The sequence below is a fragment of the Sphingomonas natans genome, from assembly GCF_030546695.1.
Taxonomy (GTDB): domain Bacteria; phylum Pseudomonadota; class Alphaproteobacteria; order Sphingomonadales; family Sphingomonadaceae; genus Sphingomonas_I; species Sphingomonas_I natans.
This window is the reverse complement of sequence record NZ_JAUOTP010000009.1, coordinates 1-115,343: the sequence shown is the minus strand read 5'-3', so window position 1 is coordinate 115,343 and position 115,343 is coordinate 1. Positions and strand designations below refer to the sequence as shown.

General features: G+C 62.0%; 95 protein-coding genes and 2 pseudogenes (1 of these 97 running past the window's edge). 33 read left to right on the top strand and 64 right to left on the bottom strand.

Going from position 1 to position 115,343, the window contains the following annotated elements; all coding sequences use genetic code 11:
* The 7 genes from Q4F19_RS17465 to Q4F19_RS17435 all read left to right on the top strand — a co-directional run.
* A protein-coding gene (locus Q4F19_RS17465; protein WP_303545288.1) for an outer membrane beta-barrel protein crosses the window boundary here: on the top strand, positions 1–626 show its 3' portion. It extends 610 nt beyond the left edge of the window; only the last 626 of its 1,236 coding nucleotides appear in the window; its start codon lies beyond the left edge, outside the window; the stop codon is at positions 624–626.
* Positions 627–660: 34 nt separating this feature from the next.
* Positions 661–2,892, top strand: coding sequence for a GumC family protein (locus Q4F19_RS17460; protein ID WP_303545285.1), 2,232 nt, complete (start codon positions 661–663; stop codon positions 2,890–2,892).
* 10 nt (positions 2,893–2,902) lie between these two features.
* Positions 2,903–4,051, top strand: coding sequence for a glycosyltransferase (locus tag Q4F19_RS17455; protein ID WP_303545282.1), 1,149 nt, complete (start codon positions 2,903–2,905; stop codon positions 4,049–4,051).
* Positions 4,048–5,787: a hypothetical protein gene (locus Q4F19_RS17450; protein WP_303545279.1), complete on the top strand. Its 1,740-nt coding sequence runs from the start codon at positions 4,048–4,050 to the stop codon at positions 5,785–5,787. Before Q4F19_RS17455 ends, Q4F19_RS17450 begins: the two co-directional genes overlap by 4 nt.
* A gap of 103 nt (positions 5,788–5,890) precedes the next feature.
* The gene (locus tag Q4F19_RS17445) at positions 5,891–7,270 is read left to right on the top strand and encodes a hypothetical protein (protein ID WP_303545276.1); all 1,380 of its coding nucleotides are present in this window, start codon (positions 5,891–5,893) and stop codon (positions 7,268–7,270) included.
* 10 nt (positions 7,271–7,280) lie between these two features.
* Complete coding sequence (locus Q4F19_RS17440) at positions 7,281–8,153, top strand: glycosyltransferase family 2 protein (RefSeq protein WP_303545273.1); 873 nt, start codon at positions 7,281–7,283, stop codon at positions 8,151–8,153.
* Complete coding sequence (locus tag Q4F19_RS17435) at positions 8,150–9,247, top strand: glycosyltransferase family 4 protein (RefSeq protein WP_303545270.1); 1,098 nt, start codon at positions 8,150–8,152, stop codon at positions 9,245–9,247. Before Q4F19_RS17440 ends, Q4F19_RS17435 begins: the two co-directional genes overlap by 4 nt.
* On the opposite strand, the gene Q4F19_RS17430 is transcribed toward Q4F19_RS17435, so the two are convergent.
* The 8 genes from Q4F19_RS17430 to Q4F19_RS17395 form a co-directional block, all read right to left on the bottom strand.
* The gene (locus tag Q4F19_RS17430) at positions 9,186–10,361 is read right to left on the bottom strand and encodes a glycosyltransferase family 4 protein (protein WP_303545267.1); all 1,176 of its coding nucleotides are present in this window, start codon (positions 10,359–10,361) and stop codon (positions 9,186–9,188) included. The two genes, Q4F19_RS17435 and Q4F19_RS17430, sit on opposite strands and share 62 nt — an antisense overlap.
* 44 nt (positions 10,362–10,405) lie before the next feature.
* Entirely contained in the window at positions 10,406–11,029 is a 624-nt protein-coding gene (locus Q4F19_RS17425; protein ID WP_303545264.1) for a polysaccharide biosynthesis/export family protein, read from the bottom strand.
* A gap of 2 nt (positions 11,030–11,031) precedes the next feature.
* A complete protein-coding gene (locus Q4F19_RS17420) occupies positions 11,032–11,709 on the bottom strand; it encodes a sugar transferase (protein ID WP_303545261.1) in 678 nt (225 codons plus the stop codon).
* 255 nt (positions 11,710–11,964) lie between these two features.
* Complete coding sequence (locus Q4F19_RS17415; protein WP_303545259.1) at positions 11,965–13,158, bottom strand: acyltransferase family protein; 1,194 nt, start codon at positions 13,156–13,158, stop codon at positions 11,965–11,967.
* Positions 13,159–13,472: 314 nt separating this feature from the next.
* The gene (locus Q4F19_RS17410; RefSeq protein ID WP_303545256.1) at positions 13,473–13,625 is read right to left on the bottom strand and encodes a hypothetical protein; all 153 of its coding nucleotides are present in this window, start codon (positions 13,623–13,625) and stop codon (positions 13,473–13,475) included.
* A complete protein-coding gene (locus Q4F19_RS17405) occupies positions 13,622–15,163 on the bottom strand; it encodes a sulfatase family protein (RefSeq protein WP_303545253.1) in 1,542 nt (513 codons plus the stop codon). Before Q4F19_RS17405 ends, Q4F19_RS17410 begins: the two co-directional genes overlap by 4 nt.
* The gene (locus Q4F19_RS17400; protein ID WP_303545250.1) at positions 15,160–16,575 is read right to left on the bottom strand and encodes a sulfatase family protein; all 1,416 of its coding nucleotides are present in this window, start codon (positions 16,573–16,575) and stop codon (positions 15,160–15,162) included. The genes Q4F19_RS17405 and Q4F19_RS17400 overlap by 4 nt, the downstream gene beginning before the upstream one ends.
* A 7-nt stretch (positions 16,576–16,582) precedes the next feature.
* Positions 16,583–19,072 (bottom strand): TonB-dependent receptor domain-containing protein, encoded by a 2,490-nt coding sequence (locus tag Q4F19_RS17395; protein WP_303545247.1) that lies wholly within the window; start codon positions 19,070–19,072, stop codon positions 16,583–16,585.
* Positions 19,073–19,397: 325 nt separating this feature from the next.
* Here Q4F19_RS17395 and Q4F19_RS17390 point away from each other — a divergent pair, with 325 nt between their 5' ends.
* The 5 genes from Q4F19_RS17390 to Q4F19_RS17370 all read left to right on the top strand — a co-directional run bounded on the left by Q4F19_RS17390 (position 19,398) and on the right by Q4F19_RS17370 (position 25,458).
* On the top strand, positions 19,398–20,240 hold the full coding sequence (locus Q4F19_RS17390) for an alpha/beta hydrolase (protein ID WP_303545244.1): 843 nt from the start codon (positions 19,398–19,400) through the stop codon (positions 20,238–20,240).
* Between the two features lie 15 nt (positions 20,241–20,255).
* On the top strand, positions 20,256–21,821 hold the full coding sequence (gene treA / locus Q4F19_RS17385; protein ID WP_303545241.1) for an alpha,alpha-trehalase TreA: 1,566 nt from the start codon (positions 20,256–20,258) through the stop codon (positions 21,819–21,821).
* A 245-nt stretch (positions 21,822–22,066) separates the two neighbouring features.
* Positions 22,067–23,566 carry a hypothetical protein gene (locus tag Q4F19_RS17380; protein ID WP_303545238.1) on the top strand — a complete coding sequence of 500 codons (1,500 nt, stop codon included), beginning with the start codon at positions 22,067–22,069 and terminating at the stop codon, positions 23,564–23,566.
* Between the two features lie 273 nt (positions 23,567–23,839).
* Positions 23,840–24,865, top strand: coding sequence for a class 1 fructose-bisphosphatase (locus tag Q4F19_RS17375; protein WP_303545575.1), 1,026 nt, complete (start codon positions 23,840–23,842; stop codon positions 24,863–24,865).
* Between the two features lie 131 nt (positions 24,866–24,996).
* Positions 24,997–25,458, top strand: coding sequence for a Ros/MucR family transcriptional regulator (locus tag Q4F19_RS17370; RefSeq protein ID WP_303545236.1), 462 nt, complete (start codon positions 24,997–24,999; stop codon positions 25,456–25,458).
* An 838-nt stretch (positions 25,459–26,296) separates the two neighbouring features.
* Here Q4F19_RS17370 and Q4F19_RS17365 read toward each other — a convergent pair.
* The 7 genes from Q4F19_RS17365 to Q4F19_RS21520 all read right to left on the bottom strand — a co-directional run bounded on the left by Q4F19_RS17365 (position 26,297) and on the right by Q4F19_RS21520 (position 29,340).
* Complete coding sequence (locus Q4F19_RS17365) at positions 26,297–26,428, bottom strand: hypothetical protein (RefSeq protein WP_303545234.1); 132 nt, start codon at positions 26,426–26,428, stop codon at positions 26,297–26,299.
* Positions 26,429–26,603: 175 nt separating this feature from the next.
* The gene (locus tag Q4F19_RS17360) at positions 26,604–27,056 is read right to left on the bottom strand and encodes a helix-turn-helix domain-containing protein (RefSeq protein WP_303545232.1); all 453 of its coding nucleotides are present in this window, start codon (positions 27,054–27,056) and stop codon (positions 26,604–26,606) included.
* Complete coding sequence (locus Q4F19_RS17355; RefSeq protein ID WP_303545230.1) at positions 27,016–27,477, bottom strand: hypothetical protein; 462 nt, start codon at positions 27,475–27,477, stop codon at positions 27,016–27,018. Before Q4F19_RS17355 ends, Q4F19_RS17360 begins: the two co-directional genes overlap by 41 nt.
* Before the next feature lie 32 nt (positions 27,478–27,509).
* Complete coding sequence (locus Q4F19_RS17350) at positions 27,510–27,920, bottom strand: hypothetical protein (protein ID WP_303545227.1); 411 nt, start codon at positions 27,918–27,920, stop codon at positions 27,510–27,512.
* Between the two features lie 26 nt (positions 27,921–27,946).
* Complete coding sequence (locus Q4F19_RS17345; protein WP_303545223.1) at positions 27,947–28,375, bottom strand: helix-turn-helix domain-containing protein; 429 nt, start codon at positions 28,373–28,375, stop codon at positions 27,947–27,949.
* Positions 28,376–28,544: 169 nt separating this feature from the next.
* A complete protein-coding gene (locus tag Q4F19_RS17340) occupies positions 28,545–29,024 on the bottom strand; it encodes a DUF2285 domain-containing protein (protein WP_303545221.1) in 480 nt (159 codons plus the stop codon).
* 7 nt (positions 29,025–29,031) lie between these two features.
* Positions 29,032–29,340: a transcriptional regulator domain-containing protein gene (locus Q4F19_RS21520; protein WP_431312423.1), complete on the bottom strand. Its 309-nt coding sequence runs from the start codon at positions 29,338–29,340 to the stop codon at positions 29,032–29,034.
* A 212-nt stretch (positions 29,341–29,552) separates the two neighbouring features.
* On the opposite strand from Q4F19_RS21520, the gene Q4F19_RS17335 reads away from it, so the two are divergent.
* The 4 genes from Q4F19_RS17335 to Q4F19_RS17320 all read left to right on the top strand — a co-directional run bounded on the left by Q4F19_RS17335 (position 29,553) and on the right by Q4F19_RS17320 (position 33,326).
* Complete coding sequence (locus tag Q4F19_RS17335) at positions 29,553–30,293, top strand: helix-turn-helix transcriptional regulator (protein WP_303545218.1); 741 nt, start codon at positions 29,553–29,555, stop codon at positions 30,291–30,293.
* 218 nt (positions 30,294–30,511) lie between these two features.
* Positions 30,512–31,315, top strand: coding sequence for a phytanoyl-CoA dioxygenase family protein (locus Q4F19_RS17330; RefSeq protein ID WP_303545214.1), 804 nt, complete (start codon positions 30,512–30,514; stop codon positions 31,313–31,315).
* Complete coding sequence (locus tag Q4F19_RS17325) at positions 31,312–31,917, top strand: GntR family transcriptional regulator (RefSeq protein WP_303545211.1); 606 nt, start codon at positions 31,312–31,314, stop codon at positions 31,915–31,917. The genes Q4F19_RS17330 and Q4F19_RS17325 overlap by 4 nt, the downstream gene beginning before the upstream one ends.
* Before the next feature lie 1,163 nt (positions 31,918–33,080).
* Positions 33,081–33,326 carry a hypothetical protein gene (locus tag Q4F19_RS17320; RefSeq protein WP_303545208.1) on the top strand — a complete coding sequence of 82 codons (246 nt, stop codon included), beginning with the start codon at positions 33,081–33,083 and terminating at the stop codon, positions 33,324–33,326.
* 268 nt (positions 33,327–33,594) lie between these two features.
* Here the strand turns inward: Q4F19_RS17320 and Q4F19_RS17315 are convergent, their stop codons facing one another.
* The 7 genes from Q4F19_RS17315 to Q4F19_RS17285 all read right to left on the bottom strand — a co-directional run bounded on the left by Q4F19_RS17315 (position 33,595) and on the right by Q4F19_RS17285 (position 37,950).
* Entirely contained in the window at positions 33,595–34,131 is a 537-nt protein-coding gene (locus Q4F19_RS17315) for a hypothetical protein (protein WP_303545205.1), read from the bottom strand.
* Positions 34,128–35,102 (bottom strand): hypothetical protein, encoded by a 975-nt coding sequence (locus Q4F19_RS17310; RefSeq protein ID WP_303545202.1) that lies wholly within the window; start codon positions 35,100–35,102, stop codon positions 34,128–34,130. Before Q4F19_RS17310 ends, Q4F19_RS17315 begins: the two co-directional genes overlap by 4 nt.
* A gap of 9 nt (positions 35,103–35,111) precedes the next feature.
* The gene (locus tag Q4F19_RS17305; protein ID WP_303545199.1) at positions 35,112–35,483 is read right to left on the bottom strand and encodes an SH3 domain-containing protein; all 372 of its coding nucleotides are present in this window, start codon (positions 35,481–35,483) and stop codon (positions 35,112–35,114) included.
* Position 35,484: 1 nt separating this feature from the next.
* Entirely contained in the window at positions 35,485–36,186 is a 702-nt protein-coding gene (locus tag Q4F19_RS17300) for an NlpC/P60 family protein (protein WP_303545197.1), read from the bottom strand.
* Entirely contained in the window at positions 36,176–36,571 is a 396-nt protein-coding gene (locus tag Q4F19_RS17295) for a hypothetical protein (protein WP_303545194.1), read from the bottom strand. The genes Q4F19_RS17300 and Q4F19_RS17295 overlap by 11 nt, the downstream gene beginning before the upstream one ends.
* Positions 36,572–36,678: 107 nt before the next feature.
* Positions 36,679–37,602 (bottom strand): hypothetical protein, encoded by a 924-nt coding sequence (locus Q4F19_RS17290; protein ID WP_303545191.1) that lies wholly within the window; start codon positions 37,600–37,602, stop codon positions 36,679–36,681.
* A gap of 6 nt (positions 37,603–37,608) precedes the next feature.
* Positions 37,609–37,950, bottom strand: a complete 342-nt coding sequence (locus Q4F19_RS17285) for a hypothetical protein (RefSeq protein WP_303545188.1) — start codon at positions 37,948–37,950, stop codon at positions 37,609–37,611.
* A 517-nt stretch (positions 37,951–38,467) separates the two neighbouring features.
* Here Q4F19_RS17285 and Q4F19_RS17280 point away from each other — a divergent pair.
* The gene (locus Q4F19_RS17280) at positions 38,468–38,680 is read left to right on the top strand and encodes a hypothetical protein (protein ID WP_303545185.1); all 213 of its coding nucleotides are present in this window, start codon (positions 38,468–38,470) and stop codon (positions 38,678–38,680) included.
* Positions 38,681–39,416: 736 nt separating this feature from the next.
* Here the strand turns inward: Q4F19_RS17280 and Q4F19_RS17275 are convergent.
* Positions 39,417–39,719, bottom strand: a complete 303-nt coding sequence (locus tag Q4F19_RS17275) for a hypothetical protein (RefSeq protein ID WP_303545182.1) — start codon at positions 39,717–39,719, stop codon at positions 39,417–39,419.
* Between the two features lie 361 nt (positions 39,720–40,080).
* On the opposite strand from Q4F19_RS17275, the gene Q4F19_RS17270 reads away from it, so the two are divergent.
* A complete protein-coding gene (locus tag Q4F19_RS17270; protein ID WP_303545179.1) occupies positions 40,081–41,103 on the top strand; it encodes a sigma-54 interaction domain-containing protein in 1,023 nt (340 codons plus the stop codon).
* Positions 41,104–41,112: 9 nt separating this feature from the next.
* Here the strand turns inward: Q4F19_RS17270 and Q4F19_RS17265 are convergent, their stop codons facing one another.
* The 26 genes from Q4F19_RS17265 to Q4F19_RS17140 all read right to left on the bottom strand — a co-directional run bounded on the left by Q4F19_RS17265 (position 41,113) and on the right by Q4F19_RS17140 (position 73,441).
* Complete coding sequence (locus Q4F19_RS17265) at positions 41,113–41,484, bottom strand: hypothetical protein (protein ID WP_303545177.1); 372 nt, start codon at positions 41,482–41,484, stop codon at positions 41,113–41,115.
* Positions 41,485–41,554: 70 nt separating this feature from the next.
* Positions 41,555–42,874 (bottom strand): eCIS core domain-containing protein, encoded by a 1,320-nt coding sequence (locus Q4F19_RS17260; RefSeq protein ID WP_303545175.1) that lies wholly within the window; start codon positions 42,872–42,874, stop codon positions 41,555–41,557.
* 16 nt (positions 42,875–42,890) lie between these two features.
* Entirely contained in the window at positions 42,891–44,534 is a 1,644-nt protein-coding gene (locus Q4F19_RS17255; RefSeq protein ID WP_303545173.1) for a PASTA domain-containing protein, read from the bottom strand.
* A 12-nt stretch (positions 44,535–44,546) separates the two neighbouring features.
* Positions 44,547–48,215, bottom strand: a complete 3,669-nt coding sequence (locus tag Q4F19_RS17250; protein WP_303545172.1) for a DUF6519 domain-containing protein — start codon at positions 48,213–48,215, stop codon at positions 44,547–44,549.
* A gap of 18 nt (positions 48,216–48,233) precedes the next feature.
* Complete coding sequence (locus Q4F19_RS17245; RefSeq protein WP_303545170.1) at positions 48,234–50,474, bottom strand: hypothetical protein; 2,241 nt, start codon at positions 50,472–50,474, stop codon at positions 48,234–48,236.
* A gap of 145 nt (positions 50,475–50,619) precedes the next feature.
* Entirely contained in the window at positions 50,620–52,917 is a 2,298-nt protein-coding gene (locus tag Q4F19_RS17240) for a baseplate J/gp47 family protein (protein WP_303545168.1), read from the bottom strand.
* Between the two features lie 10 nt (positions 52,918–52,927).
* A complete protein-coding gene (locus Q4F19_RS17235; protein WP_303545166.1) occupies positions 52,928–55,321 on the bottom strand; it encodes a baseplate J/gp47 family protein in 2,394 nt (797 codons plus the stop codon).
* 197 nt (positions 55,322–55,518) lie between these two features.
* On the bottom strand, positions 55,519–55,902 hold the full coding sequence (locus Q4F19_RS17230; protein ID WP_303545163.1) for a GPW/gp25 family protein: 384 nt from the start codon (positions 55,900–55,902) through the stop codon (positions 55,519–55,521).
* A gap of 16 nt (positions 55,903–55,918) precedes the next feature.
* A complete protein-coding gene (locus Q4F19_RS17225) occupies positions 55,919–56,236 on the bottom strand; it encodes a hypothetical protein (RefSeq protein ID WP_303545162.1) in 318 nt (105 codons plus the stop codon).
* 15 nt (positions 56,237–56,251) lie between these two features.
* On the bottom strand, positions 56,252–56,797 hold the full coding sequence (locus Q4F19_RS17220) for a phage baseplate assembly protein V (RefSeq protein ID WP_303545159.1): 546 nt from the start codon (positions 56,795–56,797) through the stop codon (positions 56,252–56,254).
* Positions 56,781–57,920, bottom strand: coding sequence for a hypothetical protein (locus Q4F19_RS17215; protein ID WP_303545157.1), 1,140 nt, complete (start codon positions 57,918–57,920; stop codon positions 56,781–56,783). Before Q4F19_RS17215 ends, Q4F19_RS17220 begins: the two co-directional genes overlap by 17 nt.
* Before the next feature lie 9 nt (positions 57,921–57,929).
* On the bottom strand, positions 57,930–58,208 hold the full coding sequence (locus tag Q4F19_RS17210; protein ID WP_303545154.1) for a hypothetical protein: 279 nt from the start codon (positions 58,206–58,208) through the stop codon (positions 57,930–57,932).
* 21 nt (positions 58,209–58,229) lie between these two features.
* A complete protein-coding gene (locus Q4F19_RS17205) occupies positions 58,230–58,931 on the bottom strand; it encodes a hypothetical protein (RefSeq protein ID WP_303545151.1) in 702 nt (233 codons plus the stop codon).
* Positions 58,924–59,160, bottom strand: a complete 237-nt coding sequence (locus Q4F19_RS17200) for a hypothetical protein (RefSeq protein WP_303545148.1) — start codon at positions 59,158–59,160, stop codon at positions 58,924–58,926. The genes Q4F19_RS17205 and Q4F19_RS17200 overlap by 8 nt, the downstream gene beginning before the upstream one ends.
* Entirely contained in the window at positions 59,153–61,153 is a 2,001-nt protein-coding gene (locus tag Q4F19_RS17195) for an ATP-binding protein (RefSeq protein ID WP_303545145.1), read from the bottom strand. Before Q4F19_RS17195 ends, Q4F19_RS17200 begins: the two co-directional genes overlap by 8 nt.
* Positions 61,150–62,553: a Pvc16 family protein gene (locus Q4F19_RS17190; RefSeq protein WP_303545142.1), complete on the bottom strand. Its 1,404-nt coding sequence runs from the start codon at positions 62,551–62,553 to the stop codon at positions 61,150–61,152. Before Q4F19_RS17190 ends, Q4F19_RS17195 begins: the two co-directional genes overlap by 4 nt.
* Before the next feature lie 2 nt (positions 62,554–62,555).
* Positions 62,556–63,089: a hypothetical protein gene (locus Q4F19_RS17185; protein ID WP_303545139.1), complete on the bottom strand. Its 534-nt coding sequence runs from the start codon at positions 63,087–63,089 to the stop codon at positions 62,556–62,558.
* Between the two features lie 371 nt (positions 63,090–63,460).
* A complete protein-coding gene (locus Q4F19_RS17180) occupies positions 63,461–64,234 on the bottom strand; it encodes a hypothetical protein (RefSeq protein ID WP_303545136.1) in 774 nt (257 codons plus the stop codon).
* 18 nt (positions 64,235–64,252) lie between these two features.
* Entirely contained in the window at positions 64,253–64,753 is a 501-nt protein-coding gene (locus tag Q4F19_RS17175) for a phage tail protein (RefSeq protein ID WP_303545134.1), read from the bottom strand.
* A gap of 53 nt (positions 64,754–64,806) precedes the next feature.
* Entirely contained in the window at positions 64,807–67,182 is a 2,376-nt protein-coding gene (locus tag Q4F19_RS17170; protein WP_303545132.1) for a phage tail sheath family protein, read from the bottom strand.
* A 48-nt stretch (positions 67,183–67,230) separates the two neighbouring features.
* Entirely contained in the window at positions 67,231–67,491 is a 261-nt protein-coding gene (locus tag Q4F19_RS17165; RefSeq protein ID WP_303545129.1) for a hypothetical protein, read from the bottom strand.
* A 460-nt stretch (positions 67,492–67,951) separates the two neighbouring features.
* Complete coding sequence (locus Q4F19_RS17160; RefSeq protein ID WP_303545126.1) at positions 67,952–68,197, bottom strand: DUF6894 family protein; 246 nt, start codon at positions 68,195–68,197, stop codon at positions 67,952–67,954.
* A gap of 593 nt (positions 68,198–68,790) precedes the next feature.
* On the bottom strand, positions 68,791–68,979 hold the full coding sequence (locus Q4F19_RS17155) for a hypothetical protein (protein WP_303545123.1): 189 nt from the start codon (positions 68,977–68,979) through the stop codon (positions 68,791–68,793).
* Positions 68,980–69,626: 647 nt separating this feature from the next.
* A complete protein-coding gene (locus tag Q4F19_RS17150; protein ID WP_303545121.1) occupies positions 69,627–70,628 on the bottom strand; it encodes an SGNH/GDSL hydrolase family protein in 1,002 nt (333 codons plus the stop codon).
* Between the two features lie 864 nt (positions 70,629–71,492).
* A complete protein-coding gene (locus Q4F19_RS17145) occupies positions 71,493–71,837 on the bottom strand; it encodes a hypothetical protein (RefSeq protein WP_303545119.1) in 345 nt (114 codons plus the stop codon).
* Positions 71,838–71,980: 143 nt separating this feature from the next.
* A complete protein-coding gene (locus tag Q4F19_RS17140; RefSeq protein ID WP_303545117.1) occupies positions 71,981–73,441 on the bottom strand; it encodes a gluzincin family metallopeptidase in 1,461 nt (486 codons plus the stop codon).
* Between the two features lie 1,297 nt (positions 73,442–74,738).
* On the opposite strand from Q4F19_RS17140, the gene Q4F19_RS17135 reads away from it, so the two are divergent.
* The 3 genes from Q4F19_RS17135 to Q4F19_RS17125 are packed head-to-tail and all read left to right on the top strand — an operon-like array spanning position 74,739 to position 77,333.
* Positions 74,739–74,858, top strand: coding sequence for a benenodin family lasso peptide (locus tag Q4F19_RS17135; protein ID WP_303545114.1), 120 nt, complete (start codon positions 74,739–74,741; stop codon positions 74,856–74,858).
* 55 nt (positions 74,859–74,913) lie between these two features.
* Positions 74,914–75,582 carry a lasso peptide biosynthesis B2 protein gene (locus tag Q4F19_RS17130; protein WP_303545111.1) on the top strand — a complete coding sequence of 223 codons (669 nt, stop codon included), beginning with the start codon at positions 74,914–74,916 and terminating at the stop codon, positions 75,580–75,582.
* Positions 75,579–77,333, top strand: a complete 1,755-nt coding sequence (locus Q4F19_RS17125) for an asparagine synthase-related protein (protein ID WP_303545108.1) — start codon at positions 75,579–75,581, stop codon at positions 77,331–77,333. The genes Q4F19_RS17130 and Q4F19_RS17125 overlap by 4 nt, the downstream gene beginning before the upstream one ends.
* On the opposite strand, the gene Q4F19_RS17120 is transcribed toward Q4F19_RS17125, so the two are convergent.
* The 8 genes from Q4F19_RS17120 to Q4F19_RS17085 all read right to left on the bottom strand — a co-directional run bounded on the left by Q4F19_RS17120 (position 77,273) and on the right by Q4F19_RS17085 (position 88,782).
* A complete protein-coding gene (locus tag Q4F19_RS17120) occupies positions 77,273–79,474 on the bottom strand; it encodes an Atxe2 family lasso peptide isopeptidase (protein ID WP_431312422.1) in 2,202 nt (733 codons plus the stop codon). The two genes, Q4F19_RS17125 and Q4F19_RS17120, sit on opposite strands and share 61 nt — an antisense overlap.
* The gene (locus Q4F19_RS17115; RefSeq protein ID WP_303545103.1) at positions 79,468–82,056 is read right to left on the bottom strand and encodes a TonB-dependent receptor; all 2,589 of its coding nucleotides are present in this window, start codon (positions 82,054–82,056) and stop codon (positions 79,468–79,470) included. Before Q4F19_RS17115 ends, Q4F19_RS17120 begins: the two co-directional genes overlap by 7 nt.
* Positions 82,057–82,128: 72 nt before the next feature.
* The gene (locus Q4F19_RS17110; RefSeq protein WP_431312421.1) at positions 82,129–83,130 is read right to left on the bottom strand and encodes a FecR family protein; all 1,002 of its coding nucleotides are present in this window, start codon (positions 83,128–83,130) and stop codon (positions 82,129–82,131) included.
* The gene (locus Q4F19_RS17105; protein WP_303545099.1) at positions 83,127–83,705 is read right to left on the bottom strand and encodes an RNA polymerase sigma factor; all 579 of its coding nucleotides are present in this window, start codon (positions 83,703–83,705) and stop codon (positions 83,127–83,129) included. The genes Q4F19_RS17110 and Q4F19_RS17105 overlap by 4 nt, the downstream gene beginning before the upstream one ends.
* Before the next feature lie 2,047 nt (positions 83,706–85,752).
* The gene (locus Q4F19_RS17100; RefSeq protein ID WP_303545097.1) at positions 85,753–86,100 is read right to left on the bottom strand and encodes a PRC-barrel domain-containing protein; all 348 of its coding nucleotides are present in this window, start codon (positions 86,098–86,100) and stop codon (positions 85,753–85,755) included.
* A gap of 576 nt (positions 86,101–86,676) precedes the next feature.
* Positions 86,677–87,579: a HEPN domain-containing protein gene (locus tag Q4F19_RS17095; protein ID WP_303545095.1), complete on the bottom strand. Its 903-nt coding sequence runs from the start codon at positions 87,577–87,579 to the stop codon at positions 86,677–86,679.
* Between the two features lie 73 nt (positions 87,580–87,652).
* Positions 87,653–87,877 carry an RNA polymerase sigma factor gene (locus Q4F19_RS17090; protein ID WP_303545093.1) on the bottom strand — a complete coding sequence of 75 codons (225 nt, stop codon included), beginning with the start codon at positions 87,875–87,877 and terminating at the stop codon, positions 87,653–87,655.
* A complete protein-coding gene (locus Q4F19_RS17085; protein ID WP_303545090.1) occupies positions 87,874–88,782 on the bottom strand; it encodes an ArdC family protein in 909 nt (302 codons plus the stop codon). The genes Q4F19_RS17090 and Q4F19_RS17085 overlap by 4 nt, the downstream gene beginning before the upstream one ends.
* Positions 88,783–89,308: 526 nt before the next feature.
* Between Q4F19_RS17085 and Q4F19_RS17080 the strand changes: the two genes are divergently transcribed.
* Positions 89,309–89,518 (top strand): helix-turn-helix transcriptional regulator, encoded by a 210-nt coding sequence (locus Q4F19_RS17080; protein ID WP_303545088.1) that lies wholly within the window; start codon positions 89,309–89,311, stop codon positions 89,516–89,518.
* An 88-nt stretch (positions 89,519–89,606) separates the two neighbouring features.
* Here the strand turns inward: Q4F19_RS17080 and Q4F19_RS17075 are convergent, their stop codons facing one another.
* On the bottom strand, positions 89,607–90,545 hold the full coding sequence (locus Q4F19_RS17075) for a tyrosine-type recombinase/integrase (protein WP_303545085.1): 939 nt from the start codon (positions 90,543–90,545) through the stop codon (positions 89,607–89,609).
* A gap of 752 nt (positions 90,546–91,297) precedes the next feature.
* On the opposite strand from Q4F19_RS17075, the gene Q4F19_RS17070 reads away from it, so the two are divergent.
* Positions 91,298–92,926 (top strand): alpha-D-glucose phosphate-specific phosphoglucomutase, encoded by a 1,629-nt coding sequence (locus Q4F19_RS17070; RefSeq protein WP_303545082.1) that lies wholly within the window; start codon positions 91,298–91,300, stop codon positions 92,924–92,926.
* Between the two features lie 191 nt (positions 92,927–93,117).
* Here the strand turns inward: Q4F19_RS17070 and Q4F19_RS17065 are convergent, their stop codons facing one another.
* Together Q4F19_RS17065 and Q4F19_RS17060 are read right to left on the bottom strand one after the other, a co-directional pair.
* On the bottom strand, positions 93,118–94,119 hold the full coding sequence (locus tag Q4F19_RS17065) for an NAD-dependent epimerase/dehydratase family protein (RefSeq protein ID WP_303545572.1): 1,002 nt from the start codon (positions 94,117–94,119) through the stop codon (positions 93,118–93,120).
* A gap of 1,628 nt (positions 94,120–95,747) precedes the next feature.
* Positions 95,748–96,845, bottom strand: a complete 1,098-nt coding sequence (locus Q4F19_RS17060) for an acyltransferase family protein (RefSeq protein ID WP_303545080.1) — start codon at positions 96,843–96,845, stop codon at positions 95,748–95,750.
* Between the two features lie 237 nt (positions 96,846–97,082).
* Here Q4F19_RS17060 and Q4F19_RS17055 point away from each other — a divergent pair.
* The 3 genes and pseudogenes from Q4F19_RS17055 to tnpB (Q4F19_RS21515) form a co-directional block, all read left to right on the top strand.
* Positions 97,083–97,824: pseudogene (locus Q4F19_RS17055) on the top strand (IS5 family transposase); the annotation flags it as partial.
* A 316-nt stretch (positions 97,825–98,140) separates the two neighbouring features.
* Positions 98,141–100,120: an acyltransferase family protein gene (locus Q4F19_RS17050; protein ID WP_303545077.1), complete on the top strand. Its 1,980-nt coding sequence runs from the start codon at positions 98,141–98,143 to the stop codon at positions 100,118–100,120.
* Between the two features lie 547 nt (positions 100,121–100,667).
* Positions 100,668–100,931, top strand: a complete 264-nt coding sequence (gene tnpB / locus Q4F19_RS21515; protein WP_431312420.1) for an IS66 family insertion sequence element accessory protein TnpB — start codon at positions 100,668–100,670, stop codon at positions 100,929–100,931.
* 256 nt (positions 100,932–101,187) lie between these two features.
* Here the strand turns inward: tnpB (Q4F19_RS21515) and Q4F19_RS17045 are convergent, their stop codons facing one another.
* The 4 genes and pseudogenes from Q4F19_RS17045 to Q4F19_RS17030 form a co-directional block, all read right to left on the bottom strand.
* Positions 101,188–101,697 (bottom strand): transposase, encoded by a 510-nt coding sequence (locus Q4F19_RS17045; RefSeq protein ID WP_303545569.1) that lies wholly within the window; start codon positions 101,695–101,697, stop codon positions 101,188–101,190.
* A gap of 308 nt (positions 101,698–102,005) precedes the next feature.
* Positions 102,006–102,320, bottom strand: a pseudogene (locus tag Q4F19_RS17040) (IS66 family transposase); the annotation flags it as partial.
* Positions 102,321–102,354: 34 nt separating this feature from the next.
* The gene (locus Q4F19_RS17035) at positions 102,355–103,560 is read right to left on the bottom strand and encodes an O-antigen ligase family protein (RefSeq protein WP_303545075.1); all 1,206 of its coding nucleotides are present in this window, start codon (positions 103,558–103,560) and stop codon (positions 102,355–102,357) included.
* Between the two features lie 729 nt (positions 103,561–104,289).
* Positions 104,290–105,477 (bottom strand): glycosyltransferase, encoded by a 1,188-nt coding sequence (locus tag Q4F19_RS17030; protein WP_303545073.1) that lies wholly within the window; start codon positions 105,475–105,477, stop codon positions 104,290–104,292.
* Between the two features lie 487 nt (positions 105,478–105,964).
* On the opposite strand from Q4F19_RS17030, the gene Q4F19_RS17025 reads away from it, so the two are divergent.
* The 7 genes from Q4F19_RS17025 to tnpC all read left to right on the top strand — a co-directional run.
* Positions 105,965–106,786 carry a glycoside hydrolase family 16 protein gene (locus Q4F19_RS17025; RefSeq protein WP_303545071.1) on the top strand — a complete coding sequence of 274 codons (822 nt, stop codon included), beginning with the start codon at positions 105,965–105,967 and terminating at the stop codon, positions 106,784–106,786.
* Positions 106,787–107,097: 311 nt separating this feature from the next.
* On the top strand, positions 107,098–108,321 hold the full coding sequence (locus Q4F19_RS17020) for an acyltransferase family protein (protein ID WP_303545068.1): 1,224 nt from the start codon (positions 107,098–107,100) through the stop codon (positions 108,319–108,321).
* 87 nt (positions 108,322–108,408) lie between these two features.
* Positions 108,409–109,599, top strand: coding sequence for a glycosyltransferase family 4 protein (locus tag Q4F19_RS17015; RefSeq protein WP_303545066.1), 1,191 nt, complete (start codon positions 108,409–108,411; stop codon positions 109,597–109,599).
* 1,120 nt (positions 109,600–110,719) lie between these two features.
* Complete coding sequence (locus Q4F19_RS17010) at positions 110,720–112,981, top strand: family 16 glycosylhydrolase (protein ID WP_303545063.1); 2,262 nt, start codon at positions 110,720–110,722, stop codon at positions 112,979–112,981.
* Between the two features lie 16 nt (positions 112,982–112,997).
* Positions 112,998–113,363, top strand: coding sequence for an IS66-like element accessory protein TnpA (gene tnpA / locus Q4F19_RS17005; RefSeq protein WP_303545060.1), 366 nt, complete (start codon positions 112,998–113,000; stop codon positions 113,361–113,363).
* Positions 113,360–113,701 (top strand): IS66 family insertion sequence element accessory protein TnpB, encoded by a 342-nt coding sequence (gene tnpB / locus Q4F19_RS17000; protein ID WP_303545057.1) that lies wholly within the window; start codon positions 113,360–113,362, stop codon positions 113,699–113,701. Before tnpA ends, tnpB (Q4F19_RS17000) begins: the two co-directional genes overlap by 4 nt.
* A 47-nt stretch (positions 113,702–113,748) precedes the next feature.
* Positions 113,749–115,343: IS66 family transposase (gene tnpC / locus Q4F19_RS16995; protein ID WP_303545567.1), on the top strand; the 1,595-nt coding region annotated here is incomplete at its 3' end.

Sequence of the window (115,343 nt, the reverse complement as noted above, 5' to 3'; positions counted from 1 at the left end):
CTTACCGCGATCATGAGGAATCCGGCGTAACGGCTCGGCTCGGCTATCTGGTGGGCCCTGGCATAATCGTTTTCGTTCAGGGTGCGCACCAGCGCGAGCACTACGATAGAGTGACGTCCGCCGCCTTGCTGAGCTCGAGCCAGAATACCCTTCTCGGCGGCCTCCAGTTCGCGATTACTCGCCTCATTTCGGGCGAGATCGGCGCGGGCTATCTGCACCGACGCTTCGATAACAGTCCCTCCGCTACGGCGTTTGCCTATGATGGGGCGCTCACCTGGAACGTCACGACATTGGTGACGATATCCGCGCGTGGCCGGCGGACGATCAACGAGAGCCCAACTCTTTCTGCGGCCGGCATCCTGACGGACGAGGTCGAGGGCAAAGTTGATTACGAACCCATGCGGAGGCTTCTGCTCAACGCTGGCCTGACCAGGACCCGAGAACGGTACCGCGGGATTGATCGGCGCGATCGTCGCACCGTTGCCAACATGGGATTCCGGTTGCTGGTCAATCGTTTCGTGGAGCTGGGCCTCCACTATGATCGGCGTAAGCAAAGCGGCGCAGGCTTAGCGGGTCGCAGCTATCGCGGCAGCGAGGCCCGTTTCACGATCACGGTGCAAAAGTGACGCGCGCGGCGTGCCTCCGCGAAAGCGCCGCGCCGTGAATCAGCCGCAGATCATCGTACGTGCCGAAAGCGCTGGGCTGCCAGCGCCGCTTGTGACCCCAAACACTGAGATGCGGGCCGACACACTCGATCTACGAGCGCTTGCCACCACGCTACGGCGCCGGCTGCCGCTGTTTTTCCTCGTGTTCGCTGCCGTGCTGAGCGGCGCGGCTTTCGTCACGATGCGCCAGCCGAACCTCTATACAGCGACAGCCGAGATTGTGCTCAACATGCGGCAGGAGCAAATTACGCCGATCGAGAAGGTGGCGGAAACCACACTGACCCCTGCGGATCGCGCCGATACCGAGGTTGAAGTGCTGAAATCGCGCAACCTTGCGGATCGCGTCGCTCAGGCTCTCAACTTGGATCGCGATCCGAGCTTCAATCCAGGCGTAGGTGTGGCCCCCAAAGAGCAGGGCTGGCTCGACCGACTGATCCGAGGCGAGCGGAGGCCAACTCCACCGCCGAGTCCCGCCGAGCTCGGGCGCGAAACCATAGATCGCCTGAAGAATGCATTGTCCGTCACCAGACTTGGCCAGACGTTTGCCATGGAGATCTCGATCACGACCGTTTCGCCGACCAACTCGGCTCGGATCGCAAACGAATATGTCCGGCAGTATACGCAAGGTCAGCTTCGCGACAAGATAGACTTGGGGAGTGTCGCTACGCGGTTTCTCGAGCGAAGGCTCGAGGAATTGCGCATTCAAGCACAGTCCGACACCGCTCGCGTTCAGCAATATCGTATTGCCAATAACTTGCTCAGCACGTCAGGAGCATCTTTGACCGAGCAAGAAATTGCGACATACAATCAGGCCGTGTCGGCTGCTCGCGCGCAGACATCCGAGGATCTTGCTCGTCTCAATACTGCGCGTGAGCAGCTTTTCAAAGGCTCGAATGGCGAGGATGTCGGCGAAGCGTTAGGGTCCGCCGTGGTGTCAGGGCTGCGAGCAAGGCAGGCTGAGGTCAGTGGCAGGCTGGCGACCTTGCGAAATCGCTACGGCGCGCTCCACCCCGACGTCCGGCGCACGGCCAGTGAACTAGACGACATCAATCAGCAAATTCACGCGGAGATCGGCCGGGTGATCTCCAACCTGGACGCACGCACTCGGGTCTCCAGTCAACGTTTGCATTCAATCTCCGAGAGTCTGGGAAAGGCGCGCAACACGCTCGCGCAGAACAATGCGGCGATGACGGGGCTCGATGACCTCCAACGGCGCGCTCAGTCTTCCCAATCGCTCTACGAGAGCTATCTGAACAGGTATAAGGAAGCTGTCGCGGAAGGTGGCACGGAGCGGCCGGACGCGAGTGTGGTATCGCGAGCGTCCGTTCCGCTCGCGCCGACGAGCCCTCGTCCAAAGCTGAATATGCTTTTAGGAGGTGTGCTGGGCATCGGCGCGGGTCTAGCCGCGGCATTCCTCGCAGAAATGACCTTCTCCGGATTTACGACGGGTCGCGAGGTCGAGCAGAAACTTGGCCTTGCCTATCTCGGTGCGATCCCGATGCTGTCTGGCCCCCGCTCGAAGGTCCGGGGCACAGGCGAAACCGTTGTCGCCGCGCCGCGCTCGAGCTTCGCCGAGTCCTTTCGCAGCCTGCTAACATCGCTTCGACAGATTTGCGCGGGAACGCCACGCGTCCTGCTCGTAACCTCCGCACTGCCGCAGGAAGGGAAGACGACAATATCGATCTGCCTGGCTCGCACCATCGCCCGCCAGGGCGAACGCGTGCTGCTGATCGATGCCGATTACAGCCAAGCTCAAGCTAGTGATAGGCTGGTGTCCGCTGATGCAGAATTTGGGCTCCTCAATGTCCTGAACGGTGACGTCGAACTCGACGACGCGCTGGTGCAGGATAGTGTTACCGAGCTCGACATTCTGCCGATGCGCGCTCGACCGTTCGATGCAGCTGACTTGCTGACTGGGCCAGCGATGGGCTCGCTCATTGATAGTCTTCGCGACCGGTATTCGTGCATCGTAGTCGATACCGCCCCCGTGTTGCCCGTAGCCACAACGCGCGAATTGGCCATCATGGCTGATGCCATCGCATTCGTGGTGCGCTGGCGACACACACCCGACGACGCGACAAACGCGGCGCTCCATCTCCTGCGCTCGCAGCGCGGCAGGATCGCAGGCGTCATATTGAGCCGAGTCGATATGCGGCGGCAAATCCGCATCGGTCGCGGCGACCCGAGTTTCTATTTTCCTCGCTTCAAAAAATACTACAGTTTGTGAGGGCCACGTAATGAACCAGTTGTTTCCAAAACCGCTGCCAGTCGCCATCGCGCCGTCCCGACGTGTCGGTCCGCCGAAACGTGTGGCGATCATCCATTACTGGCTGATTGGTATGCGCGGAGGCGAACGGGTTCTCGAGCGATTGCTTCATCTCTTCCCGGAAGCCGACATTTTCACCCATGTTTATGAGCCTCGCGCCGTTTCGGATCTGATCCGCTCACGCCCGATAAAGACGACCTTCATTCAAAAGCTTCCTGGTGCCAGACGGCATTACCAGAAGTATTTGCCGCTAATGCCAATGGCGCTCGAGCAGCTCGACCTCCGCGGCTACGATCTCGTTATAAGCAGCGAATCCGGTCCCGCCAAAGGGATTATTGCAGCGCCAGACGCAATGCATCTTTGCTACTGTCATTCGCCGATGCGGTATCTGTGGGACCAATACCACGATTATGTTGCGTCATCGGGGCCGGTCGCGCGGTGGATTATGCCTTGGGCTTTCCATCGCCTCCGTCAATGGGACGTATCCTGCGCGACGCGCGTTGATATGTTTGTCGCAAACTCCACCTTTGTTCAAAGTCGCATCCACCGCGTCTGGTGCCGGCAGTCGGAGGTCGTGCACCCGCCCGTGCAGGTTGATCTTTATAAACCGACCCGCGATGTCGAAAGTCGCTATCTTTGGGTCGGTCAGATGACACCCTACAAGCGCGGCGACATCGCGGTCGAGGCCTTCACGCGCCTCGGTTTGCCGTTGCTGATGGTGGGAAAGGGCGAGCAAGCTGAACAGCTGCAACGCCGCGCGGGACCTAATATAGAATTCGTTTCGCATCTTCCCTTCGACGAGCTTCGAGCCGCCTACGCGCGTTGCCGGGCGCTCGTATTCACAGCCGAAGAAGATTTCGGCATCGTTCCTGTCGAGGCGATGGCGTCAGGACGCCCCGTTCTCGCTTATGGCAAGGGCGGAGCTCTTGATACCGTGGTCCATGGCGAAACCGGCTTGCACTTCGATGAGCAGACTGCGGACGGCTTGATCGAAGGCGTCGCGTCCATGGAGGCTTGGCTACCGGGATTCAATCCCGAAGTTCCCTTGGCCTGGGCGCGCCGGTTCGCACCGGATAAGTTCGATGCCGGCATCCGCGCGGCGCTTGTGGCAGCGATGTGAGGCGCAAGTCCGCGGCGCTCGCGGTATTTTTCGCGATCGCGCTTCTCGTGCGCGATCGGCAGGCCGACTGGGCCGTCCTTTCGTCATTGACCGCATCCGTGGGCCTGGCAGGGAAGCGCGCTGCGGTTGCCGCCGAGTCAGCGGCAAGTCGACCATTGCCTCTTGTCGTCGGTGTCGCGACCCATTTCGATCAGGGTTGGCCGTTGGACCTTGTCAGGCGTACCCGCGACCTTCAGATCGGCATCATTCGCGACGATCTGCCGTGGGGCAAAGGCGAGCCAGAGCCCGGCCGGTACGACTTCGACGGCGGCTCGGCGGCATATGTCGCCCAATCCTGTGGGCAGGGCCTGAAGCTGCTGCTCATGATCGACCCTCACCATGCAGCTTATGACAAAGGCGCTACTGCACACACGCCCGCCGCACAGCGCGCTTATGCCGACTATCTTAACGCAGTTCTGGATCGCTTCGGATCCGGATGCATTGAGGCGATAGAAGTCGGTAACGAGATCAACGCCGGTGACAGCCGCCTCCCCGCCGGTGTTACCGTGGCGTCCGCGCACACATCGCTGCTGAAGACGGTCGCGAGCGTCGTAAAGCCCCGCTACCCAGATGTGCAGATCCTCGCCGGATCAAGCAACATGGTGGCAACCGGCTTTGAAGACACTCTGTTCGCGCAGGGGGTGCTCGACAGCGCCGACGGAATTGCCGTTCACCCTTATCGCGATCACCCGGAAGGACTCGAGGTCGAACTGCCGAGGCTTCGCGCTGCCATGCACAGGCACGGGCGAGTGCGGCCAATCTGGGCAACTGAGACGGGGGACGAGGTCGATGACCCTCGAATGTCAGCCAGCCTCATGATACGCATGCTGTGCCTCATTGCGGCCGAACCCGATGTAGCGGGACTCTTCTGGTACGCGCTGATCGACGAGCCATATTTCCGAAATACGGGCCTTCTCGACTCCGAGGCACGCACGAAACCCGCGGGCGAGGCCATGTTGGCCGCGAAGCGCCTTCTCCTTGCCCACGGCCGCCCCGTCCGCGTTGGCGCTCGAGATCGCCGCAATTACGTGTATCGCTTCGGCGCGCAGACCTACGTGATCTGGGGCGTTCCCCGGCCGATCCATGTCGAGGGCAATGCGCGCAATTTCGATGTGCGTGGCCAGCGACTGGTGGGCCCCCTCGTGGCGGGCCCCGACCCAATTATCGTCACTGGCGCTGATCGCGTCACGCTTGGCGCAAGTCAGGTCATGGCGGACAGCCTTTACCAATATGCGGGTCCGCCTTGGAGCTATCTCGCGCGGCGAGCGACGGGCCAAACCGTGCCGTTGAAGATCATCGACTGGAACTGGACGTCTTATTGGGGAGACCTTGATCTCCGTCCGCTGGCGATCGGGGAAGCTTCCGCTACGCCCGCTGGCGAGGGCAGCAATCCGCTGGCAGCAACCGTGCGCTACACGGCGAGCGTAACGACCCCCGCCTCGATAAGCGCCTGTTTCACGACCGGCTCCCACAATGACGGCCTATCGATCGAAATCCGTCATAATAATCGCGTGATCCATCAGGCGATTCTGACCGACAGGCTCGAGGTGAAAGCGCTGCCGGTGACGCTCAAGACAGGCGACAGGCTCGATGTCGCGTTCGGGCCCAACAAGGTTTTCGACGGCGACGCACTGACCTACCGAATTCGCATTCTCGCGCTTGGGGCCAAGACGCAGGAGCATGCGTCATGCGCATGACCTTCCGCCCGCGACGGGCTGCCGTACCATGATCCCGACGGTGTTTGGGATCATAGTGTCCGGGATCGGGCTCCTACTTCTGCTTCGTGGAAGTATACCCGCCATGTACGCGTTCACTCTCATTTCTTCATTGATGGGTGGCTCGGCCGCGTTTCAGCTCCCGGCGCTCGGTGGTTCGTCGATTCCGCCTGTCCAATTCGCCCTTGGCTTTTTGGTCCTCAGGTTGCTCCTACCGGGAAGCGGTGCGGGAGAACTGGTGAAGGAGGGAATTTGTGCGAACGGGCTTCTTGTCGGCTTTGCGGTGTACGGCGTTACTATGGCGTTTGTCGGTCCGAGGATCTTCGCCGACCAAATCATGGTCGTGCCGATGCGGCCAACGGCCGGATATATGTTTGCCGTCTTCAAGCTTGGCCCGACCAGCCAGAATGTGACCGCATCGGTCTACATGCTCGGCACGATGATGCTGGCGGTAGCTTCCTACGCCGCGTGCCGTCATGAAGAAGGGGCATCCGCGCTCGTAAAGGCGGGGGTAGCTATTTGCTGCCTTCACATGTTCTTTGGCATCAGTGGCGTGGTCTTTGCCGGAACGGCATGGTCGGAAGTTCTGGGTTTTTTTAGAAACGGCAATTATGCGCAACTCGACCAGCGCCTCGGCACGGTGGTGCGGATGAACGGGATCCATCCAGAGCCGTCGTCCTTCGCTGGTTTCGGTTTTGTCTGGTTCCTGTTCATGGCCGAGTGCTGGTATCGGGGCGTCCAGCCTCGAGTGACGGGCTGGGTCGCCCTGACAATGGGACTCACGCTTGCGGCCTCAACCTCGTCGACCGCCTATCTCGGCTTAGCTGCCTATCTGACCGTATTCCTCCTGCGCGCTGTGTTTGTGCCGGACGGCGTCTCGTCAGCCAAGCTGATCAGGCTAGCGATCGTCGCATTGGCGCTGGCGATCGTTGTGAGCCTCACCTTTCTCCTCAAGCCCGACCTCGTGGCGACCGCCTCGCGTGTCTTCACTTCTATGACGGTCGGCAAACAGGGAAGCGACTCCGCGCTCCAACGCGCCTTCTGGGCTCATCAGGGCGTGAATGCCTTTTGGGCGTCGTCCGGGCTGGGCATCGGACCGGGAAGCTTTCGCTCGTCGAGCCTGCCTGCCGCGGTAATCGGGGCAACCGGGCTGTCCGGCGCTGCCTTGCTATCCCTTTATGTCATCCAGGTTCTCAAACCCTGGCGCGCATCGACCTACAATCGCGTGCAAAATATGGCTGATGCGACCGGCGTCGCCGCCGCCTGGACGGCCGCGTGTATGCTTATTCCCGCGAGCGTGGTCAGCCCAACAGCTGATCCGGGAGGCGATTTTGCGATATTTGCTGGAGCCGCGCTGGCGCTGCGTCGGTCAGCGCGCCACTCCAGCTCTCTTACGCCAGCGTTCCGACCCGCCTCGCCCGCGGCCCACCTGACATCCCCATGGCCCAAGCCTCGAGCGTCCTAAGGAGACGTATATGCGTATTTTCGTGGCGATCCCCACCATAGGCCGACCTGAGACAGTGCGGCGCGCAGTCGACCACCTAGCCAGTCAGACTCGATCGCCAGACGGCATCGTCGTCGTGAGCGTGCGCCATGAGGATGTCGCCGACCTTGCTCAGTCTCCGATGCAGCCTGAAATTCTGTTTACGGACAAAGGATTGTGTCTCCAGCGCAATCATGCGCTACGGCATATTGCTGATCGAGCCGATGTCGTCCTGTTTATCGACGACGACTTCCTTGCCGCCGATGACTATCTGGCCGAGCTTGAGCGTTTGTTCGTGTCCCAAGCGGACGTCGTGGGCGCGACGGGTCGCGTGATCGCTGATGGAATCCATCATGCAGGGTACAGTTTCACCGACGCGCTGGAGCTGCTGCGAAAAGACTCACCTCCGTCTGAGCGGCGCGAATATCCCGAGCGAGCGCTCTACGGTTGCAACATGGCAATCCGACTATCTGCGCTCGGCGACCTGCGCTTTGATGAGGCGCTACCGCTATACGGCTGGCTGGAAGACATCGACGTTACCTTTCAACTCGGACGACATGGCCGCCTCGTCCGCTCGAACAAGCTTTCGGGCGTTCATATGGGCGCGAAGGGGGGGCGGACTTCCGGTGTCCGACTCGGTTATTCGCAGATCGCAAATCCAATTTACCTGCTGCGGAAGCGAAGTGCGCCGCCGCTGCTCGCGTATGAAATGATGCTGCGCAACGTCGTGGCCAACCTTCTGCGCAGCATGTCTCCGGAAGCTCATGTCGACCGCCGCGGCCGGCTACGAGGCAATTTTCTCGCCATGGCACATCTCGCGACCGCCCGGCTCGACCCCCGCTATATCTTAAGGATCAAGTCGTGAGCCCCCCGCCGCGCGCGATTGCCTTCAACGGCAAATTTTATAGTGGTGGATTGAATGGAGTGCATCGCGTTGCCGACCGATTGATCCGAGAGGTAGACCGGCAGGTGAGCGATCTTCCCGTCAGCGAGCGACCGCCGATGCGCTTGCTCCTGCCAAGAAAGCGGAGCTGGACGCCTACTCTTCAGGCTACGCTGCTCGACGAACAGCGGCTTGGGCACACTCAGATCTGGGAACAGGGAATTCTTCCCGGCGAAGCGAAACACGACGTTCTTGTTAACTTATGCAATCTTGCTCCCCTGCGGCACCACCGCCAGCTCCTGCTGCTTCACGACGCGCAGTACCGCTTCAGAGATTGCTCCTATCCTTTTCGTGAACGCTGGGGACATCGCTTACTGGCGCCACGCATGGCAGGACGCAGCGCTCGCGTGCTCACCGTGTCACAATATTCCCGTCAAATCCTCGATCTCACAGGGGTCGTCGAACGACACAGGATCGCGATATTGCACAACGGTGCAGATCATATCCTCGACCTTGAGCCTAATCGCGACGTCTTTGAGGAAATGGGTGTGACGGCCAACGAATATGTTGTCCTGTTCGGAAGCACCAAGCGATATAAGAATGTCGAACTTCTCTTTGACGCATTCAAGCGACCTGAGCTCGCCGGAACCAGCTTAGTGGTGATAGGAACGGGCCGCGTTGCACACGAGCGCGCCGGCATGACGCCGCCCGCAAATGCCATATTTACCGGTGTGATTGATGACGGCAAATTGCGCGCGCTTTACGAAGGTGCGATTTGCGTTTGCCTCCCGTCTCGCACCGAGGGATTCGGCCTGCCACCGGTCGAAGCCATGCTGCTGGGATGCCCAGCTATTGTTGCGCCCGCTGGCGCTATGCCCGAGATTTGCCGCGATGCAGCCACTTACGCAGACGTGGATGAGCCCGGCGAATGGATCGCCGCAATCTTGGCATTGAAGCAAGACCTAGCACTTCGGGCGCGCAAGATCGCCGATGGTCGCGCGCGCGCGGCAGATTTTACTTGGCGGCGGGCCGGCGAACGGTTGCTTGGCGAGCTTCTGACGCTCGCCAACGGATGAGTGGCGATCGTGCCTTTGGCGTTGGCGCGATTTTGATCGTCGTTGCCACGTCGAGAATGATCTTTGCCTGGCCTTCCCACGTGAACGTGGCGGCTTGATCCCTACCGAGACTGGAGAGGCTGCGCGCGAGCTCGGGCTCGTCGAGAATACGACAAGCCGCGGCGATGATAGCCTGATGATCCGACGGGGCACAATAAAGCGCTGCTACACCGCACCGCTCGCGCATCACTGGCAGGTCGGACAGGATGACCGGGCAACCAAATGTCATTGCCTCGCTCGGGGGCAATCCAGATGCCTCATAAAATGACGGGTAAAGAAGGAAGTCGGCTCCATGGTAGAGCTCCGCAAGCTCGTGATCCGCGACATAGCCGTCAAACCTGATAAGGTCTTTTACATCTTCGGGTACCGCCGCCGCCTCGGCGTAACTCATTGGATTCGGTGGACCAACAAATCGAAATGGGCGCCGGCGCTGCCGCGCGAGCGCAATTGCGGTCGCCATCACGGCCTCGATATTTTTCCTCCTGGTGAAACTACCAATGTACAGTCCATACCCCTCTGACGGCGGACCGCTTCGTATGGCAGGCGCGACGGTGTCGTGGATCCAGCTGCCGTTGGGCGCAACCATGACCTGCCCGTTGATTTTGTTGTTGCTCAACAAAACAGTTCGCTCCGCTTCCGACACACTAAGGACGATGTCTGAGCGGCGCAGGATCAGACTTTCGATAAAGTGATGCGCAAGCCTGTAGCCAAACGAATAATCATCTGGGAACTGTCGATAGGCCTGATCGTGCAACATCACCATCGTCGGTTGGCGGCGCAGCAAACTTGAGATCGGAGCGCTGTTGCCGAGGCAAAGTAGAATTGCCTTGCCGATATGGCGGGGCAAGATCGCCTGCTCCCACCAATTGCCTGCGCCGCCACCCGAGTGGGTGAGGATGATATTGCGTAAAGCATAGGGTAGCCTCGTACCGGCCGGGACCACCAGCCGCACGCGCAAGGTCCGAAAGGATGGCTCATCAAGCAGACGGTCGATCGCCTGTGTTATCTCGTGCGCGACACGTTGGACGCCCGTCAGCGGTTGAGTTGCAAAACGACCATTGATCAAAACTTCCAACAGGCTTCTCCAGTCGCCGCGATTTCTGAGGATGACAATGGCCGCTACAAATAGCGCTCGCCGACTCTGATCGTATCGCCCGGAAGGACCGATACCGGCCGCTTGCGTAGCTTCACCTTCCTCTCCGCGCTGTCGTCTGAGCTGCGCACGAAAGCGGTGCCGCGATTGGCGCGGTAGGTGAAGCCGCCGGCGGCTGCGATCGCCTGGTCGACGCGCAATCCCGCAGCATATGGATATTCGCCCGGACGATTTACCTCACCCAGCACGTAGTAGGGCCGATAGGAAATGGCTTCGATGGCGACACGCGGGTCATTGACATAGCCTTTGCCAAGACGCTCTCGCAGTGCCTCCCTCACTTCGCCGATCGAACGCCCTCTCGCATCAATTTCGCCGATAAGAGGAAAAGAGAGAATGCCATCGGCGGTAATGCTGTAGTCGCCGGTCAGCGCGGGCTCGCCAAACACGGTGACACGCAGCCTGTCTCCACCGCTGAGCCGGTAAGCCGTATCCGCAGGTAAGGGGGTGGGCTTGGTCGGCTCAGACGAGATTGGAGCACAAATAGCAGCGGCAGCGCAAACGGCGATGGTGCCGCGATCGCGCCAACCGCGCCAACCGAAAATCCAGCGCCAGTCATACGGCTCGCGGGCAGATAATCCGATTCTTCGCATGCTTAGCGATCCTTGTCCGGCGCCGAGCGTGCGACAGCCTGCGCTAGGATTTTTACATCTAGGCCTAATGATCGCCGGCGCGAATAAAGCACGTCGAGAGCGACGCGGCGACGCCTGGACCTGCTGCGGCGCCCGCTTGTCTGCCACAAACCTGTGATTCCGGGGCGCAGGCTCGTATAGTGGCTCAGATAATGTCCGTAGAACGCGATATCGGCTCCCACAATCGGCTGCGGTCCGACGAGGCTCATATGTCCGCGGAGCACGTTAAAAAGTTGTGGCAAATCGTCAAAGCTGGTTCGTGCGAGCAGCTCGCCAAAGGGAATTAGCGGCATAACCGGCCGACCGCATTGCTCGTCATCCCGGATCCAACGAGATGCCGAACCGAGTTGGAAATAGTCCGGCCGATCAGGAGCTCCATAAAGAACCCGGGTGCGAAATTTCAGACGGGCGAAGTCTCGGCCCCCTCGGCCAAGCCGCCGATGCGCGATGAAGACCGGCCCGGGATCAGTGAGGAAGATCGCAACCGCAATCACCACCATGAGGGGTGCTACGACGAGAAGCGCCGCGAACGCCACGCCTATGTCCATCAGTCTCGACACATCGGTCGGCCAGCCGTCGGGCAGACCGAGACGCAAAGCAGGCCGGCGCGCCTTTTGAACGAGATGCATGGCTCCGGGCATGAACGCGCCTCCCCGCTACAAAATCGAATGCCAGCGCCTCGTCAGCTCCTCATGCTGCCAAGGCCGTCTCGATCTTCGTGATCAGAGCAATTTGGCATAATCCTGCGATTGCCGCCCCGACTATTACGGGTGCAACCTTGCCCGGACGGAGGGCGCGGAGTCCGGATGCCCAGCCGACGAAGACTGGGTCAGTCGCCCATTTGGAGGCGAATTGCCTATGGGCGAAGGTGCCGACCAATAAGCGCCCTCGAAGCATCATTGCACTCGCGACCGCTCAAGCGCGAGAGCCTCTTCCGCCGAGCGAGATTGAAGACGCGCTCCCACGCGACGACCAAATGCAATACCGGGCTGCTCAATCCACCGAAAACTTGCCCAGGCCATGGCAATCGTAAGACCGAGCGTCGCGACAATGTTGACGAACTCGGGCGCGATGCGAAGACATATCGCCATTGCAATCGGATGTAGGAGATAGATAGAGAGACTAATCGCTCCAAAGCGCGCGACGCCTTTATTTTCGAAGATGCGTGTTGTCCTGAGCGCCGGATGCAGGATTGTCAGGAATAAGGCTGGCGCAAAAAGCCATGGCCAGAATGACTGGGCAAAAGTTATGGTTGGATGATGGAAATGGCCGAACGCGACTGCGTTTCCCACGGCCATGATCGACAGGAAGACAAACACATCGCGAACAAACGTAGAGGTCCTTATCTCTCGGCTAAGCCATCGAAACGACTGAAACCCGATAGTCGCCGCATAAATCATGCCAATGCGTCCCATCGGCATTCTGTGCCCGACCGCCAATGATAAAATGATCGAACCAGCTGATGCAAGAGCGGCAGTGCTGGTCAATACTGATCCTGACCGCGACCCGAACTTTCGCCATCCGAAGGCAAAGAGAGCATACCAAGCAAATTCAAGGATGAGCGTCCACGTGACGCCAAGGAATGCCGGCCGCCCAAAAAAATCATTGATGAGAAGCAGATTTGCCAGCCAGTCGGATAGGGTTGCGTGCCAGAAGGCGGATCGAGGGTCCCGAGCAACAACCTGTACTATCGCCCAGAGAATGAACGCCGCGATGAGTGCCGGATAAATGCGAAAGACACGGCGGATCGAGAAATTCGCAATATCGAGCCCCCCCTTGACCGAGATCGGCATCACCAATCCGCTGACTAAAAAAAACAATACAACGCCGAACACCCCTGGACTGAGATTTGTTATTGAATTCAATATATGATAGCGGGATTTTTCGAATATGTGCTGAATAAGCACCGATGATGCGGCAACGAGCCTTAAAGCGTCAACGAATTCATATCTTTGCGAATCATCATCGTTTGGCCGAAAAGAATGCTTTCTATCAGCTATATTGCTCTTCCGTGGCATACCCGCATCCCTGACGGAATAAAACAAGACGATGAGTAGGCGCAAAACGAACCGCACTTTTACCTTTTTCAAGATAGCTCTTACGATTTGACTGATCGTGCAGCAGGATGGAAACTGGGATTTTTCGGAGTTCATCCACGCAAAGCGGCATGTCTTGCTGCATCTAAACGACACGCAATCCAAGTTCGCGATACGATGTTGTAAGCCCCCCGGCGCCGTTTACGTGGCGATACACGCCCCAGCCGAGCGCTGCCTCCCTTCAAGAGGAGTAATACTATTATTCTCTTGAACGCTGACTAGTCACGATGCCGGGGTGAGCACCTTCACAACCGCTGGGCCGCAAATTCATAGCCGGCGTGATCTGTAGCGTTGGTGTCAGGGTCCCTCTAGACCATGGCATAGGGTGCGACCGCAGCCGGCGAGAGCTGCCCGAAGTTGGCCAGCGTGCCGACGAACGGTTCCGCCAGATCGACCGACCGGCCCCATGTCGCGGCGGGCGTGGCGAGCGTCAGCGCGAGCGCGGCGACCGGCTTTCTCACTGCGTCGGCGTGCGAAAGAAGTGTGATGGAAAGGGCGCCATGCCCGGCCCTCGCGGATCGCGCAGTTCGTTTCGCTCGCCCGCGTCGGGGCTCAGCGGGATCTGCATGCCGTCCGTCGTCTGCAGCAGACAGAACAGTCTGGCGCTCATGCGCTCTGCTAGATCCTCATGTCCCGGTCGGGCGAGCAGATTGTCATTCTCCCGCGGATCGGCCGCGAGATCGTAGAGCTCGTTCAAATCCCAAATGCCGTGGAAGTGCATATATTTGTAGCGGTCCTCGCGCAGCGCGTGGACGGTCGGCGTCTGAGGGAAGTTTTGCTCCCAGTAATATTCGTACAGCAGCTCTTTTCGCCATGGCACGCTTGCCGCCCCTCCAATCAGGGGAAGCATGTTCGCTCCAGCCATCCCCGCGGGCGCCTCCAACCCGGCGGCGGCGAGCATCGTCGGCGCGACATCGATATTGGCGACGACCTGCTCCACCACCCCGCTGCCGAACAGCGACGGGCAGCGCATCAGCATGGGGATGCGCATCGATTCCTCGTAGGCTGCGCGCTTGTCGATCAGGCCGTGCTCACCGAACATGAAGCCGTTGTCCCCCATGTAGAGGATCAACGTACGGTCCAGTTCGCCACGCTTGTGAAGGAGCTCCATGATCCGTGCGATGCCCTCGTCGACGGAGAGGAGCGTTTCCATATAGCGCTTGTAATAGTCGCCGATATCGAGCGCACCGTGATATGGATAAGCGACGCCGTGCCAGCTGTTGCGCTGGTTCTCCACCCACATCGGCCGGCCCGACACGCCCTGCTTCATGCTCTCGGGATAGCGGAAGACCTCCTTATCGTAGCGACCTCGATGGCGTGGCGCCGGGAGGAACTCCGAATGGACCGCCTTGTGCGCGAGGTGCATCATCCACGGCCGCTTTCCATCGCGCTGTTCGATCCAATCGATAGCGCGGTTCGTCAATTCATCGGTGATGTAGCTTGTCTGCGCCACCTTGCGGCCGTCGACGTTCAAACCGTCCGGGTGCGGCAGATAATGGCCCTGCCCCTTGAAGCTGACCCAGCGGTCGAAGCCCGGCTGCGGCGCGTCGGTTTCGATGCCCATATGCCACTTACCGATGAAGGCGGTCTCGTAGCCGGCGGCCTGGAGATATTCAGGATAATAAATCAGCCCGTGTGGGATCGGATGGTTGTTGTCGATCACACGATGCTGGTGCGCGTAGAGACCGGTGAAGATCGTCGCTCGGCTGGGCGAGCAGAGCGCGGTCGTGACGAAGGCGTTGCGGAAATGTACGCCTTCCTGCGCGAGGCGATCCAGCGTCGGCGTGTCGCCGAACGTCTGCGCCTTCATGAACCCCATTGCATCGTACCTATGATCGTCGGTGAGGACGACGAGAATATTGTGGGGTGTCGCGCCCGGCCTGCGCGGCAGCGCAAGGCGCTTTTCGGGCGAGGCTGCGGTGGTAGCGAAGCTGTATAGACCGAACGCGCCCCCGGTCCCGGCCAGAAGAACACCGCGCCGGCCGATGCCCTCGCTCATTTCTGCGCCTGGTGAGCGTAGGGATCGGTCTGGCCGAAGAGCCACGGATCCTTCGTCTCCGCCCGCATCGCGCGCAGGCGCCCCGCGAGCGCGGCCTTGATGCTGGCATAAGCGGGGTTGTCGGCGACGTTGGTCAGCTCGTTGGGATCGCGGGCGAGATCATACAATTCCTCCGCCGGTCGCTGGAGATAGGCTGTCTGCGTACGCTTGCCGAGCCGGATCGCGGAATCGGCCAAGATCGCCTTCCACGCAGGCGACCCGGCGACGTCGCCGGCAATCGGATAGGGCAATTGGGAAGCGAGATTGAGGATGTAGTTATGCGCCCGAGTACGGATGGCACGCATCGGATAATATTGATCGATCTCGTGGAAATTGTGGCTCGCGAAGACCGCATCGCGTGCCGGATCGTCGGCCTTGCCGAGAATGGGTAAAAGGGAGCGGCCGGACAGTCGATAGGTGGTGGGGGGCGCGACGCCGGCCCAGTCGAGCACGGTCGGCGCAATGTCGGTCCAGCTGATCATCGCCTCGTTTGCCGCCGGTGCGCCACCCGGCGCGCAGACGATAAGCGGCAGGTGCAGCCCCGGATCGTAGAAGTTGGTCTTGGCACCAGGAAACGGGCGTCCATTGTCGCTGAGGAATATGAGGAGCGTGTCGTCCGCGCGGCCGGTGGCGGCAAGATCGTCGAGGATCATGCCGACACCCGCGTCAAGGCGACTGATCGACTCAAAATATCCGGCCAGGTCTCGCCGTATGGCGGGCAGATCGGGCAGGTGCGAAGGGACGACGATCTGGAGCGGATCGTAGTGCACCGGTCTTACCTCCGGCCATGCGCGATCGTTGCCATAATCGACCGGAGCGCGGTGAGGATCGCTGAAGGCGACGGTGACGAAAAAGGGACGATCGTCACTCGAACGGATGAAGCTGGCGGCGGCGACCGCGAGCTCGCGCACGTCCCGAATGCCCGATCGCTCCGGTACCAGTTCCGCCTCGTAGGGAAAAGCGCTGTCCGGCCCGACATGCTTCTTGCCAACCAGCGCGGTGGCATAACCCGCGCGCCTCAGCAGCAACGGAAGCGTCTCGATGCCCGGCAACAACGATTGGTGGTGAACGTCGTGCTGGAGGCCGTACATGCCGTTCTGATGCGTATAGAGCCCCGTGTTGATCACCGCCCGACTCGGGCTGCACGAGGATACCGCCGCATAGGATTGGCGGAACAGCGTTCCACTGCGCGCCAGCCGGTCCAGTCGCGGCGTTTTGACGGCAACGCCGTAGCAACCAAGGTCGAGGCCCTGATCGTCCGATATCAAAAGCAGGACGTTGCGCTGCCGACCTCGCTGCCGTTGCCCGACGGCCGGCGCGGCGGACATCGCCGCCGCACCGGCCATCCCTTTCAGGACGTCGCGGCGGTCCATCGGGCGATTAGAACTCGAACGCTGCGCTGAACCGGAAGGAACGGCCGAGGATCGGACGCGCTAGGATCGCCCCGGTGCCCTGCCCGCCGATGATCCGCGGATTGCCCTCGGTCAGACCAATCTTGTCCGTCAGGTTGTTGCCTGTCACCTGCAGCCGGATACCGTTGTCGAGCGTGACCGCGACGCCGGCGTCGAGCTGGTAGAAGTGCGGAAGCGTCTGCAGATTCTCCGGATCGGAGAAGCGATCGCCGGTATATTGCAGCGTGGCGAACAGCGACGGCCGTACCCCGCCGACATCAACGTCCACTGCCGGGGTCACACGCCAGGTCCATTTTGGCTGGCGTTGCACCCGGTTCCCGGTGTTGTCGATCGCGCCGTTGCCGGTGAAGAAGCCCCGATACTTGGCGTCAAGATATGTGCCCGCCGCCGTCAGGCTGAACCATGTCGTCGGGCGTAGCGCGCCTTCCAGCTCGACGCCCGTCGCCTTGGCACCGCCATTCGAGCTGACGGGCACGTTGTTGATGAGCGTGGTGGTCGCAAGACCGTCGAATTTGTTGTGGAAAGCGGTGGCGTAGAGATTGACCATGCGCGTCGAGATTTTTACGCCGGCTTCGTAAGTGTCCACCTCGGCCGTCGCAGCCAAGCCGGTCTTTTCGGCAATGTTGACCGCCGACGCCTCGCGCAGATTGTCGAACTGCGGGAAGCTGTTGCCCCTGCTGTAGCGCGCGAACACCCCGATTTCGCTGGTGAAATCATAGTTGGCGCCCGCCGTCCACGACCAAGCATCATCCTGATAGCGAATCGAGCGATTGGCACCCAGCACGGTGACCGCATTGTCGTACAAGGTCAGCGGATTGCCATCGAGGTTGATGGTGCCGCCTTCGGCGGCGGTACGTGGGGTTGCTAGTACCGCATCGACGTTATGCCGCTGCCACCGGACGCCGCCGTCGATGCGCAAGTCGGGCGTGACCTGCAATTCGTCGACCGCGTAGAAAGCTGCGTCCTCGCCATTGTAAGTGGCGCGAACCTGGAAGGCAGGACCGCTCGAGAAGCCGTCGAGCGTGGCGGTCCGGCCACCGTTCAGCGTCATGTTGATCCGACGCGCATTGGGCTCGGCTGCAAGCAGCACCTGATTGCCCAACGCCCAGACATCCCGCGACGTGTAGCTCGTATAATAAAAGCCGCCCGTCAGCTTGTTCTTGCCCGCCGCCCACTCGAAGCCGGTGTCAGATACGAAGGACGTGATCTTCTTCCGCACTTCCCATATGCCGGCCCGCAGGAGGCGCGCGTCCGCGCCACCCGCGACCGCGGCACCGTCGCTCGCATACGTGAGCGTGGCCACGGTGGAGCCGGGGCCGCCGAGAGTAGCGGCCATTGCCGATGCTGCAACGGGAGCTTCCACAGGAACGAGACCGAGCGTGTCAGCATTGCCGCCCAGATAGCTCGTTCGCTCGCGCAGACGCAGGCCGTCGACAAGCTCGTATTCGAAGGTGAGGCCAGGGTTGAACACCTTCGCGCCGCGCCCCTCCGAGAGGTCCAGCCTGCGGCCGACCACGTTGGTGGTGATCCGCGTATCGCGGCCCATCAGCGTGCCCGTGCCTGCATCGAATCCGGGATAGGCGCTGATGTCGCCTTGGCCGTTCGTCACCACTGGTATCGGCAGCAGCCATGCGCCGCGATCGTTGAGATACCGGGCATAAATCTCAATCGAGCCTCGCCCATCGAGATCATGGTGTATGTTGCTGGTGAGCTGGCCGCCCTTTTCGGCGCGAAACTGCGGATCGCGGACGCCGTGGCTCTGGGCGTAATAGCCACCGATCATGAAGCCCGTGTCCTCGTTCAGCGGGCCGGAGATCCAGGCATCGCCCCTGATCTCCTCGAAATCGGTGTAGGACAGTTTTGCGAGGCCGTGGAACGTTCGACCGCCAATGCGCGGCACCACGTTTACGGTCAGGCCAGGCTGGCCGTTCGAGAAGAGTGAGCCGGTACCACCGCGCACGGCTTCCACGCGCTGCACTGTTTCGTCCAGCCGGATCAGCTGGGAATTTTCGAGGAACGACAGTGTCGGCGGCGCAAAGATCGGCGTGCCGGCATATTGGAAGGTCACGAATTGCGCGTCCCCCCCCGAGGGATAGCCACGCACGAAGATATTGGCTCCGTTCTGCCCGCCCGAACTTTCCGCCATCACACCGGGAACAGTGCGAAGCAAATCCGCCGTACTGTTCGGCGCCGCTCGTTCGATCGCATCGTTGTTGAGAGCCGTCACCGCAAACGAAGCATCCTGGCGGCGTGTACCGCCGCCAGCAGTGCCGACCACGACGATGTCTCCGCCGTCGGGTTTGCTCGTGTCGACCAGACCTTGCTCCGGCGTGGCGCGCTGACTGCTGTCCGCGGCCTGGGCGCCGGTCGGATCGCTTTGCGCGACGGCGGGCCCCGAAGCCAGCAGAGCGCCAGCAGCTGTACTTATAAGCAAATGGCGGATGGACGCGGATCGCATAACCTTCTCCCCACATTGGACCCGACTTCAAAGACGGTGCCGCTTGAATGGGAATAATTAGTACCGAGTCGGCCCTTGGTCGACGCGGAACGACGATGTAATCTTCAGAACAAAAGGGTAGTGTCGCCTTTATGCCACAGTCGATCCGAGGTCTGCTGATCGCGTTGCTGGTGAGCGCTCAGGCACCAGCGCAGACGGTGCAGGTGCCCATGATGACACTGCGCCGTCCAGCTTGCTTAGTGCCGAGGGCGCGTCGGATGATGACGCGGCAACAAGCAATCCACCTCCCGGACTTTGGCGATAATGTTACTGCGGTGCGCGCGTATTGGCCCGCTACAACGATGACCGCCTGACCGAGATGCGCCGTCATTTCCGCACCACCGAGCGGCGCGAGACAATGGGAGGCGTGCCGGTCGAGGTGGTGCGCCCAATCGGGAAGACGCCCGCCCGCAACGTCTCGCGCGCCCTCATCAACGTCCATGGCGGCGCGCTCCTGTGGGGCGCGGGTAGCGGCGCGCTGGTCGAGGCAATTCCTATAGCGGCCACAATGGGGGTGGTGACACTCGATTACCGGCTTGCGCCCGAACATCGCTTCCCCGCTGCATCGCAGGACGTAGCGACGGTCTATGTTGCCTTGCTCCGGCGCGTGCGGCCCGAAAATATCGTCATCTACGGCTGCTCGGCCGGCGGTATCGGCACGGCCCAGACCGTCGCATGGCTGCGGAGGGCGCGTGTCCCACCGCCGGGCGCAATTGGCACTTTCTGCGGTACTGGCGCAGCCTATGCCGGCGACAGCGCCTATCTTGTCGATCCGCTGACGACCGGCGGGCGCATTCGGGCCGGAGTGCCACCGGACATTCTGCCGACCGTTTATCTGAAGGGCGTCCCAGCAAGTGACGTGCTCGCTTATCCGCTGCGATCTGACGCGGTTATGGCAACGTTACCTCCCGTGCTGCAGCTCGCGGGTGGCCGTGACTTCGCCGCGAGCATCCTGACGGCACAACATCGGAAGCTGAGCGCGCTTGGCGTCCCAAGCGAGCTTCAGATCTTCGACGGACTTGGCCACGCCTTCTTGGTCTGGCCGGACATGGCAGAATCAACCGAAGCATATCGGCTTTCTGCCGATTTCTTGGATCGGCATCTGGGCGTACGCGCCAAGAGCCACTGACGAAAGGAGGAGGTAATGAGGATCAAGCGCCCGCTGGCAGTGACCCTGCTCATGGTCTCGACGCTGGTTGCAAGCCCGATCGCGGCGCAACAGGCATCGCCGCAGGACGTGTATGGCGCGCTGTTCGCCGCAGTGCAGACAGGACGCATCTTCCCGGACGGCAAGACCTTCGTCGATGCGGTTCCGCGGCGATCGCCGGAGGCGATCATGGCGGACTATCGCCGAGCACGACCCGCCAATCCCGAAGACCTGCGCGCCTTCGTCCTCGCCAATTTCACCGTGCCGGGCGTCAACGATCGCGGGGCCGCCGGCCTTCGCCGTCACATCCGCCTTCTTTGGCCTACACTGGTGCGCCAGCCTGAAACGGCCCCGGCGGGAAGCTCGGCGCTGTCGATGGGCAAGCCCTACGTGGTCCCCGGCGGCCGGTTCCGGGAAATCTATTATTGGGACAGTTATTTCACGATGCTGGGCCTTGCGGCCGACGGTCAGCAGCCGTTGGTCGAAGGGATGCTAGCTGATTTTACCGATGCGATTGAACGATACGGCCACATTCCCAATGGCATGCGCACTTATTATCTCGGCCGGTCGCAGCCCCCCTTCTACGCTGCCATGCTGGATCTCTCGACGGACGAAGATCCGGCGCTCGCCGTTCGCCGGCTGGCGGCGCTCAAGCAGGAGCATGCCTATTGGATGAAGGGCGCGGCCTGCCTCGACGCCGATGGCGCCTGTGATCGCGTCGTGCGCATGCCTGACGGCACCTTGTTGAATCGCTACTGGGATGATCGTCCGCTGCCGCGCGACGAATCCTTTGCTGAGGATCTGGTGACCGCGCGCCAGGACCCGAACCGCGCGCCCGCGGCGATCTATCGGCATTTGCGCGCAGGCGCCGAGAGCGGCTGGGATTATAGCAGTCGGTGGCTCGCCGACCCGCAAAGGCTGGCGTCTATTCGCACAACCGACATTGTGCCGGTCGATCTCAACAGCTTGATGCTGCTGATGGAAGAGGCGATCGCCCAACGCAGCGCCGCGGCAGGCGATGCCGCTGAAAGCGTGCGTTTCCGAGCTCTTGCCGCGCAGCGGCACGCTGCCCTCGATCGCTATTTCTGGGTGGCAGTCGAGAGCCGCTACGCAGACTGGGATCGCGTCGCGCGTCGACCAACACCGCGCGTATCAGCCGCCACGCTCTATCCATTATTCGTCGGCGCTGCCTCGACCGAGCAGGCTGCAGCAGTAGCAGCTTCGGTTCGCCGTACCTTGCTCGCTCCAGGCGGCCTGCGCACCTCGCCGCTCCGGACTGGGCAGCAGTGGGATTCACCAAACGGATGGGCGCCTCTGCAATGGATCGCAATCGCCGGCCTGCGCGCGTCGGGTCAGGCCGATTTGGCACATGAAATTGCAAGACGATGGATTGGCACGATTGGCGCGGCATATGCTGACACGGGCAAGATGTTAGAAAAATATGATGTCGAGCAGCGCAAACCGGGCGGTGGCGGAGAATATCCCGCGCAGGACGGGTTTGGCTGGACCAATGGTGTCGCGAGCACGATACTCGAACGATATCCAGATTTGGAGCAGCCATGATTGACACCGTATGCGCTCTTTCCGGCTGAGCCATATAGCGCTTATACATTACGACACGAGCATGACGCATAAATAGAACGCCAGGTTCTCGTTTTGACGAAAAATCGGCAATCGATAGAGTTCTACGAAATGGCTGGATTTGAGCACCGGCCTGCTTCTCAGTAACTCATCTCGGGAAGCGCCATTCGTTGGGTCGCTACGGCTGCCGAAGATTGCGCGTTTCGGGAAGTTCTGGTGGCCATGCCATGACGATAACATCGGCGCGCAGCGGACTCTCCACCGCTCTCTATCTTGTCGCTATCGCCGCTTTCTTTGTCCGCGCTGCGCTCAGGCGCGGGCCTTGGCTCGATGAATTCTGGACTTTCTGGCTGACGGATCCGATGCGGCCGGCGCGCTCATTGATGAGCGAGCGCTGGATCCTGGATCAGCATCCCTTTCTGTTCAGCGCTATGGTTCGCCTCACGAGAGGCCTCGTCGGCGGCGAAATCGAATTGCAGCGTGTCGTGGTGAACGGGACGGGCCTCGCCCTCCTAATTTCCGCAACCCGCATTTTCATCAGAGCAACCCCTGATCGCGCCGCCTTCTTCAAAATATTCACTGCCATTCTGCTGACGCTTCCTTTGACGATGGAACAGTTTTGCGACCTTCGATCCTATTTCCTGGAGCTCGTCGCGACAGCGGTGTGGCTGCAATTCGCCTTCCATGCCGCGACACGCGACCCAGAGAGAGCGCTGGCGCGCCTCCCCCTAGCGACCGGGTGCGTGTCTGCCTTTTTCATGATCGCCCTGCATTTCGTTACCGGCCTGGAATGTCTCGTCTTGCTCGGCGTGGCGATCGTCGCCCTGCGGGGGCGCCACAGCGCAGAACTGGCGTGGATTGCGGGGGCCGGTGCCGCCGGCTGCCTTTTGTTATCGGCTTCAGCCGCCGTCCAGATGCCGCGCTGGCGCACGGAACTGGACTTTCGATGGATCATGACATCGCAGTCTGATCTGCTGCAGCTCTATAAAAACCTGTTGCTGGCGTCTGGTTGGGCAGCGGTTCCGGCGCTTGGCGCAGCGATTCTCGGACGCGCGGGCAGCGACACAGCGACCATCCGCTATCAAAAGCTGCTCATGATCGCGATTGTCGTAACAGGCGGGCTCTTGTTCCTTCTAAACCTGATCCAGCCGATCGCGGTCGCTCGCTATATGATACCGCTTTTCGTTGCTGCGTGCAGCGTCTTCGCAGCAGGCGCGGCGAGTGATTGGTCGAAAAGCGTGCCCTTCCGGGCTGTGATGATAGCTTGGTCGGTCATCGCATGCTGGGTCACGTCGAACGAGATCGCGGCACATGCTGGATGGTATGGCGGCGCGCGGGAAATCTCGCGGCTCGTCGCGCAATGCCCATCGAGCCGGGTCATTGCCGTCAATGCCTGGGCCTACAGCCCCCGCCCCGCGAGCCGCGCCGCTTCTCGCGAACAAGTCATCTTTGGCGCCGGCTACCGTAGGGCGGCACGAGGACTTGGTTTCGTGCCCGAGGTGATAGAACTGCCAAAAAGCCAGATATTGATGCCGCTTTTAATAGGATCCTGCCCGACGATCCTATGGGCCGAGCATATGTATTGGGCGGCGAAGAAAGGAAGCGAATTCACTGCAGTCGGACTTTCTGTGCCTCCGGACGTGGCCGTGACGCGTGATCTGGCGACCAAAGATAATCTGATCATGATTGTGAAGCGAAACCAACGCCTCGAAGCCGCAGCGCAGTGACACATTCAGACCTGGGCGTTTACAACCAGCGCAGTTTGGAAACGGTCCGGGGCTGCGATTAATGCGACGAACGTCGCCTGTCCTTGCTGGATCAGGGTTTAATAGCCGCTTGGACTTGGCACCATCGCGGGAGCGAGCCAGCTGCTAGTCATGATCGTCAAGGTTGAGCCGCCCAGTTGGGGCCGCCGCTCGTTGAGTGGCGCGAAGGCTGAACACTTGATACCGTCTTCGCGCCGCGCGCCATCGGCGTCCCGCGAGATGCGAGTGCACCAAATGAAACGCCTTACCCTCACCCGTTTTATGATCGAGGAGCAACGCCGCTCCGGGCTGTTGAGACCCGAGCTGCGATTGCTGATCGAAACCGTTGCGCGAGCTTGCAAGAGCATCAGCCACGCGGTTGGCAAAGGCGCGCTCGGAGAGGTGTTGGGAAACCTCGCCACTGAGAACGTACAGGGAGAGGTTCAGAAGAAACTGGACGTTATTGCCAACGAACTGCTGCTCGAAGCAAACGAGTGGGGCGGTCACCTCGCAGCGATGGCATCGGAGGAAATGGAAACCATCCATCGGATCCCGAGCCGCTATCCCAAAGGGGAATATTTGCTGCTGTTCGATCCAATCGACGGGTCGAGCAACATCGATGTCGATCTTTCAGTAGGCACCATCTTCTCGGTGCTCACGGCTCCAGCCGACGCTTCGGGCCGTGAAATCACGGAACAAGACTTCATGCAGCCCGGTAGCCGTCAGGTAGCGGCGGGCTACGCAATCTACGGGCCACAAACGCTGCTCGTGCTGACGTTGGGAACCGGAGTTTACGAGTTCACGCTCGATCGTGAAGTAGGCTCTTGGCAAATGACGGATGGGCCGATGAGGCTTTCCGAAGGGACGTGCGAATTTGCCATCAATATGGCACGTCATCAGCAATGGTCCCCGGCGATACGCCGCTACATCGACGAACGCCTTGCGGGCGAGGACGGTCCTTGCGGAAAGGACTACAACATGCGCTGGACGGCATCGATGGTGGCGGACGTGCACCGCATTCTAAAACGGGGCGGCATCTTCCTGTACCCCGCCGATCATCGGACGTCCGGTAAAGCCCGCTTGCGCCTGATGTACGAGGCGAATCCGATGGCGTTGCTCATCGAACAGGCAGGCGGCGCCGCCAATAATGGCCTTGAGCGCATCCTGGATGTGGAGCCTCAGGGCTTGCACGAGCGGGTCGGGGTAATCCTCGGCGACAAAAAAGAGGTCGAGGCGGTGGCCGCGTATGGCTTGGAACTTCGCGAAATTGCGCATAGCTGACCGTGGCGCGAGGCAATCTTGAATTCGGGGCTGGACTGATGTCTGAGCATGAATATGGCACCCCTGTTTAAGCGACAGCTATCCGCGCGCGACCATATCCAGTAAGGGTGCCTATCCTTGGGAGAAGTTAAGTGGCCGACGATACCGATTTGATTACTCTTACCGCCGATATTGTCTCAGCGCACGTGAGCAACAATAGTGTGCCTAGCGCAGAAATCGGCAATTTGATCGCGGCCGTTTACGCAGCGCTCGGCGCATTGGGCACGCCCGCTGCAACGGCCGAACCGGAAAAACCGAAGGGCGCGGTGTCAGCACGTTCCTCGATCAAGCCAAGTCATCTTATCAGCATGATCGACGGTAAGCCCTATAGGATGCTGCGCCGTCACATTGCCCTGCATGGTTACACGCCAGAGAGCTATCGCGAGACATTTGGCCTGGCGAGAGATTACCCGATGGTCGCCGCTGAGTATGCGGAAAGCCGCCGAGCGCTTGCGCATAAGATTGGCCTTGGGCGCAAGCCGAAGATAGAAGAGGTCGTGGTTCCCGTGAAGCGCGGCCGCAAGCCGAAAGCCACGGTGACCGCAGACGCTTGATCACTTGCCCGTTTATAGGCGCGGCGTCGCAAGAGCGCGCGCGGACGAGCGAGGCAGAAGTCGCATCGACATCACCTAAGGGAAAAGCGCCGTCGATCTTGCGATGGACGGTGCTTTCCACGTCGCCACGTCTGCATTGGCGGCACAGTCCTGGTGGTCGGCATCGGCCCGAAACCCGACATTGCTGTGAATCGACGTGGAATATTCGAAGCCGATAGGGGGCAACTTTCCGAGCCGGCTGACACTCGCCAACCCGTCGTCGCCTCACTCGAGGCGGGCATCGGCAATACGGTGCTGATGACAACCGGCCGACCGCTCGGCTCCGACCTTGTCTGACTCCCTCCACGTCCTGCTGCGCTCCACGACCGCAGATCATCGTTACCGAGCACGATGGTGGACTGGAGCTACGCCTGCTCGGCGTCGAACGTCCCACGCTCTCGCTGGGCCAATGGCGGGCCACCGCGGTCGCGCACTTCGCCGCGGCTAAGCTCGCGGCTTGGTAGCGCCGGCACCGGTATCTCCTGTGATTAATGCCAAGGCGTCATGCCGGAACAGATCGGCAAAGCTTGCGCCTGACGATAGCGGATAATGATCCCATATCGGCGGAGCGGAGCATCGAGACCCAAACAGTGATCCACTTACCGAACACTGTGCTTTCTGCTTGCTCTCGCTCACGGCCGGCTCCCTTGGCCGGAATGTCATTAATCGGAGCCGCCGAAATGGCGTCGATTTCGCTACCAGAATGGCAATGGCGGCGACGAAAATGCAAAACACTCTCGTGGTGCGGGCCCATCCGTTCGGATAGCTCCTGCCTCCCCAACTGCCTTGCGATCAAGAGTCAGGCCTGAAGCAACCTTCCGATGCAATAGGTGATGCCAGCGATCAGCGCTGTCTGGACGATCACATCGCGCCATTCTCGCGCGCTCATCGACCGGGCGCTGTTGAGGACGTCGGTGATTTGCTCTTTCACGCAGCTCGCTCCACTCTCACGAGGAAACAGACACCGATCTGCCGTTAATCAGCGGAGATGTCATTTCGCCGCGGCAGCCTTGAACAGGTCCCAGAATTGGCGCAGTTCCATTCCACCCATGTCGGAGATCGCAGCAAACTGCAAATCCCGACACCGCGAGCACCCTGCCGACGACCTATGCGGTGAGCGTGGTCAGCCGAGCCTGCAAGTGCATCAGGTGCCCCTTAATCGCCCCGTTCGCTCCTGGTGTGAGGCTTACATAGGCCCGGCGCCGGTCGTTCTTGTCCCGAGCGACGGATACGAGGCCAAGCGATTCCAGCCGCCGCAAATGCCGATGTGCGGTAGCAAGCGACGCGCCGGAGGCAATGCACGCGGTTGATACCATGGTGGTCTCCCCGCGTTCACCGCTGACGAACAGCCCGAGCAACATGGTCCAGGCAGGATTACTAATATTTCCGGCCTCATACAAACGGGCCCGGTTTCGATCCTCTTCGATCAGAATAGTCGCCACCGACGCAAGCGCCATCGAGCCGACTCCGCACGGTTCGAGATCTTGGCGAATTCTGTCCAGAAAGTAAGGCCAGCCATCACGCAGCGCCTTGCGCGGGCCCTCGTCCTGCCCGCTCACTGGCTGCGGCTCGACGGAGTTGATGGCGCCGCGCACCGATCATCACGAGCGCCATCATCGGGTACGACCAAAAACCCTGCATCAGGGCGTATCCAAACGGCAAGATGGTCGAGTCGATCCACAGCGCGGGGTGGGTGAGGACAGCCATAGTCTGAAGACTGGCCACGCTCATCGGCCAGAAACGGCGGCTGTAAAAAGCGAGTGTCAGGAGACAAACAAGCAGCCCGCAATCGACCGCGAGAATACCAAGCTGCGGCGCATGCCAATGGGTGTTGAACGCGCCACCGATGAGGGGTGTGAACAAAGCTGCAGCGCTCATCATGCCGACGGCCCAGCGCTCGGATGCGCCGCCGCGGCTCCATGCCCACCAAGCGAAAAACGCAAAGATGGCCCAGAAACCAAAATACAGGACGTACAACATGAGGAAGGATCAGCATCGCGGCACCGCCAGCGTCAACTGGAAGCAGCGAGCCTGACCGGCCCCGTCATACCATCTCCGCTTTGTGCCTCAGGCGTCAGGATATCGCCCTTCCACATGCCTCCGCCGAACGCGATCGCTTTGAGTCCGAGCCGGTCGCGCAGATCCGCGAGCAGCGCATGGACTTCGATGGTCTTGCCCATTCCGGCGACCAGATCGGCGTTGGCCTGGGACAGAACCGCGACCATGTCGTGCGTGACTGATGGCGAGATGTTCATCGGGCGACCGGCACGGATGATACTGGCCATCAGCTCGGCGTTAGCGGCGATGGCGCCGCTCAGGTCGATTTCGGCCGGGTTCAGGTTGCTCGTAATCGTGCGGATCGCGGCGAAATCGAGAATGGGTTTGGACATATCGTCTCCTTTCATGCCGACCAGAAGCGACATGATTGACGGCTTGCGACGAATGCGGGTTAGCCGTGGCGGCCGACGATTTGCCCAATGTCCCTCACCACGCCCGTAAGAGCGAACATGATTAGGCTGACGAGCAGACATCGGGTGACGATCACCACGATGCGATGGCTTAGGTTGAGATCATTGAACCGTCTCCTGCTCAGTTCCGGTATGAGCAGATCGACCAGAAACGGGACCTCCGGGGCAACCGGCAAACTTTGCTTAGTCAATTTTGCATAAGGCCCGAGCGCCTCGCGCCGCGCGAGCGCCATCGCTGCCTCACCCGGTGAGACGCCCAGCTTTCGCGCGGCGTTGGCGAGATGCGCATAGACAGTGCGTTCCGACAGGCTCAGGCGCACGGCGATCATCTTGGGCTTGAGCCCCATGGCTGACAGACGCAGAACTTCCAGTTCGCGATCGCTGAGCAGGTCGAAGCGGTCGGCGGCCATCAGCTATCGACCGACCTGCATTGCTCCTCGCGTGAGCGGCACAATCCCGCCTTGCTGCACTGCAATCGGCCTCCTCCTATACCGGCCAAGCGGGAAACCATCGCAGATATCCGTACTTTCTCAATGCATATCCGACCCATGAAAGATCGATGGCCTGGCCGCTGGATCGTCAGGGAGAAGGATCGCTGCGCCGCATTAAGGAACGGTATCCGCCACCCGCGAAATGTCTCGCCTCGCGAACCATTCTGCGAACGCGCGAGCGCAACGCGTCTGCAGACTGCCTCCATTCACGATCAATCCGCGATTCGCCGAAGAGTGCGCAGGCAATTTCATACTGGCTCGCGCCGTCCGCCAGCGCGTCGTGCGTGCGCAGGACGCTCAACCAGCGATCCATGCGTCGATCGGCCGGGAAGAGCGCTCGGCCGAATCGGCGGTACCGGCATAGATGGAGCAGGCGCCGCAGGGTTAGCAAAGGCGCAATCGCCGTCTCTACCCCAGCAACGTCATAATGGAGCATGACAGGCCCCTCGCCGAGCAATGAGCCTGCTGACACGTCGATACGAATGCGGCGCCATCCATCCGATAGCACTGCGTGCTCGCTCCCGGTCGTGTCGGTGATGATCGATAGCCACGGCGCCAGTTGCGCCAAGTGAATACTATCTGGTCCAGCTGCCCCGGCCGGATCGACGCGGACACGAAGCGTCCCGGGATCGAAATCCGCGTGCCAGATGATGCGGGCGTCGGGCGCTGCGACATCGGGTCGCTCCGCGAAAACAAAGCCCCCATCCGCCTGGATCGGGGGGATGGCTCGGGTGGCTCCCCGTTATCACGCTCGCTCGCGCGTGCCATGCGATATAATCGCGATCGCGCCGGAGCCACTCCCACATCAGCCCCGCGCGATCCACGCCGCGCAGTGATGAATAAGGGCGCGGATCACGCCAATCGGGATGCGGATCAGGGGCCATCAACAGAGTCCTGATCGGCAGGACTCGCCGCAAAAGTCATTCCAAAATGGAAACCTTGGAACGGAACATCGGAGCGAACGTCGGTCCGTCAGTCTTTGGTGCCAACCTGCCGGCTCCCGGGGTGAGAATCCGGCGGCGGGCCGAAGCTTAAGGAAGGGCGCATAGGGATTACCGGTGGCTTGAGACACCGCCCAGCTGCGCGATGCCGGCCGATGAGCGTGCTTGCCTGCCTGGACGAATTCGTGCGCCAAATGCGCGCGTTTGGTACGATCGACGAGCTGGCATCGGCGCTCGATCATGTCACGAACCTGTTGGGGTTCGACCATTATGAAGTGGCGGAGCATGCCAATCTGCGCGCGCGGCCAAGCCCGATCCGATTGCATTCTTATCCCGAAAACTTGGCACGGCGGTTCAAGGCGGAGCAACTCGGCGGCATCCACCCCATTCATCGCGCCAGCCGCCAGACTAGTGTCGGCTTCACCTGGGAGGAGGTTCGTCAGCTGATCGAGCTCACACAGCGCGAACGGCGCTTTCTTGCGGCCGCCGCTGATCATGGGATCGTCAGTGGTTTCACCGTGCCCGCGAACGTGCCCGGCGAAATTTGCGGGTCCTGCTCGTTCACCGGGCAAAGCCCCATCTCGACACCTGGCGTACGACCGGTCGCGCAGCTTGCCGGCGCGTTCGCTTTTGAGGCTGCGCGACGTTTGTGGCACGGGGCGCCACTTGTCGTGGGAGATGCGCGTCTGACCGATCGGGAACGGGACTGCGTCATCTGGGTCGGTCGCGACAAGAGTGATTGGGAGATTGCCACAATCTTGGGGATCAGCGCGGAGACGGTAGTCTGCCACGTCAAGAATGCTCGTCGGCGCTATCGCGTACACAAAAGGACATCGCTGATCGTCCGCACCCTCTTCGATGGGACGATCACCTTTCGCGATCTTTTGAAGTGGTGAAATCCCCAATCCTGGGGATGGCTCGCCAGCGCGATCCCGGCGATCCTCCGGCGAATTTACGCGGCGGGACGAGGAAGGAATGGCGCAAACATTTCAGCGGGATCAAGCCGACGATGATCGCACGACTTATCTGATCGGCGTCACCGCATATGTTGCCTGATCGCCTCGTTTGCCAGGCCACGTCCTCGTGCGACATTCTTCTCGCCGAAGGCTTTTGCGTGTCGAAGGGCGCCGCGGCGCCGACGCAGGTTTCTGCCTGGGACACGAGGTTCGCCGAAGCGTTCGCGACCATGCTTTTTTGTCAGGGGCGCTCGTACGGCCGTCGGATCAAATGCTTCGGGCGACTCCTCACATGGTCGGACGAGATAGCTCCATCCCTGCTTCACTCGCTCGTTCTCGCTATCACCGCGCGGGTTCCCGCTCCTTGCGGAAACGAGCTGCGGCTCAATTTGACGGAGGCAAGCGCGCTTCACCCCGGTGCCCCATCGCAGCTCCCACATCGCGATCAGGATATGGAGCAGGGCACGATCGGCCTGACCGAATATCTCGTCACCGTCATGTGGCCCTCTACCCCCTACAGCGCTGAAAACGGCGCAGCCGCGATCTATCCGCGCTCGCATGGGCTGCACTCCGCCCGCCTAGACGAGGAGCGCGTTCCAAACATTGCCGAACTTGAACCGGGCGATGCTCTGATCTTTCTTGGGTCGACGCTGCACGCCTTAAGCGATAATCGCGGCGACCAAGTGGATCGCGCTATGCTTGTCAGCTACTGCGTCGACTGGCTTCCGCTTTATGAAGATCGCCGCATCGCCGGTTCGCCCGCAATCGCCGACCGGTTCGCGCCCGAACTTGCGCGGCTTGCCGGCTATCGGTCGGGGCCCGGCACCTACCAAAGGCGATGGCTGCCCAGCCTATTGCAAGACGATAGCGGGCTATCCTCAATCGAGGCGACCGCCACGCTCCGCCCCGATCGGACGCAGCTGACCGACCACCATGGCAGAGACGATGGTGCGCGGCGATGAATGCCGGACCCACGTCCGAACGGGTGCTCGAAGCAATCCGGCGTGACGTGCTAGCGGGGACTTTCCGGCCTGGCGCGCGGCTTGACCCCGCTTGGTTTGCCGACGAACTGAACACCAGCGTGACTCCGGTCCGCGACGCGTTGCATGTCCTAGTGGGTCAAGGACTGGTCGAGGCGCGAACCAGCGACGGCTTCCACATACCTCACGTCAGCGAGGCAGATTTGCGTGACCTCTACGTTTGGAATGGTCAGCTGTTGCGGCTGATCATTCGCGCGTGGAAGTCGGAGCACGAGACAGACGCGCGCTCTGCAAGCTCGAATGGCCCCACTGATCGCGCCTCGCGCTTATTCAGTCGGATCGCGCACGGCTCACCCAATATCGAGCATTGGCATCAGCTTTCGAGAACGAGCGACCGGCTCGAGTCCTCCCGACGAGTGGAGGCTCAGATAGTGCGGGGGGTTGGCGAGGAGCTGGATCGCCTGGAGGCAATGCTCGACGCAGGCGATAGGAAGGCCCTCGGTAAAGCGGTAGACGCCTATCACGCCCGCCGCGCGAGCGCGGTTTCCGCAATTGTCCGCGCGCTCTATCGTCGGCCGAGATAGGTCTCTCGCGGTGACATGCTGGTGTGCGCTGACAGCGTCCGTACCAAGCAGGTTTGCCGCCGGGTGTACGCCACCCAATCAGCGACGATCTGAGCGCGGCCGCCCGGCGGCGGGCCATGGCATGCCCAGGCCGTTGGAAGCGGCCCGAAAGATAAATATCAGTGCCGACTGTCGAGCGGCAAGGCGCTCGTACAGAGTACCTCAATCGAGGCCGAGGAGCTTGCCCGCTTTTGCATCGGTCAAGCGTTGCAACGATCGGCCGCCATAAGCGCAAGTGAACACAGCAAATTAAGATCACGCGCTCACTCGGCGGTGTTGTCGCCGGACGGCGTTTCGGGGGGTGCCGTCGAACCCGCCATCCGGCGACGAGCCCTTGCAGGCCCAGGCCCTTGGGGATGGACCCAGAAGCAATTATCAAATCTGTCAGTCACGTCGCAATACGCTCCAAGGGCGTAACTCAACCGATCAGCACCATCATAGGAAATCTTGGTTCGGCCGGCACGCCTTCACACCGGATGCGGCGCGCTCTCCGCCCTATGGCTGGCCTGCACCCCCGCCGAACGTCTCGGGTACAAAAAAGGCTGATCTGATCCTCGTACGTGCAATACGCCATTATCGCCGGCACGAAAAAAGGGCAGCCTCGAAGGCGATCCCGAAAAAAGCTGGCAGAGGATGCCTGAAGGCCGTTGTTTAAGGGGCGTAGGGCCAATTGTTGCAACCATTTGAACGTCACAGCAGCGATTTTTTCGGTCAGCCCCGTAAGCCCGAGCGACGACGTCAGACCCGTTATATTCTGCGCTTTAGTTCAGCTCCGCGCGCGGAGCAGGCAGATCGGCAACATGGGCTTCCGCGCGGAATCACGAGAGGCAGCTGTCCGACAGATTGCGATCGTTCGATGGCACATCGCTGTTCGGCCGCAGACTGACCAAATCATGATCATGGCGGGCCGCGAAAGGGCTGGGGCCTGTACCGTCAGGTAGGTCTGTTGCGAGGCGCCTAGATCCGCCTGTCCACTCAGGGCACGCCAAATACGTATTAATTGACCGATATCCGTCGCATGGTCTGGCCGCTCTGGCGTTTGACGTCGCAACCATTGCCGACTGTCGGACGTAGACCAGTGCGATATGAGCGGCCATTGCTGCGAACTCGCATTGGGGTGGCGCGTGCAGGCTATCGAAACTGTGTTTGAGGGTGGCACCATCGACTTGAAAGACGGCGTCTTTACTCGCTGCGCCTTCAAGGACTGCCTGCTCCTCGCCGAAGGCGGAGGGTTCCTGTTCGTCGGATCGATCCGTTTTGTCGGGGCGATCCGGGTCCGGACGGGAAAGAATAAGTCGGCGCAGGGCCAGATACTGAGCGAGTGGCATCGAACCGCTGGCGAGGGAAGTCTAACCTTTGAAGATGGTTGATGCGAACGATGCGCTTCATTGCTCCACCGTCACCGCGGAAAAGCGCCAAGCTGTGGAGCGCTGACGAACAACAGACTCGACCTGTTCAGACGGAGACCATCAGCGCCGCCTTTGAGCATTCTCCGGCGGTCCGCCGCTTCTGGCACCGATGATACTCGCTCGGCATCACGCCGCGGGCCAACGATGGACAATCGTGAGTATGGACGTAAAGCTGCAGTACCTCCCCGATCGCAATCATCGTCAAAACCAGAAGATCCATTGCTGAACCTCACCCCGCACGTTGGCCGACCGCTTCACCGGCGGCCCCGACGAGAGCCTGGACGCGCTCGGCAAGTGCCAAAATGTCCCGCTGGATAGCAGCTTCGTCCGGATTGCCCGCGTCCAGCGATCTGGCAGCGACTTTTGCGGCGGCGACGGTCTCGGTCATGCGATCAATGAGGTCTCTGACCGGCGCAAGCCGCACGCGGCGTGCGACTTTTGCATTTCCGAACGCTTGTTGGTCAAGCGTCTCGCCGATAGCCTCGAGTTCTGTTGAATGGTCCGTCACCCTATTGACGGCTTGGCCGATCGCGATTGCGGCCATCTCTTCCTGAGTTTTTTCGGCAAGAAGATCGAGCTTCGCAATCGCTGCAAGCTCGGCCATATCGCCCGGATCATCAGGCCGGCTTTCGCTCACAAATGACGACAGTGCATCCGCGAGCTTGTCTGCCTGATCGCCATCTTTCTTTGCCCGCACAGCGTCGGCCTGGGCGAGCAGCTCCGCCAGCCGCGCACGACAGGCCTCGAAACCCCGGATCTCGCTCACAACGACCTCCATGTTTGGAGTACCTGCCTCAAATTGTCGGCAGCCGCGTCCAGCGCAGCGAACGTGATGGGCCGTCGATTTCGCACGCCGGCCGAGAGGCGAATATGGGCGGCGCTCCAAGCGGCGACTGCGTCGTCCGCCGCTGCGAAAACCATCAGTCCAGCCTTTCGCCGGGCGGCAAGGTTATCGGTTGCGGCCTGGTAGCGGGCAAGCCCGTTGGTTAGACCCGCGCGCGCCGCGCGAATAGCAGCGAGGCGCGCCTTGACGGGTGCGATACGGGCGCTGCGTTCGGGCGTCAGGACCGCGTCGTCCAGCAGTGCCTGTTGGTTCTTTTCCTCCCTTTCCATTGCCACGTCCTGGAGGAAGTAAAAGCCCAAGCCCGTATCGGCCTCGATCGTCCGCCGCTCAGCGTTGAACGCTCGCGTATAAGTCAGGCGAGCCGCCGCGATCTGACCGGACATGATCGTCTGGAGCCGGACGATCGCCGGGTCGGCTGCGTCGAGCGATCTTGCCAGCGAACGGGATGCGCGGATATTGGCAATCTGGGTATTGAGAAAAGTCGCCGTATCCGTGATCGCTCCGGCCACCGGACCGATTGTTACGCCGAGCGTCGTGGCCAGCGTAGAGACACTGTCTGCCACCGCGCGCGCACTGCCAGCACCGCTGTTTCCCGCATGCGTGATCGCCTCAAGCGACTCAGCATAGGCTACTGCCGCGTCCATCGAACGGAGCATGGTAGCCCAAGCCCCGCCAAAAGCCTCGCCGCTCTCGCGGACGGAACGTTGCGACTCGGCGTCGCGGAAGGTGTCAGCCGCTGTATCAATCTGCGCTTGAGCCAGCTCGCCAGCCGCAGCCGCAGCTTGCCGCACCCCTATAGTGGCAGACGTGTAGCCACTCGTGTCCGGCAGTGTCGCGCATGAGGCGGCAAACAACGGTACGAGGAGAGTGGCGGTGCGATACTTTCTCGGCAAAGCAGCCTCCTAACCGGCCACTAGCTTGACATAGCGGCCGTGCACCCAGCCGCTGCGGCAGGGGCCGGGATAAGCGGTGCGCCGCGGGCGTGGAGTGTAAACGGCACAGTCCGCATTTCCGTCACCATAGATGACGCCGAGCCACTGTCCGCGCTCTTCACAGACGGTCAACGGGCGTCCGATGCGAAGCTGGTCGAGCATGCGGAAGCGTGTGCCGGGGCCGTCGCGCACAGCCAGGAAGCTCCGCGAGCCGAGGTTGCCGACCTGGACCAGGCTGCCACATGCATCCTCGTGACCCGTGCCACCCACGCGCACCGGCACTCCGCCGTTCGCCGGGTTGGCCGGCGCGACCAAAGCAGCCCACATCGCCGCGGCCATCATCTCACGCCTCATTGTCGGACAGCGCGGATTGGCCTGCGGTGAGTTCGATAGGAACGCTGTCAAGCGTGGCGGCGCTGCTCGGCCAGCGGGCTGCGAGCAGCCGATCCTTTGCAATTCGGGCAATGCTGACGCTGTCCGACTGGTTGCCGCCCAGCACGTGATAGGCCTTACCGTCCTCGCCTGCGTAAAAGGCAACATGCCCCTGAAAACCGTCTTTGCTGCCACGCCAGAACACCATGACAGCGCCAAGTCGGGGCTGCGTCGAAGACCCAAATTTGGCCCAGTTGCGCGCTCCGAGTGGGTTGTTCGGCAGCGGCTCGCTCGTCAGCGTCGATCCGATGCAATGGGCGACGAACAAGCCACACCAAGGGATCGCGTCATTGCCATAGGCGACGTCAAGATCCTCCGCCCATTCGAGAATTTCGGGATTGCTGAACGAACCTGGCGTTTCCTTAGTGCCGAACTGTCGACGCGCCTCCTCAAACCAAACGAGGAGCGGCGCTGCGCCATCCAGGCTCCCGCCGCCGCCCAGCAAAGCGGCCGAAGATTTCGGGCCGAAGACGCCGTCCACCTCCAGCCCGTTCGCTTTTTGGAAAGCGCGCAGCGCGGCAATCGTCTTACGGCCCCAGTCGCCATCGACATCGCCCGGATCGAAGCCTTTGTCCTTCAGCGCCTGCTGAATTGCCTTGATCTTACTGCTCATCTTCACCTCCTGCCCGTTGACGACTCCAGCCTATGCGACTGCGAACCACGCTCACCGCCACGCGCTCGGCGAAGGGCGGAAGGCTCCTGCGCACGACCCAGCGGCCGCCGCCGGCGATGACGGTGGCCGCCGCGCTCCAGGCAAGCGGCGCGGCGTGCAGTCCCCCTGCCGTCCATCCCGCAACGACCAGGCCGCCCAAGCCAAGGTCGATTAGCCTCGCAACGCGGCAGGAAAGCCTGCCATAACCATCGGCCCCGATCCGGCGTACGGACTCGCCTGCGCGGCAGATCAGCGCCCTGCCAGCTGCCAGATCGCCGTCATCCGCCCCGAAGTCGCTGGGGACGCTCAGCACCATGTCGCCATCCGGTTGGACGAGGATCGCCAAGCCTCGCGCCGTCTTTCCCCGCGTGGCGAGCGGCTCGACCAAGCGCATCCCTCCCATTCGCCAAAAGGCGATTATCTCGCCGAATGACACTGCCGGGGCCGACGCGGTCATGTCGACCGCAACAATGAGGAGACGGCTTGGCCCGCGATTTTGCTAAGCGCATCTACAAGCCAGCCCCAATATTTGAACGAGATGTCGACGGCGCTTGCGTGCAGCGTCTGGAGTTGCGCGCGCTCGCCGCCCTCCAGGCCGGATTGGAAGCGGCTGACCACGTCACCGTCAATCTGGATTACCGTTTGCATCAGGATGACCTCGGTGCCGATGTCCCAAGCCTTTCGCAGCGGCACGAGCTCCGCCGATCTCACAACTTCATCAGGACTGTGACGGGTGATTTCCGCCGGACCGCCGTCGAATATTGCCTTCAACTGGTCGCAGTTGCGGCGGATGCGATGAAAAATTGCCCGGTCCTGCGGACGAAATCCGCGGGCAATGCCACGGATGGTTCCGCCCCAGCTTGCATCAGGAAGGAGCTGGTGGACGCGCCCCTGCAAATGACTGAACAGGTCGCTCCGGGTGTCGGCGAGGTTGAGAATTCGGGACCGCATCTCGACCGACCAGAATGCGATCTGGCGTAAGTCGTCGAGCACCGCTGCTGTTACGGTGTCAGGCGCATCCCGCAAAAAACCGTCTTTCCACACGCGTTTACCATCCCGTTGCTCAAGCGGCTTGCCGCTTCGCGTTGCGAGTTCGGCGCGCGCCTCGGTCGCCTGAGAGGAATCGTCTGTCGGTGGCGGGAATGGCTCCGCGCCCCAGTCGAACGACATGGAGATCACGCGCAGCCACGGCTCCAGCGGCTCTCCCTGCGTGCCGAACCTGTTGACCTCACGGCACAGAAAATCCCAGTACGTTTCAGCCGTTTCCACTAACGCCTGTGGCCCGGAGGGCATTTTCTGGCCCGACATCCCGTCCTTTTCGACGGTGTTGATCTCCAACGTGAGGAGGTTGCGCGCGAGGGGGCCGAAGTCGGGCATGAGGCATCACCGAGCCAGGCTGCGCGCCAGGTCGATCACGGCCTTCAGATTGTCGGCCACAATTTGCCGGCTTAGAGTCACCTGATCATTGTGAAGCTTCATCAGCTTCTCATTGTCGATAGCGCCTGCCGAGAGCGCGTTGCGAATGTCGCCCTGGTCAAGCCGGATAACTGTGCTGACGGCTTCGGCGGCTTCCCCCGTCTTCGGGTCGATCGACCATTCATTTCCGTCGACCCCGACAGTCATTGGCGCTATTACCGTGGAGACCTCAAGTGTCAAAAGCTGGTCGAGCGTGTTCCCGATCCGAGCCAGCAGGGTTTCGGATTGATCGCGCACCTCGTCAGCCATGAAACGTCCCCTTTTCGTCAGCCTATAGCGGTTCCAAAACCTTTGCCCCAATGCCCCAAAAGGCGTAATCAGGTTTTACCTCAAGCAGGCTCAGTTGGCGAGTCAACAGTGGGATTGCAGAGTGGTTTGCTCTAATCGCCGCCATCGCCTCACCATAAGGAAGTAGACTGAAAGTGACACGGAAGCGGCCGCATCTCAGACTATAGTTTCGCCGAGATGCGGTTGGACAGTCCGTGCCTCGCGCGGCCTAGGGCGCGCTGGGCTTTCGCCTTCAGCATGGAAGACCACCCCATTCGGCTCGCAGACTCGCCCGGCGACAGCGCCGCGTCGCCTGTCATTCGTCCGGCCCAACGCTGTTGAGAAGAACCGTGAGTGGCCAGCATCCGCACGCCACACCGTGTTTACACAGACGTCCGGTGTTGCCGTTGCCCTCGAAACGCGCTGAATTTACATAATTCTCAAACTGCTATCGAAGGCCCCCTTTGATTTTATAGTTATGCTGCACAGGGAGTTTGCCATGACAGACGCTGGCGCTTCAAAGGATAATCCCACCACTTCGGCTTCAGTGCCAGGAATAAATATCGACAAAAAGCCATCTAACGTGGCTATCTACTCCGCAATTGTATCTTCGCTCGCCTTGGTGGGAACGATCTTTAATACTTGGTTTGCGTCTTTTAGCCCGGCAAACCTAGACGTTCAACTCGGAAATACGGCCGCCATTGCGTTATGACGCTCTGGTCGTCCAGGGATCTTGCTACCCGTCTTAATGTGGAACAAAAGCGCAAAATCCGGCGTGATATTGGATGCACGAGCGGTGATAACGGATATCGAGACTAAGCAGACATATGAACTGCCGGCGTACCGCTATTATACCTATTCCGGAGGAGGAACGGATTTATACGCGGATTCGGCGCCGGACCTAATCAAGGGTGGCGAGAATCTGCGAAGAGACATCGCGTTCCGAATGGCTTCTGTTCCGAGAAGGCGGATACTGTTCGGCACACGCCCTTACTCGGTTAGATTATTTTACAAGACCAAATCGTCTTCTAGTGAGATCGCGACAGAGGGACGCCGGTTCGAGCCTGATACGGAAACCATTGAGTACGTAAATTCTGCGTTGAATAGGCAATCGAGTTTTATGTCTATGTCGGTGAGGCTAAATCGTGGAACATAACAACGTATGCGCTCCTGCATCGGCCGCGCGCGGCGCCATACTCTGCGTATTGGCGCCGCCCTCGAATGCCTTGATCGATATACTCCTTGCCTTGCCTCAAAGCCGCGAGCTAGTAGCATAATTGCAGTCCTGCCGATCACCCGCAATCCAGGATCACTGAAACGTGATGGCCCGCGGCAACGTCAGATAAGCAGCGGTGTCAGATAAAAGGTCGCGGTATAGCGGCCGCCAAATAGTTTCGATCACCGCTTATGCGTAAGGCCGGGGGCCCGGACTGCACGACAGTCAAAATCTAGGCCGGCGATTCTGTGCGAAATGTGCCGTCGTTTTGCTGGATGGCGAGAACAGGTCGCTTGCCGCATAGAAGTTCGGTTTTCGCTGCCAGCGACGCGCAACGGATTGCGTCATCGACGTTGCTGAACCGCATAATCGCGCCATGCACGCTGATGAGCCACTGCCCATCCAGACCGCGGGCGATGCGATATGTAGATCCGTCCATTTCCATCTCCGGCGCTCCGCGGTCGGACGCCGGGATGCGCACAGCTTCAACGAATATCGTTTCGTTATGATCCGGGCCAGTGCCTTGGCGCGCCATCCGGATTGCGCGAGCTTCGAAACATCAAGCATTACAGGGACTCTTGCCCGCCAGGAAATCGTAACGCGGCTAACTTGGTCCGGGTTGGACGCGCATCTGTCGAACAACAGCTAATAGGCAGTCGTCATTACCACCAAGCAACGAACTTCCGACGCCAGCGCACCAAATGTCGCGGTTCTTCAGTTCTGATTGCCAAGCTGCGTGTAGCGGCGGGCACGCATTCTTGTTAAGACGGATTGATTGTGTGCGTAGCCCCGTCGACGTTCAGCGTCGCCGATTCTCTCGCCGCTCGCGTGCGCAAAGCGGCCAGCGGCCTGTTCGGGCTGGGGTATCGCGCTTGATTGGGGATGAGGGAAGCGACGTGGCTGCTCTGAAGACCGTAACCGCCGGGGCGAGGTCCGGGCTGGTCGGCGCAAGTGACGCGATCCGCGCCGTTCTCGCCAAGCTTGAGGCGTTCAGTACCTGCGACGCCCCGGTACTCATTGACGGGGAAACCGGCACCGGCAAGGAGCTGGCCGCGCGAGCACTGCACTATCAGTCGCGCCGGCGCGGCGAGCCGTTCGTGCCGATCAATTGCGCGGCCCTGCCCGAGCAGCTTATCGTCAACGAGCTTTTCGGGCACCACCGCGGCGCCTTCACCGGCGCGGAGGTGCGTCAAGCGGGATTGGTGGAGCAGGCTGGCGGCGGGACCATCTTGTTCGACGAGGTCGACATGTTGCCGTTGCCAGCGCAGGCAGTATTGCTGCGCTTCCTGCAGGACCAAGAATATCGCCCGCTGGGCGGCGGCGTGGTGAAGATCGGCGACGTGCGCATCGTCGCCGCGAGCAACGCGCGCCTCGCTACCAAGGTGAAAGATCGCAGCTTCCGCGAGGATCTGTTCTATCGACTTGGCGTGCTGATGCTCCACCTTCCGCCGCTGCGCGAACGGCGGGACGACGTGCCCCTGCTGGCGGATCATTTCCTACAACGGCTCCAGCAACGATACGGCGGCGCTAAGCGGCTGGACCCGCAGGCGCTGGACACGCTCGAAGCGCATGACTGGCCCGGCAATGTACGTGAACTGGAGAATCGGCTGCATCGCGCATTCGTGCTCTCACCAGGACCAGAGATCGGCTGCGCGGAGCTCGAGCTGGAACCCACTGCAGCACCGGCGCGGCTGCGCACGGTAGCGAACGGCTGCGACGTGTTCGCCGCCGCCAAGGTGCGCGCAATCGCCGATTTCGAGCATGACTATTTGAGCCGGCTGATGGCGATGACCCGAGGCAACATCTCGGCCGCCAGTCGGGTCGCGCACAAGGAGCGCCGGACGCTGGCACGATTGCTGCAGAAACATGGAATCAACCGGCGGGAATATCAGGGCGAAGGGGGTATGTCGGACGCGTAGCGCTGTTGCTCAATCGCAGTGGAAGCTCAGGTGTTGCTCGCATGTTGTCGGCGATTGCGCGCCCGCTTTGTCCCCGATTTCGGTCACGATCTCGCTTAGCACAATCTCGTTGAGGCCGGTCGACGGTAGGCCGATCGGGATGCGGATCAATGCAAACCACGGGACGTTTGCGGCGATCGGGCCGACATGCCGCCGGATGTCCAGTGCGATGCGTGTAAGGCCTGGCAGCCGCTCCACGGTCGCAACGGCGACCTGGTCTAGGCTGTTGAGGCTGTCCGTGCGGATGATCGCCGTGGTCGGTCGTCCGGTACGGCATGGCGCAGAGTTTGCGGCGGCGTCGCGGAAGAGCGCGAGCGTCCCGCCGTCATCGTCCTCGACCACGACGATGCGCGGCGCCGCATCAAGTTTCGGATCGTCAAAGACCGGTAGGATATTCAACGAACAGCGAGCCTCAGGTATCGGTTGTCTGGAAGCTGTTGTTTATGATTGCGCCGCCGTGCATCGGGCGGTTGTCCACATCGAAGCCCGGGATGGAGCGGCTGCGATTTACTGCTCCCCCGTTCAATGTGACACGGCCGCCCACAGCAGCTGTCGTGTCGAACGTGCCGGTTACCGACGAATTCCAGTGGACATGGTTGAGGTGGCGGAACGCAGCCTCATTTGTCCCGTCAGGGATATGGCTGGCGCTCAGCGTCGACACAAAGCCGACGGAGAAGCTGAACCAGCCTCGCGTCCCGACTCGCCCGGCAACCGGGTTCGTCCATGGAATTCGTCCGGAGGACGGGGTGTCCCTGATCACCGGCGACCCAACATCGCCATTGGCGGCAAAGCCTTGGGCAAAGGGATCGTGGTACCAAGTATTCGCAGCCGCCGTCGCGTCGCGCATTGGCAGGCCGCCATTGATCCTCAGCCGGCGGTGCGTCCGGTTGGCTCCGGTGCCCCAGAAGATATCATATTGGAACACCTTTCCGACCTGATGATGCGCGACCTCCCAATCCGAGAATACGTCGGTGGGAGCGCCATGTATCGTCGCGTTGGGCGTCCACTGAAACGTCGGTGCGGGTGAACCCAGGACGAAGCCTGCAGCATCCTCATTCACGACCATGGCATTCGTATTGAAGGTGCCGGGCGTCGTTGTGAACGAGACGACACGCTGGACCCGCGCAACCTGCAGCGGGCTTGTTTCCAGCGCCGCCATAGGAAGCTCCGTGGCCTCGCCGTCATTGGCGGCCATCACGATATCAGCGACCTGCTCCGCCTGCCGTTCATGGACGTCGTCGGGAGCCGCAATGGCGAGATCGCCGGTCGCCGGCATGGCTGCGCCCCGTTGCTGCACCGTATGGGCGAGCTCGTGCGCGAGCAGCCGCTGACCGGCCATGGTATTTGGCGAGTATTGCGCCTGACCGAACACGATGTCGTTGCCGACCGTATAGGCGAGCGCATTGACCGCGCGTGCCGACTCAAATGCCATATTGTCCGTGTGGATCCGCACCTCGCCCAAGTCTTGGCCGAACCGCGGTTCGAAAAAAGCGCGGGTCGCTTCGCCCAGCGCCTGCCCGGGCGTGCCGAGCACATCGCGTACCAACGACGACGGAGTTTCACGGGCGGACGTGTTCCCATCGGAGCGGCGATGGAGCTTGGTCGACGTCGTACGTCCGAAGGGATGCGCAATTGCCAAGTCGTGAGACGTGGTCGACGACCGACGCTGTGGCGGTCGCGTGGGGGTCGGGCGGTGCCGAGGAGCCGCCATTTGCGGTACGGTGGTCGCCATGGCTGTGCTCCTTCCGCTAGAGCTGCTTCAGACCGGCTTTCAGCATACGCTGAAAATCGCGCGCCTGCTTACGGTTTTTGATCTCAAACATGGTCTGCAGCTCGGTGTCGGGCAGCGTGGCAAGATTTTGCGCGGTATCAGGGCTGCCGGCCGCGGCGACGAGCCTGGCGCGAACCGTCTTCTCGTCGAGGCCGAGCTTCGCGAAGCCAAGATCCTCGGTTACCGCCGTTGCGAACTTTGCGCCGAAGCCACCGCTGCGGTTGACAAGCGCCAGAGTCACCGCAACCGCCGAACCGACCGGCGCCGTGCTGCCGGCAGCGGGCTTGTGCTCGACCACCCGCCCGTTGGCGGGGCCGGTGACCTCGCCGAGCTGGAGTCGGGACTTCTCTAGGATGGCCTTCGCCTCGCCCAGCGTGGAGCCGACGAGGTCGGGGACCGTCGTCCGCTCAATGTCGGATCGCCGGCCAACCACGACGTCGACGGCCGAGCCTTTTGCCACCGGTGCTTTCGCAGGCGGCTTCTGATCCAGGACCAGCCCGGCCCGATCGTCCTCGCGAAGCTCGACCTCGCCGCGCACGAGGTCCGCATCTGCGAGCAAACGGTCGGCCGCTTCCAGCTTCTGGCCGACGAGGTCGGGCACCGCGACCCGATCGTCGGGCGCCTGCACAGCGACGACCAGCGATACCGCGGTGCCCGGCGCTACGCGAACTCCGGCAACTGGGTCCTGAGACAGGACCCCGCCCGCCTTGTCGCCGGGGCGGGGCAAGATCTCGCCCACCACCAGGCCGGCTTCCTTCAGTTTCGCTTCCGCTTCGTCGCGGGCCAGGCCGACAACGTCCGGCACCGCCGTCGTGTCGGCGGGGTCGGCCGTGCCAATGACGAATGTGACGCTGGTGTTTGCGTCGATGGGCTCGCCGGCCGCGGGGGTCTGCGAAACGACCAGTCCGGCGCCCTCGGGATCGCGCTGCGTAAGGCGCTGGCCGACTTTCAAGCCGAGCCGGCCGAGCACGCCCACGGCCGACGCTTCCGGCCGGCCCAAAAGGTCGGGCATAACCGCGCGCTCTGGTGGCTGCGGACAAGGATCCCGGCGGACGGCGCCGATTTGGATGACGCGGTAGCTGACACCCTGATCGACAAGGGCGATCGCCTCTTCTCCGCGGTAGAGAACAGCTTGGTTCGAGTCCGACACCTGGAGGTACACAACGGCCGCGCGCTGGTCACCCAGTGGCAGGCTCATCAGGAAATAGCCCTTGGCGTCCGTACACGTGTAGCGCCGGACGCTCCCGTTCGCGTCGACCGCCGCGACCGCCAGCCCGGCGGAGGGCGTGCCGTCCGCTGCGATCACCCGCCCATGAATCACGGCGGTGCCGGGCGTGCGCTTGGGCGCGTCGATCTCCGCCGTCCCGACCGCCAACATGAAGCTGCTCTGCGCCAGTTTCTCTACGGCAAGAGCCGTTTGCGTTCGTGCGATCTCCTCGCTCTCGTCAGGCCGTCGCGCCTGCACCAGCGCGAGCCGGCGCTCGCTGGCACCCACCCGCGCCTGCTGCACCCGGGCAACGTGATCGAGCCCCACCAGGCGCACGCGATCGGTCGCCCGGGGCAGATCGCCGATTTGCCCCGCCAAAACGTCCGGATCGATTGTCGAGCTGCAGTCCGCCATGACTCTCTCCCGTTATCCGTTGCCGAGGTCGGTCTTTGCGCCAACCCCCGTCGCGACCGCGCCGGTCTGGCTCTGGAACCGCTCGCATCGGCTCGCCGGCGCCAAGTGACGGTTGGTGTCGAGCGAGGCGGTCGCGCCAGTGCCGAAGCCGGTGAGCAGGATGCGCGGCTGCAGCAGGCCGAAGTGGAAAAAACAGTGCGTGCCCTGATTGTGGCTTGTGTCGTTAAAGAGCCCGATCGTGAGCGCGGACAGGAAGGTGGTGCCGAACGACTCCTTGAGCCGGTTGCCTTGCATCCGCACCGAGAAGCCCAGTACGAGCGCGTCGATCAGCACAAGGTCCAAGAACTTGTCACAATCGGACTGATTGTCCTGCATCGCAACGTCGTCGGTGCTCAGGATCAGGATCGAGCTCAATGCCAGCGTGACCGCAGGCGCGAGGTTGTCGAGCATGATCTGATTGTCGTTGAACTGGACGTTGCCGTTGGCGAGGAGTCGAAGGTCATCGCCCAACGCCTGTCGGCCGGCCTGCTCCGGATCAATCTGACCAAGACCGCTCAGCCCCAACAATTGCAGGTAGACCTCGTTGGAAACGCCGAGGTTGAGGATGGCGACCGCCGCACCGCCCAAGGCATTGAGCAACGCGCTGAGCGGGTTGGGCGTGGCAGTGCGCGCGGCGAGACCATTATTGGCGACCCCCGAAATCGCGACGCCGTTCGCCGGGGCGGTACCGATCGGCGGTCGTGCAAGGCTGTTGCTCCCGTGGGCTGTGAACTGGTTGCCGTGGACCACCATCGGTCCAAGGCCCACGACGCTCAAGGCGCGGCCCTCCCGCGCGACCGCGACATTGTCTTCCACGATCAGCGCGGGCGCACCGTCTTGGCGCAGGCTGGGGCGCTCACCGAAGGGCGTGACGAAGTCGACGCCGGGCCTGACCGTGCCAAACACGATGGCGCCGTGGCGCCCGACCGGCGTCACGCTCTGCTGGGTCGCGACCAGGCCGTTGTCGCGCAGGCGGTTGCGCTGGATCGTCACCGCCTCACCGTCCAGGATATAGATGCCAACGATCGGCGCGTTGCGGTTCTCACCAATCTGCATGATCTCATTGTCGCGGATCGTGATGTCGGCGCCGATCGCCAGCGCGACGCCGCCGAAGCCAGCGATCTCGACCAACTCGACGGGGATCGCGCCGACTGGCAGCCGCATGCAGTTGCGGATGAGATTGCCTTCGATAAGCAGCCGGTCGGTGACAATCGAGTCGCCTTCCTCGGGCACGAACCAATAAGCGACGGTGATGCCGCACGCGCCCATCTCGGTTATTTGATTGCGGATGATGCGGCAGTCCTCGACCGGTCCGTCGGACACGGGATCGAGCGGGGTCGGGTCGTTCGGGTTGGGCTGCGGCCGCGGACGCGGATCGATGGTGACGCAGTCGTTGTCGCCCAGTAGGAAGCGCGCACCGAAGTCGGGCCGTGCGAGACGGGCGGCATAATAGCTCCGCAGCTGCACGGCGTCGCGCAGGATCACCCCGGAGTGGAAAGAGACGGAGCCCAGCACGATGCCGGAGCTAAGGCCGCCCGCAATCTCGTTGTGAGCGATCTCGACGTCGCGACTGTCGCCGCCGATCTGCAGCCCGCCTATGGCGGACAGCCGCGCGCGCGAGGCCGTAGGCGCGCTGATCCGGTTCCGGAGCACATACAGTTCCTGGCCGGCTAAGAACACCGCCGGCTCCTGCGGCCGGTTCGTGCCGATCGTCGGCTCTGTTAGCGCTGCTTGGATGACTCTGCTGTCGAGCAGGCTGGCTCGCCGGCAGGCGGTGGCGATCAGGGCGGCGCGGTTGCGCGCGGCGAGGTCGAGCCGTTCGAAGGTGATCCCGGTTACGATCCGCGCCTCCACCGGCACCACGTCGGCTGCGGCAATTGCGAAATCGGTGAGGGTGATGTCTGAGCATCGCTCGATGTCGATCACCGGCGCGGTCTGACCCTCTGCCGGGACAATCCGGCTACGCGGCCCGCAACCGGCGATGACGACGTTGCGACGCCCCAGAAGTCTTGCGGCGGCCCGGTGGGTTCCGGGAAGCAGGCAGATGCGCCCGCCGTCGGGAGGCAGGAGCTCGATCGCCGCCTGCAGGTCGTCTACCTCGCCGTGGCTGACGCTACCGTCGCCGACATGGACGGTGCAGCAGGTCTCGATCTGACAGAGCTTGCGGAACCGGTGGCGGCAATCCTCGACGGTGGCGACGGACTGCTCAACGTCGCGCCGCCAGCGAACCAAGCCGAGCGGGGCGTAGAACCGCCGCGGGCCGAACGGCGCGGCCTCGTCGAGCAGGCGCCAAGGGACGACGCGGTCGGGCGTGTTCGGCCGCGCCGCGATAACCCAATAGTCACCGGGCAGTCCGAAGGCAGAGAAGCTAACCGAGAGTCCGGTGCCAGCCAGCGCGGTGCTGCCACCGGGCACGAATGGGTAGGACGTGTCGACGACACCTTCGGGTCCGGGCTGCCAGAGTCGTAGGTAGAAGTAGCGGAGCGGATCGTCGGGGGTCAGCTGGTTGAGAATAGGATCGCGCTCCGGTGCGTTCAGCCATTCCTGCATCGCCAGCGGCACCGCGGGCACGATGCGGAGCGTCGCCGTGGCGGGATTGTAGGAAGCGGAGACGCGCGCGAGGGGGCCGCTCAGATCGGCGACCTTCTCGCCATTGGCCAGCAGCGCGCCCCAGGCCAGGATCTCGGCAACGGCACCTTGGAGGGGAAAAAGCACGGGATCGCGCGGAGTGGTCAAGAAGCGAAGTTCGATGGAGCCGTCCGGGCCGGGCGCGGCGTCGCTGATCTCGACGCGGTAGAGCGGCTCGGCGTTGTCATACGCCCAAAGGAAGCGGTTGCCGGCGACCAGCTGGACACGGATCGCCTGGTTCTCCGCGCCGAGATAACCCTGCGTGGTGCGAGGCCGGCAGGGATCGAGCGTCGGTGCGTCACCTGTGAAGCCTACGGTCAGTCGCGCCTTCGAGCGGACCTCGCCGAGTTCGGCGACAAAGGCGTGCGACACGCCGCTGGTGTCGCCATCGGCAGGCTGTGTGACATGGTCGCGCAGGGTGGCCGCTGCCTCAAAGCACCCGTCTCCCGCGTTCGGCAGAACCACGACGCGGCGCATTGCCTTGAGCCGTGTTGAGGTGTCGGGGCCGCCGAGCGCGCGCTCGCGCAGTTCCCGATCCTCAACCGCACGGACCGAGTGCTCGAATGCAGACAAATAAACGAGGTCGGTCCGCGGCGCTTCCGGCACCGTTGGCAGCTCGGCGGCATCGGTTCCGGTGAGCTGCAACCAATCGTCCTGCTGCAGAAAGCTCTGCGGGGCGGTGCCGTCTGCGAGCAAGCCCGGCCAGCTGTGCAGGTGTCCGCCGAGGAGGAAGGTGCCGCCGCCGAGGCGAACATCGTACGTTGCGCGGTTCGTCAGGCTGTCATCGCCCGTCGGCACTCGGGCCGTGGCGGGCTCCGCGCCCAGCAGGCGAAAGCCATCGTTGGTCGATCCGCCGCCGCAGATCAGGTCCGCCAGCAGGCGCAGCCGCTCGTCCGCGGCGATCCGCTCTCGCTCATTCCAGTCTAGGTCGGTAAGGACGCGGCCCTGTTGCAGCCGCACGCTGGTATAGGCCTGTCGGGGATCGAACAGGTAGCCGGTGATGTCACAGGTCATGGCGACGTTTCCCCATGCTCAGGTTTCCGTGATGGGCTGCGCAATCAACCCAAACGGCAGAAATTCGGTGATCTTGTTGTCGAGGTCGGCAAGACGGATCGCGATCAGGCGGCGGTTGAACACGCCGATCTCCGACCGGTTCTCACCGCCTTGCAGGATGTCCATCGGCGCGGTGGGCCCGAGCTGGGCAAAGCCAGAGTCGCCAAACCGGCGCGAAGTGAAAAAGTGGTTGGGGATTGTCGGCGCGAGGAGATGCGATTCGAACTGCGGAGGCAGCCGGCGATTGGGATCGGCGTCCGCAGCGGAGAAGCGGAAGCAGCCGTGCTGCGTGTCGGTGACGCGCACGAGCCCCCGAATGAGAGCATCGGTTGCGTAGAGCCGATCAACGGTGACGTCGCCAAACACGGTAGAGCGGCGCAACTCAACCGACGCGATGCGGCTGGAGATGGCGGGCACGGCGGGGTCGAGGCTCTGTACGATCGAGTCCTGGATCACGATCTCCCGCGCGGAGCAGGCGTCGCCACTGCTCGTCGCCTCCAAGATGGGCCCCGTGATGCAGCGGTCGATGAGGAGGAGCTCGATCTGGCCGCGTACCTCCAGCGTGATCGTCGGAATGGGGAGCGACGACAGAGGTGTCACGCGCGCGCGCTCGCCGCCCGGATCGATCGTGCAATGACGGAGCACGACATTGCGCCAGTCGCCGTCGATGACGATGCGGGCCGGCACGACCGGAGCAGGGTCGCCCGGGTCGGCCAGCGAAACGACCGCGAGATCCGGCGGTTGGATGCTCAGCCACAGCCCGTCGATGACGAGGTCCGGCGGGTCGCCTCCGGTGGCGGCGGTGATCGTGACGGTGGGATCGGCGGCGGGCGGCTCGAAGCGGAAAAATGGGCGCTCGCCATCTGCTGCCTCCAGCGTCAGCGGGCCGACGCCAGCCCAGGTCTGGCCGGCTTCGAGATCGGGGATGTAGGTCTTACTGGTCGGCACTCGCTGCACGCCGCTGGTTGGGAGGATCACGGAATCGATCGGACCAGGATCCGTGAAGAAGCCTTCGCCGTTAATCGGGCCGGTCGGCAGCGTGCCGGTGACGTCGTCGTTGTCCGACAACATCGCGGCGCGGTCGAACGGGCCTGCACCAACCGGATTGGCGAGGCCGAAATGGTAGCGCTGCGCGAACGGCGCCTGTCCCGTTGGGGGCGCGGCGGTCAGCTGCACGCGACCGCGTGCCGGATCGATGAGCGCGCGGCGGTCGGGCTCGACGGTGACGGCGGTAGCCCAGGTCGCGAGGTCGGCACCGAGCGCTTCATGGCGCAGCAGCGGCGCGGCACCCGCATTATCCGCGATCGTCAGGGAAATCGCGCCGGGCCAAAGGTGGACCTTGGGGGACAGCTGAGTCAGCGCCTCCTCCAGCAGCATGGGGCGGTGAACGATCTGTTGCGCCGGGGTCAGGCGGTCGTCGAGCATGCGGCGGAAGGCGCTTTCGGTGCGATATTCGAAGCCGGCATAAGGGGCGAGTTCGTCGGCTAGGCTGGTCGGGATCTCGTTGCTCGATAGATTGAAGCGCGCTGCGTTGAGGCGGCGGCAGGTGAGCGAAGCGGGCGCCTCCCACTCGTGGATGGGACGCCAGGGCTCGCCCTCATCGGGCCGCTGGCGCGGCTGGAACAGGTCGATGTCGCGGCCGCTCGGATCGAGGGTGAAGCGGTTGTCACCGAGGTCGAAGGTCGTCGCCAGCGGCATCGCGAACGCCTGCAGCCGGCAGAGGTGGAAGTTGATCTTGGAAATGTTGTAACGGCCATAAGGTCCGCGGCGGCGGCGGACGTCGAGCATGTGCGCGAGATCATCGAACGGGCCGTCGACCACGTCCGACACGCGCGGTGAGCGGAGGTCGGCGGTGCCGCCCGGCGTCGTCCGTGTGACCAGACCCTCCAGCCCGACGATCTCGGGGTCGAGGCGGTGGCGCGTGCGGCCGAGGCGGCGAAATGCCTCGACCACTATGCCGTCAAGATCGGCGATGTCGCGGATCAGCGCTTCCAGCACCGGCAAGGTACCCTTGCGGCGGCGGTAGAATATCGTGCGCGCAACGGAGACGCGCTGCCCACGGCGGTTCAACTCGCTGACCGGCAGCGTGCCCAGCAGATCACCGATATAAGGGATCGCCCAGTCGTCGGCGAGAGCCGTCTGCTGATCGTCCCACAGCCGGTCGATGTCCCGCCGGATCACCGCGGCCTGACCCGCGACAAGCTCGACGATCGCGCGCATCGTGCCCTGCGCCTCGCCGTCGGGCTGGCCGTCCAGGTCGCGATAAAACTCGGGGATCCAGGCCCAGAGCTTCTCGGTGTAATAGCGCGCGAAGCCGTCGTGAGCAGCGCGGGTCGCCGATGTGATAGGCTGGGTCATGGCCGCCTCACAGCGCCTGCACAACAGTGATAGCGAGATACTGGCCCTCGGCGACAGTGAAGGCGAAGGGGGCAGTGGCGCCGTTGCTCAGGACGCCTCGAACCTCGTCTACGCCTTTGGTCGCGCGCGCTTCGGCGAGGATGTCGGCGCGGAAAATGGGCGCACCTATGGGCACCTGGCGGGGGGAAAGGAGCTCGGTCAGTCGAGCAAGCACCGCTGCCTGGACGGTTGCGGGTTCGCGGTCGGCATCAACGGAGAGGTCCACGGCGAGTGTCATCGGAACAGGCGTCGCGCGCGCGACGCTGATCGGCGTGCCGGGCGCGGCGATGCCATGGAGATACGCGGCGAGATCGGCGCCAAGCTGCTCGGCGCCTTCGTCCGTCGGGGGCACGAACCACAAGGCCACGCCCGCGCGCTGCTCGCGCGTGTCCCAAGACCAGGTGGCCGCAGCGTTGAGGATGCCGCGATAGCCGCGCGCTATCGCCTCGAAGTCGGGAAGCGCAATCGCGCGACCGAGCGCCAGCGCGGAATTCGGCGCGGCTGTGCGGATGTCCTCTGGACGATCGCCGTCGTCACCGCCGAACGCGGCCAGCGGGTTGGTCGCGCGCCGCAATCCTTTTACCGGCCGAGCGAGCTGGTGGAGCGCGCCGGCGGGCGGGCTCGCCGCGCCACCGCCGAAGCGATAGGCGGCGCGAACATTGCTGACGCCGCTCGGCAGCGGCTGGCCGAAGCCTTGGCCGCCGAAGCCGATCTCGGTCTCGCCGTCCACCGTCTGACGAACCGTATAGACCCGGTCTTCGGGGCCGGCCACGAACAAGCTGGGCACCTCGCGCCAGAGGACAGCATCGACCCAGATGCGCAGGGTGCTCTGCCGGCCACCGGGTGCGCCGGGCGCGGCGATGTAGGTCAACGGCTTTTTCTTGAGGCGGAAGGTCTGAAAGGCTCTGGTCGCGTCGCCGCTGCCGAGTATTTCCGACACACTCTCGCCGCGAGTCACCGCAACGAGATTGCCGTAGGCCGCGACAGGCGCGGCAAGCGGCGACGATAGAAGGGCGGTGCTCAGCAGACGCAGCGTGCCGTTGCCGGCACCGTCATCGGTCACGTTGGCGGCAAGATCGGCACCACGCTCCAGCGCGTCCCTGAGCAGCACACGACTCGCCGTGTCGAGCTGGAGCGGCTTGACCGGGGCAGTCAGCGGGGCGGATGCGCGCAGGTCGCCGAGCATGATCTCGGCTTTGGCCGGGCGGACGACGCGGCCCGCGGTGACATTGTTGAAGTGAAGTACCAGCCTGTCTGGCGAGACTGAGCCGATCCAATCCGGTTCCGCGCCGGCGAGCGTGACTTGGGTGAAGGGAACAGTCGGCGCGGGCGAGCTGCCGGCGAGCGGCACATGGGAAAGCGCGACCGAAGAGATCGTCAGCACATGGAGTTGACCGGTCGCGGCATCCTCCAGGATCACGGCAGTTCCGGCGCGGAGCTGCGGGTAAAGGGCGTCAAGGATGAGCGTCACGACGCTTCCGGTGCGGGCGCGCGGCGCGCCAGCGAAGGCGTTCGCGGCAGCGCGCTGTGCGGGGCGGCTGAGGCGGATCGTCGCGAGCTGCTGGGCCGCCGGTATCATGGGCGCAGGCGCAAGCGTCGGCTGGACATAGGTTTCGCCGTCGAGGAAGCGGCGGCTGGCGACCGCGGCAATCCTGGCGGCGTGGCGCGTGCTACCCGATTCGACGAGCACGATCTGGCCTTCGGCGATACTCGCGCCTTTCGGATCGAGGAGCAGGGGGCCTCTGTCAAACGTCTGCGGGCGGATGGGCGCGATCGTCCATTCGTTGAGGCTTTGGTGAATCTGGGTGTCCACGCTCGCCTCGAAGATCTGCGGCGCCTGGCCGGCGACGACGTCGGAGCGGAAGGCCGTACCGGCGGGGACGGAGATCGACCGGCCCGCCTCAGCGAACAGCACTAGCGTTGCCGAGGCGGCCAGCGGCGGCCTGGGCGTGTAGCCGATCAGCGCAACGAGGCGGCGGAGCGAACGGTCGCGCTGCGCCGTCCGGATGTACAGCTCGCCCGCAAGCTCGCCGCTGTAGAACGACAGGACGTCGAGCACATACGCCCACCATTCGAGCAGCATCAGGCCGAAATCGTCGCCTTCCCGCGCGCGCCAGCCGTCGAGCGCCGGCTTGAGCGCGACCCCGGCGAGCAGTGCCGCGCGGAAGTCGGGGAAGCCGCCGATCTGGCGGGGCAGCCGGGCGAGCCCAGCCGGGATATCCGGCGGTGGCGGAAAGACGCGCGCGTCGCAAAGGCAGGTGGCCATCGCGCGCTCCTCAGGCAGGTGCCACGGCGCGCAGCCGGATGGCGAGGCTGCCCTGATCGGGCAGACGCGGGTCGTTGGCGAGGCGCAAGATGCGGTCGGTGCCGGCAACAAGCACCGCGTCGGCAAATTCGGCAAATTCGGCCTGACCACGACGGCGCAGGCGGATCCCGTCCACTGCCAGCACTCCCGGTACGGCGGCGGTCGCGGCTTCCACCTCGGCGCGGTAGAGCGGGTCGCCGAAGCTCCAATTATCGGGGTGAAAGAAGGGCAGCGGCTCGCCGTAGCGGGCAGGCCCGGTCAGCGCGCGGACCACGCGTTCCTGCACTTGGCCGAAATAGGCGCCGGGTTCGATGCAGATCGAAATGTCGAGGTCGATGTCGAGGAACACTGGGTCGATAACATGGACCTCGCGGCCTGCTTGGCGGACCCGGTCCATCAGCGCCTCAAGCTCGGTGCGACGCGGCTCGGACAGCGTCGCGCTGCCAAGCGGGTCTGGCGTGACGAAGGTGGTGAGCCAGCTTCCCGTCCAGCGCGTCACGGCTCCCGCCCGCTGCACCCAGGGGAGCCGCTCCGCAATTTCGCGATAATCCTGGTCGAGCACTGCGCGCCAGACGAGCGCGCGGAAGGCCTCGGGAATGATGCGGCGCGCGAGTTCCATATCCTCGGGATCGCGGCCGCCGGTGACCGGGAGGGGGTTGCTGACCGCGACCAGCGCCGCCTCGGTGGCAGCGACGGCGCCCTGCGGCGCGCCGGGGGGAGCGGCGAGCAGAGTGATGCTGTCGGCAGGCAGATTGGCGCGGCGGCCGGGGCCCGTGCGATAGGTGATCCGGAACAGGGCGCCGTCCGGCGGGCGCAGGCCGAAGGTGCCGTCGCCGAAGCGGACCGTCGCGCCACCGTCGGCTGCATAATCCTGGTGGACAATGCGCTGGCCGAGCCGGTCGAAGCTGATCACGTCGCGCCAGACGCCCGGCTCGATGGTGAACAGCCGGCCCCGTTCATCGCCGAGCAGGATCTCGCGCTGGAAGTGCCACAGGTCGCCCGCGGGGAGGCTGTCGACAGGTCCGCCATTGGGCTGCACTTCCTCGATCAGTATTTCAGGGATCGGGAACGCGCCGAGCGGCGGCGGATCGTCGGCGAACCGCCAGCCCAGGCCCGACATGTCGGTCAGCGGCAGGCTGCGGCGGTGCAGGATCGCGCGCGCGCCGCTGTCGAGGTCGAACGGGCCGGCGCGCTCGACCGTGGTCGGCAGGTCGTCGTGCGGCGGCGGGGGGGGAAAGCCGATCGCAACATGGTCGCGCACCGTCAGCCCGGCGGCGGCGGGCACGAGATTGGCGCTGACGAAGGTGGAGGCGAGGTCGAGCTCGAACGGCAGCGCGTCCTCGGCGCGCCAGTGAATGCGCGTCGTGTTGATCGGGTTGCCGTTGATATCCGTTATGAGGGGGTCGGTGACGACCTCGACGGGCGCGTCCACCTCGACGATGAGGCGGCGTTGGGGAGCGTCGCGCGCAACCGGACGCGTTTCGATGAGGAGCTTGCGGCCGATCCAGAAGCGCGTGACGGCGGCCGGGTCCGGTGTGCCGGGCAAAGTGGCGGCGACCAGCGGCTCGCCGACCAGCCACAGCTCGCGCGCGCCGACCTCCAGGCACCGCAATGCGGGGTCTGGCACATGCGCGGGCATGTCGTTCCACAAGGCATGCAGCCAGTAGGTCGCGCGCTCCAGGCCTTCGGCCGGAATGTCGCGGTAGCTGCGCAGGCCCGTGCCGACCTCGAAGGCGATCGCCGGCATGCCTTCGGGATCGGCCCAAGCGCGCAGGCCCGCCGGCACCTCCACCCCGCCGATATCGACGGTCAGGCGCAGATAGGTGCTCGCGCTCAACCCTTCGTCGAGCTGGTAGTCGACGAGCCCGGCAAAGGCCGCGAGCGAGCGGCGCTGACTGAGAGTCTCGAGGTAACCCTCGCGCGAATGGCGGTCCTGAATATAGCTGAATTCGTCGCCAAGCGCGGCCGACAGCTCGGCGAGCATGCTGCCGACGTCGGCCGGGATGCGCTCTTGCCAGTCGGGGTAACGCTGCGCTGCAAAGTCCATCAGCGCCACACGGAAGCTCTCGAAGTCGCGGGCCAGATAGTCGATGGGCCAGTCAACCGGCGCTTCGTCCGGGCAATCGTGCCGCGACGCGCAGTCGAACGCGGTCGGGCAGCCCTGCTTGAACGAGAAGATGACGTCGTTGAAGAAGCGGTCGATCCGCGGCGGCGCGTGGGGGTCGATCAGCGTCAAGCGATAGAGCCGAAAATCGCCCGGCTGCTCAACGTCGATGACGAGCACGGCGCGGAGATTACCCTGCGCGTCGGGCAGACGGTCCCACGCGAGGGCGGCGATCGCGATCGTGTCGTCGCTGTCCTCCACCGCGTCGATGCGCGCGAAGCCGACAGGCGGCGCGACGGTAATGTCGAACGGATCGACGTCGAGCGCGTCGGGATCGACGATGAAGAAGACGTGGAGGCGCCGCTGATCGTTCGGGTCGGCGACGCGCACGAAGTCGATGCCCGTGACAGTCGAAATCACCTGGTCGCAGATCAGGCTCTTGCGATCGATCTCCGCCATCAGACCGTCACCTCCACGTTCAGGAAGCGGCGCTCGCCACGAGCGCGGAGCAGATAGGCGACGATGATATCGAGGCGGCCCGGTTCGGTCGTCGCCGCTGTCACCTTCTCGACGCGGATCAGGTCGCTAAGCCAGTTGGTGAGCGCCTGATAGATCATCGTCTGGGCGAGCGACGCCGTCGCGGGGCTTAACGGCGCGAAGACGAGGCGGCGGACGCCCGCGCCGAACTCCGGCCGGTTGATCCGCTCGCCCGGAGCCGTCAGCAGCACCTGGCGGATGAGCTGCTTGATATAGGCCTCGTAATCTGTCTCCTGGCGCAGCCGCCCGCTGCCCGGAGCAACCGAGAGCGGGTGGTGAATCGCCTGGAAGAGATTGGCGGCCATGTCCGTCACCCTTCCATCACTGCGCGCTGACGCGGCTGTCGGGGATCTTCACGATCATCGGCCCGGTGGGGACGCCGACTGCGTTGACGCAATTACCGACGCTGCTGATCGAGATGGTCGGAATTCCACCGACGGAGCAGCGGGTGTTCGGCGAAATCCAGTTGCCGACCACGGTGAAGGGCGGGACGGCACCGGGAAAGATGAGCACGTCCGCGACGGTGCCAAGCGTGCCCGTCGCAGCGCTGACCCGTTGGTTGGGCGACACGTTGGTCGTGGCAGGCACCTGCGCCGCATCGGAGATGCCGGCTGCGAGGGTCTGGATGTTGCCTGCCATCTTCCTGTCTCCTTCTCAGACGACGGTGAATGCGCCATTGTTGACGTCGAAGCCGCTGGCCGAGACCGTGATCTGACTCGACATCGCTTTCTCCGTGACCGTGCTTGCGTCCGCGGTGATCTCGCTTGCGGTGAGCGTCAGGGTCGCGCCGCTGGTCTTGACGACGATCTCGCCCGCGTCGTCATCGATGCGGATCGAAACAGCGTCGGTGATCCAGAACTTGACCGACGGCGCGGCGTCGCCGGACGCGATCTCCCCGTCTGCCCAGAAGCAGCCGCTCCAAATCGGCAAGTCGAGATCGCCGCCCTCAAACTCCACCCAAACGCCCGCACCCACAGGAGGCATGGCGAAGAAGCCGACATTCGGTCCCGCATAAGGCGCGCACGGCAGCGCCCAAACGGGCTGCTCGGCGAGCAAGGCGGGAACGACGACCTGCACCCGCCCGCGCGAGACGGGATCGGCGTTGTCGACCACGCGTCCGCGATACTTGCCGAAGTGCCGGGCAGAGACCGCATCGAGAAAGGGGAGATCGTCGATCAGCACGTCAGCCCCCCAGCCCATTGCTCTCGAGCGCGAGGTCCATGAAATGCTCGGCGGCGTTGATGACGTGCGTGACCTGCTTAACCCGGAACGCGGCGGGGCCGAGCGCCGGCCCGACGCCGATCGCGCTCACAATGTCGTGGGGGCGCAATATGCCGCCCAGCATGTGCTTGGTGGTGCTCGCGGTGGCCTGGACGAAGAAGCCGGCTTCGGTCAGCGCCGCCTCGCCGCGCGCCTGGGTTTCCACCGGATCGCCGGCGCCCGCCATGCAAAGTTCCCGGCGAATCCCACCGATGTCGTGCAGACGCTTGGGCTGTTCGCCGGTGGGCGGCTGGGGATCGCTGACGTCGGTCGTGGCGGGGTTGACCTCGGCCGTCTGCATAGCGCCGGTGCGGTAGGCGCTGGGCCGGGCCGTGTCGGTGCTGACCTGGAAGGCTGTTACGTTCGGGCAGTCCTTGGGCGGCACGTTTACCTTGAGCGACAGCGACGTGGTGGGTGCGAGCGGAAGCGGAGCACCGACGGCGCCGGTGGCGCGGCTGGGGGACGAGGCGAGGTTCGCCGTTTCCGTCACCTGCAGCCCGCCCAGCGGAGACTGCTCGCCGACGTAACTGATCCAGAAGTGCAGGTTGTTGCGGCGGGCGATTTGCGTGAGGAAGGAGAGATCGGTGCTGCGCTGGTTGAGCGTGGTGTCGTTGGTCTCGTAGCTGCGCGACGTGTCCTCGACATTGGCGACATCGAAATTGGCCTGCAGGATCCCACGCGCTACGTCGGAGGCGCGACCGGTCCAGGCGGCCTGAACGCAGCTCCGGTCGAGCAGGTCGCGGCGATCGAGGCCGTGGACCTCGAACCACGAGCCCGGGCCGCCGACGGTCATCTGGCTGCGATGCTCGGTCACCGGCCCGCGCACCAACACGACGAGCGCCTGGTCGACCTGCACCGCAATGGTCATCAATGTCTCGGGCTTCAGCCGCGGGTCGCTCGCCCGACTGAGCTTGCCGTCCTCAATGTCGTCGGCAAAGCGGATGGCGAACTGAGCGGGGTCGTCAAGCGACTGCTCCACGCGCACTTCCGTCAGGCAGCCGGCAAGGGCTGCGTCGAGCGGCCGGTTGCCGTCTCCTGTGGTGATGATCGCGCCGAAGCCCATGGCGGCTGCTCAGCTCCTTCTCGGGATGCGGACGAGGCCCGTTTCGGCGATCGCGTCGGGGAGGAGTGCGTCATTATGCTCGGCCAGCTTCCAGAAGCCATTGGGATCGAGCAGGTAGAAAGCGGACAGGTGATCGAGCCGTTGTCCGTCGCGGCGGCGGTGGTCGCCGAGATGCACCTGGACCGGGCTCTCGGCAGGGGCGAGCGCGGTGACCGTCCGCCCACGCCGGTCCATCGTGAGATAGGTCGTCGCCTTTGCGTAGCGGCTCTTGGGGTCGAAAATCGCCATCTGTCCTGTCATCTCCCTGCGTCAGAAAGGCAGCATCGCCCGGATGGCGTCGACATTATTGGCGACATTGAGGAGCGCGTTGGCGTCCTCTTGCAGCCGGGTGAATTCGTAGGCCGCGACCGCGATCTTGCCGGCGATGTCCTGCTGGCAGCGGAAGCTGTCGGGCGTGAGCACCTCCAGGCTCATCGTCACGACCGCTCGAATCGGAAAATAGCTCGGCAAGTGCGCGTTCTCCTCGACCTGGAAGCTGGTCACCCGGACCGGCAGGATCAGGCGGGGACCCAACACCAAAAGGGTCGGTGCCACGGTGGGGCGGCGCGCCTCGTCCTCGCCGGCGCCGACCAGCGACTTGGCGCTGGCGATGAGGTCGCCGACCAGACCCTCCGATGCTTGCGTGAGCTTGCGGAGCGCGGCGAGGCGGGTCTCGATCCCGGTCACCACTGCGATCGGGTCGCCGTCCTCCAAGTCGTCGGTCGCGTCCAGCTCGATGCGGAAGCTGCCGAACGTCTCGGCGACGTCGAACGGCTGGACGGTGGGCGCTTGGCTGCCGCGCTGGGCTTGGTCGACCGCGAACGGATTCCAGGGGGTAAGCGTGCGGCTGATCGATTCCGGATTATATTGGAAGACGACGATGTTGGGGATAATGCCGACGATATCCGTCAGCAGCTGGACGAATGCCCCCTTCGCAATCTTGGGGCTGCGGCTGTAGCCGGTGTCAGCCACGGCGGCCTCCGCTGTCCAGAGCTGTCGACAGGGCAGCGGAATCGATGCCGCCGTCTCGGCCGATCGCTGACGCCGGCAGGCGCAGCGTCAGGCTTTCCCGGCTCGTGCCGAAGCGTGCCGCCAGCGCGGGCGCAACGGCGGCCGCAATCGCCGCGCCCCGCTCGGCGGTGATCCCGTAGCCGCGTACGGTGAGGCTGCCGATGCGCAAGGAGGGAGTCATGTCAGCCATGGCCAGACAGCCTCTGGCGTTCGCGCGGCGACAGCGAGCGGCCTTCCTTGGCGAGCTCGCGCCCGACGCCGATGACCAGGTCTGCGGCGCCTGCCTCGCCTCCGCGCCGCTTGGCTGCGAAATGCGCAGCGACCAGCGCGTTCTTGATCTGCGCGCCCGAGAGCTCGAGGTGATCGCCGAACGCGTCCAGCGTCGCGGCGGAAGCGAGCGGAATGCCACCCAGGATCGGGTGCGCGAGTTTGGCCCAGAGACGGCGCCGGTCGGCCGCCTCCGGGCGGGGAAAGTCATAGGCGTAGCTGATCCGGCGCAGGAACGCGGTGTCGATGTTCGCCTTGCGGTTGGTCGCCAGCACCGCGACGCCTTCGAACGCCTCTAGTTGCTGGAGCAGGTAATTGGTGTCGGTGTTTGCGTAGCGGTCGTGCGAGTCCTTCACTTCCGTCCGGTTGGCGAAGAGGGCGTCGGCTTCGTCGAAGAGCAGCACGGCATGAACGTCCGCGGCGCGCGTGAAGACGGTGCGGAGGTTCTTGGCCGTCTCGCCAATATATTTGCTCATCAGCGTGGCGAGATCGATGCGGTAGAGATCAACGCCCAAGTCGCGCGCGATGACCTGCGCCGCCATGGTCTTGCCGGTGCCGGGCGGACCGGAGAATAACGATACGAGCCCGCGCCCGGCCGGGAACAGGCGCTGCAGTTCGGCCGCATCCCAGAAAGCGGCACGCGTGCGGGCCTCAAAAGCAAGGTCGCGCAATCCTTCGAACAGGGTGCGGGGCAGAACGAGGTCGTCCCAGTCCAGCGTAGTGGGCAAGCGCTGCGCTAGGTCGCCCAATCGCTCGACCGACGCGTTGCGGAGAAAAGCCTCGGCTTCGGCCGGGCCGGCGAGGCGCGCGCGACCGAGCGCGGCAATGTCGCCGATGGCCAGGCCCGGGCGATCAGCGAGCCTCTGGCTATCGGCAGCGGACCAGGCAGCGCTTGCGGGCACCAGGCGGCCGACGAGGCGAAGACGCGTGTCGCGGCTGGGCGTGGGGAGGACCGCCTGCACGTCCACGACCCGCGGGTCTCGCAGTGCGGCCTCGCCCGGCGAAAGGCACACGGCCTGGATCGGCGCGAGGACCGAAACCGACGGGGCCTGCGACGGCGGACCGTGCCAGATCGGCATCGCGCCGGCCGCGACGGCATGGCGCTGGATCAACGTCCATGTGAGCGGCCAGGGCATGTCGTGCGGAATGCTCTCGATCACAAAGCCCGAGCGCCCCAACGCGCGCGCCGCAGCGGCAGCGAAGGTCGACCGCCCGCCGCCGCTCACGCCTTGGACGATCAGCCGCACGGGCAGCCCGGCCTCGCTCAGGGCGCGGACCCTGGCGACGGTTGCGTCGAGCGGCCAGTCGTCGAGCGGGGGGCAAGCTTCCGCCCCGCGCACATGCCCGACAAGCGCGCTATCGAACGGGAACACATTGTCGAGCCAGTGCGGCAGGACGGGATCAGCGCCGAGCGGCGGCGGTTCGGCGAGCGCGGCCTCACCGCGGATGAGAAGACGCCAGACCGTCGCCGGCCCGTCCGCGCGCAGCAAGGCGCGGTGGCCGTGATCGAACAGGCGGGCAACGAGCGGTTCCGTTGTCCAGGGACGGCCTTGGAGCTGATGGAAGAGCAGCAGCAGCGCGGGATCGAGCTGCGCGGCGAGCGCGGTCGCGAGCAGGTCGCGCTCGGCATCGACGATGCCGAACCGGCGGCAGATCTCGGCGAAGCGCCCGTCGGGAAGGGAGGCGAGCGCTGCATCGGCCTTCTCTACAGCGGCATCCAGCTTGCCCCTGGCATCATCGTCGTGCCGCCCCGCAGTCTCGGCCTTACGGTCGTCGCCCGCAGCAGCGCCGCCACGCGTTGCCACCCATGCGACCCGCTCCACGCGCCGCGCCACATGCGCGACGAGCAGCGCCGTTTCCGCCGCCGGCGCGGGTTCGGTGCCCTCGCGCAGCGTCCGGAGGGAGGCCGCGATCACGTCTCGATCCAGAAAGGCTGGCTCTCGGCGCCCTCGACGATCACGCGGATCGGGTAGGTGCCGGAGACGGTCGGATCGAATACGGAGCGAAATTCGAGCCTGTCGTCGACCGGCTGGAAATCGCCAATGTCGAAGGTCGCCGTCGCGTCCGATGGGTCGTGCCGCAGGTAGTTCTGCCCGTTTGCGACGAACAGGATGTCGAGCGGGCCAGGCGATCCGGGGTCGGTCGGGGTCAGGTCGGTCGAGGGATCGAGATCGACACGGATGCGGTGGGCACCCGCGTCGATGACGACCGCGCCGATGACGCGCGGGATGACCAGGAATCCCGTTGGGTTGGAGACGTCGGTGATCTCCTTCAGCTGGCCGGCAACGACCTGGCTGTCCTTCACCACTTCGATGGTGGCAGTGTAGAGGCCGGGCTCGACGGGCAGCACCACCGGCGGTCCGGATGGCTGGGCGACGGTGAGCGTCGTGCCAAGCGTCAGTTCGGTCTGGGCGCTGCCTTCCACGATCGTCCAGCCGGCGGCCACGTTGGCGGGGAGCAACGGATCGATGCGGACCCGCTCCACTCCGCCCAGCCGCTGCTTCCAGCGCGCGTTGCCGAGAAAGAAGCGGCGTGCTTGGCCGATCGCGAGGTTGCCGCCGACGAGCGTCAGTCGGCTGCTTTCGGGCAAAGCGACGATCGGCGGGCCAACACGGGCGGGCGACGCTTCGATCATCTGGGTGCCGCCGCCTGCAACCGCGGGCAAGGTAAAGCTCATTCGGCTGCGGCTGCCGGCGAGTTGAGGCGACAGGATGTTGACGATGTAAGTGCCCAGCGTCAGCACGATGCCGGGCAGGCGACGCGGCGGCTCCGGCTCGAGCAGCGCGTAGTGGACCTCGTAATATGCGGCGAGCCGGGTGGTCATCTGGTCCTCAGCTGCCCAGAAGGCGAGCGATTCCTCGGCTGTCACCGGGCGCAGGCTGATCTCCAGAGCATTGTCGCGGTCGCGCAGATCGACGTCGAGGACGGGCGTGCCGTTGATCCGGGTGCTGTCCGAGATGCGCGAGAAATCGTGAAAGGTCTTCAGGCCATAGCCCATCAGCCGCTGCTGCATGACGCTGTCGAATACCGAGTCGACCTCGTGATGCGCGGTCATGATGTAGAAGAGAATCACCGACATGGGCTTGGTCGAGGCCGGATTGTCGTCGCTCAGGTTCCCGGGAAGGTTGAGGTAATGGGGATCCTCGGCGACGTGATAGAGGTACAGATTGAGCGTGTTGGTCGCGTCACTGACCCGCTCGGGCGGGAGCGTGGTGACGGCCAATGTCGTGAGCGTCGGGTCGAGTCGCTGGGTGATGTTGAGCCGCAACGTGTCGGCCAGCGACGCGGTGACGCGCGAGAGGTCCATCAGCGGCATGGCTACAGATGCCTCAGCGCGATGAGGCGACGTGCGGCGCGCGCTTGGCCAAGCGGGCCGATGACCGAGGCAGAAGCAGCGGTGAGCGGGCGGACGGAGGACGATGTGGTGTGGCGGTCGTCGACGATCTCGACCGTGACGTGCCCGATGGTGACGCTGGTCGCGGCCGGAGGAGGGACGGCGATCGGCGGGGCGGCGTCATTGACCGGCGGCGGCAGATCGGACTTCGCCCGCGGCGACAATTCCACCGGCGAACGGCCTGGGGCGAAAAAGTGTGGGTTAAGGTCAGTCGGGATCGTATCGACAGGCACCGGATCGCCTGGACGCGCATCCTCTGCCGGTGCGCGGCGTCGGGCGTCCGGCTCCAGCGCTGGCGACGCTTCGATCGCTCGTCGGCTGGCGGCCCGTGCGGCTGGCTTGGCCATGGCGATGCGCGGTTCGGCGGTCGGGGGCAGCGGTTCGATGGTATCGGGTTTAATTCCCGCTTTGGATTGCGTCGGCGGGGATGGTGGCGCCACCAACGTCGGCACAGACAAAAATGCCTCCTCGGCGCGCGTTACGATGGGAATCGCTGGGGGAGTCGCTGGGTCCGCACTGTGGCGGACCGGCTCCGACCGTGTCGGCGGCAGCGGCTGAACGGCCAGAGGAGGCGTCTGCCTCAGCGGGGCGCGCGTGGGGTCATGAAGGGGAGCCTCGGAGCGATGCGGCGCCGTGGTTTCGGCCCCCGTATCCAACGACTCCAGCGGACCAACGCCCGGCGGGTGCGACATGTGATCGGTGAACGCGAGAAGCTGGTCCTGCTCAAACACGGGCGAGGAGCTGCGGACGACAGGGGCGAGGCCGACCGCCTCGGACCGTGCCGGTGCCGCGGTGTCCAGGAGACGCTGGAGGTAAGCCGCCATCGCCGCTACCCGACGAGGGACAGGTGCCGTCGCGCGGGCGCGGCCTCGGCGTTAATCAGGCGCACAAACGCCTGCCGCTCGGGTCGCGGCAGCGTCATGATCTCCGTGCAACTCCACCCGTAAGCGCGGGCAAGGCGGTGCGCCTCCGCCAGCAGACAGCGCCGCTCGTTGGCGATGCAGCGTAGGAGGTAGGCACCGATCTCGAACCGCACCGGCGACGTCGTGCCGCAGCGCGGGCACAGCGCGTCGATGTCCACATCGAGCGGGGGCCCGAGCGCCGCCATCGCTTGCTCGAGCTCGTCCTCCCGACTTTGGACGATGCCATCGACGATGCAGGCAGCGAGCAGGTCATGCTGGGTGCTTGCGGCGGCAAGATCGGCTGTGCTCGGTAACCGCCAGACGCATTCGCCCAGCCGGTAGCGGCCAAGTCGGTCCGGGCCCTCCACGCCGTCGGGCCGCCGGGCCGAACGCCCATCGAGCACCGCGGCCATGGCAAAGCGCAGCTCGAAGGGCGTGGCGCAGCCAGAGCAAATTGCGTCCGCCTCGATGTCCTCGCCGAACAGCTCGCGGTACAGCGCTGCGAGCAGCCGGTCCCGGTCGGCGACAGGAAGACGTGCGGCGGATCCTGGCGGAAGTCCGCCCGCGGCGTCTGCGACCAGTAGCCGGTCGATGAGCGCGACCGTGCCCTCGTCCGCGGCCAGCTCGTCGGCACCCGACATCGTCCGCAGGCGGGCCGTCCGGATGCCGTCGAGGCCAGGATCGAGAAGGACGTGGAGCATCGCCAGCGTTCCCCACGATCAGGTTTCGGCTTGCTCGACCACCGCGGGATCGAGCTCCCACCCCTCATTCTGCAAGGTCAGCGACTGGATCGCGATCGCGTTGGCGTTGGCGTCCAGGTCGGGCAGCGCGGTGATGGACGACGGCCAGCAGCGGAAGACGCGATAGGAGCGGACAACGACGCCCTGCAGGTTCTTCAGGTTGATCGTGAGATCCTTGCGGAAATTCTTGAGCGATACCGCGCCGTCTCCTTCGGTGCTGTAGACGAGGTTGGCCCAAGCCAGAAATTCGGGGTCGAAGGTCACGCCGCGCTCGAGCACGATCGCTTCGAAGGCGGTACGCCCCGGGCTGTGCCGACCGGTGCTGAGGTCGTTGCCCTCACGGTGGGTCACGACCTCCGTCGTGCGCTTGAGCGCGCCGACTTTACTGATGCCCGCAACGATCTTCTGGTCCCAGAGAACGTGGAACTTGAAGTTTCGATACGGATCGATCCGCGTGGCGTTGACGGTGAACTGCGCCATGCCTTTGCCCTTCCTGTCTCACGTAGCTTCGGTTGCGTCTTTCCCGCCTCGCGTCAGGTCTGCACCTGACCCGCGAGCTGGCGAATGGTGACGACGACGAACTCGGCGGGCTTCAGCGGCGCGAAACCGACGATCACGTTGACGATGCCGAGATTGATGTCGTTCTGCGTGGTCGTCTCGGCGTCGCATTTGACGAAATAGGCGTCAGACGCCTTCTGCCCCTGGAAGGCGCCGCGGCGGAACAAGTTGTTCATGAACGCGCCCGCCGTCAGGCGGATCTGCGCCCAGAGCGGCTCGTCATTCGGTTCGAACACCGCGAACTGGAGCCCTCGGTAAAGGCTTTCCTCGAGGAACAGCGCGAAGCGGCGGACCGGCACATATTTGTAGTCGTTCTCGCCCGAATTGTCGAAGCCGGCGAGCGTGCGCGATCCCCAGATGACAATGCCGTTGGGAAACTGCCGGACGACGTTAATCGCCTGCGGGTTGAGCAAGCCGTTCTCCGCGTCGGCGATGCGCCGCTCGACACCGCGGACACCGATCACCGATGCTTCCAGCCCGGCCGGCGCCTTCCACACGCCGCGCGAGCCGTCGATGCGCGCCGCCACGCCCGCGACCGATCCGGCGGGATCGATCGTCCGCAGCGGTCCGCCGAGCGGGTCCGGGATGCGCAGGCGCGGCCAGACCACCATGGCATGGTCGCCGACCACGCCGATGCGGACGTTGGCGATGCCGGTCGGCCCCGATGTGGCGCTCTGCGCGGTCGTCCAGGCGTCGGGCGGGTCGATGATGAGGAAAGCGCGCTCAGTCAGACAGAAGGCGCTCGCCGGCCCCCAGAGCTGGGCGCGCTGCGCGTCGGTCTGGCCGTTGCCCGATCCGTCGTTCAGCACGCGCGGCAGCATCAGGAGGTTGAAGATGTCGATTTCGCGCGAGGCGATCACATAAGCGGCAGAATAGTCTGCTGGAGTCGGCAAGTTGCCGTCCGCACCTGCGGCGACGCCGACGACATAATTTGACGGGCTGGCGAAAGCGCCGAGCGGCGCGCGGCGAACGTTGGGATCGCGGCCGAGATATCCGCTACCAGCGTTGCCGATGTCGTAAGTGCCGGTGGTGGATGGGGTCAGAGTCTCCTGCTCGGCGAACCCGGGATAGGTTGGGTTGAGGACGAGCCGATAGCCCTGCACGGCCGGCACGTAATGAGGCCCTGCAAGCGCAACCTGCGCCGCCAAGAGCTCAAGCGCGCCGCGCGCGTTGCGGAGGCTTGTGCCAGCCGCAGGCGTGGTCTCCCAGAATGTCGGCCGGGTGAAGCCGGTGATCGTAGCGGTATCGCTGCGCGAGCCTGTGGCCAGGGTCAAATCGGGAAGGTCGCCCGGGTCGGCGCGGAGGAAGCCGGAAAGCCGGTCGAGCCAGGTCCCGCTGGTGGAGTCGAGGCTGCCGAGGCTGCCGAAGACCCCGGTCGGCGCCGGGCGGCGGGCCGCGTGGCCGTCGACTTCCAGTCCGTCGTTGCTGGTGCCGAGGTTCATGGGGCCCGCAAGGTCGTTGCTGGCGCCTGCCTGGACGCGGACGCGGCCGCCGGCCGCGTTGCTGCGGATCAGCAGCACTTCCTCCGTGCCTCCGGGCACTGGCTCGGCCTGGACGGTGACGGTGCCTCCGCCGACGGCCGACGACGCGGTGTTAATGGCGTCTTGGAGGTCGCTGAGCGCGGCCAGCGGTCCGGTGACGGTCACCGGCGCAAAGGGGCCGTTGTCGACACTGACCTGCATGCTGCCGGCGGCGCCGCCCAGTTCCGCATTGAGCGCCGCCAGGATACCGGGCGCGCTCTCCGCGCGCCCGCTCATCGAATAGCCTTCAAACGGAGCTGGGGCGGTGGGCTGGACCTCTGCGCGGATCAGGCGCGATCCTTGCGCGACCGCTGTCTCGACGAAGCGCGGTTCCGCCGAATTCATCGACAGGTTGCCAATCGTCTCAGTATCGACCAGCAAGGTCGCCCCCGACGAGGTGATCGTCTCGCGCGAGACGACGAGGTTGAAGCTGCTCTCCGGCTGGGCGGTGGCGTAATTGACCTCGACGCGGATGCTGTCGCCGATCCGGCCGGCCTCCGCGGCGGTGATGCGCAGGACGACCGCGCCGTCCTCGTTCTGGAAGTCGGCAGCGGCGGGCTGCTCGCCGGACGCGATGCGGATGATATAGGCCTGAGACCCGCCGTTCAGGAAAAATTGCCTGACCTGATCGGTCGTCTCACTGACCGTCGTGTCTGAACCGTAGGTTCGCTCGTAATCGGCATAGCTGAGCAGACTGACAGCGGTATCCATTGGGCCGCGACCGGCCATGCCGATGAACAGGGCCACGGACGTCGAGACGCCGGTGATCGTGCGGACTCCGGACGGCTCTTCCTGGATGTAGACACCCGGATAGCTCACCTGAACGGGCATGGCGTGCCCCCTTTGCTGGGCAGGTTGCGGACGATGACGAGAGTGGCTTCACTCCCGTGCGAAAGGATGCGCGGACGGATTGAGCGCAAACACGAACGTGCCGTTGACCAAGCGGGTAGCGACGAGCTGGCCGTCTGCGACCATGCGCCACAGCGTCTGCGTGATTTCGGGCAGCGGACAACCGCTAAGCGGCGCGGGCAGCCACCACTCCTGGACTCCGCGCGGCGTGTCGCTGGCGTCCGGAAAACGCCGCAAGTGGCTCCGGATCGCCTCGACCACCGCTTGATTGGCGGGCTCAACCTCACGCACGCTCCCTCGGCTACAATAGGGTCGGACAGCAGAGGAGCAAGAGCCGCGCCATTTGACCAAGCCCTTTGAATCGTTGATCAAAAGACCCGGATCGCGACCTCGGGTGGGGCGTTGCTGCCCCGGCGCGCAGCGCGCAAGGGGCGCGGAGCAAGGCGCCCTAGGGTGCGAATGCCCCATACAGGGTATAGATCCCCTTCAGACACTCAGAGCGTCCCCATTTTATCGTGCTATTCGCCGGCAGGGCTTATCAAAAGATCCGTTTCAACCCTGCCCATCGCATCGGATATAAGTCTCGCTCCATCGGTCTCGAACAAGCATCACGCCTGCGCCCGCATCGCGACCAAGCTGGGAAGGCCATACGAGCTTATCTTGGTCGCGGAAGTCGTGGGGTAGTTATTCGCAACACCCTCGAGGACGGCGACGACCAATGCGTCGGCATAGTCTTAAACCGAGACAAAGCTCAGCCAACCAGCCCGCCGTCGAACGGCGACTTTCCTACCTCGAGAGACGTAACCAAGCGGTAGCGCGCAACAAGTTCGCCTGCGGCGCTTTCGACGCTGATCGTAAGATGAATCGGGCTCCGCCCCTGCTTCAGCTCGTCCGAAGTGATATCCGCTATCGCCAGTCTGGCATAGCGATCCGCCGCGTCCGGCCCATCCAAGTCAACGCCAACCTCATCCTCCTGATAGGAGGTGTCATTGAGCACGTGAAAGCGATATATTGGCATCGGCTTAGGCTACAGATATTTCATTACACCACAATAACCCAGATAAAGTGTCTCTCACCGTATCGCGCTTGAGGAAGATGCTTTGCAGAATGGGGCGTTATCGGACGGCCATTGCAATTGTTTCCCTGGCCGCATCGGCAGGAAGACTTTAGACACGCATATGAGGGCGGCGTGTCCGGCTCATCAGCCTATGCCACGAACGTTTCCGCGGAAACGCGCGTGCGAGATCGGCAACCAGATGGTCCTAGAGCGCCGAAACGGTGGGCACTCCCTGGCGTGGCTCAGCGGCGCACGTTCTGGCTGCCCAAGCCTTAAAAAGAAGATCAGCAGCGAAACCTAATATTGGGGATTGGATCCATCGATAGGATCAATGCTTGGCCGTCATCGACGCCGACCTTAATGGCCGACCGAGCAAATACGGACTGCAGAGCCCGAGCCCAGTCTCGACTTGCGTAACAGCAACCAGCCGACCTCATCGAGAGCGCGCTGGCTGGCGTCTCGCAACGCGCCGCTTTCCCCCTCTGAAAGCCGGAGCCGCAGAGCGGCCCCGGTATTTCAGGTCATAGCCAAGTTCAACGGTTGGGGGCGTCGCCGCCTTGCTGACCTTGCTGCTTGTCGCGATTGCCCGCGTCCGTCTTCTTTGGATCGCGCTCGCTCTGATCGCGATTCTGCTGATTTTGCTGGCGATCGGCCTGTTGGTTACGGTCTTGTTGCTGGCCGGAACCCTTGGTCCCGCCTTGATCTCCGCTACTATTCGGCATGATCCACTCCTGTTTATCCTGCCCCCTTAAGGGGTATCTCGAAAAATATCCTGAATGGTCGATCGGTTCCAGAGGGGGTTTAACAGAAAGACTCCGTCAAACCTGCATTTTTGATCAACGCCGTCTCTCAGTAATAAATGACGTCACTCTCACTAATTCTTTACGCTGGTGATATGCCGCCATTTTCTCCCGATTACCGGCAATAATTCAATTGGTCGCCGCCGCCCACGCAAAGGCGGGGCCCGATTATGCCTCGTTCATCGGTTGGCCTGCGCCTCCAAGTCTCTCCGCATAGATTACGAGTCTAACGCGGTCCGTCCGGTCGCAACTTCGTCGGTCAATGCCAGTCGCGTGCAGCGCTCGCCCCGGCGCGTCGAAAGTCACAGCGTCGTCGAGGCGCCGCCAGCAACGCGGGTGGTCGACGAAGACGTCGAGCAGCTTGCTTCGCATACGCTGCCGGCTGAATAGGGCCCGAGCGCGCGACACGGACTTTTGCATCGACCATCTGATACTAAACCCTGCCGACGGATCGCCTCGTGAGTGCGATCGTCGATCGCGAGACGTGCGCTAGGGAGAAGGCCAGAGAGCACGCGCCGACTGGTCGGCGCTGCGCTGGTCGGCATCACCCGCAGCGACGGGGCTTGTGGTTAGCCGAGCGCGATTACCGATCCGCGCTGGCGCAGCACGAAGCCGACCACGCCGAAGCCGAGGATCATCGTCATCCACGTCGCCGGTTCGGGGACCGCACCCAGTTCCGCGATGATTGCGTTGGCGATCGCTTGGTGGACCTGCGTGGTGGGATGAACGGGATCGAAATAGAGTGAGTTGGTGCAATTGGCGGTCTGCGGAGAGCCGCCACCCACGATCTGGCAGGGCGCGGTCGAATCAAGCGTGGAAGGCAGGCCGAAGACGGTCGGGTCGGCCAGCAGCGCATGTTCGTAGGCGAACAGATCGAAGAAGGTCACGTTCGCGCCCGGCAGTACCGCGAGGCCGCCGCTCTTCGCCTCGAACAGCGCGCTGATGTCCTCGGAGCGAGCCGTCAGTTCGGCCAGCCGATCCGGGATCGCCCCCGCCGTGGCGATCGAGATCGGCAAAAGCCCTATGTCGGGCGATCCAGTGATCACGAAATTGCGCGCACCGAGCCCATAGAGCGCCGCCAGCCCGGTCGCGAAATCGTCGCCAGACATTTTGAAGTCGACCGGTCCCGCGGTCCCGATCGTGTTGCGCACGTCGTTGCCGCCGAACGTGACGAGCACCAACGCATCGTTGGATATCGACGGCGCGACGAAATTGGTGAGATAGGCGATCTGCTCCAGAAAGCTGATATTCTGGTCGAGCGGATCGCTGAATTGCGCGGTCGATCCGCCGACCGCTACGCCGGTCCCGCCTAAAAACGCAGGTTGCAGCGCGGGCGCGCCAACGGCCTGAGCGAGATAATCCGCGAAATTTAAACCGTTGGTGAAGCGAAGGTCGGAATAACCGTTAACGGGGTTCGCCTGGGTGCCGTTCGAGCCGTAAAAGGCATTGCCGACATCGACGAGGCTGTCGCCGAACACGTAGAGGCCGGGATAGCTCGCTGCCGATGCGGGTGAGACGGATCCTGCGGCCAGCAGGACGAAGCAGGCAATATTGCGCAACAAAGCGACCATGGCTGACCTCCGTGTCGACGGTTAGCTATACTATATCCTAGCCGAAGGATTCGGCAATCCATCCGTCATGTAACGGATCGGTAAACGAGCTCAGCGGCATGACTATGATGGGGGGCGGCGCGTACCGCGCCCATGCACGATCAGCGTGTGTGTCGGCTCGAGGATAGCTGAGTTCCCGCGGTCGTTAAGTCTGGGTCCGCGTGAAGTTGGGAGTTCCGGTATTTGATTGCGAAACCGGAAACGAGAATTCGTTTTGTTGGACGAGCTGATAAGCACAACATGCGCGCCGTGCGCATTGGCGCCTCGGCCTTTCCTCATGGCAGGCTCTGAAGAAAAAACCATGTCCACCGGCGCGATGCTCTTATCCTGTCGGCGGCGAGTCCCCGATGCTGACCGCTTCAGTCGGCTTCCAGACACATCGAACAAAGGCGGCGACACGGATCGCAGTCCGGCCGTTGCCGCGGTCCGACATTCGGCAGCGTCGTCGCCGACGAGCAGGCATGCATTCTCTTGGCCGCCATAGCCTGCGCGCGCTGCCGCCAGCCGCAGGATCTCCGGCGTCTCCTTGGTGTGCCCAACATCCTTGCTGTCTTGCTGTCGATCAGCAGATCGGGCTGGAAGAAGTCTTTGATGCCCGGTTCGATGAGGAGCGGGGTGACAACCGAACCCGGAACGTCGCCAGCGTTTCAGATGATCCCCGGCCGGGCGCCGCTGCGATACGCCCCCTCCAGCATCGCGACCGTCCAGGAAAGGAGCGCGAACCCTTTGATCGAACTCGGCGTATCGCCGGGAATCGCGGTCGCCACGTGGCGGCGATATCGAAAAAAGACGACCCTGGCTCGGATCGTCGTTGGCATCGGGCTGTCAGGCGCTGCCGCCCGACAGCGCCAACAACGGCGCGAGCAGCAGCGGCACGTCGGTCTGGCCAGTCAGGCCTGATGTTGCCTCCGGTCCTGGCAGTGAGAAGCTTTGGATTGCGCCGCCCGCGCCGACGATCTCGACGCGAAAGCCGGCAAGATCGGCGCCGATTACCGGCGCGGCTGCCTTTGTCTGCGCCGCCGCGGTCAGCCGACGGCACGCATCGTCCATCGCCGCGCGGCCCGCTGCGTCGAGATGCGTCCGGTCGAGATCGATCAGCGGCGGCATGGCGACGGTGCCGGCGTAGCCGCCAACCTGCATTACCTTCAGTCTGCTGCAGCCCTCGGTCATGTTGTCCTCACTTGCGGCCTCGACCGTGATCGCAGTGGGCGGCGCGGCAGCGCTCGGCCACCGCGCGCCCGGCCCTGAATCCGATTACCCAAATACTGACCGATGCGCGGGCCCCTGCGCAAGCGCGGCGCGCGCTCGGCCGCTCATTCGGCCGCCTCGGCATGATCGAACTGCTGATGCGGATCGTCCTCACCGCCGATCCCGCCCTGGAGTTCATCCAGTTCCTCCTGAAGGTATCGCTCGTCGAACTGATGTTCGCGCAACCGCATCGTGCCACAGCAACCCGAACGGTCCTGGAGACCATTCTCTTTGACCGTCAGAAACGGATGGTCGACCGCTTCGAAGACATCGTCGTCGCTCACGTCCTGTGTCAGCGGGGTCGGGGAAACCACCACTTCGCGCGCGGTAAACTGGTTGCGGATCGCGTTGCGATAGCCGACCGGCTTCCCGTCCGCGGCCGCGATCACCAGCATCTGGTTGACGACATTGGCGAAGGTCGCGTTCGTTGCCGGCGCGGCGTGGATCGCCCGCAGCACCAGGCGGAACACATATTGGGCGCATTTGACCAGCGTGAGCGCCTCGTCTTCGCCGGTTACGCCAAGGTTGCGCTCAAGCAGGAAGATGTCGGCGAGTATGTCGTAAATTCCCCCGGTGAACACTTGGCTCAAATCGTGGACCTCGCTCGTCACCTGGCTTAGTTTCTTGTCATTATCGGCATTGCGCAGCCCATTGTCGCGGCCGAGCGCGAGCCCGAACTGCTCGGCCAAGTCAGACAGAAAATTCTTGTTGTGGAGATTGCCTTTGGTCTGGACGATCAAGGCCTCGGCCTGGTCGAGCTGCGAGAGCGCGAGGAAGATCGCGACCAGATCGCCGAACGATTCGTGCAGCGCGCCGGTCTGCGGGTTGCCGGTGCCGCTGAGCCAACCGGGCTTGAGCGAATCGAGTACGGCGTGACCGCATTCGTGTGCGACGATGTCGAGCGAGCGGCAGGTGAAAATCACTGGCGCCGGCGTCGGCGCGCCCGGCTTGTTAAAAAAGAAGAATTTCAGCGCTTTTTCGTTGCGACTGTAGAATGCGTTCATTGTCACGCCGGCGTGCGGGAAGACCTTGATCGGATCGGTGTTGGCGCCGCTGTTCCACTGCCACTTGATCACTGCGCCGACCGCGCGCTGGCACATCGTCAGCGCGAGATGAACGATCGAGAAGGTATGGACCGCATCGAACGCCGCGGTGTCGGGCGCCTGAACGAAATCGTTCATGCTATTCGGGGCGACCGGCGGCACGCCCGCGAGATGGATCCTGTTGTTGCTCGGACCAATCCCAAACAGTCCGCGCAGCAATACTCGGCGCAACCCAATCTCTGTAACGCTCGGATCCTGCTTGTAGATCAAGGCGCGCGATCCGAATGCGATCGGCAACGGCGGTATGGGGATCGGGATCGCCGGACCGGCGGCGGATTTATCGTCGGTCGAACGGACCAGCTTGAGCGCGGGCCGGATGAGCTGGCGCGCGGCACTGCGATTGGCGGATGCGGCATTGAATTCGCGCGTCGGCGTAGGCACGAACGCGGCCGGCAGCACAGGGTCTTCGATCATGTCGGTCATGACTGCAAACTCCCTAAAGCGGTTGGAAGGCGTTCAGACATGCTCCGACGGCACGGCCATCCAGGCCGGCTCAGCACCGGCGGAGCAAGCGACCATAAGATTCACGCGGAAAGAATTCGACTCGGCACTTCCCCCGGAATCGGGTCAATTTACCATAAGCGCTATGGGCGTGATACACCTTTGAAGTATATTCACCTATTTCACGGGATAGCGCGTGTTGTTATGCTGCCGTGCAGCATTGCGAATTGATGATGTCGTGGGAATGTACAGGCGCTGCTCCCACTGCTTGAGGCAGTAGTCTTTAGATTCGTCATTGGCGCCTTTATCCCTGACAGGGCGCGGAGGCTTTTTTGGTTGGTTTTCGCGAAAAACGTACCCGGTGCTCGATGGCGTAGAATTTCATGCGGATGCGCATCGGCATAAGCGACGATCCAGCCGGGCAGTCGCTCAATCAGGATGCGGGCATTTGGCCTCGGATTGACCCGGCCATATTCGCCTTCGAGGGCAGGAACGAACGCGATCCCAAAGGGAACGTGCCATCGTCGCGCTGGCGAACAAGATCATACGCATCAGCAGGGCGTTGTTGCCCCGGTAGCAGCAATATCAGCCACCCGTGCCGATCCTGACTGACGTTTCCCCTGGTGGATTGATCCTGCGATGTGGTGGTACGACCGGCCATCACGCTTGGAAACTGAGCCCTGTTTTCAAAGGTGAATGCTGGCGTCCTAACAAACTTTGGGGCGCTTTTTGGTCGAGCGCGTTTATGGCTCAAGAAAGAATGAAGGGTCGGCCGTGTGAAGCTCGATGGGTCGCTGCAAACCAATCTCGAGGGGGCGCTTCAGAGCGCTCGGCGGCACCGAGGCCGGCCGGTATATCCACAGACCGTCGCGCATTGGACGGACCTCCTGGCATATGCGTGGCGCGAGATCGCGGTGACACCGGCACCGACCGCCGCGATACTAACCCGGCTTGCCACGGAGCTTGAGGCCGAACTGGAGAGTCGCGGAGTCACGAAGCAGACGTAGCGCCCGCAGAATCTATCTCCGGTCAAAAGCGACGCTTGCCGGCGCGGGCGTCGTCGAATGACCACCGCGAGACGAGAGCCGTGGTTGGGCCAATATCGATTGCTTGTCTGTCCGCTCGTAATGAGGCGCGCAGACTAAGCGGCAGCCACTCGATTGGCCGGCCTCGCCGGCGATACAATCCCAATATAATCAGCATATTAAATTCGGATATGAGACGTCCTGACATAGCTTCGGGCAGCCGTAATCAAGCGGCATCTCGAAAGGAAACTGTCATGGATCGCGACGATTCAATCATCGATCTTGGCGCCGCCAGTGTGGCGACCAAGGGTCCCGTCGGCATCAGCAAGGACGATGCTCTCGGTCAGAATGGCCCCGGTCTTTCTGACGACTAATCAGGTGGCGCGCGGTTTCTTACCGCGCGCCATTCTTCCGTCAGGAGTGGTCGCAATGGGACTCAAATTGCGTAGGGGGCTCTCTTTCTGTCGCATTGGTAAGCGAATCCTGTTTCTGGATGTGACGGATGATCGCTATTTCTGCCTGAAGCCCGCTGCCGAGTTCGCCTTCGCTCGGCTGGTCACCGCATCCGAGCCGCTAGGCGAGCATGATCAGGATGCGATTGCTGGCATGATCCGCGAAGGGCTGTTGGTGCCATCCGGCAGTTCCATGGCGCCCCGCCCCTGCGAGGCCCCACCTGCAGCGACGCGCAGTCTGCTCGATATCAAGCTCGCGCGACCCACTTCGTTCGATCTGTCTGGCGCGGCATGGGCGTTAGCGCGTGCGACGCTTTTGACCCGCGCAGGGGCGCTGGACCGGAGTTTGCGAGCATTCACGGATCTCAAGAGCAGCGCATCGGGGCAATCAAGAACAAACGGAGCACTTCAAAAAACGGCCGCCGCGTTCGAGATGCTCACGCTCGTCACATCTCCGCTGGATCGATGCCTGCCGCGTTCGCTCGCGATGGCACGGCGTCTCGCTATGCAGGGTCTTCGCCCCGATCTGCTCATCGGTGTCCAGCTGCACCCTTTTCGGGCTCACGCTTGGGTGCAGCACGACGACTGGCTGGCCAATGACAGGCTCGACGCAGTTCGCAGCTTCACACCAATCCTCGCTTTATGACGCGCGATCGCTACGTCGCGATCATTACGCAGACCGGTACTCCGCGCGCCGCTGTCGGCGCCGCCATTGCCCGTATGTCGCGCCTCGCCTCGTTCAGGCTTCTACTCGAACGGGATGGGTTGGTCGTCGCTTCGACGGCGGTCGCGCCGACGATGGTGAGCGACGATGGAATTATCTTGGGCGCGCTCTTCACGCGTCACCCCATCGCGCCGCGCACCGTCCTGCACCCCGACGCCCAAACTGCCATCTTGCGATCGCGCGGCGCGCATCTGATCGGCGCCTATTGGGGTGGCTACATCGCCATGATCGCGGCACCTCACCCAGACGGCGTAGCGATCATCAGGGCGCCGCTTGGGGATTTGCCATGCTACTGGGTTGAGCGCGACGGGATGACGATTGTCGCGTCCGATATGGATGCGCTGCTTTCGATCGTCGGAGCGCCCGCTCGCATCCATTGGCCTGCCGTCTCCCGACAGCTGCTGTTTGGTGACCTTCGGCGCGATGAAACCTGCCTCGCCGGGGTGAGCGAAGTCGCGGGTGGCACCCGTCTGTCCATCTTCTCGAACGGATCGATTCAAACAGACACTCTTTGGAATCCCTGGACTTTTACGGATCGGAAGGCCGCCATTGTCGACCGCGATGTCGCAGCACAGGCACTCCGCGAGACCATACGGGCGTGTGTCGCAGCGCGGATTGCAGCCCCCGATCATGCGCTGCTCAAATTGTCGGGCGGGCTTGATTCATCGATCCTGGCTGCCGCGATCGCCGCGGAAGGCCGGGATTGTACGTGCCTCACCATGGTGACCGAACATCCTTCCGGCGACGAGCGTCTTTATGCGCGCGCCGCCGCCGCCTTCGTCGATCTGCCGCTTCTAGAAAAGTATCGGGATCCAAGCAGGATCAACCTGCGGATCAGCGCTGCCGCTCGCCTGCCAAGGCCGACGGCGCGAAGTTTCGCCCAGGAATCGGCGCGGATCGCGAACGAGGCTGCGGACCGCGTTGGCGCGACGATCGTCGTCGATGGCGGCGGCGGAGACAATGTGTTTTGCTCTCTATCGTCCGTCACCCCCGTCGCAGACTGTCTGCTGACAGGTTCATGGGGAGCCATTTGGCCGACGACGCTGACCATCGCTCAGCTCTCTCAGGCCGGCCTTGCCACGATCGCCAGACGCGCAGTTTTGCGAGCGTGCCAGCACCGAAACTATCGTTGGGCGATCGACACGCGCATGCTTGCGGATCGGGCGCTCGCCGAGTTGGCCGTGCCCCTCCCCCATCCTTGGCTGCAGGCACCACCCGGCACGCTTCCCGGCGCGGGCGCCCATATCGCCATGATTGTCGCCGGACAGAGCTATGTCGAGGGGCTTGATCCGCAGGACCGCCTTCCTTCGACAGCACCATTGTTATCACAGCCGATCGTCGAACTCTGCCTCCGCGTGCCGAGCTGGTTTTGGTTCGAAGGCGGCCGCAATCGCGCTGTCGCACGCCGCGCCTTTGAAGCGCTCCTTCCCGCCGTCATCCTGGAGCGACGCTCGAAAGGCACACCGGACAGCTTCGTAGCGGAGATTTACGAGCATCAGCGCGCGGGCATCCGCAAGTTCCTGCTCAGTGGTTCGCTCGCGGCGCAGGGACTGCTGAATATGCCAGATCTGCTTCAGGCCCTCGACGACGAGCGTCCGGTCAACGATGCCGATCATGGCCGGATCATGCAGCTGGTCGACGTTGAAGCCTGGCTGCAGGCCAGAGGCGCCTGACCAGGTCGCTTGATGCGCGCCTCGTCTCGGAGCACGCGCAGCGCATCCCACCGTCGATATTGATTGTCTTTTGCCGCATCAGCATCGCGATGGCCCCGCAGCCAATAATCGAACCAGTCGAGATTGCGTTCGTAGATCGCCAGGCGGTGAATGGGCTGCCACTTGGCATGATATTCGTGCGGAAAGACGTACATTTCGACGGGCTTGCGATATTCGCGCAGGGCCTCGAAGGCTTCAAGCCCGATCAGATATTCGTCATCATCCATCTGCATCAGCAGCGGAACGTCGATGTCTTTGGCATTCTGCGCAAGCGACATGGGTTTCCAGAAAGTCGGATTGTCTTCGATCGCGAGCGGAAATCCCATGCGGCGATTATAGTCGGCCCACGCGATCCCGCCATAGGTCATGACCGTCTTCGGCTCGAGGCAGCAGGTGCTGATCGAGGAGGCGGCGAACAGACGCGTGTTGATCAGCGCGAAGCGGACGGTGGTCGACCCGTCGCTGAGACCAGTAATCCCGATCCTCGTCGGATCCGCCACGCCCATGGCGATCACCTGCCGGACACCTGTGACGAGCGACGACAGCAGGCTGCGTCGTTCAGCCCAGTCTTTATAATCGGCCGCGTTGATCTCGTCATAGGTTTTGAGATCGGGCAGCGCCGAAGAGGCAAATGCCGGCCGCTCGACGCTCAGCACGGCGAAACCGCGCGCGGCGAACGCGAAGATCGGATATTCGTCGCCAGTCCCGCCGCGCAAGAAGCCATCGCTATGATATTGGACGATGACCAAAGGGAGCTTGGTCCCGCGGCGATAGTCGGCCGGGAGCACGAGGTCGCCCCACGCTTCGAACCCGCGATCGTTGGTCCAGCGGAGCCGCTGAACCCGGGGTAAGGCGATGCTGGCAAATTCGGGATTGGCATCGAAGACGGTCTCGCTTCGGCCCGTCTCGGGATCGATCAAAACGATATGGCGGGGGGATCGCGTTCCTTCGCGGACGCAGAGCAGATGCCTGCCTGCCGGCACGCAGCCAACGAGCACATCTTGCGTCCGCAATGCGCGACGCGGCGCCCCGGCACCGACGCGCCAATGGTAGAGCGCCATATCCCCGCGATCCCAGCCCTCGCGACGAAGCGCCCAGAGGGCATTGCCCGATGGAGACCACCACAAACCGATGATCCCCCCGCCGGAACATATCGCGGCAGTGCAGGGGATCGCTTTGCCGTGGATGTCGCTCAGATGCAGCTCGGTCGGACTTTGCGGCGACCGAGCACCGTGGTCGGTCCACGCGCGCCGTCCATCCTGTGCGATCGCCTCCGGCGTCCGGTAGAGTTCGGCGACCGAATTCTTGGCCGACGCCGCGCCGGGCCCGTCCAAACGCGTCACGATGCCGGTAGCAACGTCTGCCGAGAACCAGACGAGCGGTGCCACGCTTTCGCGAATCTGGGGCCGAGCCCCTGAATAGGTGACGACGCGACCATCATAGAGCCAGCCCGATCGGGCCTCTCGATCGATCGACTGTTGCTCGGTTCGGATTCCAGGACGGGTGGTGAAGAGCAGTGCATGCCCATCCCCGCTCCAGCGCACCGTCTCAACATCGTCGGGCCCACGCGTTACCGCCACCGCGACTTTGCCGTCCGCGCGAACCCTCCAGGCGCGCGTGACCCCGTCGTCCCGTCGCAGGTAGGCGATCCATTGACCGTCGGGCGACCATGTCGGTGTCACGACCGCTGGGAATCCACCCGGCACGAAAAGCTCCCGCTGGACGTCGGTCAGCGTGATCAGCGTCCCGCCCTGATCGACGATCCGCAGGCGCCGTCCGGCCTCAAGGCTGCCCACCACCAGCGCCCGGCAATAGCCATTGGTCTCCGGATCCGCCCGGTTGATGACGAAGGCATAAGAGCGGCCATCTGGCGCGACGGCGAGGGGGCTCGGACCGCCGGTGATGGACGGATCCGGAAAGCCGATATCGCGCAATCTGACCAAATCGAGCATTGTGATTGTGCGAGCCGGCGCTTTTGCGGGCTGGGCATCCGGCACGAGCTGGGTGCATCCCGCCGTCGCGGCCGTCGCGAGGAGGACGCTGGCGATCGGGGGGAAGGCAATGGAGCATGCCCGTGCGGCCCCGTGCACGACGCTCACCATCTCCGCGCAATCCCCAAGGCAATGAAGCGGCCGACGGGGGAAAAGTTGGTCGAATCGTAAGGCGTGTCCGTGAAGGACGAGATTGCGATGGCGGCCGGTTTGGCGTTGGTCGCGTTGAGGAGCGACAGCGTCAGATCCAAGTTTCGGAACAGGCCCGCCTCCCCATCCGTCTGCACCCGCGCCGAGAGATCAAGAGTCGTCAACGACGCAATGCGTGGGCTCGGATGGAAACGCGTGTCACGAATGCTGCCGATATAATTGACGGTCGACGTCAGCGAGACCGGTCCGTCCGACCAGCCCAATCCACCGCGCGTGCGAACATGCGGCGGATTGAACAAGGTCCCAGCAAGGGTCACGACGGGCTGGAGGCTGCTGATCTGCTGCTTGCTCGCGAGATAGGTCGCATTGAGCAGCGCGTGGAGACTGCCGGCCCGGTCGCCGAGCGCCTTGTCGAGACGCAGCAATAGGTCGGCGCCGTGGATCGTTTGACGACCGGCATTGACGCTGGCGTCGTCAATCAGCGCGACAACCTTCGCGGGATCATAAGGTGCCCCGGCGGCATTCAAGAATGTTCCCGCGGCGGCCAGAGCGTTCGCCTTGGCGGCGTCCGTCGGGTTGAGCATGACCTGGTCGCGATAGATCGGGTTGCTGAGTGCGACCGAGAGCAAGGCGACCGGATCGACGATCCGATCTCGATATTGTGTCGAGAAATAGCTCACCTCGAGGTGGAAGCCTGCAACGGTTCGAGGGTGGAGATCGATGCCCGCCGACCAGTTCGTTGCGCGCTCCGGCTTGAGCTCCGAATTCCCCCCTTGAACCGTGAGAACGGTCGCGCCCGCCGGGAAGCCGCTCCCGCCGACCGAGGTCGCGCGGTTGAGCGTCACGCTTTGCGGATCGTAACGCTGCAGCAACGTCGGGGCCCGGAAGGATTTGCCCCAGCTCGCCCTCAGCAAAAAGTCGGGTGTCGGCGCATAGACGGTCCCCAGCTTCGGGGTCGCGACAGAGCCGGTGCCGGGATAGTTTTCGTATCGGATCGCCGCGCTGACATTGAGCAGGCTGACCAGCGCTATTCCCTGCGCGGGCGACACCAACGGCAGGTTGATCTCGCCAAAGCCATAATAGCTGTCCTGTGACTTCGAGACGTTCCGGTAATTGCCGGCGCCCCTGAAGCTGGTGAAGTCGTTTCGCCGGTAGCCGGCGCCAAGCGCAAGCTTTGCATGGCCCCCCGGCATCCGGAAGAGCGTGCCATCGCCGTTGAGCTCGGCGGATTTGGCGCTGTTGCAATAGCAGCCGGACCCCGCATTGCTGACGACGCCGGCGAAATTGACATCGACGCCGTAGCGCACATGGTCCCGACCATAAGATCCGGTCAGTGCCGTCTGCCAGTCGCTGCCCATCGCAACGCGCAAGGTCGGCGCGACGACCAGCGATTCAGCGGTGGAATAAGACGTCCCGCTGCTGACAGCGAGATTTCCCGCGGCGTTCAGGGGGAAGCTCGAAACGCTCCAGCGCTTGTTATAAAGGGCGTCCAGGTCGAGCGTCAGATCGGTTGCCAGGACCTGATGTCCGCTGATCGTCGCGCTGTGGCGCTTCAAGGCCGGAAACAAGGTCAGTCCGGGCGAGCGGGTCGCGGCATAAGAGCGATCGGCCGATGTGATCGAGGTCGAGCGGTTGAATTCATACGCGGCAATGATCCCGCCCGACCCCCAGGTGCGGCCCGCCACCGCGCCATATTGCTGGCTGAAATCGCCGCCGTCGGTCGATGTGCCGAGCCGGGCACTGGTCCGCAGTCCCGCAAAGTCCCGCTTGAGCACGATATTGGCGACGCCCGCCACGGCATCGGATCCATAAAGCGCCGATGCCCCGTCGGGGACGATTTCGATGCGATCGACCGCATCGAGCGGGATCGAGGAGACGTCGATGCTTTGGCGCGACGCGCTGTACGAAAGTCGGTGGCCATTGAGCAGGGTCAGCGTCGCGTCGCTGCCGAGGCCCCGCAGGTTGATCGACGAGCCACCGCCGACATCGACCCCGCGGGTGACGGGAACGTTGGTTCCAACCCCGGGATTCTGGCCGCCGCCAAAGCTTTGCGGGATGCTGCGGACAACGTCGCCCAGGCTCGTCTGTCCCGCATTGCGCATATCGTCCTGACTGAGGCGGATAACCGGCGATGCAATCAGCGCACCGCGGATCCTGGACCCGGTGACCAGTATATCGTCGTCCGCTCGCGCCGTATCCACAAGGACAGCCGATCGATCAGACGCGGGCACGATGAGCAGCGTCGCTCCGTCAGCGCGCGCCCGCAGCCCCGATCCTGCAAGTAGGATGGCGACCGCTTGGCGAGCCGTATATCGCCCGAGGAGGGCTGGCGCCTGCCGGTCACCGATAACCGATGCTGGCGACAGGATATCCTGGCCGGAGGCAAGCGCGACGGCCTGCAAGGCGGCTCCAAGCGGCTGCGCGGAAAGATCATAGGGTCGGATGTCGCTGACCTGCGCCCGCGCCGCCGGCGCGACCAAGGCACCGGCGACTGACACGGCAAACGTCGCGGCGAGCTGACGATGAAAACGGAGTTGCGACATGGACGTCCCCCTGGTTCGGTCCGCTTGGCGCGGAGCCGTTCGAGGGGGAGGACGACGTTGGGCGAATTGACCCTACGTTTTTATTGCAGGCGACAGCAGGATCGAACCATCGGGCGATTTGCCGACGGTCAGATCAAACATCTTCGCGACGGCGCTGGCAAAGGCGTCCGGCTCGGCTGCATGAAATGCGCCCGTCACCCGCAGATTGCCGGACACAGTATCGGCGAGACTGATCTGGACCAGATTGTATCGGTTGATCGCGGCGATGGCGTCCGCCAGTCGCACGCGATCGAACGTCAGCATTCCGCGCGGCCAGCCGAAATTGTCGGGGTTGGTCGGGACCGCGCGCGGGTGCGTCCCAGCTCCCTCCAATGCGATCTCATAGCCCGCGGCCAAAAGCGGGTATTGGAGACCCGCGGGTTTGCCGCCGCGCTCGGTCGCCACACGAACCGTCCCGCGCCATGACACGACCCGAACGACCGGGCCTGTGATACTGACATCGAACAGCCCGCCGTCCGAGACTGCGAAGGCCGCGTTGGCGGCCACAAACAATGGAGCCTTGGACGCAGGTGTCGCGTCGACGCGAACGCGCCCTTGGATCAGTCGGATTTCGCGGCCACCCGCATCGTCTCGAACACTGATCGCTGATGCCGCATCGAGGATGACCCGGGCCCCATCGGCAAAGGCCAGCGAACGCGGGCGCGCGCCCGCGCTGGCATAAAGGGTTGGTGCAGCCGGTGTGGCGTGTCCGACTCGTCCCAGCGTCAAAATGCCGAGCCCCGCGACTAGGAGAAGCACGGCTGCCAGCGCGGCGTAACCGATCGCCGGGCGGCGCCACCAGATTGCGGCGCGACGCAGGTCGCGCTTCCCCGCGAGCGCCGAATGGGTCAGGAAAACGGACTGATCCCATCGCTGGAGCAAGCGGGCATAAGCGGCGTCATGAGCCGGATCCGCGGCTCGCCAGGCGTCCAGCTCAGCGGACCATCGCGCAGCATCCGGACCCCGCATCTTGGCGAACCAATCGGCAGCCGCCGCGCTGACGGGGGCGCCATCCTCCCCCGACGGCGACCTCATCGAGCCGACAGGACATGATCGACGAAGGCTATCGCTTTGCTCATATGCTTCTCGACCCCCTTCACGCTCAATCCGGTGCGTGCGGCGATTTCTACATAAGAATAACCATCAATGCGATGCGCCAGGAATATCTCGCGCGTCCGGGGATTAACCCGCCGCAGAGCCTGTTCCAGCCGCTGCAGCATGTCGCGTGCCTCGAGTGCGGCGATCTGGTCGGGCGCATGCAGATCGACGTCATCTGCAGATACGTGATGCACAGTCGCCTGGCGACGGTCTGATTTTGCACCGTCCAACAGGAGGTTGTTGACCGAGCGCCGCAGATAGCCCGCCGGACTGGTGATCGCCGCAAGCCGCTCGGGCCCCAACGAGACCAGCCGGGTGAACACCTGCTGCACGAGGTCGCTGGCGCGTTCAGGCGAGGTGGTGCGGCGCAGACGGCGCATCAAGCTTAAGCGATACTCGCGGTACAGCGCCTCGATGCAAGGCTGCCCCACCGCGTCCTTTGGGTCGGGCGCGCGTGGCTCGTCTTTTCCAAGCTCGATCGGCCGGATCTCGCGGCGCGACGTCAGTCGCATCGACGCCACCTGCAGAACCCGTCTAGCCGCATCTCTGAACGCATGTTCCCGACGCCCCGCGCTTCGAAGCAAGGCGCCTTCGGCAAAAGCCGGGAGTTGAGAACATACTTGAGTTATGCGCCGGTGCCTTTAGCCGCAAGCGGCCTGGACATACGCACCGGCCTCCCGGCAGCGCCCTCGCGGATCCATTCTTCAAGCGAGGTTCTCACGCCTCGGCGCCGTTTCCGGCGCGATCGCAGAATACGGCGCGAAAAAAGAGATGCAACCCCGGCGATTCGCGCGCCCGACCGATTATGTCGCTGCTTTCCCCGGCTCGCCGACCGCCGGCGGGCAGCGACAGCGGTGGCCTCTTATGGAGGCCCGACAATCGCCCGGCATCGGCAATGGATGACCGGATCGGCGCATCATGTGCGGTCCGTTGCGGCGAAGTGTCAAAGCGGCGCAGATGGCGTCATCCGGAAAATCGGTGCCGCCTAACCTGCTGTAAACTCGACGATCTTATACAGACTGGCACTAACAACGGGGCGGCCGTGCCAAAATTATTGGCAAATATTGATTATTATACAATGGCTTAGTGCGGTGCCAGTGCCATAGCTTTAATCTTGCCATCGCCCACACGCCCCTCCCCTTTCCCCTCGCAAGCTTCATGTCTCGACCATCCGCGCTCCACGACCTCTACCGCGCCTGTGCTTTTGGAGACGCGCATCTGGCAGGATGATAGGCGGCGGACGCCCCCTGATGTCACGACCAACAGCGAACATCGGGCGCTCGACAAACCGATCGATCGGCAACCGAAAGCTGCTCTTCGCGGGTCGATAATGGCGGCAACGAGGAAGCCTCAGGTCCGACCGTAGGAACCACGCGACACGGCCGGCTATCGCATGATGGAGACCATCAGTGCCACGGTTTACGGCGCTGTCGATGGCAGTATCGGCTGGCCGTGCCTCGTAATATTTGCCGCCGGCGACCGCCCTCGGGGGTGTTTGAGAGCGGCCATCCGGCGACGGGCCATAGGCCCAGGCCCGCGGAGAGGGCCCGAGACCAAAAATACCAAAACTGATCGGTGACTCGCAAGTCATTGCGGCCGGGTCAGAGCGTCCACCGACACTTAGAGAGTGGCTCACATCCTCGATTAGTCACGGATAGAGGGCAGCCTCGACGGTGCCGCTAATGGCGCACGAGGTCTTCGACCGCTGTTTCACACGAGCGGAATTGCCCCCGCCTTTGACGCCGAGGCACGCGTCGGGGGCGCGTGCCCGCAGTGGATATATCGACTGCAATCGACCCCGCCGCAATGCGCCTCAACGGCTTAGCCTAAGTGAGTGCGCCATCGTCTTGCCACCGGCTCGTCGATCCTCTGGAGCCGACGATGTCCACCTCGCCTCACTATCCCGGGCGGGTGTTGCCGGACAGCGGCCCCGATCCGCTGTCCGGCAACGAGCCCTTGCGGGCCCGGGTCCTAGGGCTAGACCTGGGATCAGTTATCGGCTTCGAGAGCCTGCTCGCAACCCGCTCCAAAAGGTGTAGCTCAAAGGAGTTTACGGGCGGCGCTTGGCCGAGAAGCGCGGCGGAATAGGCCTGCCGCCTTCGTATTGCGTTTGCCGCCGGCGGCCGCCCGCTGGGGTATTAGGGAGCGACCATCCGGCGACGGGCCCTTGCCAGCCCAGGCACCCCCGGGAAGAGGGGACCCAGCGTGACTTTATCGATTGAATCGGTGGAGCCACAACCCGCTCCAAGGACTTAGCCCAAGCGAGTTCTGCCGAGCTTCATCGACGAAACTGTTGATCCGCTCTTGGAGCAACATCCGGCACGCCGCGCTTCAAAAGGATGTCGCCGGACGACGGCTCCGGGGGGTGTGTCCTGAACCGCCATCCGGCGACGAGCCCTTTCAGGCCCAGGCTGGTGTAGGCCCGGGCAAAACCAACAATATTCTCCGCTCAGACGCAAGCGGCCTACCTGGGCCGGTTAGCGGAGAGAGATCGGCGGCGCACGCCGCGCATGTTCTCAATGCCGCGGAGGCCGCTCTGCTCCCTCTCGCGATCCTGCCTCACCAAATCTGCAGGTCGCCGTGCTCGGCGGTATCGCGTCCACGCTCGGCGATGATTTCTGCGGTTACGTCGCTCACGTAGCCGTGCAGGTTTTCATCGAATTTGAAGCGGCTCCAGCTGACCGGCAGGTAATTTCCGATCCCAAGGATCCCCGCGTCCGTAACGATGGCGTAGCGAACCTGACCGCTGCGCTTGTCGATCATGAGCTTGTGAATGTGGCCGACCTTGGCTCCATCGGGTCCGTAAAGCGCCGCTCCCTGGACCTCATCAGCGGCGATAGCGGCGTCGCTCTCAACATCCTCGATGAAGCCGTCGGGCCCGCCAGTTTCAACCTCGCGTTCGATCATGACCATTCTCCTCACCCGGGAAACGCGGCTCGTCGAGCGTCGGCCCCGCCTTATAACGCAACCCCCCAATTTAGAGGGTTGCCCACTCTATCGGTCACAAAGGGGGACGCATTCAAGCCAGCCTCGCAGCAGCATTGCCCCGCGTCACGTTCTCGCCTGTTGCCATCCGTGGCGAGGCGATTGCGGTGATATTTTCGGCATCGATGACCAGCCTGGATGAGGGCAGTGTCGTGCGATTGCCTGCTCGCTGGTCCGCTACACGAGGCTGACCTGGGTGCTGGGCCCGCGGACTCCGCAAGCATGCATAGCCAGATCGCGGCGATCAACCTGGCTGTCGGATCCGGGCTCGCGCCCGGGCATTTAAATCGGGAAGATCGATGGCCGGGACCGACCGGCCTGCTTCGATTTGCGGAGGCCCAAACTCGAGCACGATGGATGATTTCGGCGACATGAGGAACGCCGCAAGATCTGTATCGCCCGGCAGATATGGCCGAAATGTAGAGGTTCGGAGGTTGCTAACGAGGTCTTAAAGCGAGAAACCTAGCCGAACATTTGGGGCGTGCGAGCGCGATCCGATCAGAGATCGGGCAGCGCGAGCCGGCGCTCGCAGACCGCTAGGACCAAGGTCTGCAGGACGCCCACCCGCTCGGCCAACCAGCGCAATTCGTCATCGCTGATCACGTAATGCGGGGAGTAGCGGGCATTGACATAGGCCTGCCGCAGAAGCTCGAAAACGCGCCGGCTGAGCTTGTCATTCCGAGGCCATGCCTCAATGAGTTCAGATGCGAGCTCTTCTGCATGAGAGCGCAGGAAATTGAGCTTGTGGGATTTCGGACTGTAAAGCGTCAGCACCAACAGCGCGCAGTGATAGAAGCGCTCCGTTGCTTGATGGAGGTTAAATGCCGCCTCGTTGGCGTCGCCGCGATTGGATAGAAATAGGCTAGAAGCTAGGAACGCTCCCGCACTAGCGAACCACTTGTCAAAGTAGCCTTGCGCCTCGACTCTCGCCTCCTCAGGCGGCAGGATGCGAGGGTGCGCGAAGGCTTTCCCTTCGGCCTCGTATAGAGCGATGCCTTGATTCACGATATCGACGAAGAACGGCCGTCCTCGCTCGAGTTGCTGGTTCACGTCGGTGAGAGTGTGAACGATGAAATTGACCGGCGCGCCGAGAGTCTGGGCGATCGTGACCTCGCGCATCAGCCGATCCTCGGCGGCGGACCAATAGTCAAAATCGGTCAGACGCTCGTCATTGACGACGATCAGGATATCATAGTCGGAATGATAGCCGCCGATCGGGTCATCGACCCAACCACCCCGCGCATAGGAGCCGTAGAGGACGAGTTTTAAGATGCGGCCCTGCTTGTTCCAGCGCTGGTTGCCGGGCCGAAGCGCGGCCTCAAATTCCTCGAACAAGACGCGCACGACCTGCGCGAGTTCGCGCTGCTTGCCCTTGGGGAGATGATCAAGATCGCTGCGCATGGTGAGCCTCGCGATGTGGGGCCATGGCGGACCGGAGCGCAAGCGCTAACCGGCCCGGCCAAGCCGCAAGACATCATCTGGACGGTCTTTTTTCAGCCTCATCGAGTTCCTTGGCCAAGGTGTAAATCGCCTTCGCCATCCGCCGTTCGACGTCTGCAATACTGATGTCCAGAGCTGCGGCAATATTGCCATAGGGCAGATCATCGAGCCTATGCGCGAGGAAAACGTTGCGGGTCAGCGGATCGAGCGAGGCCATGATCGCCTCCATTCGCCAGAGCAGATCCGAGGACTCGCTCATGACGGCCACTCCTCTGCGGGCGTATGGCTCAGGAGGTAGTCCGCGGCCTTGCTGGCTTGGCTCGCCGCGCGAAAAATGGCGCGTTCATCCTCGCGCAGGACCGCCAGCCATGCGCCGATATAGTCCGAATGGCGCACGGTCGGATGAATCGAGAGCGACGCGCAGGTAAACGCGCACCCCATCTCGGCAACAAGCTCCTCGCGCGCATAGTCAGCGCTGCCATAAATGCCGGTCTGATCACGATCGAGGCGGCTGCGATGCCCCGACCAATGGCCGAGTTCGTGCAGCGCGGTGCGGTAGAAATTGATCCGATCGTGGAAGGCTTGCCGGTGTGGGACACTGATGAAATCGCCGCGAGGTGAATAGAAGGCCTGGGGCCCGCCGACCCGAAACTCTGCGCCGGTAGCCGCAATCAGCGCGTCTGCCCGAGCGATCATCTCGCGCTGCGCAAGCGGCATGGCCGGCTGGATGAGCGCGTCCGTCAGCCCTTCGCACTGGTCGACATGGAAGACGGTAAAGCGCCTTAGGAAAGCGCGCTGTTGCGCCTCGCGTCCCTCTTCGCGGGCGCGTTGCTCTTCATCCTTGGGTGTGAAGTGATCGGCATAGCAGACAATCGTGCCTGTCTCGCCGCGCCGGACATTGCCGCCCGCCGCTAGCGCCTGCCGATAGGTGAGCCAGGCTTGCGAGCGATAACCCTTGTCGATCCCCGCCGCCCACAGGATCAGCACATTGATGCCCGAATAGATCCGCTTGGACGCTGCATTATGCGGCATCGCGCAGCCGCAATGAGCGCTATCCCAGGGCTGGACCCAGGGCAGCCGCCCTTCCTCCAGCTCCTTGATCACACGCGTCGTCACCTCGGCATAGATGCTCTGGCGATAGGCCTCGGTCTTGGTCTCGACCATGTCCTTGCTCCTTCTCAAACACCGCAGCCCCGGCCGGAATGGCGGGGTGGGCGGCAGGAGCGGACCGGCAGTCACGCCGATCGAGGCGGGTCGCACCCGGAGGGCCGCAACGAAGAGAAGGACCCCGGCTTTAGCCGGGGTTGCGGCTTGCCGCGGCGGGACTAGAGGGCTGCGACGCCCACCTCGCCAGATCGACGCCGGAGGCCAGACGCCATCCGCACCAGCGGATGTCCGCAAAGCCGGAGCGTCAGATCCGGCTCCGCGTCAGGTGATCGTTACCCGGTAGGGGACGAGGTGCCGCAGGCGACTCGGTGCAGCGTCAGCGGAATAGAGCGCGGCCGCGCCAACGGCGCGGGACGCCACTTCGCTGTCTTCGGATCATTTCTAAAGGCGCTGATGGGCGCTGATGGGCGCTGAAGGGCGTGGCAGGGCGACCCGCGACGGCGCACCTCTTGTGCTGCGCCACAGGCCGCGGCCCAGGTCTCATCAGGGGAGCATATCGACACAAGCGATATAGGAGCATGCCATGACGACCTACTCGCCCGATCGTATTATCCGGCTGAAGACCGTGATCGCCGAAACCGGCCTCAGCCGCTCGACCATCTATCGCCGGATGGAAAAGGGGACCTTCCCGCAAAAGCTCAAAATTGCTGATCGGTGCGTTGGCTGGCGCGCATCGGCGGTGACCAGATGGTCCGCCAATCCGGATCGCTATCGCGAAGAAGCTGAGTCCTGATATTCACCCCCTACGTGTACACCTCGCGCTGCATGATGGCCTGTTGGGAGGCTCGCCTCCCAACAGGCCATTTCCGCCTAGTTGGTGACTATAATGACAAGCTATCGAGCGCCTGGACGGTGATCTTCCCACTCAGGTGTCCGTAATGTCGTTCGATCATCTCGGCACTTGTATCGCTGATTTGCGCGACGGTGAGCAGCGGCAGGCCGCTGTTCACGAGATCGGTAATCGTGCTGTGACGCAATGCGTAGGCCGTCGTACCGGTCGGCATGCCGGCTTGGGTCGCCGCCCGAGCGATGGGCCGCTTCCAGCTATCTTTGTTCCACGGCTTGCCGTTCAGGCGAGCGAAGAGCGGCGCGCGTGGGGGTCTTGCGGCGGTTTGTGCCAGGAACAGTTGCGCGACGGCATGCGGCAGCTGAAGTCGCCTTGACTTGCCGCTTTTGTCCCTGCCGACACTGAGCTCGGACGTCCGGCAATCGAAGTCGGCCACTTCAAGCCCCGCAACCGCACCGGGACGCAGCGGTAACACGCACAGCGTTCGCACAAATGGCACGGCCTCCGGCTCGATGCAGTCCAGTAATTGGCGACGTTGATCACGGTCGAGATAGACGGTCCGTCGCCGGTGGGCATTGCGGATCGGCTTAAGCGCTTCCTGCCACGCGGCTTCGGTGCCCGGCGCGCCGGGCGCGAGCACCCTGTTCAGCGCCGCGCGAAGCATGGCCATGTCGCGATTGACCGTCGCGGGGGACCTATCGCGCGCAGAGCGCTCAGCGTTAAAGCTCGGTCCAACGAAAACGGGCTTTTGTTCGAGCCGCTCTCGCCAAGCTCTAAGCTGGCCGCGTCGCAGCTTCGCCAACTTCACAGAGGCGACCGGATCGTCATAGACGTGCCGCCTGAACCGGGCCTCCACAGCAACATCTGCTCGGCCGTAACGTTTGCAAGCCTCGCGGACGGTCTCGATCGCTCGAGCGGACAAGTCGCCACCCTCGATCATTGCGGCAAAGGACTCCGCTGCTTGCTTGGCCAATGCAAAGCGGTCGCGTCCGACAACGTCACCAAAGTCGCCCAACGCCCTGAGGCGGTACGTCTGCCCTTCGCCAGCATAAGCCCTCGCAACCCAGGTTCCGACACCGCCTCGCCGCGATGGCCGATATCCGACAAAGCAGCCTGTGCGCAGCCGCTGCCAATATGGCTCTCGTCTCGGCAAGAGCTCGTCGCGTGCTCGCACTTTGCTTAAGTCGAGCATGACCCGATCTCCGCGCACCTCGCGTACGGAAAAAGTAACGAAAATCTCATCGGAAATCAAGAGGGCTGGCGAAACTAAGTAGCTGTTTTAGCGCTACATATTGGGACAAAATGGAACGTCAAAGATCGCCTAGCACTGCCCTCCGAAGGCAGGGGTCACACGTTCGAATCGTGTCGGGTGCACTGAAACCAAGCCCCAGGAAGGCGTGCCAGCGACTCGCGCCTTTTAACTGCATTGGGCGCGTGGCTCCGGCCTCTTAAGCAACCTCGACATCGCTGCCCGCTAGCTAACCTCCTTATAACGAAGGGCGAACAGGCGCCCGCCCCGAGGGAGGCGTCTGATCGCGTGCAACGTCAGGTCGACGGCAGCCGCGTCGGCGCGCCCGATGGTCTCACGCGCGCCGGGAAACGGTTCGAGCAACATTGATCGCTCGTGTCGTGGGTGTGGAGTGTCTTGGATGCGATCGGTTGCGCTCGTTGATCCGTATTCTCTGGCCCCCTTTACCTCCCACCCGGCTCTGGCAAAGTACCCTCATGACCATGACAATCACCACAACCCCGTTCGCCGATCAGAAGCCCGGCACGTCCGGCCTGCGCAAAAAAGTCCGCGTTTTCCAGCAGACGCATTATGCAGAGAATTTCGTGCAGTCAGTGTTCGATGTGCTTGCCGATTACGTTGGGCAGACGCTGGTTGTGGGCGGCGATGGCCGGTTTCTGAACCGCGACGTGATCCAGACGATCATCCGCATGGCGGCCGCCAACGGCTTCGGCAGGGTGCTGGTCGGCCTCGGCGGCATTCTCTCAACGCCGGCGGCGAGCAATGTCATCCGCAAGCAGGGTGCGTTCGGCGGGCTTATCCTGTCGGCCAGTCACAATCCTGGCGGACCCGACGAGGATTTCGGTATTAAATACAATATAGGCAATGGCGGCCCGGCGCCGGAGAAAATGACGGACGCGATCTACGCACGATCGAAAGTGATCGACCGCTATTTCACGGTTCAAGGGCCGGACGTCGATCTCGATCGGTTGGGCGAGACACAGATGGCAGGGATGACCGTGTCGGTGATTGATCCGGTCGCCGACTATGCTAAGTTGATGGAACAATTGTTTGATTTCGGCGCCATCCGCGCGCTGATCGCCGACGGTTTCAGCATCAGCTTCGATGCGATGCACGCCGTCACCGGGCCCTATGCGCTGGAGATCCTTGAGCGACGCCTCGGTGCCCCGGCCGGCACTGTCGTGAACGGCACACCCTTGCCAGATTTCGGCGGTCTGAATCCCGACCCTAATATGGTACACGCGCATGATCTCTTCGAGCGGATGTTCGGGCCTGATGCCCCGGATTTCGGCGCGGCTTCGGACGGGGATGGCGACCGCAATCTGATCCTTGGCCGCAACATCTTCGTCACACCGTCGGATTCGCTAGCAGCGCTCGCTGCCAACGCCCACTTGGCCCCGGGCTACGCGCAGGGTCTAAAGGGCATCGCTCGCTCGATGCCGACCAGCGGCGCCGCCGATCGGGTGGCACACGCGCTTGGTCTGCCGCTGTACGAGACGCCGACCGGCTGGAAGTTTTTCGGAAACCTCTTGGACGCCGGCCTGGTAACGATCTGCGGCGAGGAAAGCGCCGGCACCGGATCGGACCATGTTAGGGAGAAAGACGGCTTGTGGGCTGTCCTGCTCTGGCTCAACATATTAGCGGTGCGGCGCGAGAGCGTGGAGGCGATCATGGCCGCCCACTGGGCGCGCTTCGGACGCAATTATTATGCACGCCACGACTATGAAGGCGTCGACATCGTCGCAGCGGAACGGCTGGTGAGCGAATTGCGTGCGGCGTTGCCTCGGCTGCCGGTACGCACGACCCATGGCCTGACCGTAGCCGAGGCGGACGAGTTCGAATATTTAGATCCAGTCGACGGGTCGCGCAGTCAGGGGCAGGGCCTGCGGCTTCGCTTCGAAGGCGGAGCCCGGATAGTGTTCCGCCTGTCAGGGACCGGAACCAGCGGCGCAACGCTCCGCATTTATCTGGAACGATACGAGGGGCCCGAAGGCGTGTTGGATCTCGAGACGGCCGCGGCGCTGGCCGACCTTGCCGCCGTCGCCGATGCCATCGCAGGCATCGTCCGTTACACGGGCCGAGACGGCCCGACGGTCATTATGTGATGACGCTGAGGAGCGAAGCGTAATCAGAAGTAAATTGGCGACATCGTTGGCGAACCGTCGACGGCACTTGAAGCGCCCGTGCGCAGGATGGAGCTGACGTTCAGCCGGTGATCTAAGAGCAGGAACAAGCTCCTCACCCGGGCCTTATCGCTTTGTGGAACCACTCTCATTAAGCAGGTCGCAGCCTCCAATCAGCGGCCATGATAGCTTCGGAACCAATCAACAAACGAAGCAATCCCAATATCGATTGAAGTAGACGGGGCGAACCCCAAGTCCGCACTTATCGCAGTAAGGTCTGCGTAAGTTGCTGGCACGTCGCCAGGCTGCATCGGCTGGAAGTCCTTTATCGCAGCCTTCCCGCACGCCTGTTCGATCAACTCGATCAAGCGGCCGAGCTGCTCTGGCGTGTTGTTTCCGATATTATAGAGCTTATGCGGCGAATAGCTACCTCCTGGCTTAACTGCGCCATCGTCCAACGGAGGGTTATCCAGCGCCGCGACCAACCCCGCAACGATGTCATCGATGAAAGTGAAGTCCCTCATCATATGACCGTTATTAAAAACTTTGATTGGACGGCCCGCTAGAATTGCGTCGGTGAAGAGCCAAGCCGCCATGTCGGGTCGGCCCCATGGGCCATAGACAGTAAAAAAACGTAACCCGGTTTGCGGGATCCGATAAAGATGGGAATATGTCTCACTCATCAATTCGTCGGAACGCTTGGTCGCTGCGTATAGGGACACCGGCCAGTCGACCCGATCCTCGACGCGGAACGGCAGCGCTTTGTTTGCGCCATAAACAGACGAAGATGACGCATAAACAAGGTGCGTGACCCCTCGCGCCCTTGCCAGCTCCAAAATATTTAGATGGCCGATCAGGTTCGACCGTGCGTACTCACGTGGGCGCTCGATCGAATAGCGCACACCCGCCTGCGCACCAAGATGAACAATGCGATCGATGGCGCGCCTGCCCAACGCCTCTTCAAGCTCGACCTCATCTGCAAAGTCAACATGCTCAAAACAAAAAGCACCAGCCCCCGCCGATTTTTCAATCCAACTGAGTCGGTCTTTTTTTAGAGAGACCTGATAATAGGAATTTAAACTGTCAATTCCAACGACCTGATCCCCTCGGTTCAGCAAAAAACGGCAGACGTGTGAGCCGATGAAGCCAGCAGCGCCGGTGACCAACACCTTCATTAACCTGTGTCCTAAAAAGACGGTGAAACAACAATCCTCGCGCCGACCAACGATAACGGGAGCGCCAGCAACCGCAAGCGCCGCCCGCATCGAGATCAGGCGGAAGATCAAGGGGCTTGGATTGCCGCCCGGATGGCACCCCAGAGTACCAATCGATCCTCAGGAAGCCGACACAAGATCGCCAGTATGCGCGATCGTCCTAACGGTAAACGTCAAGCCATCTTAGGCGTACAATCGCAATGGTCACATCTTCGGGCACGTAAGTGCCGGCGGTCAAATTGTCGCCTGGCGTCGACCGCTGGCAGGATTGTCGGAGTCGCCGCATAACACGGAGAGCCCCCCTGAACCGCGGGCCGGAACCAGGTATGTCTCGAGCGGATTGCGAAGGCCTCAATAATTGTTCGCGGAAAATGCGGCGCGGCGCTTCACGTTCGGATGAGGGATGTGCTGGCGGTCCATCGGCCATTTGCACCTGTCCAGGAAAAACGGGCATTAAATGGGATATGTCGCGGCAGCTGCCTCCGGGAAAGTTAAAATCAAACATAAGCGCCTCTGCAAGCAGCTGCGGCGGTAGATCGAAGTCATCGCCCCCTCCAAGCAGATCGCTCAGGCCATTGGGAAAATTGTGCTGCAGCGGGTCCATGTCGGACCATACCTCGAAAATCGTGAACTATCCGTTCCACCCACCGCGCCGTGGCGACGATTTCCAGCACTCAATGGTAGCCTCAGCCCTGGGTGAATTTATCTAGGAACTAGACCACTTGGACGAGAAACGTAGGATGTAATTACCGAAAGCGCGCACGAGATTTATTCTCACCATCGACGATGAGTCCCGGTAGGACTCCCCGTCGCCCCGACGCACTGACTAAGTTGCGCACCCGCGGCTCTGCCCGAGCCGTTGTTCGCAAGCAGACCATCGGCGTCGAACGGGCTGGGTCATCGTCACCGCTGCGCCGGCGTGTCGCGAAATTAGAATAGCGACACTTGAGGTCGAGCCGGTCTGGCCATGCGCATGCTTGAAAAAGACAACTCATCGCGGCTTCGCGAGAAGTTGCTCGATGGCCAAATATCCGTGACCTTGTTCAAACCCTCGTCGCTCAGCTCTGGCTACCGCCAAAGGCGACACGTAGATCTGCACTGATGCGGAACAGCCGTGCGCGCCGGCCGAGGCGGGGAGCGGAGAACAACGGCGCGTCATATCACGATTGCCGGCCGCGACAACCACGGCCGCGCCTTCGCCCCAAAGAACACCAGCACCATCTACACAGGTGCGCGCAGGCTTCGACCCGCCGATGACAGCAGGACTGTTCTAGTCGATTGCGACGCTGAGAGGTCATCCCAAACTGCCGCCAACTGAACCGCTCTCCGCAGAGTCGCCGACATCACTATCTTGTCCGTGCGCGCAGCTCTGCCACGCGCCTGCCTTTCGTTCCGATCGCTTTCGACGCCTGTAGAGCCAACACTGCTCGACGTTCAAGACCCGATGTCCCGACTGTCGCGCGCGGCGGTTTACGTTCAACCGCCGTCGGGTCAGGATTTAATTACGAGAGGCCGGTTAGCGCCCGCGTCATGATCAAGCATAGCGACGCTTCCCTCCCCAGGTGCAAGGCCAAATTTTCGGCCCTACCCTACCTGACTGTCGGCGGAGCCATAACTTTTTTGCGCGCACCTTCACATTCCGCGACTCGATCGCCAATACGTCTTCCAATTTTAACCATCGGCCTCTCTACGCATTTATAACAGATTATGCCTATAAACGCCGAAATTATTAAAGTAAAAACATAGAGGATTACAAATTGGCCAGCCGATGAACCAATGACTGGAGCGACCGCAATCAGCCAATGCAGAACTCCGAAGTGAACAAGATAAATGCTAAAGCTGGTCTCACCAAAGAAAGACAGAAATCTATTGACAAGGATTGGCCACTCGTAGCGAGCGGCGACGAAGGTCACCCCGCCCAACGCTGGCACCATGAAAAGCTGCGCGCCGGGCAGAACGTCACTAAGAAAACTCACGGCAATCGCGGAACTTACCACAAGGGCGCTTCCGATCATCGCCACCCGGCTATTCTCACTCTTCGGGCCAACTCTCTTTAGAGCTAAAAACAATAAGATTCCCGTCGCGAAAGACGGCGCATTCGTCAGGAAGTTGAAGTGAAAGAAATCTCGCCAGCTAGCATCTACAATGTTAAGGACGCTCGGTATTGCCGCGTTGGCAAAGGCTACCGCGAAGGATAATACTGTCAGAATGACCCACCGTCTGGACAAGGCGAGAGAGAGCACGATCCACGGAAATATCGCATAGAAAATGGCCTCGGAGGCTATGCTCCAACCGCCTGGAACAACGTTGTTGATTCCATGTGGATTGAAGCCATGGACAAACAGGAATGTTGTGATCGCGTCCACCGCCCAGACTTCGTTCGATGCGAAACTAATACCAAAAAGTTTTGGGCAAAGCAGATAAAATATTGCGGCTAAATAAAACATTGGGGCGACACGAAAAAAACGCCTCAGATAAAACTGTATGGGATTAAAGTTGTCTTCCCTCGCAACAAGGCATAAGGTCAACGCACTAACCATAAAGAACAACTGGACGCCACGTAATCCGAAGTGAGTGAACGCAGCAAAATAGGGCGGTAAGCCAGCAACGGATTGACCCACGTGCGTCATCACGACGCCGAGGATCGCAATGCCCCTGAGGCTATCTAGAAAAGCGTAGCGCTGCAATATGAGCCCCCCGACTCGGCATGAAAACTGCCCTCAAAGCTCGTTGGTATACCACCCAAAAAGGGCTGTACACCGTCACACAGCCTCCGCAGAGCACCGCTGGCGTAGACTAGTATGGCGGTCCCGCAAACCGCGGTTGCCGTGCAAACAAAAGAAACAGGCTTAGGCTTAGGAACTGGTAATTGGGTCACCAAGGTGGCGATGGTTGATTCAATGGCGGTTCGAGGAGGGGCTGCCATGAGTGATCTGATCTGGCTGTCGGAGGCGCAGATGCGCCGGATCGAGCGGCATTTTCCGTTGTCGCGTGTTGTACCGCGTGTGGACGATCAACGTGTGGTCAACGGCATTATCTTTGTCATCAGGAACGGACTGCGCTGGCGGGATGCGCCGGCAGCCTACGGTCCGCACAAGACGATCTACAACCGCTTCATCCGCTGGAGCCGGCTGGAGGCGTTCAACCGTATCTTTGCGGCGCTCGCGGTGAAGGGCGGCCAGCCGGATCAGCTGATGATCGACGCTACCCATCTGAAGGCGCATCGGACGGCGGCCAGCCTGCTTAAAAAGGGAATGTTCCCAGACGTATCGGGCCCACCAAAGGTTGCCTGGACTCCAGCTCCATGCCGTCTGCGACGGCCACGGCCGCCCGCTCGACATGCTGCTCAGTAAAGGCGAGATGAGTGACTACAAAGGTGCGGCGCTGATCCTCGACGCGCTACCACGGGCCAAGTTCCTGCTCGGCGACAGAGGGTATGATGCCGACTGGCTGCGCCAGGCGCTTGCCGCGCGCGGCATCACCGCCTGCATCCCTTCCAAGGTTAATCGCAAGATCCCCTGCCGCACGATGCGGCTCTCTACCGACCCGGCCAGAAGATCGAGATCATGTTCGGCAAACTCAAGGCCTGGCGGCGCAGCCACGCGCGCCACGCTCACACCATCATGTCAAGCCATCGCGATCGCCGCCACTGCCATATTCTGGCTGTCATTAACGAGTCCTGAGCCTATTAGCCCAGCAGGAACAGCCTCGTTCACCGCTGCCATGCCTCGCGCCGCAAGGATTCGAACGACGAGGCAAGCTCGATAAGTAGTCGCTTACTTCAAGTCGTATTGAAGCTGCCGCAACTAGCGCCCGTGACAATCAGCTTTAACGTATACGGCCCCCGTGACTCTAATCTAGCAGCGATACCGCCTTCGGTAAAGCCTTGCTGCATGCGCAAAAACTGCGATATGTTGCGCCGCGTCACGCGGGCCCGAGCCGGGGCTCCGGTACGTATGATAGTCTGGGGCGGACCGCTAATATGAACCGATATCGGTCCGACATCGACGGCTTGCGCGCCATAGCAATTTTGCCGGTCGTGCTCTTCCACACCGGCTTTTCGAGCTTCTCGGGTGGCTACGTCGGTGTCGACGTTTTTTTTGTTATTTCAGGCTTTCTGATTACATCTAGCCTAAACAATGATTTCCGCGCTCAAACCTACAGCATAGCCGCATTCTACGAGCGGCGGATACGTCGGATTATGCCAGCATTGTTTGCAATGCTGCTATTGACCTTTTTAGTCGGCGCCTTGATGCTGCTGCCGCTCGACATGGTCGATCTTGGTACAAGTATGTGGGGAGCATGCTTGTTCGTATCAAATCTGACGTTCTGGTCTCTTAGTGGCGACTATTTCGGATTGCCTAGCGAACGGCAGCCTCTTTTACACACCTGGTCATTGGCGGTTGAGGAGCAGTTTTACATCTTCTTCCCAGTCCTGCTCGCAATCCTCCACCGATTTATGCGTGATCGCTCTATTACCAAGTTACTCGCTGTTCTTTTCGTTCTCTCACTCGCGCTAAGCATCTACGCGTCGGTACGGTCACCGGTCGCCAATTTCTATCTGTTGCCGACACGGGCGTGGGAATTACTGGCCGGATCACTGGTAGCCAGCGGTTTGCGCGGGCCAACGAGCCGCCGTATTGCTGAGATCGAGGGTGCATTCGCACTCTTTTTGCTGATTGTTCCCATCTTCGCCTATGGTCCCAATACTCCGTTTCCCGGCATCAGTGCTGTACCGCCCGTGCTTGGGGCCGCACTGATTATTCATTCCGGGCTTGGCGATAGCATGAGCTCGGCTGGGCGGTTACTCGCGCACCCCCTTCTTCGATTTGTCGGGTTAATAAGCTATTCGCTTTACCTCTGGCATTGGCCGATCATCGTTTACACGCGCTATGGTTTGCTTGATGTCAACCTCGCCCAAAAATTTGCGATCGTGGCGGCCTCTGTCGGCGCGGCGACGCTATCATGGCGCTACGTGGAGCGTCCTTTCCGACGAACTGGCGCGGTCATGGGGCGCCAGACATTATTTATCATCACAAGCTCGGTCTTGGCCGTCTTGTCGATTGCCGGCTTCCTGGTTGCACGTCACGGCTGGGAAGGCCGCTTTCCCGTAGCTGTTGTTAGGGCGGCGGACAAAAGCACCTTTCAGGGCCCGCATCGAGAATGCGGCCTTGCTTATGATCGAAAGCGGACAGTCGAAACGTTGTGTGTACTGGGCGCTCCCGGAGTTAAGCCGAACTTCGTTGTAATTGGAGATAGTCATGGTGACGCGGCGGCGCCGGCCGTGTTTGATGCGGCGCGCGCGGTTGGCCAGGCCGGCTACCAGATTACCGCAACGGGCTATCGTCCCCTCCTCGGCTTTGAAAAGGTCGGCGAGCAAAGCAAATACCGTTACTTAAACAGGTTGACGGTGCACGTTCTTGACGGGCATCCGGAGATTAATAGTATTATCATTCCGATCTATTGGCGGCAAGCCGTGACGATCGACGGCTATTTAAGCAGCGATGGCCGACGGGTCGCCAGTTCTAGCTCGGTTGAGCTCGGGCTCCGCACGCTTATTATGCGCTATCCAAAACGCCGATTTTTATTGATAGCTTCATCAGCGAATTCGCCGTTATTCGGAGCAAACGCTGCGACGCGTGCAAGACTGTTTCATTATCACAATTTTGCTCCGACTGTGCCGATCCAGAATTTCCGGGCTATGGAAGCGTCTTATCGAGGGGTGCTCGACAGGCTTGGTAATCTGCCAAACGTGCAGGTTGCGAGCTACGCCTCCAAACTCTGTGACGCCCGCGCCTGCTACGGCTTAATCAATGGCAATCTTGCTTACACCGATGACAATCATTTGTCTTATTACGCCTCCCGTCTGCTTATCCCCACCTACAAACAGTTTTTGATGAGAGCTGCTCAAAAAAAGGCGGGGGGTCAGCGTACGTCGAAAGTCGATTCAGAATCCCGGTAAAAGAAACCGGTTTCCATCGCCTCCGGGGTGCATCTCGGAGAGGGCCTCGCGCCCCCTGTAACGCCTGGTCATACCGTCAATCATACCTTGTTCTCATCTGACACCATGAGCCCGCAAGATCATTGAAGAGGTCCCCTTCAATGAGGCAGGTCGCGATCTACTCGGACGTTGAGGGGCGGCGGCGCTGGCGCGACGGGGAGCGAGTAGGAACTTTGTTTCGGCCGTTCGTGCGGGGCGCCGTTATCGCCGAGGTGGCGAGTTGCAACGATTGGTCGACGAGGCAGATCTACACTTGGCGGCGCAAGCTCCCGGCAGCCGCCACAGGGGTGAACGCGCGGGCGCTCGCCTTTTCGGAAGCAGTGTGGATTGATGACGCGCGAACCGCAACATCAGGCATGGCGCCGGCGATGGTCATCGATCTGCCAGGACGCCGACAGCCCACCATTTTTTTTGCGTTCCGCGCCAGCCGCGGTGATAGCCGCAGCGTTGCGGGCACTCCGATGATCCCTTCGAGCGTCCGGGCGTCGATCGCGACGGGCCCACCAACATGACGAAGTGGATCCACGGGTTAGCGCTGCAACTCCAGCAGGGCCTGAGCCACGATCCCCATGCAGACGATTTCCACGTTCTTCATGGGCGCGCACGGTCGCTGATCGAGACCATGCGGCACGACTGGATCGGCATGTCCCTGTGCGCGCAGCGACTCAAGGAAGGCCCTATCACCCTATCATGGAGCCCAAGGCGAAGAACGGGATCGCGTTGCTTATCGCACCTCAGCTCGTCTGCCAGCTCGGGGGGCTCGACTGCGTAATCCGCAGTACCGCCGGCGTCCGCAGAGCGCCGGTCTGGACTGTTCCCGCAGTGCAGGAGCTTTCGTGCAGCGATGAACACCGGTCGGGAGTATGCATGTGTTCGGCCTGTCCGCGTTTCCGCGCAGCGGCCATTGAGCTAGCCCTGATGAAGTTCGCGGATCGAGTCCGGAAACAGGTCAACGCGCTCGGAACGCCGAAGCGCTCTGCTCCCGTGAGCTTGTTCGATCCCCGGTTTAATCGGTTCGTCAGCACTACTCAGCTACTCTTGCACCACCCGTCGCCCGTTTCAGCGGGCGAAGAGGATAGCGGTCCCACGGCTGCTGCGGCGTAGACTTCGTTTCGCGCCATCACCGCCCAGGTGATACGCGCTGTCTTGTTGGCGAGCCCGACGATCGCGATCTTCGCCGGCTTGCGCTCGAGGAGCCGTGCTAGCCATGGATGGCGGCTCGCGTCATCCGAACCATCCGCATAACCCCCGTCGCGGCGACGAACAGCAGCTTGCGAAAGTATCGTCGCCCTACTTGCTAATCCCGCTGAGCCGCTCTTTGCCGCCTGAGCCATGGGCGTGGTGGTTAGCCTTAGGCATGCTGAGAACTGTCGCCCGGAGCGGAACAGTGATGCTTGGAGAACAGCCGCCGCGATTGCCGACGCCGTGATCGGGCCGATGCCGGGGATCGTAGCGATCCGACGGCTGGTGTCATCGGCTCGCTGCCAGGCGAAAATCTGGGATTCCAGCGAGTCGATCTCGCTTGCCAGAGGTCGCAAATGCGCACCGATGGTGTGTCGCGCAGATCGAGCATCCGCCGGCAACTCAGCCTGCCCGTCGTGCTACAGCTTCACCAGCGCGCCGACGCCAGAAGGCCCTTTGCCGGTGGCAGTGCTATACTCCGATACGTGAGCTCGCAGAGCGTTGATCTGTGCGGAACGTTGTCGACCAGCAGATTACGAGTTTTGTGACGCATCAGAACCGCTTGCCGCGCGGTAAGAATGTTGTCAGCCCACGGCATTTCCCGGCATGAAGCTGCCGACGTTGTTGGCGGGGTGCCCGTCGGCGAGTTTGGTCAGGGCTTCCTAGTCTTGGTCCGCCCACGGCCGGGATCAAGCACGGTGGCAGTCGTCTCATCGGCAACGTCGCAGTCGCGAGAGAATATGATCGCGTAAGAGGCGCAGATACCAAGCGGCTCGCCGGACCCAGTCGGCGAGTGTCGAGCGGTCGAGCTGTACGCCCTGCCGGGCATAAATCTGGGCCTGCCGGTACAATGGCAGGTGTTCGCCGTACTTGGAAACCAGCACCTGCGCGATCAGCGCCTCGGTCGGAATACCGCCCTCGATGATCCGTGCGGGTCAGGCGCCTGCACGATCGCGCAGGAGCGGCAGTCAAGCCGGGGCCAGAATGAAGGCCAGGCGAGCTGCCGCGACTCTTTAATAATGTCGCTTGACGCGAAGAGATCGATCGAGCCGAAGTGCACCCACACGCGCACGTTCTTTGTGCGCTGATAGGAGCGGCGTGGGCCCCCGTCGACGGGACCGCCGCAGCAGTCCATCGAAAACAGGCTGGTCTAGACCGGCGCATACAAAGCCGAATATAACTACGGTCGTCAGCAGCGTAGTATCAATCGCTTCGCTATAGCAATAGCAGACAGAAAATAGGTACAGATAAGCGCTGGACCGGCTCAAGGACGTTGCCGAAGAACCGCCGTTAAGAATCAAATAACGGATGACTCGGATAGCTGCGACGATCAGCAGCAGTACAGCCACCACAACTCCGATCCAGCCGCTCTCCGCTGGTATGCGGTGTCGCTCGCCATGAACGTTCATAGGCAATTGATTGGTTCGGGTGAGAGGACCGTAAGTCTTTATCGCCCATGCTTGATAACCTGTTGCCCCCGCACCGAATACCGGGTGCTCGGCGAACAGTTTATCTGCCATACGATTGGTGAAGGCACGGCTCATGTCGCTATGTTCAGCGATAGATGCGTCGGAAAAAAAAGCTCTTGTCGGCATCGCATCTAGACTTCGATCAGCGCTCGTCAGCTGACGTGCGACATACGTTCCGTGCGAAAGAGAGACAAAGGCGGTCGCCAGTGCGATAGACATCAGCGTCACCGCCAGCACTGTCTTCGCGCTGGCTTTCGAAAATAAGAAGATAAGCGCCAATAACAAATACGCCTTCCGCTCACCGCTCGCTAACACAATTACAGCATATGACAAAAGCGTCATATACCATACGCTCGATGAGAATGAGCGTATTCTATCCTCGAACATAAAAAGCAGCACTACGCCGACCGAGAATACGAGTTTTGTGTCGAACAAATATTTCCAGGTTGTAAAGTAGCCTCGAAAAATATGATATGCGATGACGTGCGCCAAGACAAATATATTTAGTATTGTGAAATGCTTAAGGAGCTTGAAGCGCTCATCAGAGTTCAGAATAAAGATGTGCCTGACAGCGAATGACGCCGACAATACCACGACCATAAATTGAGCCGTTTTCTCTAGGCCGACGCCGGTATTTATGCGCATGGCAGTAACCGTAGATAACGCGACATAGGCTACCGCCAACCCTGCCACCGGCCACGAAAACTTCCAGATTCGGTATGGCCGGAGAAACATAGCCAAGGCCGTCAACGTAAATAAGATCGCACCCAAACCCGTGATCTTATAAAGAAGGGATATGTAGCAACCGAACAAAAGCACCTCAGGGATCCAGGCCCCGGGGAGCTGTTTGTAAACGCTCGAACTCGGTGTCGGCAGGTAATGCCTCGGCGAGAAACGCCCCTCGCGCAACCGCGTCTTCCCCGACATATTAATTATGGCAGAATTAGGGTCTTTATCAATCGGATTTACATTTGGGGACATTGGATCACCTGAGCACCGACCGACCCTACGCATGCCATCGAAGCGAACGCAACGGTGGATCAGCATCGCCGGCCTTGAAGTGGCCTGCTTAACCGACAATGACGTCGACGGTATTACCGCCTATCCGCAAGGGCATAGTAGTCATACCTGACGGTTTCAACCCGCAGTGATCTCATCTGGTGTCCATCGCCTCCGGCGCTTAACGCCGGAGAGAACCTCGCCATCCTCGTAACGCCTGACCATACCATCAGTCATGTGCCTCAACCTATCTGAGAGCACGCCTGTTAGGTCGTCTGAGAGGCCGCCTGAGGCTGGTAGGTGCGCAAATCTTGGAAGGACCCGGTTGGCGCATCGCCAAAGAACAGGCGCCTAGTATTTCCGGTGAGGTCTCGAAGCTTCAGCGCAGTACTCCGCCATAAATCGGTCGATACAACTTCGCGCTGTCAGCCGGGTTATATTCGCCATCAAATGCGAAAGGAAGCCGAGCGGCAAGCAATGTCACTGCTCTTCAGAGGGACCAATAGAATTATAGGACGTCCCCAAAGCTTCAACGTAAGCTCTGTCAAGCTGATCAAACATCGCCGCCTTGGACCAGCCGCTAACCTCCGTAAGTTCAGCTCCTTTTGTCAGAAATTCAAGCATCGAGGTGTCCCGTGCCACATTCACGGCCTCTCGAGCTACAGAGCTAGCACTCGTATTTTTTAAAATTATCCCATTGACGCCAGTTTTTACGATTTCTTCAATTCCGCGAAGCGGGCTTACGATCGACGGCTTGCCTCCAGCTAAATACTGAACGACCACCCGAGGCAGCCCCTCTCTTAACGATGAAAGAACTCCAATGTCGCTTAATGCCACGAGTCTCTCCGCGTCCGGCCGATGGCCTACGAACTTTACCCGATCATTCAATCCAAGCTTCTGGACGTGCGCTTCAAGATTTTCCCTCTCTTCGCCCTCGCCAGCGAAAATGACCCTTATAGGTTCCCCGGGAGCAGTGGCTGCCGCAAATCCGTCAAGAAATTCGTGATGCCGCTTGCGCCTCTCAAGTGCTGCCATCATCAGCAGCACCTTCGGTTTTTCCGTACCCACGGGAATTCCTAAGATCGATCTCCAGTCCTCAGGCCAAGGTGCCGCCACAAATTTGGCGATCTCCATCCCGGAACGAACGACCATATGCGGCCTTCTCGAACCTATCCTTGCAACGCGATACGCGTCACGCGTTCCATAACTTACGTGAACAAAATAATTAGTCCATAGCGCCGCTATATGCTCTGCGGTTAGGTAAAGCAACTTCTGGAACAATCCGATATTACTAAACGGCAAGATGTGGACGCCGTGAATTACCGTAGGGACAAGCGCCGATGCCGCAGCGGCCCGTCCAATTATTCCTGCCTTGCTTGTGTGGGTATGGACAACGTCAGGATTTATTTCCTTTAGAAGGTCGCGAATCTCCCGATAGCAACGGAGGTCTTTCTTTGGAGAGATTTCGCGCACGAGAGAAGGGACTAGACGCAACGAGACTTTCTGATTCATGCTTTCATAAAATTCGATGTTAGAATCGGGTCCGCAAAGTATGATTACTCTATGGCCCAGCCCCGCCTGATGGACGCAACAGGCCCATGTATTCTCCTCGGCGCCCGCCCGCGCGAAACGAGTTTGGATGTGAACAATCGTCAAACCTACCGCCATACGACCTCTGTCTCCAATGCCGCCGCAACCACAGCTATCTTTGATCGAAAAAAATTATAATCCGCCCGCGGTGTTCGTGCGTCAGAGTGGCATTTTTGCTTTTGCCTTTCGCCGCACGTTTTGGATAGTGCTCCCCTAACGGCCCCACCTTCGCTCGTTGCGCCATCCCTCTCGTAATGGGCACGATGCAACGTCTTTTCGAGAACATCGCTAGCGCGCGTCGTAAGAAACTGGTTTTGCGTCGACGTAGCATTATTTGAGGGTATGGTTGGCCTCTCTCTACGCCTGGAGTGTTACATCGATGACGCAACCTGCACAACCGAGGCGGCGCCGGCTAGGCACATATTGGATGCGCGTGGCCGCTGTGTGGTTGCTAGCTGGTATGCAGCGAATGGGCATGGTCGGGTTCAAGTCGATCTTGATAGCCCAGTCGAAGAGGAGCTGTGTTCAACGCCGATTACGCTCCGAGACGTCGCGCCTTCGCTCAGTGGCTGCCTTTGCAGCTATGTCGGCGATAAGTGTCTCCTATCCCACCATTCTCAGGGCTGCCGGCAGCCTGAACGTCAAATGGGACCAGTCTTCTGCCGGCGCCTCTCTCGACGTTGACGCGATGCGGCTAATTTTCAGTGAGGAATTTGATGAAGATTCTCTAAACGGGCCAAAGATGTTTGCTCCTGTTCACGCGCCTTATGGAGCCGGCCTCTTCGATCAGCCCGGCAGCCGTTCTTACCAAATTCACGATGGACTGCTTACGCTCCGCGCTTTTCGCCGCGATGGCGTTTGGCACTCTGGGTCAGTGCAAAGCGCAAACGCTGCTCAATCCGCGGGTAAAGCGTCCTTCGGCAAGCGCGGCTTTGCTTGTCGGAGCTGTTACTTCGAGGCTCGTCTTCGATTACCAAAAGGAGCGGAGCCCGGCTTTTGGGGCGCTTTCTGGCTTTTATCGCCTCAAGGCAACGACGGTCACACGGAAATCGACGTGATCGAGTGGTATGGCGGTGACCCTAAAGGCCACCATCAGGGTGTCCACGTATGGCCGCGCGATCGTGCACATTCTGGCCAGTCGAATTACCGCGGGATCCCAGCGTTGCAAGACGGCGAATGGCACACCTATGGCGCCCAGATGACGTCCGATCTTATCCTGCACATTTATATGGATCGGCAGGAGATCTCAAAGGTCGTTTTGCCGCCGCAGTTCAGCGCGGATTACTATGCGTTACTGACTCTCGCGGTTTTACCTAAGGAGGCGTCCACGCCTCAAGAGCCGCTGATGATGAACGCGGACTATGTTCGCGCTTACGTGGGGCCTTGATCGGGTCGCGGAGCGACCCTTGCTAAATCGTGCGAGTCGCCCGCCTCTAATAGGCGTGATCCGGCCATTTGCCCGCGCTCCCGCGCTTGCTCCCGACGAGCTCCGATCGTATGCTAAAAGAGTGGCGGTCGGTTTAGTTGCGCTGTGCGAACGGCAGGCGTCCAGGTTAGCGCGCTATCCCGGGCCGATACTGCGGGGCGAGCGAGAATCTCATGCGGATGCAAGGGGTGATCGGCAAGCTTCGAACTCGCCCCGGTCGCTCAGTTTAAATCGCACATGCCTTGATCGGCAACCGCAAATGTTGAGGTATCATGGTAGGCCGTCACTCAATCGATGATTATCAAGGCGATTCGGCGGAGCGAGCCAGCGAAGAGCCCAAGTCTGAAAAATTCGCGGCGCTTGAAAGCTGTCGTGGTATCTGTGCGTTGCTCGTTGCGTTGGTTCATTTAAGCGCAAACGGCTATTTCTATAATTTGTTACCTGTTCGAAATGGCGGACTCGGGGTCACATATTTCTTTGTCCTCAGCGGTTTCGTCATGATGCATGCGTATGGCAGAAAATTGTCTAGCATAGACGATCTCGTTCCTTTCGCGGTTCGCCGAATTGGTCGGCTCTATCCGCTTCACATCGCCATGCTATTGGCGCTTTTTTTACTTGAATGCGTGAAGCTGATTATTGTTAGCCGCTCAACGCTAGCGGCCGGCGTTCCAGCATTCTCCGGCGCTAACTCCTATTCCGCACTGTTGGGTGGCGTATTGCTGATCAACGGTCTTGGATTTTTTCGAGATTTTACTTGGAATGGCCCGAGCTGGACTATCAGCACCGAGCTTTGGACTTATCTGATATTTTTCGTTGTGGTGATGCGTAAAAATAGCGCGCCATTAATAGCACTTCTATTAGTTGCGGGAAGCGGTGCAGCTCTCGCTCTAAACGAAGCTTTGGGAGCTCCCTTGAAAACTATTCGAGGTCAAGGAGCTATTCTCTGTGTTTATTGCTTTTTTATCGGGGTGCTATCGCACTCAATGGTGCGCCCTCGCTTTCCTTCGCTTGGCACGAACAGATTTATCGAGATTTTCTCAGCAGCGGCTGCGTGCGCGACTTTCTTCGACGTTATCCCTATGAAAACCATACTCAATCCTTTGATTTTCGCGCTCCTCGTGATCGTCTTGTCCGGTAAATCAAGTCGATGTGCACGAATTTTGGACAAGCGCCCATTGGTCTACCTCGGGAAGATTTCGTATTCGATATATATGGTACATTTTGCGGTAGGAACCGTTCTCAATGCGGCTGCGCGCGTGATTCAAGCGAAGACGAGCACTCAGATTCTTAAGCAAGGCGTCGGGGAATCAGGTTTCCTTATTGATACCGGTCATCGCTGGCAAATGGATGCGCTTGCGCTAGTATACCTTTTCATAGTGATTGCGATTGCTGGTTTAACCTATCGCACAATTGAAGTTCCCTTCAGGGATAAGCTGAATCGCTTCAGTGCGAGGCTGGAGGCGAAGCGCCGAGCGCAGGCGGCTGGAGCCGTATAAGGGCACCAGAACGCATGTCACGCTCGGCCGGCCGGCCGGCCGGCCCGATTTCGAGAACCATGGCCAATTTATCAAGGCAGCCCTCAAATGACTGAGACCACCGCCCGCTCTTCGGTTCAACGCCTGACACTTGTTGTGGCCGGCTATTTTCCAGATAGCCGCGGCGGAGCAGAGCGGCAGGCACAGATCCTTGCTGAGGCACTTCATGCCCGCGGTGTCGATGTTACGCTGATCGCACCAACGACTTGGGCGAGCGCCCCGTCCATTGAGAATACCTCGTTTGGGAGGATCGAGCGCTTTCGTGTTCGGAAGTACCCCAGCGCTGGGGGCCGCCACATATTAGATTTCTTGGCTTGGACATTTTGGTTTCGAAAACACATCACGCCACGTCTGGATCCGACAACGCCCGTCTACGTGTTTCACGCTCGGCTCCACGCCTTCGGCCCAGCTCTAGCTGCGCGCGCTTCTGGAGCACCCTTTTTAATAAAATTAGGGGGCGGTGGAGACGCTTCCGATTTTGCGGCCTTGCGGGCGAAGCGATTCCTTTACGGAAGATGGATCCAGCGGTACCTTTTGCGCAATACCAGTGCATTCGTCGCGAATAGTAAACAGATCGCTGAGGATCTTGTGCTCCTGAAGGTACCCAGTGATCGGATCGTTTGCTTCCCTAATGGCGTCGTACTCCCTGAGAAATCAAACATTCAATCTGCAATCGCACGACGGAGCGGTCGGCGCTTTCTTTCGTCGGGGCGAATGGTAGCCGACAAAAACGTCGGTGTTCTTTGGGAAGCGGCTTCGGCACTTATCCGGGGAGGCGTTCAACTCGACATCACCTTTTTGGGCGAGGGTCCTGAACGTGGACGACTAGAAGCGGCGGCGGCCGCGGCAGGTGTTAGCGCAAGAGTGGAGTTTCCCGGGTTTGTGTCGGATGTCTATCAATACCTCGAAGCGACCGATTTCTTCTTGTCAGCGTCTATGCGAGAGGGGCAATCTAACGCTCTGCTGGAAGCGATGTCTGCCGGTGTGATTCCCATCGTTTTCGGAGCAAGCGGCGCGGAGGTTGTAATTCACGGCGAAACCGGATTTTTGGTAGAACGCTCTGACCCTGAAGCCTTCCGAGATGCAATCGAGGCCGCGCTCGCTTTGTCGGTCGAACGAAGGGTCGCCATGGCGCAGGCCTCGCGCGCCTATGCAGCTTCCCACATTGGAATAGGTCGCGTTGCTGAGGATACAATTGCTCTGATCACGCGATTGATGGCTCCGAATGATTATAAGTGAATTTCCTTTCTGAGCTCAAGCGCTATCGAATCCGGCGGATCACTTCCGCCGACGTCCTCGAAACTCTCCGAGCTTTCACGCGCCCGCCGGACCGGGAAAGATCGCTGCGGCACCCGCTCGTCTTGCGGACGTCGGCACTCGCTTGAATCTCGTCAATCAATAGAACGCGCGCGCGGACGTCCAGATCGACAGCCCAACTCACCTGGCCGCGAGGTGGAGCGGAAAGGGCGCTTACACAGCTTCCAGTCCCGTGCAACGTGCAACGACGAGACTATATCCACAAAAAACATCCTCTGTCGCAGTGCTTAACGTTTTCGATAGCCCCGCGATCGCGCGCTACACGCATCGCCACCGACGATAGGAGTTCGTTGGCATCCTCATTGCTATCGGGGCCGAATTGCCGGCCGCTAACAACGTGAGCGTCATCGTCCACGACTATACGCACAAAAGTAGCCTAGCTTCCGCGCGTGATTTTCCGAGGGCCGCGCGGGAAATTCCATTCCGGACGACGTTACGTTCATGGATAAACGGGGCGAACGAATTCCTCGCCAAGTTGACATGTCGGCGCCCGAAGAACGACTTCTTCCTTTCGGTCGTCGACCTCCAGGCAGCGATGAACCCGTCATCAAACAACGAGCCGGAACCTCGCCGCTTCTTCTGGCGCGTTGATCCGACTCACGAGACGCGCGCATCGCCATAGACGGCGGTTCTGCCGGGCCGGTTCCGCACCCATCCTTCCTGGCTCGCCATGAGATCACCCCCGCCGTGCGACGCGGGCACAACCTTTGGAAGCAATTCACAGGGGAGCGACGGATCGGCACCCAACCGTGCCACGAGCTGCCGCTTCAATCGAATGCCATAAGCAATGGCAGCAGCACGTCCGCAGCAGCTTCTCCGGCCCGACCGATGGCCGTCCGATCCGCAATACATCAGGTTCGTTCGTCGCGCGCCGTCTCGATGAACCATGTTGCGTCGCGCTAGCTGACGCCCCTTTTCAGCCTATTGTATAGACGAATGTCTCAAACGAGCGAAGAAATAACGCCTCATTAACCAACCTATGCAACGAAAAATGCCTCCTCCAAACTCCAAAAGAGGTTGGAACTCATATCGGATCACCATTATGCCAACGCCCTCCGTTACATGGACAGAACAGTTCGCCGGAACCGCTCTCGATCTCGACGGCTACGCAATATCCTTCGACGATGAGTTCGACGATCTGTCCATTACCACCGGAGTGACGCAGGGGGCGTGGTTCTCGGGCGTGCATAGCGATTTCGGCAGCGCATCCTTCGCACGCGGCCCAAACGCGCTTGACCCCTTCTCCGTTTCAGACGGCGTCCTCACCATCCGAATGCTGCAGAAAGACGGCGTATGGCAAAGCGGTTTGTTGCAATCGGTCGATTCCAGCTCGCAGGGCTTTAAACAGGCGTACGGCTATTTTGAGATGAAAGCCAAGTTCCCCGACGGCGCCGGGGCGTGGCCCGCTTTTTGGCTCATTTCCGACGAAAGTACGACAGATCCGACTGCGGCCCGTGTGGAAATCGACACCGTCGAGGCGTACTCTGGCGATCCCACCGGGCTACATACCACGATCCATTACACGCCAGGCAAAAGCACATCTGACCTTCCATCGAAGACCGCTGGCGGCAACTACGAGCGCGTTAGCGCCTCAATGTTCGATGGACGCTTTCACACATACGGCACGATGATAACGCCGCAATGGATAACCACCTATTTCGATGGCAAGGAAGTTGCGCGCGTCGCCGCGAGCGATTACTCTAAGACGCCGTTCTACATGATACTGAACCTGGCAATGAGCGAGGAGGGTTCAAAGGACCCGCACGCAGTATATGACATGAATGTCGATTATGTGCGTGTATATTCAAACCCCACGGTAACAACTCAGGCAGCTTATGGCACCTCGGGGAACGACGACCTGACGGGCACGGCTGGTAAAGATATTATGGACGGCCAACAGGGAGCGGACCGTATGGCCGGCGGCAGCGGGGATGACATCTATTATGTCGACAATGTTGGCGACAAGGTAGTTGAAGCCGTCGCGAGCGGTACGGACTATGTTTTTAGTTCTGTCAATTATACGCTGCCTAACGAAGTGGAAAACCTTACTCTTATTGGCGGTGCTAACATCACAGGAAGAGGCAATGACTATTCCAATCTTGTCACCGGAAATGACGGTGACAACTATTTGCTGGGGCTGGGCGGCAGCGACACGCTGATTGGTGGCAAGGGCAACGACATTCTGGACGGCGGAATCGGCGCCGATATGATGAACGGCGGGCTCGGCGATGACATCTACTTTGTGGATAATGTCAATGATTTGATCACTGAATCCGCCAATCAGGGTTGGGACATCGTCCGCGCCTCCGTTGACTTTCGGCAAGCGGGCCAATCGCTTGAACGAATTCAGCTGGAGGGCTCGGCGAATATCTCGGCCTACGGAGACTCACAGAATAATGTCCTCATCGGGAACGCCGCTAACAACGTACTCGACGGCGGTGTCGGTGCGGATACCATGACCGGCGGCAAGGGCGACGACACATATTATGTCGACAATCTCGCCGATAAGGCGATTGAAAAGATCGGCGAAGGCAACGACATATTATACTCCACCATTGGATACAGTCTCCAAGGGACCAACATTGAAGCCCTTTTTTTAGTCGGCGATGCCAACATTGTCGCTAGCGGGTCGGATGGGAACGACCGCCTGTACGGTAATGATGGGAACAACATATTGTACGGGCAGGCCGGATCCGACTTTATGGCCGGGGGGAAGGGAAATGACACTTACTACGTCGACAATGTTGGAGATCGAGTGATAGAGAATACTGGTGAAGGCAATGACACCGTCTACGCAACCATTGGTTTTTCTGCCAGTGGGCAGTCGATCGAGACTATAGTACTATTGTCGGGCAAAGCGATAGGCGCGATCGGCTCGGCCAGTGATAACAGTATTTATGGCAACGACATGACCAACAGCCTGGATGGCGGCGATGGAAATGATGTTCTCTACGGAAGACTCGGGAATGATATACTGATCGGTGGCAGCGGCGATGATATTTTTGTTTTTGATACGGCGGTGAGTTACACTAACATCGATAACATCTTAGACTTCAACTCCGGCCAAGATAAGATCCACCTTTCCCAGCGCGCGTTTGCCGGCATGGCCGGCCCAGGTGTTCTGAACTCAAAATATTTTCAAGTTGGAACTAAAGCGGCGACGGCGGACTCGCACGTTCTTTACGACCCTATAAAAGGTAATCTCCTTTACGATCCTGATGGGAGTGGACCGCTAGGAACTACACCGTTCGCTCACGTCGAACCAGGCACATTGATCTTTGCCAGCGATTTTCTAATGATTTAGGATCAGGAGCTAGTAATTGGGGCAGGTCGCGGTCTATTCGGACGTTGAGCGGCGGCGGCGGTGGAGCGACGACGAACGTCTGCGCATCCTGGGTGAGGCGTTTTCGCCGGGAGCGATCGTGACGCAGGTCGCGCGCCGATACGACGTCTCGACGGCGCTGATCTACACGTGGCGGCGCAAGATGCTGGACGCGACCGCACAACCGGTGCCGGCATCTTCCGATCCGGGTTTTGTCGAGGCGGTGATGATGGCGGACCGTCCGTCATCGCATCTGAACCTGGCTCCGGTGATCGTCGTCGATCTGGCGCGTGGACGGCATATGAGCATTTTCGCGTCGGCATCGCCTGCGCTGGTCGCGGCGACGCTGAAGGCGTTGCGGTGATCCCGTCGACCGCGCGGGTGTGGATCGCGATGGGCCACACCGACATGCGGAAGGGGATGCAGGGCCTCGCGCTGCTGGTCCAGCAGGGCCTGAAGCGCGATCCCCACGGCGGGGATCTGTATGTGTTCCGCGGCCGCGCTGGAGCGCTGATCAAGATCATCTGGCATGACGGGATCGGCATGTCTCTGTACGCGAAGCGGCTGGAGAAGGGGCGCTTCGTATGGCCCTCGGCGAACGACGGGATCGTGTCGCTGACCGCCTCGCAGCTCGCCTGCCTGCTCGACGGGATCGACTGGCGCAACCCCCAGTACAGCTGGCGTCCGCAGAGCGCTGGATAGGTCTTTTTCACTTTAAATGGGCGGCTTTTTGTGATTCCATCACGCCCATGGATGCGGCCGTTTCGCCCTTTCCGGACGACGTCGAAGCGCTGAAGGCGCTTCTTTCGGTTGCACTGAAAAAGGCCGGCGACGCCGAGCAACGCGCGGCCACAGTCGAGGCCCAACTGGCCAACGCCCAGGCGCGCGCCAGCGCGACCGAGGCGATGATCGCGCATCTCAAGCTGCAGATCGCAAAGCTCAAGCGCGAGCAATATGGCCCCAGCGCCGAGCGCAGCCGTCGCCTGCTTGATCAGATGGAGCTCGAGCTCGCCGATCTCGAGGCCGACGCCAGCGAGGACACGTCCGCGGCTGAGGCCGCCGCCGACAAGGCGACCAGCGTCATCGCGTTCGAGCGCAAGCGTCCGGTCAGGAAGCCCTTTCCCGACCATCTGCCGCGCGAGCGCGTCATCATTCCCGCGCCATGCTCCTGCCCAGCCTGCGGCGGCACGCGTCTGTCGAAGCTCGGTGAGGATGTCACAGAGACACTCGAGGTGATCCCCAGGTCGTGGAAGGTCATCCAGACCGTGCGGGAGAAGGTGTCGTGCCGCGATTGTGAGACGATCTCCCAGCCACCGGCACCGTTTCATGTCGTGCCGCGAGGTTGGGCGGGCCCCAGCTTCCTCGCGATGCTGCTGTTCGAGAAGTACGGCCAACATCAGCCGCTCAACCGCCAGGCCGAGCGGTTCGCCCGCGAGGGCGTGCCGCTCAGCATATCGACGCTCGCCGATCAGGTTGGCGCCGCCGCCTTCGCGCTGATGCCGCTCTACCGGCTGATCGAGGCCCATATGCTGGCAGCCGTTCGATTGCACGGCGACGACACGACCGTCCCCGTCATGGCAAAGAACAAGACCGATGTCGCCCGGCTCTGGGTCTATGTGCGCGACGACCGGCCGTTCGCTGGTGCCGACCCGCCCGCTGCGCTGTTTCATTATTCGCGCGACCGGCGCGGCGAACATCCGCGCGCACATCTCGCGTCTTGGGCGGGCATCCTGCAGGCCGACGCCTATGGCGGATATGGCGAGCTCTATGCACCCGGTCGCCGGCCTGGCACCGTGTTCGAGGCGGGCTGTTTCGCTCACGCACGGCGCAAGTTCTTCGAGCTCGCCGATGTCGAGGGCGCCGCGCGCAAGAAAAGCCTCGGCGAGCGCACCGGCATGATCTCCCCCATCGCGCTCGAAGCCGTGCAGCGGCTCGATGCCCTGTTCGACATCGAGCGCGCCATCAATGGCAAGAACGCCGACGAACGCCTCGCCGTGCGCCAGGAGCTGAGCGCACCGCTGATGACGGAGCTCCACGCCTGGCTCATCGCCCAGAACGCAAAACTGTCCCGCAACCACGATCTCGCCAAAGCCATCAACTACATGCTGCGCCGCTGGGGCGCATTCACGCGCTTCCTCGAAGACGGTCGGGTCTGCCTCTCCAACAATGCCGCTGAACGCGCGCTTCGCTGCGTGCCGCTTGGCCGGAAGGCCTGGCTGTTCTGCGGTTCGGATCGCGGCGGCCAACGCGCTGCCGTCCTCTACACCCTCATCCAGACCGCCCGCCTCAACGATGTCGATCCCCAGGCCTGGCTCGCCGATGTCCTCGCCCGCATCGCAAGCCA

Bases quoted from the DNA above. Each gene is read 5' to 3' on its own strand.
- Q4F19_RS17115 (WP_303545103.1), bottom strand. From the start codon at position 82,056: ATGTCGCAACTCCGTTTTCATCGTCAGCTCGCCGCGACGTTTGCCGTG.
- Q4F19_RS17250 (WP_303545172.1), bottom strand. From the start codon at position 48,215: ATGACCTGTGACATCACCGGCTACCTGTTCGATCCCCGACAGGCCTAT.
- Q4F19_RS17290 (WP_303545191.1), bottom strand. From the start codon at position 37,602: ATGCCCGACTTCGGCCCCCTCGCGCGCAACCTCCTCACGTTGGAGATC.
- Q4F19_RS17030 (WP_303545073.1), bottom strand. From the start codon at position 105,477: ATGGCGGTAGGTTTGACGATTGTTCACATCCAAACTCGTTTCGCGCGG.
- Q4F19_RS17400 (WP_303545250.1), bottom strand. From the start codon at position 16,575: ATGGACCGCCGCGACGTCCTGAAAGGGATGGCCGGTGCGGCGGCGATG.
- Q4F19_RS17015 (WP_303545066.1), top strand. From the start codon at position 108,409: ATGACTGAGACCACCGCCCGCTCTTCGGTTCAACGCCTGACACTTGTT.
- Q4F19_RS17455 (WP_303545282.1), top strand. From the start codon at position 2,903: ATGAACCAGTTGTTTCCAAAACCGCTGCCAGTCGCCATCGCGCCGTCC.
- Q4F19_RS17200 (WP_303545148.1), bottom strand. From the start codon at position 59,160: ATGGCTGACATGACTCCCTCCTTGCGCATCGGCAGCCTCACCGTACGC.
- Q4F19_RS17150 (WP_303545121.1), bottom strand. From the start codon at position 70,628: ATGGTCGCTTTGTTGCGCAATATTGCCTGCTTCGTCCTGCTGGCCGCA.
- Q4F19_RS17425 (WP_303545264.1), bottom strand. From the start codon at position 11,029: ATGCGAAGAATCGGATTATCTGCCCGCGAGCCGTATGACTGGCGCTGG.
- Q4F19_RS17245 (WP_303545170.1), bottom strand. From the start codon at position 50,474: ATGCGCGCGATCGTCGAGCTTGTCGCGGGTCAGGCCGCGGTGATCCGG.
- Q4F19_RS17085 (WP_303545090.1), bottom strand. From the start codon at position 88,782: ATGGTCGAGACCAAGACCGAGGCCTATCGCCAGAGCATCTATGCCGAG.
- Q4F19_RS17355 (WP_303545230.1), bottom strand. From the start codon at position 27,477: ATGTTGTACGTCCTGTATTTTGGTTTCTGGGCCATCTTTGCGTTTTTC.
- Q4F19_RS17285 (WP_303545188.1), bottom strand. From the start codon at position 37,950: ATGGCTGACGAGGTGCGCGATCAATCCGAAACCCTGCTGGCTCGGATC.
- Q4F19_RS17215 (WP_303545157.1), bottom strand. From the start codon at position 57,920: ATGGGCTTCGGCGCGATCATCACCACAGGAGACGGCAACCGGCCGCTC.
- Q4F19_RS17255 (WP_303545173.1), bottom strand. From the start codon at position 44,534: ATGGCGGACTGCAGCTCGACAATCGATCCGGACGTTTTGGCGGGGCAA.
- Q4F19_RS17325 (WP_303545211.1), top strand. From the start codon at position 31,312: ATGAATGCCGGACCCACGTCCGAACGGGTGCTCGAAGCAATCCGGCGT.
- Q4F19_RS17080 (WP_303545088.1), top strand. From the start codon at position 89,309: ATGACGACCTACTCGCCCGATCGTATTATCCGGCTGAAGACCGTGATC.
- Q4F19_RS17345 (WP_303545223.1), bottom strand. From the start codon at position 28,375: ATGGCCGCCGACCGCTTCGACCTGCTCAGCGATCGCGAACTGGAAGTT.
- Q4F19_RS17280 (WP_303545185.1), top strand. From the start codon at position 38,468: ATGACAGACGCTGGCGCTTCAAAGGATAATCCCACCACTTCGGCTTCA.
- Q4F19_RS17405 (WP_303545253.1), bottom strand. From the start codon at position 15,163: ATGAGCGAGGGCATCGGCCGGCGCGGTGTTCTTCTGGCCGGGACCGGG.
- Q4F19_RS17220 (WP_303545159.1), bottom strand. From the start codon at position 56,797: ATGGGCTGGGGGGCTGACGTGCTGATCGACGATCTCCCCTTTCTCGAT.
- Q4F19_RS17260 (WP_303545175.1), bottom strand. From the start codon at position 42,874: ATGGCGACCACCGTACCGCAAATGGCGGCTCCTCGGCACCGCCCGACC.
- Q4F19_RS17240 (WP_303545168.1), bottom strand. From the start codon at position 52,917: ATGGCCACCTGCCTTTGCGACGCGCGCGTCTTTCCGCCACCGCCGGAT.
- Q4F19_RS17170 (WP_303545132.1), bottom strand. From the start codon at position 67,182: ATGCCCGTTCAGGTGAGCTATCCGGGTGTCTACATCCAGGAAGAGCCG.
- Q4F19_RS17095 (WP_303545095.1), bottom strand. From the start codon at position 87,579: ATGCGCAGCGATCTTGATCATCTCCCCAAGGGCAAGCAGCGCGAACTC.
- Q4F19_RS17350 (WP_303545227.1), bottom strand. From the start codon at position 27,920: ATGTCGCTTCTGGTCGGCATGAAAGGAGACGATATGTCCAAACCCATT.
- Q4F19_RS17210 (WP_303545154.1), bottom strand. From the start codon at position 58,208: ATGGCGATTTTCGACCCCAAGAGCCGCTACGCAAAGGCGACGACCTAT.
- Q4F19_RS17300 (WP_303545197.1), bottom strand. From the start codon at position 36,186: ATGAGCAGTAAGATCAAGGCAATTCAGCAGGCGCTGAAGGACAAAGGC.
- Q4F19_RS17110 (WP_431312421.1), bottom strand. From the start codon at position 83,130: ATGAGGTCGCCGTCGGGGGAGGATGGCGCCCCCGTCAGCGCGGCGGCT.
- Q4F19_RS17335 (WP_303545218.1), top strand. From the start codon at position 29,553: ATGAGCGTGCTTGCCTGCCTGGACGAATTCGTGCGCCAAATGCGCGCG.
- Q4F19_RS17230 (WP_303545163.1), bottom strand. From the start codon at position 55,902: ATGGCCGCCAATCTCTTCCAGGCGATTCACCACCCGCTCTCGGTTGCT.
- Q4F19_RS17225 (WP_303545162.1), bottom strand. From the start codon at position 56,236: ATGGCAGGCAACATCCAGACCCTCGCAGCCGGCATCTCCGATGCGGCG.
- Q4F19_RS17100 (WP_303545097.1), bottom strand. From the start codon at position 86,100: ATGATCGAACGCGAGGTTGAAACTGGCGGGCCCGACGGCTTCATCGAG.
- Q4F19_RS17155 (WP_303545123.1), bottom strand. From the start codon at position 68,979: ATGCCGAATAGTAGCGGAGATCAAGGCGGGACCAAGGGTTCCGGCCAG.
- Q4F19_RS17130 (WP_303545111.1), top strand. From the start codon at position 74,914: ATGGGACTCAAATTGCGTAGGGGGCTCTCTTTCTGTCGCATTGGTAAG.
- tnpB (WP_431312420.1), top strand. From the start codon at position 100,668: ATGACGAAGTGGATCCACGGGTTAGCGCTGCAACTCCAGCAGGGCCTG.
- Q4F19_RS17395 (WP_303545247.1), bottom strand. From the start codon at position 19,072: ATGCGATCCGCGTCCATCCGCCATTTGCTTATAAGTACAGCTGCTGGC.
- Q4F19_RS17440 (WP_303545273.1), top strand. From the start codon at position 7,281: ATGCGTATTTTCGTGGCGATCCCCACCATAGGCCGACCTGAGACAGTG.
- Q4F19_RS17010 (WP_303545063.1), top strand. From the start codon at position 110,720: ATGCCAACGCCCTCCGTTACATGGACAGAACAGTTCGCCGGAACCGCT.
- Q4F19_RS17190 (WP_303545142.1), bottom strand. From the start codon at position 62,553: ATGCCGCTGATGGACCTCTCGCGCGTCACCGCGTCGCTGGCCGACACG.
- Q4F19_RS17105 (WP_303545099.1), bottom strand. From the start codon at position 83,705: ATGCGACTGACGTCGCGCCGCGAGATCCGGCCGATCGAGCTTGGAAAA.
- Q4F19_RS17065 (WP_303545572.1), bottom strand. From the start codon at position 94,119: ATGAAGGTGTTGGTCACCGGCGCTGCTGGCTTCATCGGCTCACACGTC.
- Q4F19_RS17020 (WP_303545068.1), top strand. From the start codon at position 107,098: ATGGTAGGCCGTCACTCAATCGATGATTATCAAGGCGATTCGGCGGAG.
- treA (WP_303545241.1), top strand. From the start codon at position 20,256: ATGAGGATCAAGCGCCCGCTGGCAGTGACCCTGCTCATGGTCTCGACG.
- Q4F19_RS17145 (WP_303545119.1), bottom strand. From the start codon at position 71,837: ATGACCGAGGGCTGCAGCAGACTGAAGGTAATGCAGGTTGGCGGCTAC.
- Q4F19_RS17180 (WP_303545136.1), bottom strand. From the start codon at position 64,234: ATGCTCCACGTCCTTCTCGATCCTGGCCTCGACGGCATCCGGACGGCC.
- Q4F19_RS17140 (WP_303545117.1), bottom strand. From the start codon at position 73,441: ATGACCGACATGATCGAAGACCCTGTGCTGCCGGCCGCGTTCGTGCCT.
- Q4F19_RS21520 (WP_431312423.1), bottom strand. From the start codon at position 29,340: ATGGCCCCTGATCCGCATCCCGATTGGCGTGATCCGCGCCCTTATTCA.
- Q4F19_RS17375 (WP_303545575.1), top strand. From the start codon at position 23,840: ATGAAACGCCTTACCCTCACCCGTTTTATGATCGAGGAGCAACGCCGC.
- Q4F19_RS17120 (WP_431312422.1), bottom strand. From the start codon at position 79,474: ATGGTGAGCGTCGTGCACGGGGCCGCACGGGCATGCTCCATTGCCTTC.
- Q4F19_RS17125 (WP_303545108.1), top strand. From the start codon at position 75,579: ATGACGCGCGATCGCTACGTCGCGATCATTACGCAGACCGGTACTCCG.
- Q4F19_RS17275 (WP_303545182.1), bottom strand. From the start codon at position 39,719: ATGGCGCGCCAAGGCACTGGCCCGGATCATAACGAAACGATATTCGTT.
- Q4F19_RS17420 (WP_303545261.1), bottom strand. From the start codon at position 11,709: ATGCCCGGAGCCATGCATCTCGTTCAAAAGGCGCGCCGGCCTGCTTTG.
- Q4F19_RS17305 (WP_303545199.1), bottom strand. From the start codon at position 35,483: ATGATGGCCGCGGCGATGTGGGCTGCTTTGGTCGCGCCGGCCAACCCG.
- Q4F19_RS17070 (WP_303545082.1), top strand. From the start codon at position 91,298: ATGACCATGACAATCACCACAACCCCGTTCGCCGATCAGAAGCCCGGC.
- Q4F19_RS17135 (WP_303545114.1), top strand. From the start codon at position 74,739: ATGGATCGCGACGATTCAATCATCGATCTTGGCGCCGCCAGTGTGGCG.
- Q4F19_RS17445 (WP_303545276.1), top strand. From the start codon at position 5,891: ATGTACGCGTTCACTCTCATTTCTTCATTGATGGGTGGCTCGGCCGCG.
- Q4F19_RS17380 (WP_303545238.1), top strand. From the start codon at position 22,067: ATGACGATAACATCGGCGCGCAGCGGACTCTCCACCGCTCTCTATCTT.
- Q4F19_RS17050 (WP_303545077.1), top strand. From the start codon at position 98,141: ATGAACCGATATCGGTCCGACATCGACGGCTTGCGCGCCATAGCAATT.
- Q4F19_RS17090 (WP_303545093.1), bottom strand. From the start codon at position 87,877: ATGAGCGAGTCCTCGGATCTGCTCTGGCGAATGGAGGCGATCATGGCC.
- Q4F19_RS17175 (WP_303545134.1), bottom strand. From the start codon at position 64,753: ATGGCGCAGTTCACCGTCAACGCCACGCGGATCGATCCGTATCGAAAC.